Consider the following 81,041-nt stretch of genomic DNA (forward strand, 5'->3'; position numbering starts at 1 on the left):
CGCGGCGACCACCGCGCTGTTCACCCTCACCTCGGGCACCGTCTCGGCGTCGGCGGTCGGGCACCGTGTCTCGCAGGCGGCGCTGGGCGCGGTCATCGGGGTCGCCGTCAACGCGCTGATCCTGCCGCCGATCCATCTGCGGGACGTACGGGAGAACCTCGCGGCCCTCGCCGGGGAGGCGGGGGACGTGCTGCACGGCGTCGCCGACGACCTGCGGGAGGACGAGTGGGACGCGCAGTCCGCCGCCGGCTGGTCGAGTGCCTCGGCGCGGCTGGAGCGGCGTCTGGACGCGCTGCGGTCGGCGCGCGGGTGGAGCCGGGAGAGTCTGCGACTGACCGCCGGCCCGCTGCGTGCCGTCAGCCGGGCCACGTCGGCCGTCCCGTCCGAGGAGGAGGACGAGCGGTGGAGCCGTATCACCGGACACATCAGGGCGCTGACCCGGACCCTGGCGGTGGCGGCCGACGCCGACCGGACTCCGTCCCCGCCCGACGGCCAGGCGCTGCGCTCGTACGGAGAGTTGCTGGAGTGGATCGGGGACGCGTGCCACGCGGAGAGCCGCCGTCTGCTGGACGGCGGCGACGGCACGCGGCCGGACGGGCGGGCCGAGGAGGCGATGCGGGGGTTGCACGAGCGGCTGCAGGAGGGGTTGCGGGACCACGCCGCACAGGAGCCCGACCGGACGGCCGTCCTGGGGACCCTGCTGCTGCAGGCGGAGAACCTCTGGAGTGAGGCCGTTCCGAGGGCTTGGCGGCGGTGACGCACATCACCGCGCCAGGCGGCGGAGTGCGGAACATCCAGGGGTAGTTGCCAGTTGAACAAACCGTGGGTGCGGATGGGACAGTGTCCCCGGGCCTCACCTTTTGCCCACAGGGACGATCGTTCGGCTGAAGCCCTGTGGAGCCCTTCGCCGAGAGGCGACCGCCATCCGCGCCCACGCACAAGCCCGCCCCGACCGTGATTCCCCCGTCCCGGTCGGGGCTTCCTCATGTCCACCGGACATGGCCACCCGGGGTCGACCGGACACGGCCGCCCGGCGGCTTGACTTCGAGAACGCTCCAATACGTAGCGTTCCGGGCATGAGCACCGCACAGCACAAGATCGGCTCGGGCTTCGACGCCCGGAGCACCGCCGACGACGTCCTGGCCGGCCTCGACCTGACCGGACGGCTCGCGATCGTCACCGGCGGCTACTCGGGACTCGGCCTGGAGACCACCCGCGCGCTCACCAAGGCCGGCGCCCGGGTCGTCGTCCCCGCCCGCCGCCCCGCTGCCGCGCGGGAGGCGCTGGAAGGCCTCGGCGGCGTCGAGGTGGACGAGCTGGATCTCGGTGACCTGGACAGCGTGCGCGCGTTCGCCGAGCGGTTCCTCGCCTCGGGCCGCACGCTCGACTTCGTCATCGACAACGCCGGGATCATGGCCTGCCCCGAGACGCGGGTCGGACCCGGCTGGGAGGCGCAGTTCGCGACGAACCACCTCGGCCACTTCGCCCTCGTGAACCGCCTGTGGCCGGCGATCGAGCCCGGCGGCGCCCGCGTGGTCTCCGTGTCCTCGCGCGGCCACCACTTCTCCGGCATCCGCTGGAACGACATCGACTGGCGCCGCGGCTACGACAAGTGGGAGGCGTACGGGCAGGCGAAGACGGCGAACGTCCTGTTCGCCGTGCACCTCGACCGGCTCGCCCGGGATCGCGGCGTACGGGCCTTCTCACTCCACCCCGGCGGCATCCTCACGCCCCTCCAGCGGCATCTGCCGAAGGAGGAGATGGTGGCGAACGGCTGGATCGACGAGGACGGCAACCCGCTGGACGTCGCCGGCATGAAGACACCGGAGCAGGGCGCGGCGACCCAGGTCTGGGCGGCGACGTCGCCCCAGCTGGCCGACCTGGGCGGCGTGTACCTGGAGGACTGCGACATCGCCGAGCCGGCCCCGGCCGACGGCGAACGCAAGGGCGTCAAGGACTACGCCATCGACCTCGAGCAGGCGGCCCGCCTGTGGGAACTGTCGGCGGAGCGGACGGGCGTGAACGCTTTCGCCTAGGAAGCGTCTCGGGCATCTAGGGAGCGCCGATTTCGCTCGGCCCGTACAGCGCGGCGGGCGCGCCGGTGGCCAGGGCCCAGTAGCGGTCGCCGTAGGACCAGTGCCACCACTCGGTGGGGTAGTTCACGAGGCCCGCCGCGCTCAGGGCTTCTCCCAGGACGGCGCGGTGGGCCCGTGCCTCGTCGGTGATGCCGGCGGCTGCCGTGTAGCAGGCGCCGTCGCTCTGTTCCGGGGTGGCATTCATGGGGGTGCCCAGGTCGAGCTCGCGGTCGTCGGTGTCGACCAGCGTCAGGTCCACGGCGGCTCCCGCGGTGTGCGGGGCGATCTCGGGCGGGGAGATATAACGGCCGGCCGCCGAGCGAAGGCGGTCGGCGGACCAGTCCGGGTGCTCGGCGCGCAGTTCGTCCGCGTAACTATCGAAGTAGCGGCGCTGAAGTACCGGCGGGCGGTATCCCTCGACGAAGAGCAGGCGCAGGCCGTCCGGCAACAGTGCCTGCGCCCGAAGAAGCCGGTCGAGCACGCCCCGCCGCACATGGACCTCGGCGCCGTGGGAGTCCTCGTGCTTGCGGTCGTCGACCTGGAGGAAGCCGCGTACGTCGACCAGGGGCTCCCCGCACTCCTCGACCGGAACGGCGGCGACCCTGGGGTCGGACATCAGGATGATCTCGCTCATGAGGTGATCATCTCCCGGCCGGAAGTGACGCTCATAGGCCGCGTGCATCGCCTTTCGCCGGGTACTCGGGGCACTCCCCCGTCGACCGAGCGGCCGTAAGGAGTCGAAGGTGACCACTTCAGCGGGCAGCAGGATTGTCGTCACGGGCGCCACCGGCAACGTCGGCACCAGCCTGGTGCGCCTCCTCTCCGAGGACCCGGAGGTGGGGTCCGTGCTGGGTGTGGCCCGGCGGATTCCCGAGTGGGCGCCTGCGAAGACGGACTGGTCGGGGATCGATCTGGCGTCCGACCAGGCCGATCTCGTCAAGGAGTTCGAGGGTGCCGACGCCGTGGTCCATCTGGCCTGGGCGTTCCAGCCGACGCACGACCCGGCGGCGACCTGGCGCACCAATGTGCTCGGCGCGATGCGGGTGTTCGACGCGGTGGCCGCGGCCGGCGTGCCGGCGCTGGTGCACGCGTCGTCCGTCGGCGCGTACTCGCCGGGGCCGAAGGAGCAGGCGGTGGACGAGTCGTGGCCGACGCACGGCTGGCCGGACGCCGCGTACTGCCGGGAGAAGGCCTATCTGGAGCGCGCCCTGGACACGTTCGAACGCGAGCACAAAGGCGTCCGTGTGGTGCGGATGCGGCCGGCGTTCCTCTTCAAGCGGGAGTCGGCGAGCGAGCAGCGCCGGATCTTCGGCGGACGCTTCCTGCCGGGCCCGCTGGTGCGGCCGGAGCTGCTGCCCTTCCTGCCCGACATCCCGGGCCTGCGCGTCCAGGCGCTGCACACGGACGACGCGGCGAAGGCGTACCGGCTCGCGCTGCACTCCGACGTCCACGGCGCCTTCAATCTGGCGGGCGAACCGCCGGTCGACGCGGAGCTGCTGGGCGAGATGCTCGACGCCCGTCCGGTACGGCTGCCGCGCACCGCGGCCCGCTCGGCGATCGCCGCCGCGTGGGGACTGCACCTGCTGCCGGCCTCGCCGCATCTCTTCGACGCGGTGCTCAGGCTGCCCCTGATGGACTGCACGCGCGCGCGTACGGAGCTCGGCTGGCGCCCGGAGCACACGGCGACCGAGGTGCTGGAGGAGTTCCTGCAGGGCATGCAGCAGGGCGCGGGGATGAGGACGGAACCGATGAAGGGCCGCAAGGTCGGCTGACGGAAGTCACACAGAGGTCATCCAGAGGTCATCGCACAGAGGTCAGGCACAGAGGGTCAGGCACAGAGGTCAGGCGGAGGACTCGTCCGGCACCGGGTTCTCGGGGTGCACGGAGCCCGAGTGCGGCGCTCCCTGCCTGCCGGTGCCCGCCTCGTCGGTGTCGGGGACGTCGGTGGTGGACTCGGTGGTCTCTTCGGGTTCCTCGGCGTCGCCGCTGTCAGCCTCCCCGCGGTCGGGAGTGACGTCCCAGGGGTCCTCGCCCGCGTCTGCCTGCTGGTCCGGCAGATCCCGAGGGACGGGGTCACCGTGCTCACCGGGTGTTTCGTGACGGTGGTCGACCACGACGAACTCCCTTCGCGTCGGTCGGGCGACACGCGAGTACCTCCGCGATGACCAGCGAAACGTAGTGCGGGGCCCGCTCTCGCACGGCCGTGCGCCCGTGCGAGAGCGGTCAGGAGACGGAGTCCTCGATCTCGTCGAGGGCCGCGACGAGTTCCGGGGCGACCCTCTCCTGGACCCACCGCTCCTGGCCGACGTCGACCGCCCGGGGAACCGTCTCCGTGAGCATGATCAGGTAGAGGTAGGCGCGGTAGAGGGCGAGGCGGAGCCTGGCCGGGGCGTCGAACTCGGCCCGGCCGCCGGCCTCCCGGTAGCCCGCGAGGAATGCCTCGTCCTTCTCGATGTCCCCCAGCAGTGCCAGGGAGACGAAGTCGGCGAGCGGATCGCCCCAGAACATGCGCTCCCCGTCGATGAGCCCGCCGATACGGGGCTGCTCGCCCGCCGCCGGCCGGTCCACCAGGATGTTCCCCCGCCACAGGTCGAAGTGGACCAGACACGGAGCGGTGACCTCGTCGAGGGCGGGGAAGGCGGCCCGGAGCGTACGGGCCACCTCGTCGGCGGGGCGGGGCAGTCGCGCCCGGTAGTGGCGCGCGTCGGCGAGAATCGCTTCGATCATGACGGTGAAAGCGGTGCGCCAGTCGGGGGCGAGCGGGCCGAGGGCACCGGACGGGTAACCGTAGCCGGGTCCGGTCACCCGGTGGAGGCGGGCGACCTGGCGCCCCAACTCCGCCCGCAGATCCGCCTGTTCGGCCTCCGTGAGCGCATCGTCCCAGGTCTCGCCCGGGCACGCCGTCATCAGCATGTGTGCTACCCCGGTCTCCTCGCCCACATCGACCACGCGCGGCGCCTGGACACCCGCCTCGGCGGCCCCGCGGTAGAACTCGGCCTCGGAGACCAGGAGCCGGCTCTCGTACCGCAGGGCGGGGGCGGTCGGTGCGGGCGCGACCTTCAGCACGTAGCGGCTGCCGTCGGTGAGGAGAAGCTCCTCGACGGCGTTGTACGTGCCGCCGGACAGCGGGCGGAGGCGGGTGAGGCGTTCGGGGTCCACGCGCGCCCCTTCCAGAACGCGCCGCGCCCGCCACCAGGAGTCCGACGAGCCCGCCGGCTCTGTCGAGGCCACTGGGTCTGTCGAGTCCTCTGGGTCTGTCGAGTCCTCTGGGCCCACGGAGTCCACCACCTGCACCCACCCCCTTCTCGTTCCTCCGGTCAGCGGGCCGCGCACACGTCCTCGACGTAACGCCCGGCCCCCACCACCCTGTTGAGCCACCGCCCGGCTTCCGGCGCGCGCTCCCGGTACAGCGTACGGAACGGAAATCCGCTGGCTCCCCCTCACTCTGCCTGCCTAACCTAGTCCTTTGTTTGCCTAGGCACCCTAGGTTTCCGCACGATTCACGGGAGGCTCCCCATGAGATCACTCACCGAGCAGGACATCCGCAACTCATTCATCAACTGCTCGAAGGGCGAGGCCAAACGCCTGGCCGTGCCCCGGGACCTCGACGAACGCCCGTGGGGCGATCTGGACTTCCTCGGCTGGCGGGATCCGGGAGCACCCGACCGCAGCTGTCTGGTGACCGAACGGGACGGTCGGCTCGCCGGCGTGACCCTGCGGTTCCCGTCCTCGCAGCGAGGGTTTCTGCACCGCAGCATGTGTTCGCTGTGTCTGACCACCCACCCGGGTGGCGGCGTCTCGCTGATGACGGCCCGCAAGGCGGGCGCGGCGGGCCGCGAGGGCAACTCGGTGGGCCTGTACATGTGCACCGACCTCGCCTGTTCCCTGTACGTCCGCGGCAAGAAGGTCCCCGAGTCAGGGGCCAGCTTCGAGGAGAGCCTCACCCTGGAGGAGCAGATAGCCCGGACGGCGGGCAACCTGTCCGCCTTCCTGGACAAGCTCTACGTCTGACCTGGTCGGCTACTGGTCCCGTAGTCGCGCCGCCTCCACGTGGTGAAGGTGGATCAGGACGTCGTAGCTGCGGGCGAGCGCGATGTCGTGCGGGCCGTCCGGACAGGCGGTGCCTATGCCGCGCGTCGGCCGGGCGCGGTGCAGCCACTCGCGGGCCGGTGATCCGGCGGAGCGCAGGTCGAGTACGTAGTCGCGGTGGCGTACCCGGTCGAGGGTCCGCTCGTTGCTGCCCGCGCCGGGCGGTCCCAGTGTCCAGCGGCGGATGGCCGCGCCGTCCTGGCCGGTGGCGTGGAACGAGCCGTGGTGGAACGTCAGACCGACGCTCACATACCCCGCGCCGAGGCTGTCGCGCAGGAAGGCACCCTGCACCTTGGGGTTCTCGGCGGGTTCCTCCGGCACGTAGCCGACATGGTTGTTGTGCGCCGACAGCAGCACCTTGGTGCCGGTGTGCCGCTGCCACCGGACGACGTTGGCGGCCATCGTCCTGTCCCGGTAGCGCATGGCCTCGGCGGCCTGCGTGGGATCCTCCACGTCGAACGCGTACTGTCGGGCGGTCTGGTCGATCGCCGTCGCGTTCCGGACTGCCCGGTCGTGCGCCTGCCGGTCAGCGCCCGGGGCCAGGCTCCTGAGCAACTCGAGCGCCCGGCCGGTGCGGTCGGCCATCTCCCGGCGCTCGGCGTACGGCTTGTTCAGGTACTGCTCTATGTACGACCCCGTCGCCACGGTGGGCCGCAGGCCGCGGTAGAGCTCGGCGAGCCGGGCGCTCGACTCGGGATGCGCGGCGGCCACGTGGTCCGCGACCGCGGCGTACACCTCGGGCCCGGTCCAGGCGCTGTCGTCGCCCATGAAGCGGACGGGGTCGTCGGGATGGCGGATGTTGTACGCCCGCATCCACTCCACGAGCCGCAGGTAGTCGGTGTTGTTCCACCACAGGTAGTCGCGCTGGAACTCGTCGCTCATGATGCGCCGGGGGTGGCCCTCGCCGTGCACCACGTAGTCGTCGAGGCGCAGGCCGGTGCTCCAGGGGGCCTCCAGGGCGAAGGTGCGGAAGCCCTTCTCCTCGACGAGGTGGCGGAAGACGCGGTCCTTGAGGGCGAAGAAGTCGTGAGAGCCGTGGGTGGCCTCGCCCAGGCCGACCACCTCAGCGTCGCCGATCATCCGGTCGAGGGCGCGCAGATCACGGGGGTCGCCCTCCGGTTCGACGGTCCTGAGGGGGTGGGCCGCGCGGTCGAGCGCCTCGACGACGGTCGGGGCGGGTGCAGGGGCCGCCGTGGCCGGGACGGTGGCCACGGCGGTGGTACCGAGGGTGAGGAGCAGGGTCAGGAGTGCTCCGGTCCGTTGCCATGTCATGATCCAAGGCTTTCGTCCCGGAGCGGCGGGGGCCATCCGGCTGTCCGCAGAAAAGGGGTGCGGACAACCACGGGGCGAGGACTGAGGTTTTCCTCAGGGAACAGGCCACCCCACTCCCCAGGCGTACCGGAATGACAATCTACGCTTCCCTCCGGACAGTCGCGGACAGTCACGGTCCTCAATGAGTACCTTCGGTCCATCTGTGGAAGGGGACAGCCCGAGGATGCGAGATGTACGTGAGGGGACGACGTTCCTCATGCGGCTGGGGAAGCTGCGCCGGGATCCCCTGGCGGTCCAAACGCTGCGGTCGGCGGCCGCGGCGACGATCGCGTACGTCATCGCGCTGCGCCTGAGTCCCGAGGCGGCGCCGCTGACCGCCCCCCTGACCGCGCTGCTGGTCGTCCAGGTCACCTTGTACGCCACGCTCACCAACGGCATCCGCCGGGTGACCTCCGTGGTGGCCGGCGTCATGGTCGCCATCGCCTTCAGTCTCCTGGTCGGCCTGACCTGGTGGAGCCTCGCGCTGCTGATCGTGGCGTCGCTGGTGGTCGGGCATCTGGTGCGGGTCAACGAGTACGTGCCCGAGGTGGCGATCAGCGCGATGCTGGTCCTCGGAGTGACGACCCACGGGGACACGGCGTGGGCGCGGGTGCTGGAGACGCTGATCGGCGCGGTCGTCGGGCTCGGCTTCAATCTGCTCCTCGCGCCGCCGGTGTGGGTGGAGGAGGCGGGTGAGTCGCTGGAGGGACTGGCCCGCCGGCTGCGGCAGTTGATGCTCCGCATCGGCGAGGAGGCCGCCGGCCGCACACCGGTCGAGCGGGCTGCGGCGCGGCTGCACGAGGCGCGTCGGCTCGACCACGACATCGTCGAGGTCGACGCGGCGCTGAGGCAGGCCGAGGACAGCCTGCGGCTCAATCCGCGCGTGAGCGAGGGTCTGCTGCACCGAGTCGTGCTGCGTACCGGGCTGGACACGCTGGAGATCTGCACGGTCGTCCTGCGGGTGCTCGCGCGTACCCTCACCGACCTGGCGAAGGAGCGTGAGCCCGAGCCGCTGTTCGCGAAGGAGACGGGCGCCGTCGTGGAGCAGTTGCTGTCCGAGATCGCCGACGCGGTGGTCAGCTTCTCGGTGCTGGTCACCACGCACGTCAGCCTCAACGCCGACGCGGCGGAGTCGCGGCTCGCCGCGGAGTTGCGCTCGGCGGTGGGCACCCGCGACAGGCTGGCCCTGCTATTGCGTGAGGAGGCCGAGCGCGAGATCCGGCACTGGCAGTTGCTCGGCGCCGTGCTGACCGAGGTGAACCGCATTCTCGACGAGCTCGACACCGAGCACCGTTCGCGTCGCCTGCTGGAGGAACTGGACCGCGTGTCGCGGGAGCAGCGCGCGCGGATGCCGCGGCTTACCCGGCTGCGTGAGCGCATGGGCGTTCAGGAGCGGCTGTGGCGGAACCGTACCGGGATCGGCGGGCGTTCTTGGTGAGGGGACGCCGGGACAGGGCCGGCACCGGACGCGAGGGAGCGGGCCGATGACCGACACCACCGTGCGGATCGACGGGAACACACTGCGGTTGCCGGGCGGTGTGGCCGTACGGTTCGTCCGCACGCTGCGTCTACCGGAGACGGGCACCCATCCGCTGCCACCGGGCCTCGGCGAGTTCCCCCTGCGCCGGGTCTCCGACTACCCGGACACGGTCCCCGAGCGGTAGCGGGCACGGGGCGGGGTGATGCTGCCGGTGTACCTGCGCGAGGCGATGTGGCTGAGCTTCGCGGGTACGACGGAGCCGGCCGCCCTGCAGGTCGGGGCGGGCAAGGTGTGTGCCGTCTCGGGCCTGCCGTGGAGCGGCCGGCTCTCCCGCGAGCCGCAGAACTACGTCGTCCTGCCGCGCCAGCCATGGCTGGACGGGATCAACTCCGGCAAGGGGACGGTCCGCCAGTTCGTGGCGGTGCCGCTGGGGCTGGGCGCGACCGTCGAGGGCCAGGTCACGGGCGAGGAGGTGTGGGGCGGCGTACAGCTGCAGTCGTTCCGGCTGAACGACGGGGAGCTGGCCCGGTGGCGCGAGGAGGAGCGGCTGCGGGTGGAGCGGGAGAGGTCGATCACCCTGCCGCCCCCGGGGTACGGAGCGGCGATGCCCATGGCGGCCCCGTCCGGGGGCGCGGCCCCCGCGCGCCGGCCTCGTCAGGCGGCGGCCGCGATGGGTCTGGGCGTCGGCGGTTCGATGCGGCAGGAGGTCTACCGGGACGACCGGCCGCTGAAGGACTGGTCCGAGCAGCCCGCCGGGCTCGTGTTCGTGCACCTGGTGACGCCTCCGGAGTGGCGCCGCATCACCGGCGAGGCTCCCCCGCCCTCGCCCGTGGACCGCGCCGCGTACACCCGCGCCGGGCTGCCCTGGTTCGACTACTACGACCAGGACGCGGAGGATCTCGCTCCCACGGACACCCTCGGGGGCGTCAAGCCGGTCGGTGACTGGATCGGGGACGACCACGACCACTGGCAGGAGCCCTCGGCGCAGCAGGTGCGGCCGCTCAAGGACGCGCCGGGTAAGCCGGTCGAGGACGGTGACTGGTAGACGCCGCGACGAACCCGGGCCTGTTGCGCTTACGCAACGCAGGGTGCCGTTGTTGCACGTGGCGGGTGATCCACGCCAAGGTGGCTGTCGCGACCGGGACGATGTGACGACCTGAGGTGTGGACATGGGCAGTGGTGGCTGGAGCAGGCGCCGGTTCGTCGGCGCCCTCGCGGGAACGGCCGCCACGGCCGCCCTGCCCGCGTGCGGTGACGCGCCGTCGGAGACGGAACCGCCGGCGTCCGAGCCCGGCCCGAGTGCCCCGCGAGCCACGACGAGCGCCCCGCGCGGCACCGGCAAGACCTCCGGCCCCCGCCCGCTCTACCTCGGCACCTACACCTCGGTCGAGGGCGGCGGCACGGGCATCGGTTTCGCCACGTACGACGCCGAAAGCGGCCGTATCACGGGCGGCGGAACCCTCACCGGCGTCGCCAACCCGTCGTACCTCGCGCTGCGACCGGACGGCCGCACGCTGTACGCGGTGAACGAGCAGGATGACGGTGCGGTGACCGCCGTCCGGCTGTCCGACCGCGAGGTCCTCGGGAGCCGGAGCACCGGAGGCGGGGGGCCCTGCCATCTGTCCGTGCATCCCGGCGGGCGCTGGCTGCTCAGCGCCAACTACACCTCCGGCAGCGTGGCCGTGCACCCGATCGAGGCCTCGGGCGCGCTCGGCGAGCGCACCGACCTGGTCAAGCACTCCAGCCCGCCGCCCGGTCCCGGCCAGGACGGCCCGCACGCCCACCAGTTCATCACCAGCCCCGACGGCGGCCATGTCCTCGCCGTCGATCTGGGCACGGACACCGTGTACACCTACCGCCTGGACGAGAAGACCGGCAGGCTCACCGAGGTCGCGCAGGCCCACACCCGGCCGGGCGCCGGGCCGCGTCATCTCACTTTTCATCCCGGGGGCCGGCACGCGTATCTGGCCAACGAGGTCGACAACACGGTCGCGGTCTGCGGCTACGACCCCGGCACCGGCCGCCTCAGCGTCGGTGAGGCCCAGTCCACGGGAACGGGGTCGGGCACCAGCTACCCGGCGCAGATCCTGGTGACCTCGAACGGCGCGTACGCGTATCTCGCCAACCGGGGCCACAACAGCCTCACGCGCTACGCGGTGGAGGCGGACGGCGCCCGGCTCAGGCTGCTGGACACGGTGCCGGTGGCCGGTGACTTCCCGCGCCAGATCGCCTTCTCGCCGGACGGATCGCTGCTGTTCGCCGCGAACCAGAAGTCCTCCACCGCGAGCGTGTTCCACGTGAACACGCGCAGCGGTGAGCTGCGGCTCGCAGGCGAGCCGTTCGCCTCACCCGTCGCCGTCTGTGCGCTGCCGCTGTAGGGCCCGCGGACAGGACGCGGCGCCGGCCTGGGTGAGCAGGACGTGCATGCGCTCCGTGAGCTGGGCCATGTCGTCGGCGGGCGTGTGGAACGCCAGGCGTACGTCTCCGTGGGCGCGGGCGCGTTCGATGCGCAGCGTCAGTCCGTGCCGGTCGACGGCGAGTGGCTGGACGCGGACCGCGCCGTGTCGGGCGCGGCGGCGGAAAACTCGTCGAGGTCGACGACGACCGCACCGGACGGCGGGCGCAGCACCACGCGTGTGGCGCGGAACGCCAGGTGGCCGTCCTCGTGGACGAACCATCCGGCCATCCAGAGCCGGGCCCGGATCCGGCTGCGCACGGGGACGGGCGCCACGTCGGCGAACTCCAGGACGGCGGACGGCTCGCCGCGGGGTGCGCAGATCGCGGCCGCGAGCAGAGTGCTGTCCTCCGGCACGTGCAGGAGCACCCGGCCGTCCTCGGCCACGGTGTGCGCGCCGACGAACTCCTCGCGGCCGCCCTCCGCGGTCACCGCGCAGGACCACGCGGCGGCGAGCACCGACCGGGCCCGCTCCGCCGCGGAAGGCACGGCCGTCCAGCTTTGGCTGTCACCCATCCCAAACCTCCTTAGGTAAGCCTTGCCTAACCTATCGGAGATCGGAGATGAAACCAACCATGAGGTGACCATGAACCGGTGAATGTCAGGAGGAGATGACACCCAGCAGCGCCCGTGCGCACAGGTCGCGCACCTGCTCCCGCGAGAGGTCCGAACCCCGCAGCCACTCCAGGGAGACCGCGGTCATGAAGCCCAGCCACCCGCGGACGGCCAACTTGAGGTCGGCCCGCGCCTGGGACACCGCCCCGAACTCGGGGTCGGCGGCCAGCGCCTCGAGGATCTGCCTCTCCTGTGCGGCGAGCGCCCGCTGATAGACCTTGCGCACGGCCTGGTCACCCGCCGCGTCGGCCCGATGGAAGGCCCGGTAGCCGTGCGCGTGGGCCTGGATGTACTCCAGATACGCGTCGAGGCCGGCGGCGAGCTGCTTGCGCACCGGAACTCCGGGCACGACCTGACTCATGCTCAGCATCCGCTCGCTCTCGCGCTCGACGACCGCGGCGAAGAAGTCCCGCTTGGTCGGGAAGTAGTGGTAGAGCAGCCCGCGCGAGACCCCGGCGATCTCGGCGACCTGCTCGATCCACACGTCGTCGTACGGACCCTCCGAGAACAGCCGCGCCCCCACTGTCAGCAGCTGCTCACGGCGCTCCTCGGTGCTGAGCCGGCGGCGTGTGCGCCCGCCCTGGTTCGCGGCCATGCCCGCACTTTACTTGACGTCGGTTCAACAGCGGGATCAGACTGAAGCCGCTCTATTGAATCCACGTACAACACGCTTCAGCACCCTCAACATGCCGCTGCTGCAAGGGAGATCGCGTCATGGCGGAGACGTCGACAGGGACCGGGCTGCCCAGGGGGTTCCGTGGCGCCGAGCAGGGCTGGCCGGAGTTGCGCCGCATTCCGCGTCCGCCGGGCCGGCTCCCCCTGCTCGGCGACGTGCTCGGCGCCAGTCGGCGTACGCCGTTGCAGGACACCCTCCGGTACGCCCGGCGGCTGGGGCCGATATTCCGACGCAAGGCCTTCGGCAGGGAGTTCGTGTTCGTGTGGGGCGCCGATCTGGTGTCCGACCTGGCGGACGAGTCGCGCTTCGCCAAGCATGTGGGCCTCGGGGTCGCCAATCTTCGGCCGGTCGCCGGGGACGGGCTGTTCACGGCGTACAACCACGAGCCCAACTGGCAGCTGGCGCACGACGTGCTGGCCCCGGGTTTCAGCCGGGAGGCGATGGAGTGCTACCACGCGATGATGCTGGCGGTGGCCGGGCGGCTCACCGACCACTGGGACGGCGAGCTGGCGGCGGGCCGGGCGGTGGACGTGCCCGGTGACATGACCAAGCTGACGCTGGAGACGATCGCGCGGACCGGATTCGGCCACGACTTCGGTTCCTTCGAGCGCACCCGGCCGCATCCCTTCGTGAGCGCGATGGTGGGCACGCTCACCTATGCGCAGCGGCTGAACACGTTGCCGTTCCCGCGGCTGCTGCGTGGTGCCGCCCGCCGCAACGCGGCCGACATCGCGTACCTCAACCGCACCGTCGACGACCTGGTCCGCGCCCGGCGTACGGCGAGCGGGGACGGGGACCTGCTGGACCGGATGCTGGACACGGCCCATCCGGAAACCGGGGAGCGGCTGTCGGCGCGGAACGTCCGCCGGCAGGTCATCACCTTCCTGGTGGCGGGCCACGAGACCACCTCGGGCGCCCTGTCCTTCGCACTGCACTACCTCGCCCGCCATCCCGACGTCGCCGCCCGCGCCCGCGCCGAGGTGGAGCGCGTCTGGGGCGGAGCGGCCGTGCCCGGCTACGACCAGGTGGCCAAGCTGCGGTACGTCCGCCGGGTGCTGGACGAGTCGCTGCGGCTGTGGCCGACCGCGCCCGCCTTCGCCCGGGAGGCCCGGCAGGACACGGTGCTGGCCGGGACGCACCCGATGCGACGGGGCGCGTGGACGCTGGTGCTCACGCCGATGCTGCACCGCGACCCCTCGGTCTGGGGTGCCGACGCCGAACGGTTCGACCCGGACCGCTTCGAGGCGCGGGCCGTACGGTCCCGTCCCCCGCACACCTTCAAGCCGTTCGGGACCGGGGCGCGGGCGTGCATCGGGCGCCAGTTCGCGCTGCACGAGGCCACGCTGGTGCTCGGCCTGCTGCTGCGCCGCTACGAGCTGCGGCCCGAACCCGCCTACCGGCTGCGGGTGACCGAGCGGCTCACGCTGATGCCGGAGGGGCTGCGGCTGCGCCTGGAGCGACGGGCGGCCACCGGCACGGTCCCGCCCGCTCAGGACCCCGACGAGTCCGCGTCAGAGCCGCGCTGTCCAGTGCGCGGGGCGGGTGACTGACTGCGGCAGGCGGGTGCCCGCGCTGCCCCTGGCCGCGTTCAGCTGGGGCTGGGTGAGGAAGAGCGCGCCGGTCAGGTCCGCGTCCGTGAGGTCGGCGTCGCGCAGATCGGCGCCGATCAGGTCCGCGCCGCGCAGATCGGCGCCGGTGAGGTCGGCGGCGATCAGGTAGGCGCCGCGGAGGCTGGCGCCCCGCAGGTCGGCGCCCTTGAGGCGGGCACCGATCAGGTCCGCGCCCCGGCGGTTCTTCTTCTTGCCGCGTATGCCGGCTCGGGCCAGCTCGCTGGTCTTCAGCAGGAGCACGTTGACCTCCTGCCGGTGGGCGGGCACGTCCAACGCGCCGAGTTCCTCGGGGGTTCCGCGGGTGAGCGTCTCGGTCCGCTCCAGAGCCCGGCGCAGGTCGGCGTGGAGGGGACGGGCCGCCGGCAGGGTGAGCGCCTCGGTGAGGTAGCAGAGCAGTTCGTGGAGCTGCCGCACGACCGGGAAGACGTCGACCATGCGCCGCGCGTCCTCGCGCGAGCCCGAGCGCCAGTCCCGGCCGCCGAAGGTGACCTGCGAGACCTTCTGCCCGGCGCCGAAGCAGTCGTAGACCGTGCAGCCGGTGAAGCCCTTCTGCCGCAGTTTCGCGTGGATGCCGCACCGGTGGTCGCCCTGGAGGTTCGGGCAGGGCTTTCCGGCCTGCTTGTCGATGGCGAAATCCGCGGAGGCGGCGAAGGGCAGGGCGACACAGCACAGCCCGAAGCACTGCTCGCAGTCGCCGCGCAGGTCGGGCCGGTTCGCTGTCTGATCTCGCATGGCGTTCAGCATACGGAACGAAAACTCACCGCTGAATTTCCGGCCTTGTGGGGGTCCCCTCATCCAACGGAAAACAAGCTCGGCTACTACAGAGATACGAGCCGACGAAGGCAGGAGCCCCACCCGGACCGAGGAGAGACGTCATGTGCAGCCACCAGCCCGCGTGCCCGACCGCCGACAGCCCCGACCACCACGCCGCCGTGATCGTGTCGGCCCACCCCGAACAGGGCTGGAGCCTGCTGTGCAACGGCACCATCGTCTTCGACGACACCGGTGAGCTCCTGCCGGACGGGCGGGTCGTGAGCCCGCACCGCACGCCGGGCACGCTGGCCGTGGCCGCCTGACTCATCCGAGGGCGTCCGGCAGTTCCAGGCCGGCCAGGCGCTCGGGGTCGGCCAGGATGTGCATCGCGACGATCCGGCCGTCGGCGACGGTGACGCCCATGACCGACTGCAGCCGCCCGTCGGGGGCGTTGACGAATCCGAGCGCGCCGTTGACGAGCGCCACCCGCGCCGTCGGGGCGAACTGCCGGAACAGCATGGCCTGTTCGGCGACGCCCTTGGCACCGCGCACCACCTTCGACGCGGCCGCACCGCCGACCAGGGCCCCGGAGTCGACGCGCAGCACGACGTCGGGGTGGAGGACGGCGACCAGCGCCTCGAAGTCCCCCGCGTGACTGGCGGCCAGGAACGCGTCGACGACCTCGCGCTGCCGGCCGAGGTCCGGGTCGGCCGAGGGAGTGGCCCCCTGCACCCGGCGCCGGGCACGGCTGGCCAGTTGGCGGGTCGCCGCCGAACTGCGGTCCACGATCGGCGCGATGTCGTCGAACGGCACCGTGAACATGTCGTGCAGGACGAACGCGAGCCGCTCGGCGGGCTCCAGCGTCTCCAGGACGATCATGAGGGCGAGCCCCACCGAGTCGGCCTGGAGGACCTCCTGTTCCGGGTCGGTCCGCGTCAGGGGCCGGATCAGGGGGTCGGGGACGAAGGTGTCGTCCAGGGGGTCCTCACGGCGTGCGGTGCGCGAGCGCAGCATGTCGAGGCAGACCCGGCCGACCACGGTGGTCAGCCAGCCGCCGAGATTCCTGATGTCCCCCGCGTCGGTACGGCTCAGCTTCAGCCAGGTCTCCTGGACGGCGTCCTCGGCCTCGGCCAGAGAGCCCAGCATGCGGTAGGCCACCGCCCGCAGATGCCCGCGGTGCTCTTCGAAGCGCTCCGCCAGCAGCTCGCTGTCACTCATCGTCGGCTCCCCCTCCGTCGTCATCTGCCGAACAGCTCGAACGCCACCGCGGGCCTGCCTCCGAACCGCTCCCCCGTCGCTTCGGCGTGGCCCGTCAGGAATTCCCGCACGTACGTCTCCGGATCCTCGCTCGTCAACGCCTCGATGTACGTGCGGTGTTGGAGCAGCGAGCGCACCGCCCGCTCCAGTCCCGGTGTGGCGTCCACGGCGTGCGTGGGCGTGCTGGAGCCGGCGACGGCGACCCAGCGGACGCCGTTCCAGGGCTGAAGGCCCTGCTCGACGAGTTCCGGGAAGATCCAGCGGTTGCCCGCGTCGCCGGCCGCGTCCAGGGTGGCGCGGCCGACGGCGACGTGGTCGGGGGTGTTCCAGGCGACGCCGCCCCAGGTGTCCCGGTGGTTGAGGGTGATCACCAGTTCGGGCCGGTGCCGGCGGATCGCGGCGGCGATGTCCCGGCGCAGGGCGGTGCCGTACTCGATGACGCCGTCCTTGTGGTCGAGGAACTCCACCGCCGACACGCCCACCACGGCCGCGCTCGCCCGCTGCTCCCGCTCCCGCAGCGGGCCGCACTCGGCGGGCTCCAGAGTGTCGATGCCCGCCTCGCCACGGCTCGCGAGGACGTAGGCGACCTCGCGGCCGGCGTCGGTCCAGGCGGCGATCGCGGCGGAGCAGCCGTACTCGAGGTCGTCCGGGTGCGCCACGACCGCGAGGGCGCGCTGCCAGTCGTCGGGCATGGGCTGGAGCTGAGTGATCGTCGGCTCGGTCATGTTCCGCAGACTAGCCCGCGCCTACGACATCCACGGTGGGATCACACCTCGTCCCGTGTCAGTGCCAGCAGTCGGTCCAGGACGGGGGGCCCGCCCGCGCGTACGCCGTCGTGCTCGAACTCGTCGGTGGCCCAGGTGCGCAGGCCGCGGATCGCGCGGGCCGTCTCCAGGGAGTGGGCGGTGTCGACGTACATGTCGTCGTGGTAGACGGCGGCCGCGACCGGCACCTCGTTCTCGGCGAGCCGGGCGGGGTCGTACAGGAGCGTCCAGCCCCTGTTCTCGGCCAGTTCCTTCGCGGTCTCGGGCAGCGGGCGCAGGGCCGGGTCGTTGTCGAACATCCACGGGTGCACGGACTCACCCGTGAACAGCAGCGGTCCGTCGCCCGTGAGCGTCTTGGCCGCGTCGAACTGCGGGAACTCGGCACGCACCCGCTCCGCGGCCCAGTCGGTGGGCCCAGGGTCCTGCCCGTAGCAGGCCTCGTGGACGAGCGCGTACAGCGGGTGGCCCGCGAACGACAGGAGCCCCTGGACCTCCTCCTGGAAGGCGTCGGAGAGGGCGGGGCCCTGCGGGGTGCGGACGAAGGCGTCCTCCAGGAGGTAGTGGAGGCGGTGGCTGCCGTCACTCTTGCCGAGGACGATGCCGAGCGACTGGAAGGCCTCGACGGTGAGCCGGTAGCCGTTCGGCAGGACGACCTTGTGCGCCAGCAGGTGCTCGGCGATCCGCCGGGCCCGTCCGACGTCCACGGTGAAGTGGCGGTCGGTGAGGACGACGCCGGGCTGGCGGTAGCTGACGGTCAACGGGGCTCGGTGCGGACGGACTGCTGGCGGCGTCCCAGTTCCGCACATGTCCGGCCGGCTGCCACCTCCAGGGATCATGAACGACTGCTGAATGCCGGCTCAGTAGGCCGCCGTCGTACGGCGGCTCAGCGGGCCGACAGGCTGGAGCGCCGTACCACCAGTTCGGGCTGGAGCACGACCCGGCGGTGCTCGTGCCTGCGCGGCGAGGTCTCCGCCTCCGTCTCCTCCAGCAGGAGTTCCGCGGCCAGGGCGCCCATGGTGACTGCGGGCTGCCGGACCGAGGTGAGCGGGACGGCCGCGGCGGCCGCGAACTCGATGTCGTCGTAACCGACGATCGCGAGGTCGTCGGGGACGCCGACGCCGGCCGCGTACATGGCCTGCAGGACGCCCAGGGCGAGCAGGTCGTTGGCGCAGAACACGGCGGTCGGCCGGACGGCGAGGCCGAGCAGGCGGGCGCCCGCGTCCCGGCCGGCGGCCACGTCGAGCCGTTCGGTGGGCAGCTCGCGCAGGCACTCCGGGCCGAGCCCCGCCTCCGCCAGGGCGTTCAGGGCGCCCGTACGGCGGTCCCTGACCTGGTTGAGGCCGGGCGGGCCGCTGACGTACGCGATGGAGCGGTGCCCCGCATCGACAAGGTGGCGTACGGCCAGCGCGCCGCCGGCCACGTCGTCGACGGAGACCGAGCACTCGGTGGTGCCCTCGGCGACCCGGTCGACGAGGACGAAGGGGATGCCGTGCCGCCGGAACGACTCGATGTTGCGGCCGGTCGCGTCGGCGGGGGTGAGCAGCACGCCCCGCACCCGCTGCTCGGCGAAGAGCGACAGGTACTCGGCCTCCTCGCTCGGGTTCTGGGCACTGTTGCAGACCATGACGCCGAGCTGGGCCTCGCGCGCGGCCCGTTCGGCACCGCGCGCGACGTCGACGAAGAAGGGGTTGCCCATGTCGAGGACGAGCAGGCCCATGATCCGGCTGCGGCCCGCGCGCAGCTGGCGCGCGGACTCGCTGCGGACGTAGCCCAGACGGTCTATCGCGGACAGCACCCGCGCCCGGGTCTCGGTCGCGACCGTGTCCGGACGGTTGATGACGTTCGACACCGTGCCGACGGAGACTCCGGCGGCACGGGCGACGTCCTTGATACCCACCGACTGGGCCATCAGGCAGGTACCTCCAGGGGAGCAAGGGTTGGCCGGAAGGCCTTCACATTACCGTCCTTCTTCACGCATCAGGCCCGGTCACGCGGGCAACGCGAAGTCGACGACGTGCAGCGCCGAAGGGGTCGTGCCGCTCGACTTCTCCTGGTACATGACCGACAGGACGTTGTCCTGGGCGATCCGGGTCTCGTCGATGACGACCTCGCCGAAGGCGTTGAGCCCGGAGCCGTCGAACAGGATCCTCCAGTCGGTGTGTCCGGAGGCCGCCGACGCACCGGCGATCCGGCCGAACGGGAAGATCGCGTAAGCGTTGTTGTACTTGTCCATGACCAGCTTGGTGCGCTGGCTGGAGTTCAGCGGCACCGGTATCTCGGTCTTCTGCCAGGGGCCGGAGGAACTCTTGCGGACGAGGAAGGCTCGGCCGTTGGCTGTGCGGTCGGCGACGTAGTTCGTCGTGCACTGGCCGAAGCGGCCGGGGACGTAGCTGATGATGGCGTGCGGCCGGCCGGCCGAGTCGGTGAACTGGCTCTCCTGGTTCATCAGCGAGTGGTCGGGGTTGAGGGGGTCCACGACGAGACCCGCGTCGTTGACGGAGACCCGGTCGGAGCCGCCGGTGGTGCCGACGACGGTGCCCGCGTTGTTGCGCCAGGTCCGGCCGCGGTCGTCGGAGTAGACGTAGCCGGTGTCGTGGTTGGTGATGCCACCGCTGTTGCACATGACGGAGTTGCTCTGCTCGCGCCACGTGAACATGGCGTGCAGACGCCCGTTGCGGTCGTAGTCGATGCCGTGCAGGTACATGTTGCGGGCCGTCGAGGAGCCGTGCTCGCTGGTGTACGTGCCGGTGGAGCTGGTCCACTCGCCGAGGTTGGTCCAGGAGGTGCCGTCGTACTCGGCGAGCGCGTTGCGGCCGTTGCCGGAGATCGCGACGCGGTAGCTGAGCTGGAGCCGGCCCTCGGGGGTCGAGATGAACTGTGGGTAGGTGAACTGCGAGGTGAGCGCGAGTCCGTCGAGAGTGGACTGCGGTGCGCCGAAGCGGCTGGTGGTCCAGCTCAGCCCGGCGGGGTTGTCCATGAGGCCGGCCACGGACTTGACGTAGGTGAAGCCGTCGCTGTGCGAGTCCATGTTGAGGTGGAGGCGGCCGTCCACCTTGGAGACGCCCATGGAGATGACGTTGTGGGAGTCGTTGTAGCGGAGCGTGTGGCCGACCTTGACGGTGGACCAGGTGCTCGCGCCGAGCACGCGTCGGCCGACGACGGCGTTGCGGTCGGCGGTGTACCAGGCGGCGTACTGGTAGCCCTTGTAGGTCAGCAGGCCGTTCTTCTGGAACGAGTTGTTGTTGACCAGGCCGTCGTACGACACGAAGAAGATGGCCTGGCTGTCGAGCGTGGTGGTGCCCGTCCGGGTGACCGAGGGGCCGGGGTCGGCGGCCCGGGCGGTGCCGGACGCGAGGGTGGGGGTCATCACGGCTCCAGCGAGGGCGGCGCCCAGCAGCGTACGTCTCTTCATCTCGGGGGACTCCATTGTCTGCGAGGGGGAAGCACGGGAGGTACGGGAGGGGGTCAGGCGAGGTGGAACACCTCGGTGAGCGGTTTCATCGCCTCGTCGGGGCGCTCCCCGTCGAGGGATTCGAAGAAGGGGCCCATCTCGGCCTGCCAGCGGGCGTTGACCTCGGTGGCCTCCATCCCGGCCTTGGCGGCCTCGAAGTCCTCGGTCTCCAGGTAGCCGACGAGCAGGCCGTCGTCGCGCAGGAAGAGCGAGTAGTTGTGCCAGCCGGTGGCCGCGAGTGCCTCAAGCATCTCCGGCCACACGGCGGCGTGGCGTTCGCGGTACTCGGCGATCCTGTCCTGACGGACCTTGAGCAGGAAACAGACGCGCTGCATGAAGTACCGCTCCCCTGGGGTGAGTTGGTGCTGAGTCGGTGATCAGAAGTTGAACTGGTCGATGTTCTTCTTGTCGAAGACGGTCGGCTTGCCGAGGCTGATCACGCCGTCCTTGCCGATGGTGTACTCGCCCATGTCGCCGGCCTTGAAGGTCTCGCCCTCCTTGCCGGTGATCTGCCCGGAGACCAGGGCGACGGCCGTGCGCGCGGCCAGCTCGCCCAGCTTGGACGGGTCCCACAGCTCGAAGGCGTCGACGGTGCCGTTCTTGACGTACTTGCGCATGTCGTTCGGGGTGCCGAGGCCGGTCAGCTTGACCTTGCCCTTGTACTTGGAGCCCGACAGGTACTGTGCGGCCGCCTTGATGCCGACCGTGGTCGGGGAGATGATCCCCTTCAGGTTCGGGTACTCCTGGAGCAGGCCCTGGGTCTGCTGGAAGGACTGCTGGGCGTCGTCGTTGCCGTACGCGACCTTGACCAGCTTGATGTCCTTGTACTTCGGATCCTTGAGCTCGTCCTTCATGAACTCGATCCAGGTGTTCTGGTTGGTCGCGGTCTGCGCGGCGGACAGGATCGCGATCTCGCCCTTGTAGCCGATCTGCTCGGCGAGCAGCTGCACCTCGGTACGGCCGAGGTCCTCGGCGCTGGCCTGCGAGACGAAGGCGTTGCGGCAGTCGGGGTTGGTGTCGGAGTCGTAGGTGACGACCTTGATGTCGTTGCTCATGGCCTGCTTGAGCGCGGTGCACAGGGCGCCGGGGTCCTGTGCGGAGACGGCCATGGCGTTGACCTGCTGCTGGGTGAGGGTGTTGACGTAGGACACCTGGCCCGCGGTGTCGGTGGCGCTGGACGGGCCGACCTCCTTGTAGCTGGAGCCGAGCTCCTTCACGGCCGCCTCGCCGCCCTTGTCGGCGGTGGTGAAGTACGGGTTGTTGACCTGCTTGGGCAGGAACCCTATGGTCAGGCCCTTCTTGATGGCCGCGTTCGGGTCGGCCTTGCCGGCCGAGGCGGCGCCGCCGGAGCTCTCGCTCTTGACGTCTTCCTTGGTGGTGCCGCCGCAGGCGGTGGCCGCCAGGGCGAAGGAGGTGACGGCGGCCAGGGCCGCACAGGTGCGGCGGAGGGTCGACTTGCGCATGGCTGTGATTCCTTTACGAGGGTGAGCTGAGTGACGAGGTCGGAGTCGAGGCGGCCCTGCGGCCCGCCCTCGCTACGGAGATCTGCCGTGCGACCCGGGGGCCGAGCACGGAGAGGACGAGCAGAACGCCGGTGACGACGATCTGCGACTGGGCGGAGACGTCCTGGAGGCTCATCACGTTCTGCAGCGCGCCGAGCAGGAAGACTCCCGCGATCGCGCCGCCGAGCGTGCCCTTGCCTCCGTCGAAGTCGATGCCGCCCAGCAACACCGCTGCCACGACGGACAGTTCGAGGCCGGTGGCGTTGTCATAGCGGGCGCTGGCGTAGTGCAGCGCCCAGAAGATCCCGGTGAGGGAGGCCATCAGTCCGGTCACCGTGAACAGGATCAGCTTCTGCCGCTTGACCCGGATGCCGGCGAACCGTGCGGCCTCTTCGCTCGCGCCGGTCGCGAACAGCGACCGCCCGAACGGGGTGGCGTGCAGGGCGACGACGGCGATGGCGAGCAGGACCAGGAAGGGCAGGAAGGCCTGCGGGATGAACGTGTCGCCGACGCGCCCGGCGGCGAAGTCCAGGTACTGCGTGGGGAAGTCGGTCACGGCGTCCGAGCCGAGCACGATCTGCGCGATGCCCCGGTAGGCGGCGAGCGTGCCGATGGTGACGGCGAGGGACGGCAGCCCGAGCCGGGTCACCAGCAGGCCGTTGATCAGTCCGCAGATCACACCGAGCAGCAGGCAGATCGGGATGATCGCCTCGATCGTCATGCCCTCGTTCCACAGGGCGCCCATCACCGCGCCGGACAGGCCGGCCGTGGAGGCGACCGACAGGTCGATCTCGCCGGAGACCACCAGCAGGGTCATCGGCAGGGCGATCAGCGCGATGGGCAGGGTGTTGCCGATCAGGAACGACAGGTTGAGGGCGTTGCCGAAGCCGTCGACGGTGGAGAAGGACAGCAGCAACAGGACGATGAGAAGGGCGCCGACGACCGTGTCCCAGCGGATCGCGCGCGAGAGGGCCTCAGGCATGGCGGGCGTTCCTCTTCTTCAGGGCGGAGGCCACGCGCAGCGCGACGACCCGGTCGACCGCGATGGCGAGGATGAGCAGGATGCCGTTGATGGCGAGCACCCAGACCGAGCTGACACCGAGGGCGGGCAGCACACTGTTGATGGAGGTCAGCAGCAGCGCACCGAGAGCAGCCCCGTAGACGCTGCCGGAGCCGCCGGTGAAGACCACGCCGCCGACCACGACCGCGCTGACAACGGTGAGTTCGTAGCCGTTGCCGGTGCCGGAGTCGACGTTGCCGAACCGGGCCAGGTACATCGCGCCCGCGAGGCCCGCGAGGGCGCCGCAGAAGGTGTACGCGGCGAGGATCCGCTTGCGGACCGGGATGCCGGCGAGGCGGGCGGCCTCGGGGTTGGAGCCGAGGGCGTACAGCTCGCGGCCGCTGCCGAAGTGCTTGAGGTAGTAGGCGGTCGCCACCAGTACGACGAGGGCGATCATCGCCAGCCACGGCACCGCGGAGATGCCGCCGGAGCCGAAGTCGACGAATCCGCCGGGCAGGTCGGCCGCCGTGATCTGGCGGGAGCCGACCCAGATGGAGTCGATGCCGCGGATGATGTAGAGCGTGCCGAGGGTGACGACGAGGGCCGGCACCTGGCCGAGGCTGACGAGGAGTCCGTTCAGCAGGCCGAAGCCGATGCCGAGCAGGACCGCCAGGACCACGGCGACCACCGGATTGCCGCCGCCCTGGAGGTACGTGCCGGCGGCGAAAGCGGTGATGCCGAGAGTGGAGCCGACCGAGAGGTCCACGTTGCGCGTGATGACGACCAGCGACTGGCCGACGGCGACCAGCACCAGGATGGTCGCGTTCAGCAGCAGGTCCTTGATGCCCTGCTCGGACAGGAACTCGCTGTTGCCGGCCTGGGTGACGGCGATCATCGCCAGGAAGACGATCAGGATGGCGAGTTCGCGCATCTTGAAGACGCGGTCGACCAGCCGGGTGCCGCTGGACTTGGGCACGTCGGCGACGGGGGTCTCGTTCGGGGTGAGGACCGTCATGCGGCGGCCCTCCCGGTGGCTGCGGCCATCACGGATTCCTCGGTGGCTTCGGCGCGCGGGATCTCGGCGGTGAGGCGGCCCTCGTGCATCACGAGCACGCGGTCGGCCATGCCGAGGATCTCGGGCAGGTCGGAGGAGATCATCAGCACGGCCACGCCGTCGGCGGCCAGCTGGCTGAGCAGCCGGTGCACCTCGGCCTTGGTGCCGACGTCGATGCCACGGGTCGGCTCGTCGACGATCAGCACCTTGGGGCCGGTGGCGAGCCACTTGGCCAGGACGACCTTCTGCTGGTTGCCGCCGGACAGCGTGTTGACGGTGTCGGCGATCCGGGCGTACTTGACCTGGAGCTTGACGGCCCAGTCGAGGGAGCGGCTGCGTTCGGCGCCGCGGTCCACGAGGCCGGCCTTGACCGTCGTACGCAGACCGGTGAGCCCGATGTTGCGTTCGATGGACATGTCCATCACCAGGCCCTGGGCGCGCCGGTCCTCGGGGACGAGGGCGAGCCCGGCGGCCATCGCGGTGGACGGGGCGCCGTTGGTCAGCTTGCGCCCCTGGACCTCGACCTCGCCCGCGTCCCAGCGGTCGATGCCGAAGACGGCCCGGGCGACCTCTGTACGGCCGGCTCCGACGAGCCCGGCGAGACCTACGATCTCTCCGTGCCGCACGTCGAAGGACACGTCGGTGAAGACGCCCTCCCGGGTCAGCCGGCGCACGCTCAGCGCGACCTCTCCGGGCCGGACCTCCTGCTTCGGATACAGCTCGTCGAGGTCGCGCCCGACCATGCGGCGTACGAGATCGTCCTCGGTCATGCCGTCGAGCGGTTCGCTGGCGATCCAGGCGCCGTCGCGCAGGGTGGTCACCCGCTGGCAGATCTGGAAGATCTCCTCGAGGCGGTGGGAGATGAAGAGGACGGCGGCGCCCTGTTCGCGCAGGGTGCGTACGACGCCGAAGAGCCGGGCGACCTCGCTGCCGGTGAGGGCGGCCGTCGGTTCGTCCATGATGAGGACGCGGGCGTCGAAGGAGAGGGCCTTGGCGATCTCGACGATCTGCTGGTCGGCGATCGACAGGCCGCGGGCGGGACGGTCGGGGTCGAGTTCGACACCGAGGCGCCGCATCAGGGCCAGGGTCGCGGTGTGCGTGGCCTTGTGGTCGATGCGGCCGAGGACGCGCCGGGGCTGGCGGCCCATGAAGATGTTCTCGGCGATCGACAGGTCGGGAAAGAGCGTGGGCTCCTGGTAGATCACGGCGATACCGGCGTCGCGGGCGTCGCCCGGGCCGTGGAAGAGGACGGGCTCACCTTCGAGCAGCACCTGGCCGGCGTCCGGTCGGTGCACCCCGGCGAGCGTCTTGATGAGGGTCGACTTGCCCGCGCCGTTCTCACCGGCGAGGGCGTGGACCTCGCCGGGGAACAGCTCCAGGGACACGTCCCGCAGGGCGCGCACCGCTCCGAAGGACTTCGATACGTCCTTGAGCGACAACACCGGGGCCGGACCCGCTTCGGACGGGTGGGTCATGAGGGGCTCCTGGACGACGCCGGCGGAAGGCCGTCTCAGCGTCGTGAAAGGTTTCAACTTGGTTGCCGGGACGTTAGGCGTGCCAGCCATGTCACGTCAATGGGTCCGGGTCGAAAAACTTTCGACAGCCGTTCGATAGACAAAGGTCACGGTCAGGGCACGGGAGACGGGTGGGAGGCTGGGTTTGCCGGAACTCTTGACACCCCTGCGGACGCGCCATAGCTTCGCGCTTTGAATCGATTCATACGAAGGAGCACCCAAGTGACCGAGCTCGCTGCGGTGAAGGCCGCTCTCAAGACCCAGGCAGTCGAGACGCCGTCGTGGGCGTACGGGAACTCGGGCACCCGCTTCAAGGTGTTCGCGCAGGCGGGTGTCCCCCGAGACCCGTGGGAGAAGCTGGCGGACGCGGCCAAGGTGCACGAGTTCACCGGCGTGGCTCCGACGGTCGCGCTGCACATCCCGTGGGACAAGGTCGACGACTATGCGGCGTTGGCGAAGTACGCCGAGGAGCGCGGCGTGAAGCTGGGCGCGATCAATTCGAACACGTTCCAGGACGACGACTACAAGCTGGGCAGCATCTGTCACGCGGACGCGGCGGTGCGGCGCAAGGCACTGGATCACCTGCTGGAGTGCGTCGACATCATGGACGCCACCGGGTCGCGGGATCTGAAGCTGTGGTTCGCCGACGGCACGAACTATCCCGGGCAGGACGACATCCGGGAGCGGCAGGACCGGCTCGCGGAGGGTCTGGCCGAGGTGTACGAGCGGCTGGGCGACGGGCAGCGGATGCTGCTGGAGTACAAGTTCTTCGAGCCCGCCTTCTACACCACCGATGTGCCGGACTGGGGGACCGCGTACGCGCACTGCCTCAAGCTGGGCGAGAAGGCGCAGGTCGTGGTCGACACCGGGCACCATGCGCCCGGCACCAACATCGAGTTCATCGTCGCGACGCTGCTGCGGGAGGGGAAGCTGGGCGGGTTCGACTTCAACTCGCGGTTCTATGCCGATGACGACCTGATGGTCGGGGCCGCGGATCCGTTCCAGCTGTTCCGGATCATGTACGAGGTCATCCGCGGTGGTGGCTTCGCCCCTGAGGTCGCGTTCATGCTCGATCAGTGTCACAACATCGAGGCGAAGATTCCGGCGATCATCCGGTCGGTGATGAATGTGCAGGAGGCCACGGCCAAGGCGCTGCTCGTGGATCGGGAGGCGTTGGTTGTGGCTCAGCGGTCGGGGGATGTGCTGGGTGCGAACGCCGTGATCATGGACGCGTACAACACGGATGTGCGGCCGCTGCTTGCTTCGCTCCGCGAGGACATGGGGCTCGACCCCGACCCCATGGCCGCGTATCGCCGGTCCGGGTGGGCCGAGAAGATCGTTGAGGAGCGCGTTGGTGGTCAGCAGGCCGGTTGGGGGGCGTAAGCGTCTGCCCCGATCTGTCGTCTGCGGACTGCGGGCCGTCTGTGGCTGGTCGCGCCACGCGGCGGAGCCTCATATCGATGCAGCCCCGCGCCCCTGAAGCTCCACTCACCCTCTCTCACGTAAGGACTGAAGGTTCATGGCACCCCATCCCGAAGCCGCCGCCCTCCTCGCCCGTTCCCATCGGCTCGGCGCCGACCCCCGTAACACGAACTACGCCGGCGGCAACGCCTCCGCCAAGGGCACCGACACCGACCCCGTCACCGGCGGTGACGTCGAGCTGATGTGGGTCAAGGGGTCCGGTGGTGACCTCGGCACGCTCACCGAGGCCGGGCTGGCCGTGTTGCGGCTCGACCGGCTGCGGGCGATGAAGGGGGTGTACCCCGGGGTCGAGCGCGAGGACGAGATGGTCGCCGCCTTTGACTACTGCCTGCACGGCAAGGGCGGTGCGGCCCCGTCCATCGACACGGCGATGCACGGGCTGGTCGAGGCCGCGCACGTCGATCACCTCCACCCCGACTCCGGCATCGCGCTGGCCTGCGCTGCCGACGGGGAGAAGCTGACCGCCGAGTGTTTCGGCGACACCGTGGTGTGGGTGCCCTGGCGGCGGCCCGGTTTCCAGCTCGGGCTGGACATCGCGGCCGTGAAGGAGGCCAACCCGCAGGCGATCGGGTGCGTCCTCGGCGGGCACGGGATCACGGCCTGGGGTGACACGTCCGAGGAGTGCGAGCGCAACTCGCTGCACATCATCCGCACCGCGGAGGCGTTCCTCGCCGAGCGCGGGAAGCCGGAGCCCTTCGGCCCGGTCATCGAGGGATATGCGGCCCTCGGCGCCGCCGAGCGCCGGGAGCGGGCCGCCGCTCTCGCCCCCGTGATCCGGTCGCTGGCCTCCCAGGACCGCCCGCAGGTCGGCCACTTCACCGACTCCGAGGTCGTCCTCGACTTCCTCGCCAGCGCCGAGCACCCGCGCCTCGCGGCCCTCGGCACCTCCTGCCCCGACCACTTCCTGCGCACCAAGGTGCGGCCGCTGGTCCTCGACCTGCCCCCGACGGCTCCCCTGGACGAGGCGATCGCGCGGCTGAAGGAGCTGCACGCCGAGTACCGCGAGGAGTACGCCGCCTACTACCAGCGGCACGCCGAACCCGACTCCCCCGCGATGCGCGGCGCCGACCCGGCGATCGTGCTCGTGCCGGGCGTGGGCATGTTCTCCTTCGGCAAGGACAAGCAGACCGCCCGGGTGGCCGGCGAGTTCTACGTCAACGCGATCAACGTGATGCGCGGGGCCGAGGCGGTCTCGACGTACGCGCCGATCGAGGAGTCGGAAAAGTTCCGCATCGAGTACTGGGCGCTGGAGGAGGCCAAGCTCCAGCGGATGCCGAAGCCCAAGCCGCTGGCGACGCGCATCGCCCTGGTCACGGGCGCGGGCAGCGGGATCGGCAAGGCCATCGCGCAGCGGCTGGTCGCCGAGGGCGCGTGTGTCGTGATCGCCGACCTCAACGCGGAGAACGCCCAGGCTGTCGCCGAGGAGCTCGGCGGGCCCGACAAGGCCGTCGCCGTGACCGTCGACGTGACGTCCGAGGAGCAGATCGCCGAGGCCTTCAAGGCGGCGGCGCTGGCCTTCGGCGGCGTGGACCTGGTGGTCAACAACGCCGGCATCTCCATCTCCAAGCCGCTGCTGGAGACCTCGGCGAAGGACTGGGACCTCCAGCACGACATCATGGCGCGCGGCTCCTTCCTCGTCTCGCGCGAGGCGGCCCGCGTGATGATCGCGCAGGGGCTGGGCGGCGACATCGTCTACATCGCCTCGAAGAACGCCGTGTTCGCCGGGCCCAACAACATCGCCTACTCGGCGACCAAGGCCGACCAGGCCCATCAGGTGCGGCTGCTGGCCGCCGAGCTGGGTGAGCACGGTATTCGCGTCAACGGAGTCAACCCGGACGGCGTCGTGCGCGGCTCCGGGATCTTCGCGGGCGGCTGGGGCGCCAAGCGGGCGGCCGTGTACGGCGTGCCGGAGGAGAAACTGGGCGAGTTCTACGCCCAGCGGACCATCCTCAAGCGCGAGGTGCTGCCCGACCACGTGGCGAACGCGGTCTTCGCGCTGACCGGCGGGGAGCTGTCGCACACCACCGGGCTGCACGTCCCGGTCGACGCCGGCGTCGCGGCCGCCTTCCTGCGGTGACGGCCGTGAAGTCGTACGCCGCGGTCGACCTGGGCGCCTCCAGTGGGCGTGTCATGGTCGGCCGCGTCGGCCCCGACAGCCTGGAGCTGACCGAGGCGCACCGCTTCCCCAACCGGCCAGTCAGGGTGCCGCCCGAAGGGCTGCGCTGGGACGTGCTCTCGCTGTACGGGGGCGTCCTGGACGGGCTCCGGGCGGCGGGGCAGGTCGACTCCGTCGGCATCGACAGCTGGGCCGTGGACTACGGCCTGCTGGACGCCGACGGGGCACTGCTCGGCAACCCCGTGCACTACCGGGACTCCCGGACCGAGGGGATCGCGGAGAAGGTGTGGGCGACGGTGCCCGCCGACGAGCTGTACGCGGCGACCGGGCTGCAGTACGCGCCCTTCAACACGCTGTACCAGCTGCTCGCGGCCCGGTCGTCGGCTCAACTGTCGTATGCCGAGCGGTTGTTGCTCATCCCCGACCTGCTGACGTACTGGCTCACGGGCGAGCAGGGCACCGAGCTGACCAACGCCTCCACCACCCAGTTGATCGACCCGCGCACGCGCACGTGGTCGTCCGACGTCGCCTCCCGGCTCGGCATCGACCTCGGCCTGTTCGCGCCGCTGCGGCAGCCCGGCGACCCGGCGGGTGTGCTGCGGCCGGCGGTGCTGGAGGAGACCGGGCTGGCCGGACCGGTCCCGGTGACGACGGTGGGTTCGCACGACACCGCGTCCGCGGTGGCGGCCGTCCCGGCGGGGGGCGAGCGGTTCGCGTACATCTGCACCGGCACCTGGTCCCTGGCGGGCCTGGAACTGGACGCGCCGGTGCTGACGGAGGAGAGCCGCCGGGCCAACTTCACCAACGAGCTGGGGCTGGACGGCACGGTCCGGTATCTGCGCAACATCATGGGCCTGTGGCTGCTCCAGGAGTGCGTACGGGCCTGGGGTGACCCCGAGTTGGGCGGGCTGCTGCTCGACGCGGCCAAGGTGCCGGCGCTGCGGTCGGTCGTGGACGCGGGTGACGCGGCGTTCATGGCGCCGGGCCGGATGCCTGAGCGGATCGCCGAGGCCTGCCGTGCCTCGGGGCAGCCGGTGCCCGAGTCCCCCGCCGAAGTCACGCGCTGCATCCTCGACTCCCTCGCCCTGGCCCACCGCAGGGCCGTCGAGGACGCGCAGCGGCTGGCCGGCCATCCGGTCGACGTCGTGTACGTCGTCGGCGGCGGGACGCGCAACGCCCTGCTGTGCCAGCTGACGGCCGACGCCTGCGGGCTGCCGGTCGTCGCGGGCCCGACGGAGGCGGCCGCACTCGGCAACGTCCTGGTCCAGGCCCGGGCCCACGGACTCGTCGGCGACCTGGCGGGGATGCGCGGACTGCTCACCCGTACGCAGCCGCTGACGCGGTACGAGCCGCGGGGCGACACGGCCCGGTGGCGCGAGGCGCAGGCGAGGCTCGCCGTGGGGTGACGGGGACTCCCCCGGGCCACCGGCCCGGACTACGCTGCACTCATCCGATGATCGACCACTAGGAGCCGCGATGCGTGTCGCCCTGTTCCTGACCTGTGTCAACGACACGCTCTATCCGGACACCGGGCGCGCCGTGGTGAAACTGCTGACCAGGCTGGGCGTCGAGATCGACTTCCCGATGGCCCAGACCTGCTGCGGGCAGGCGCACTACAACACCGGGTACCGGCATGAGGCGGAACCGCTGGCCCGGCATTTCTCCGATGTCTTCCGGGACTACGAGGCGATCGTGACGCCGTCCGGGTCCTGCGGGGCGATGGTGCGGGAGCTGTATCCGCGGATGGGTGAGCGGGCCCGGGCCGAGGGGCGCGGGGACACCCTCTCCGCCACCTTGGCGCCGGTCGTGCCGAAGACGTACGAGCTCACGGAGTTCCTGGTGGACGTGCTGGGGGTGACGGACGTCGGGGCGTACTACCCGCACACGGTGACGTACCACCCGACCTGCCACGGGCTGCGCGGGCTGGGCCTGGGCGAGCGGCCCCGGCGGCTGCTCCAGGCCGTGAAGGGGCTGGAGCTGGTCGAGTTGCCGGGGGCCGACGAGTGCTGTGGCTTCGGCGGCACCTTCGCGCTGAAGAACTCCGATGTCTCGGCGGCGATGGGTGCCGACAAGGTGCGCAACGCCGAGTCGACCGGTGCGGATGTGCTGTGCGCGGCGGACAACTCCTGTCTGATGCACATCGGCGGGACGATGACCCGGCTCAAGACGGGCATGCGGCCCGTGCACATCGCGGAGATCCTGGCGAGCACGGAGGAGGAACCGGCGGCATGAGCGGCACGTTCGTAGGGATGCCGGCCTTCCCGAAGGCCGCGCACGAGGCGGTCAACAACCCGACCCTGCGTGGCAATCTGCGCCACGCCACGCACACGATCCGCGCCAAGCGGGCCAAGGCCGTCGCGGAGGTCTCCGACTGGGCGGAGTTGCGGGACGCGGGCAAGCGGATCAAGGACCATACGCTCCGTCATCTCGACCGCTATCTGGAGCAGTTGGAGGAGTCGGTCACGGCGGCCGGCGGCACCGTCCACTGGGCCGCCGACGCCGACGAGGCCAACCGGATCGTGACCGAACTCGTCCAGCAGACGGGCGAGTCGGAGGTCGTCAAGGTCAAGTCGATGGCCACGCAGGAGATCGGGCTCAATGAGGCCCTTCTCGAAGAGGGAATCCACGCCTACGAGACCGATCTCGCCGAACTGATCGTGCAGTTGGGCAAGGACCGGCCCTCCCACATCCTCGTCCCGGCGATCCACCGCAACCGGGGCGAGATCCGGGACATCTTCGCGCGCGAGATGAGCGAGTGGGGGCGCCCGGCGCCCGAAGGCCTCACCGACACGCCCGCCGAACTCGCCGAGGCCGCCCGCCTCCACCTCCGTGAGAAGTTCCTGCGCGCCAAGGTCGGCATCTCCGGCGCCAACTTCATGGTCGCCGAGACCGGCACGCTGGTCGTCGTGGAGTCCGAGGGCAACGGGCGGATGTGCCTGACCCTCCCCGAGACCCTCATCTCGGTCGTCGGCATCGAGAAGATCGTGCCGACCTGGCGGGACCTGGAGGTGTTCCTGCAGACACTCCCCCGCTCCTCGACGGCCGAGCGCATGAACCCGTACACCTCGACCTGGACGGGTACGACGGACGGGGACGGGCCGCAGACCTTCCACCTGGTCCTGCTCGACAACGGCCGCACCGACACCCTCGCCGACGAGGTCGGCCGCCAGGCCCTGCGCTGCATCCGCTGCTCGGCGTGTCTCAACGTCTGCCCGGTGTACGAGCGGGCCGGCGGCCACGCCTACGGCTCGGTCTACCCGGGCCCCATCGGCGCGATCCTCAGCCCCCAACTGCGGGGCACGGCAAGCGAGATCGACGCCTCGCTGCCCTACGCGTCCTCACTGTGCGGGGCCTGCTACGAGGTGTGCCCGGTCGCCATCGACATCCCAGAGGTGCTGGTGCATCTGCGGGAGCGGGTCGTGGAGGGCGGGCCGGTGACGCGGGAGGGCAACAAGGTGGTACTCAAGCCCGCGAAGGGGCATGCCGCCGAGCGGGCGGCCATGCGCGCGGCACGCTGGGCGTTCACGCGCCCGGCCGCCCTGCGCACGGGCCAGCGGCTCGCGTCGCGCACCCGACGCCTGCATCCCCGCACCCTCCCGGGCCCCGGCAGCGCGTGGAGCGGCACACGAGACCTGCCACCGGTACCGGCCGAGCCGTTCCGCGACTGGTGGCAACGCACACACGGCGGAAGGGACGGCGCGAAGTGAGCAGCAGCAGGGAGCGGATCCTGGGCCGGGTGCGGCGCGCGCTGGCGGACGTAGAGGACGTACGACAGGACGACACTCCCCCAGTGCCTGAACGGCCTGGGAGGGACCCCGAGTACGAGCGGGCAGTTCCGCGCGACTATCTGCGCGAGCACGGTGACCGGAGTGTCGAGCAGACGGTGGATCTGCTGGCCGAGAACCTGGCGGACTACCGGGCGATCGTGCACCGCTGCATCGCCGCCGACCTGCCGGCGACGATCGCCGGCATGCTGGCCGCGCGGGGCGCGAAGGCAGTGCTCGTCCCGCCGGGCCTGGATCCGGAGTGGCTCGCGGAGGCGGAGGCCGAGCGGGTCCCCGACCGTGCGGAGAGCACCCCGCACGAGCTGGACCGGGTCGACAGCGTGGTCACGGCGTGCGCGGTGGCCGTCGCCGAGACCGGCACGATCGTGCTGGACGGTTCGCCCGACCAGGGGCGCCGCCGTATCACCCTCGTCCCCGACCACCACATCTGTGTCGTACGGGTCCCCGAGCAGGTCGTCTCCTCGGTCCCTCAGGCCCTCGAACGCCTCGACCCGGCCCGCCCGTTGACCTGGATCTCCGGGCCGTCGGCGACCAGCGACATCGAGCTGGACCGGGTCGAGGGGGTGCACGGTCCGCGCACCCTGGAGGTGGTGCTGGTGAGCGGTCAGCACCTGTAGGCCTCGTCCTTGCGCCTTCAGTGCCCGTAGGCAGGCTCGACGCAGCCGCCCTCCATGTAGGGGCCGTGCGCCTCGACGGTGTTCCGGTGGCTCGGCACCAGCGTCCCCGTGACGCACACGCCGTCCAGGCCGATGACGAACTGGACGGTGTTCTCCACGGTCCGGAGCTGCTCGACCTCGTAGCCGTAGCCGAGGCGGGAGAGTTCGGTGTCGACTGGGACCTTGTCGACGGGGAAGTCCTTGAGCTTCTCGGTCAGCCGCTTCACGTGGGCCTCGCCACGGCAGACGGAGAGACCCTTCAGGGGCGTGGCGCGCCGGTAGGCGTTGTTGTCCGCGTAGTTGGGGGGCTGGTCCCCCACCGCTTCCGTCGCGGGTGGTGAGGAGGTCCCTTCGTCCGACGGCCGCGGTGCCGTCGTACCGCAGGCGGTGTCTTCCAGCTTCCGCAGCTCGGCGCTGATGTGACGCGGCTGCGGCGATGACGACGTCGGGGCGGAGCTGCTCGGGCCGGAGGTCGTGGGCCGCGACCCGCCGTCGGCGCGGGTGCTTCCGCACCCGGTCAGGGCGAGGGCGACGGTGGCGGCCAGGGTCGCCACGGCGGTGCTTCTGTGCATCCGCCGAGTCGATCAGGACGGCGCCGATCGGGCTATGGCGGAGGCCATACCTCCGGTCACGGCCCTGTCACGAATCCTGCAGGAGGAGCGTGGGCAGGGACTCCCGGCGTGTCACTGAGTACACCCCCCGATACGGGTCCTGCGTGACCGCTCTGGACGGGGTCACCCTCTGCCTCGGTCGCGGCACCTTCAACACCCGCGCGCCGGCGCGGGCGCCGGCGCCGTCGAAGACCGTTTCGGGTGACAGAGGCGGTGAACAAGCGCTTAGATAGATGACCGACCAGGTATCGCCGCCGAGCGGGAGGCCCCGTTGTTCACATCCGTCGACGACGTCTCCGCGCGTCTCGCCGAGACCGGTTACCTCGCGTCGCCCGCGGTCGCCACGACCGTCTTCCTCGCCGACCGTCTGGGCAAGCCACTGCTCGTCGAGGGGCCGGCCGGGGTCGGCAAGACCGAGCTCGCCAAGGCCGTGGCGCAGGTCGCTCAGGCACGGCTGGTGCGCCTGCAGTGCTACGAGGGCGTCGACGAGTCCCGGGCGCTGTACGAGTGGAACCACGCCAAACAGTTGCTGCGCATCAGCGCGGGCCGCGACGAGTCGTGGGACGAGACGCGCACGGACATCTTCAGTGAGGAGTTCCTGCTCCCCCGCCCGCTGCTGACCGCCATCCGCGGCGACGAGCCCAAGGTCCTGCTGATCGACGAGACCGACAAGGCGGACGTCGAGGTGGAGGGCCTGCTCCTGGAGGTGCTCAGCGACTTCCAGGTCACCGTCCCCGAGCTGGGCACGATCACCGCGACCCGCCGTCCCTTCGTCGTCCTCACCTCGAACGCGAGCCGCGAGCTGTCCGAGGCCTTGCGCCGCCGCTGCCTGTTCCTGCACATCGGTTTCCCGGACGAGGAGTTGGAACGCCGGATCGTCCGGCTGAAGGTGCCCGGACTGGACGAGGCGCTGGCCCGCTCGGTGGTCCGCGTCGTGGGGGCGTTGCGGGCCCTGGACCTGCGCAAGGTGCCGTCGGTCGCGGAGACCATCGACTGGGCGCGCACGCTTCTCGCGCTGGGCGCCGACACGCTGGACGAGACAGTCGTCCGCGACAGCCTGGGGGTGCTGCTCAAGCATCAGGACGATGTCCTGAAGGCGACCGCCAAACTGGACCTGGACGCCCTGTGAGCACACCGGCAGGCGTCGCCGAGCGGCTGACGTCCCTGGTCGGGGCGCTGCGCGCGCACGGCATCCGGATCGGCACCGGCGAAACCGTGGACGCGGCCGAGGCGGTGGCGGCGCTGGGCCTGGCGGACCGTGAGCGGCTGCGGGAGGGGTTGGCCGCGACGCTGCTGCACGGCACCGCCCAGCGGCCGGTGTTCGACCCGGTCTTCGACCTGTACTTCCCGCGGGGCGTGGGCGGGCCCGAGCAGGAGCCCACGGACCGGGACGACGTGCGTGACCGGCTCGCGGCCGCGCTGGCCGCCGACGACCGGGCCTTGATGGGCCGGCTGGCGGCCGAGGCGGTCGACGGCTTCGGCGGATACGGTTCCTCTCCGGCGTCGGACGGCTGGTCGTCGCACCAGACGCTCGACCGGCTCCGCCCGCAGACACTGCTCGCGCGCGTCCGCGACAACCTCCGTGCGCAGCACGGCGGTTCGGGATTCACCGACCGGCTGCTCGAGGACGAGATCCGGCGGCGCATCGAGGCGTTCCGGGGGATGGTGGCCGATCAGGCGCGGCGCCGGGTCGCCGAGCGGCGCGGCCGGGACGAGATCGCCCGGCGGGCGGTGGCACCGACCGCCGACCGGGTCGACTTCCTGTTCGCGGGCAAGGCGCAACTGGCCGAACTGCGCAGGACGGTACAGCCGCTCGCCCGCAAGCTGGCCACCCGGCTGGCGGCCCGCCGGCGCCGGGCGGCACGCGGCACGATCGATCTGCGCCGCACCCTGCGCGGGTCGCTGTCGACGGGCGGCGTGCCGATGAAACCCGTGCTGCGCCGACGCCGTCCCGTCCGCCCCGAACTGGTGCTGCTGTGCGATGTGTCGGGCTCGGTGTCCGGGTTCTCGGACTTCACGATGCTGCTGGTGCAGGCGCTGCACGATCAGTTCAGCAAGGTGCGGGTGTTCGCCTTCGTCAACCGGATCGACGAGGTGACCCGGCTGCTCGTACACGGCGCGGCCGACGCGGAGGGACTCGGAGCCCGGATCCGCGCGGAGGCCACCCTCACGGGCTGGCACGGCAGCAGCGACTACGGCGTCGCGCTGGGCGAGTTCGCGGAGCGGTACGGCGACGCGGTCGGCCCGCGCACGACCGTGTTCGTCCTCGGGGACGCCCGTACGAACATGAGCGACCCGAACCTCCCGGCCGTACGCCACCTCACCGAACGGGCCCGCCGCGTCTACTGGTTGAACCCGGAAGCACGCTCCCAATGGGGCACGGGCGACTCCGCGGCCCCTGCCTACGCCGAACTGGTCGAAATGCACGAGTGCCGCAGCGCGCGGCAGCTCGGGGACATCGTCGGACGCCTTCTGCCTGTCTGACTACGCCGCCGACTGCGGGTACAGCACCGCGACCGGGGTGGGTTTCCGGGTTTTCTCCGGGAGAACTGGGGCTTGTCCCTGATGTCCGTGCCGCCTCTTTGTCCCTACGCTCCGCAGTAACAAAGGGGGGACCCATGAAGGCAGTGATCCAGCACCGGTACGGCACGGTGGACGAGTTGGAGTTCAGAGAGGTCGATCAGCCGGTGCCCGCGGCCCGCGAGGTGCTGGTACGGGTGCACGCGGCCTCGGTCAACGCGTACGACTGGCACCTCATGCACGGCGATCCGAAGATCGCACGCCTGGTGCTCGGGATCCGCGCGCCGAAGGCGAAGATCCGGGGCAGGGACTTCGCGGGCCGGGTGGAGGCGGTCGGCAGCGAGGTCAAGGGGCTCCACCCCGGTGACGAGGTGTTCGGCGAGGCCGACGGGGCGTTCGCGGAGTTCGTGTGTGTCCAGGACGGCGCGGTGGACCTGAAGCCGGCGGGCTTCACGTTCGAACAGGCCGCCGCGATGCCTCTGGCCGCGAACACGGCCCTCATCGGTCTGCGGGACGTGGCCGGGGTGCGGGCGGGTCAGACGGTCCTGGTGAACGGGGCCTCGGGTGGGGTCGGCACGTTCGCCGTGCAGATCGCCAAGGCGTACGGCGCGGAGGTCACCGGCGTGTGCCGGACGAGGAACGTGGAGCTCGTCCGGTCGCTCGGCGCGGACCACGTCGTCGACTACACCCAGGAGGATTTCACGCGCGGCGGGCGTCGGTACGACGTCGTCCTGGACCTGGTGGGCAATCGCTCGCTGAGCGAGTTCCGGCGTGCGCTGACCCCGACCGGCACGCTCGTGCTGTCCGGCGGGGGCGTGTACGAGGGCGGCAGCCTCCTCGGCCCCATGTCGCTCTTCTTCAAGCGGCGCCTGGTGTCCCCCTTGGTCCGTCAGCGGTTGCTCGAGCTCCCGGCGAAGGCCCGCAAGGAGAACCTCGCGGCGCTCCGGGAGCTCGCCGAGTCGGGGAAGATCACCCCGGTCATCGAACGGACGTATCCCCTCAGTGAGGCGGCCGCGGCCATCCGGCACGTGGAAGAGGAGCACGCACGCGCGAAGATCGTCGTCACCGTGTGAGGCGCGCGCCCGCGAGCAGGATCAGTCCGACTTCGCGTACTCCTTCGCCATGGCTCCCGCGAAGTCGTACGCGACGACCTGCTCGTCGCCGACGACCCAGGCGTCGTGCCCCGGCGGGCACACGAAGACGTCACCGGGACCCAGCTCGCCCTCGGCACCGTCGTCCATGCGGACGCGCAGACGTCCCTGGACGATGTAGCCGTTGTGGTGGATCTGGCAGCTGTCCGTGCCCGCTATCGGCGCCACGGACTCCGTCCAGCGCCAGCCCGGTTCGAAGGTCGCCACGGCGAAGTCCAGTCCGGTGAGGTGGACGGCTTCCAGGTGGCCCCGGGGGAAATCGCGGCGCTCGTCCGGCTTGTCGAGCGTCTTTATCTCAAGCATCACGGGTCTCCCTTCCGGCCGTTGTAGGTACGGCCGGGGCCGGTCTCCGTCGCCCGCTCACCACGAACGGCACCGGCGGGGGCCGCGCCCCACCACTCCATCGTCCGCCTGTCCACCCGGCGCCGCCATTCGGGTGACGGCCAGGGCCTGTCCGGCGGATCAGGCCGCAGGAAAGCAACGGCGCCTCGTCACCGCAGGTGAGGGGGCGATGGGGTCCCCCGCGCGAGCGCATTCGAGCGTGGGGGAGCGTCCAGCTGCAAGGCGGAGGAGGCTGTGACATCAGCCGCTGCCGCGGCGGGCGACGCGATGGGGGTCGCCCCGCGCGAGGTTGTTCGAGCGTAGGGGAGTCGGCAACCGACGACAACGCGGCAGATCGGCGCCCGCCGCGAAGCGGCTGGTGTCACGGCGACCCCGAGTCTGCGGCATGATCCGCCGGACAGGCCCTGGGCCGGTGTCAGGCCACGGTCCGGCAGAGCCGGGCGAAGCGCTCGGCGTCGACGTTCCCTCCCGAGATGATCACGCCGACCCGGCGCGGGAGGGGGCCCGCGCGGCCGGCGAGCAGGGCGGCCAGCGGAGTGGCACCGCTGGGCTCGACGACGATCTTCAGGCGTTCGAACGCGAAGCGCATGGCGTCCCGGATCTCGTCGTCGGACACCAGGGCGATGGCGTCGACGAGCAGCCGGTTCATGGAGAAGGTCAGTTCGCCGGGGGTGTGCAGCGCCTGGCCGTCGGCGATGGTGTGCGGCACCGGGATCGCGACGCGCCGACCCGCCTCCAGGGACCGCTTCGTGTCGTCCCCGGCCTCCGGCTCGACGCCGATCACGCGGATGCCCGCGTACAGACCCTTGGCCGCCGTGGCGCTCCCGGCGATCAGTCCGCCGCCGCCGACCGGTGTCATCAGGGCATCCAACTCCCCCACTTCTTCGAGGAGTTCGAGAGCGGCGGTGCCCTGCCCGGCGATCACGTGCGGGTGCTCGTAGGGCGGGATCAGCGCCAGGCCCCGTTCGGCGGCCAGAGCCTCGGCGATGGCCACACGGTCGCCGGTGTAGCGGTCGTACGACACGATCTCGGCGCCGTAGCCCGCGGTGGCGTCCCGCTTGGAGGGCGGAGCGTCCTCGGGCATGACGATCACCGCGGTGGTGCCGAGCTCCCGGGCGGCCAGGGCGACGGCCTGGGCGTGGTTCCCGGAGGAGTAGGCGGCGATGCCCCGGGCCAGTTGCTCCGGGGCGAGCCGGGAGGCCGCGTTGTAGGCGCCGCGGAACTTGAAGGCCCCTACGCGCTGGAAGTTCTCGCACTTGAGGAAGACCTCGGCGCCGACGAGCGCGTCCAGCGTGCGCGAGCGCAGCACCGGCGTGCGGTGCGCGACGCCCTTGAGCCGGGTGGCCGCGTCACGGATGTCGTCGAGGGTGACCGGCGGGGTGGTAGTCGTCACGCGTGCCCTCCAGCGGAGTCGGAAGCGGTGTCCGAACGGGTGTCGGACGTGGTGTCGGAACGGGTGTCGGAGGTGGTGTCGGACGCCGCCCGGGCCTGGGCGAGGTAGCTGTACGCGGAGGCGCGGGAGATGCCGAGCCGGCCGGCCACCTGCTCGACCGAGCGGCGCACCGCGAACACCCCCCGCTCGTCCAGGCTGCGGAACAGCTCCAGGCGTGCCGCACGGTCGAGGCCCGCCCAGCTCTGGTGCCGCCCCAGGTGGTGGTCGTCGAGGATGACGTCGACGACGGAGTCGATGTCGTTGCCGAAGGTGGTGACGGGCAGCTCGGCGGAGGTCCCGCCGATGCCGGCGAGCGCTCCGAGCAGGGTGCGGGCTTCGGTGACCGCGGAGACGTCCAGGTTCACGCACACCGCGCCGAACACCGCGCCGGTGGAATCCCGCAGCACCATCGTGGACGACTTGACGGTCTTCCCGGTCCGGGTCCGGGTGACGTAGTTCAGTTCGTCGCCCGCGTCCTCGCCACGGGCGACGATCCGCATGCCGATCTCACTCATCGCCCCGCCCACCGCACGACCCGTCACCGAGCCGGCGAGGGCGACCACCGACTTCTCCGGCCGTCGGTAGTCATGGAGAACCACCTCGCACATCGGGCCGAAAGTCGCCGCGAGCCCGTCGATGACGGGCGTCAGCGTGGCGATGATCGCGTCCCGCTCGGGCTCGACGCTCGCTTCGTCCACCGACACCCTCCTCGCTGCCACATCCAGGATCACTAGACTACACGTCCAGCTCCTGGACGAACAGTCCAATCCGGGACAGTCCGATTACCCTCTCCGTCCACCTCCGTCTACCTCCGTCCAGAATCTTGACGCGCCGAATGTTACCGGTAACATCACTGGCTGTCGGACCCAACGAAAGGTGTGCCGTGCCGGGGGAAAAGCGCGTCGTCGACACCAGGCCCATGGCATCCGCACAGCCGGACGCCCCGATCTTCAGCCCCGCCGCCGTGGTCGCCTCCTGCGTGGGCTTCGTCCTCATCGGCGCCCTCCAGGCCCTGTACGGGCCGGCCATCCCCGCCTTCCGCGAGGAGTTCGGGCTGACGCCCTCGGCCGCCGGGCTGGGGCTGAGCGCCCACTTCGTCGGCGGCGTGGCCGGTGTGCTGCTGTTCGACCGGCTCTACGGCCGGCTCGGCAACCGGCAGATCCTCGGCGCCTCGTATCTGCTGATGGCCGTCGGTGCGGCGGGCTTCGCGCTGGCGCCGAACTGGCCTTCCGCGCTGGCCATGGCCCTTCTCGCCGGGCTCGGCTTCGGCGGCATTGACTACGGCCTCAACCAGCTGTTCGCGGTCGGCTTCGGCCACCGGTCGACCGCGATGCTGAACATCCTCAACGCGCATTTCGGCATCGGCGCGATCCTCGGCCCGGCGCTGATCGGCGCGGTCGGCTCCACGCACTATCCGGCCGTCTTCCTCGGGTTCGCGCTGGCCAACCTGCCATTGCTGCTGTGTCTGAAGGGCGTACGCAACCAGGCGCCGCAACCGACTGACGCTCCGGCTTCCGCCGGTGCGCGAGTCCTCGGCCGCAGCCTGGGCTCCGTCCTCGCGGTGTTCGTGGCGCTGTACGTCCTGCATGTGGGCATCGAGGCGGGCGTAGGCGGCTGGGAGCCCACGCACCTGGAGACCGTCGGCTACGGCGCCGGGGCCGCCGCGACCGCCACCTCCGTCTACTGGCTGATGATGACCGTCGGCCGGTTCCTGGTCGCCCCGATCGCCCTGCGCTTCTCGGCACAGACGATCATCGCGGTCTCCTGCGCGGGTATGACGGTCTGTCTGCTGCTCGCCTCGATACCGGCCCTGGCCCCGTACGCGTACGCCGGTGTCGGTCTGTTCATCGCCCCGATCTTCCCCACCGGCCTGCCCTGGCTGCACCGCGCGGCCCCGCGTGCCCGGCGCGCCGGAGCCCTGGTCATCGCCGCCTCCATGGTGGGCGGAGTGGCCGCGGGCCCGGCACTCGGCAAGGCCATCGAAGAGGCCGGCATCCGCGCGGTCCCGCTGCTGCTGTGCGGCGTCTCGGCGTTGTGCCTGGCCGCGACGCTCTGGCTGATCCGCAGCACTCGAACCCGCTGAACCTCACCGCACTATGCCCGCTGAACCCCCAACGCGCTGAAACCGCTGAACCCCCACCGGCCGAACCCCGTTCGACCCCCTGGAGCAAGGCCCCGCATTCCGAACCCGAAGGGAAGCCCCGAATGCCCGCTCTGACCACGTCGTCCGACGGTTTCCTCCTGCACGGCGAGCCGTTCCGGATCATCTCCGGGGCCCTGCACTACTTCCGCGTCCACCCGGACCAGTGGACCGACCGGCTGCGCAAGGCCCGGCTGATGGGCCTCAACACCGTCGAGACGTATCTGCCCTGGAACCTCCACGAGCCCGAACCCGGCACGCTCGTCCTCGACGGACTGCTCGACCTGCCCCGCTTCCTCAGCCTGGCGCGGGCGGAGGGCCTGCACGTCCTGCTGCGCCCCGGGCCGTACATCTGCGCCGAGTGGGACGACGGCGGGCTGCCCGCGTGGCTCGTCTCGGACCCCGGCATCCGGCTGCGCACCAGCGACCCGCGCTTCACCGAGGCCTTCGACCGTTACCTCGACCAACTGCTGCCTCCGCTGCTGCCGCACCTCGCCGCGAACGGCGGTCCGGTGATCGCCGTGCAGGTGGAGAACGAGTACGGGGCCTACGGCGACGACACCGCGTACCTCAAGCACGTCGAACAGGCCCTGCGCTCCCGTGGTGTCGACGAACTGCTGTTCACCTGCGACCAGGCCAATGCCGAACACCTGGCCGCCGGCAGCCTGCCCGGCACGGTCGCCACCGCCACCTTCGGCAGCCGGATCGACGAGCATCTGGCCGCATTGCGCGCCCACCGGCCCGAAGGCCCGCTGATGTGCTCCGAGTTCTGGATCGGCTGGTTCGACCACTGGGGCGGGCCGCACCACGTCCGGTCGGCGGAAGACGCCGCGGCCGACCTCGACCGGCTGCTGTCCGCGGGCGCCTCCGTCAACCTCTACATGTTCCACGGCGGCACCAACTTCGGCTTCACCAACGGCGCCAACCACCACCACACCTACGCGCCCACCGTCACGTCGTACGACTACGACGCCCCGCTCACCGAATGCGGCGACCCGAGCCCCAAGTACCACGCGTTCCGCGAGGTCATCGCCCGGCACGCGCCGGTCCCCGACGAGCCGGCGCCGGCGCAGGGAGCCAAACTTCCGCCCGTCGCCGTCGACTTGGACCGCCGGGCGCCGCTGCTGCCGTATCTCCGCACACTGGACGGAGCGGTGCGCACCCAGGACCCGGTGACGATGAACGAACTCGGGGTGCACTCCGGGTACGTCCTGTACCGCACCACCGTTCCCGCCTCCGGCGACGGTCTGCTGCACTTCGCGGGCGGCGTCGGCGACCGCGCCCAGGTCTTCGTGGACGGCGCCTCCGTCGGCGTACTGGAACGCGAGCGCCACGACGAGACGCTGCCCGTGCGGGTTCCAGAGCCCGGTGCCGTCCTCGAGGTCCTGGTGGAGAACCAGGGCGGGGTCAACTACGGGCCGCGCATCGGCGCGCCCAAGGGGCTGCTCGGCCCGGTGTCCTTCCAGGGCGCCGCCCTGCAGGGCTGGGAGTGCCGGCCCGTCCCGCTGGGCGACCTGGATGCGGTGCCGTTCGTGCGGTCCGACGCGGACACGGACGCCGTTCCCGCCTTCCACCACGGCACGTTCGAGGTGGACACGCCGACCGACACGTTCCTCGCCCTGCCCGGCTGGACCAAGGGCCAGGCGTGGGTCAACGGCTTCCACCTCGGCCGCTACTGGAACCGCGGCCCACAGCGCACCCTGTACGTCCCCGGCCCGGTACTGCGCCCCGGCCGCAACGAGCTCGTCCTGCTGGAGCTGCACGCCACGACCGGCACCCGCGCCCGGCTCACCGACACCCCCGACCTCGGACCGGAGAACAACTGATGGCCCACCCGCACCACCTGCGCGTCCCCTTCCCCGCCGGTCCCCCGCTGACCGGGCATCTGCCCTTCGCCGACGCCCCCGGGGTCCCCGATCCCATCGAGGTCAACAGCCGTTGGCTCACGCGCGGCGGCCGCCCCTGGTTCCCGGTCTCCGGCGAGTTCCACTACTCCCGCTTTCCGGCCGCCGAATGGGAGGAGGAGCTGCTGAAGATGAAGGCGGGCGGGGTGACCGCCGTCGCCAGTTACATCATCTGGATCCACCACGAGGAGATCGAGGGCCGCGTCCGCTTCGACGGTGACCGCGACCTGCGCCGCTTCGCCGAACTGTGCGCCCGGCACGGCCTCGACTTCATCCCGCGCGTCGGCCCCTGGTCCCACGCGGAAGTCCGGGGCGGAGGCCTGCCCGACTGGCTGCTGGCCCGCGACTGCACCCCGCGCACCGACGACCCGGCCTATCTGGAGCCCGTACGCACCTGGTTCGCGGCCATCGCCGAGCAACTGCGAGGCCTCGACCGGGCCCACGGCGGCCCGATCGTGGCGATCCAGATCGAGAACGAGCTCTACGACCAGCCCGGCCACCTCCTCACCCTCAAGCGGATGGCCCAAGAGGCCGGCATGAGCGCCCCGTTGTGGACGTCGACGGCCTGGGGCGGGGTCCAGCTCCCGCCCGATGAGCTGCTGCCGCTGTACGGCGGCTACACCGAGACGTTCTGGACCGAAGCGGACGGCGGCTGGCCCGACACCTGCCGCAAGCACTTCTTCTTCACCCACCAGCGCGACGACGAGGGCATCGGCGCCGATCTGAGGCCCACGACCGTGCGCGGCGGCGACCCGGACGCCTTCGCGGACCGCTTTCCCTGGACCACCTGCGAGTTGGGCGGCGGCATGGCGGTGTCGTACCACCGGCGGCCGCGCGTCGACGCGGAGGACATCGGCGCGCTGGGCCTCACCAAGATCGGCTGCGGTTCGGTCTGGCAGGGCTTCTACATGTTCCACGGCGGCACGAACCCCGCCGGTGAGCTCACCACCCTGCAGGAGTCCCACGCCACCGGCTATCCCAACGACCTGCCGGTCCTGACGTACGACTTCCAGGCGCCGCTCGGCGAGTACGGCCAGTACCGGCCGACGTACCACGAACTGCGGCTCCAGCACCTGCTGCTGGCCGACTTCGGCGACCGCATCGCGCCGATGGAGTCCGTGCTGCCGGAGCGCCGGCCGAGCGGGCAGGACGACCGGGACACCCTGCGGTGGGCGGTGCGCACCGACGGCACCTCGGGGTTCCTGTTCGTCAACAACCATCAGCCGCACGAGCCCCTGCCGGACCACCCGGAGACGTCGTTCACGGTCGAATTCCCCGGTGACGGGGGCCCCTTGACCCTGCCGGCCGCTCCCGTCACCGTGCCGCGCGGTGCCTACTTCTGCTGGCCGCTGCGGCTCGACGTGGCGGGGCTGCGGCTGGAGTGGGCCACCGCCCAGCCGGTGTGCACGGTCGACGTGGACGGTCGTACGGTCCTGGTGCTGGCCGCGACCGAGGGCATCGCCCCCGAACTCGCCCTGGACGCGGCCACGGTGACGTCGGTCAGCACGCCGTCCGGGGACGTCACCCCCGTCGGCGGCCGGGTCATGGTGACCGGGCTGCGGCCCGGTACCGGCGCTCTGGTCAAGGTGGAGACGGCGGACGGCGGCCGGGTCGGTCTGCTGGTCCTGGACGCGGCGACGGCACGCACCGCCTACCGGGGCATGGCCTGGGGCGCCGAGCGGCTGGTGCTGTGCGAGGCGGGGGTCGTCTTCGACTCGTTCGGCCGGGAGGAGGTACGGCTGCACGGCTCGGCCGCGCCGGTGTCGTTCGCGGTGCTGCCCGCGCCGGAGCGGGCGCCGGTGGTGGACGGGGCGTCGATGAGCGTGTCGGCGGACGGGGTGTTCACCCGTTACGCGGCCGATGGCGGCTTCGCTGCCGATGGCGCCTGCGTCCCGGTCACCCTGGTCCGGCCCGCCGGTCCCGCCCCCGACACCGCCACCGGCGTGCTGGACCGGGCGAGCGCGCCCGCGGACAAGTACTTCGACACCGTGGCCGCCGAGTACCGCGTCGACGTACCGGACGATCTGCCGCCGGGGACGATCCTGCGCCTGCACTGGAGCGGGGACGTGGGGCGGGCGTATGTGGGCGACACCCTCGTGGCCGATCAGTTCTTCTCCGGGCGTGTCTGGGACATCGGCGTCGACCGGCTGCCCGCCGACGCCCTGCGCGCCGAGGGGCTACGGCTGCGTGTGCTGCCGTTGCACCCGGACGCACCCGTGTATGTGCCGCGGGAGGCGGTCGGTGCCGGGGAGAGCGCCGCCGTCACGCACGCCGAGTGGATCACCCGCCGCCGCTGGACGGTCCGGGCCGGCTGAGACGCCGACCCGGGGTGCTCCCGAGGGCTCGGCGCGCCTGAGTCCTCGGGACGGTCCCGCCTATGCTGTGGTCCTGCCGGGCGGGACGAGGCCGCCGTAACGATGTCGAGGAAACTGTCACCATGACCCGAAGTGCCGCCGACGGGGCGGTTCCGAAGGGGCGCAGCAGACGGAACTTCGCGGGCGCGCGTCCCGTGATGGACGACGTGGCCCGGCTGGCCGGTGTCTCCAAGCAGACCGTCTCCCGCGTGCTGAACGACCATCCGTCCGTCCGCCCCGCGACGCGCGAGGCGGTCGTGGAGGCCATGCGCACGCTGGGCTACCGGCCCAGCCGCAGCGCCAGGTCGCTGGCCAGCGGCCGGACCCGGATGCTCGGGGTCATCTCCTTCGACGCCGCCCGCTACGGTCCGGCCTCCGTCCTCACCGCGATCAACACGGCGGCGCAGGAGGCCGGTTACCTGGTGAGCTCCATCGCCCTCGACACGGCCGACCACGACACGGTGATCGAGGCCGTGGACCGGCTGTCGGCCGAGGGCGCGGACGGCGTGATCGCCATCGCCCCGCAGCTGTGGGTGGGCCGGGCCCTGGCCGACACCCACCTGGACACCCCGCTGGTGGTGCTGGAGAACGGCCTCGACAGCGAGACCCACCTGGTCACCGGCGACTCCCGGGCCGGGGCCCGCAAGGCCACCGAGCACCTCCTCGGGCTCGGCCACGCCACCGTCCGGCACCTCGCGGGTCCGACCGGCTGGACCTCGGCCGACCACCGGATGGCCAGTTGGCGCTCGACCCTGGAGGCGGCCGGTGTCGAGATCCCCGAGCCGCTCGTCGGTGACTGGAGCGCCGACTCCGGCTACGACCTGGGGCGCCGGCTCGCCGCGCGGCCGGACGTCACGGCGGTGTTCGTCTCCAACGACCAGATGGCCGTCGGCGTCCTGCACGCGCTGCACGAGGCCGGGCGGCCGGTGCCGGACGAGGTCAGCGTGGTCGGCTACGACGACATCCCGGAGGCCGCCCATCTGCTGCCCCCGCTGACCACCGTCCGCACCGACTTCGCGGAGATCGGCACCCGGTCCCTGCGGCTCCTGCTGAACCGCATCGACGGCTCCACCGAGCCGCCGAAGCCCGAGTCGGTCGTTCCCGTCGACCTCGTCGTCCGCCGCAGCAGCGGACCAGCGCCGCGCTGAAGGGTCAGCAAGCCGACCTGATCCGCTGAGGAGGCGGACGCCAGGTGCGTCGAGTCGATCCGATACGAGTGGTGGACCAGAGCCGAGGAGACGCTGGGAACCATCAGCCCCGCCGGTTGCGGCACCCCCTATGCTCGCGGGCCGGTGTAGCGGGCCGCGAGGGTGGACTGGTTGCCGCCCGTGACCAGGGCGGTCTCCGCGGCGAGCAAGGCGTCTAGGGCGGCGTCCTGGTCCTCCAGGCCAGGGGCGCAGATGGTCTCGCCGAGGCGCAGCCCGGTCAGACTGGCCGAGGCCACATCCTCGGGCGACATCGCCCAGGGGATGCTGCGGCCGGCGCCACTGTTCCAGTCCGTGGCCACAACGCCGGGGCACACCACCTGGACACGGACCGGGGTGTCGGCGAGTTCGCCGGCGAGTGTCCGAGTGAACCCCAGGGTCGCGGCCTTGGCGGCGGCGTACAGCGTGCGCCGGGGCACTCGCGGGTCCATGCTGCCCGCGCTGAAGGCGAGAAGTGAGGCGACGGTGACGATCGTGCCTTCACCTGCCGCGAGCATTCCGGGAAGTGCGGCGCGGACGGTGAATGGGGGCGACGGCGTTGAGGGTGAGCAGGGGGTCGATGTCGGCCACGTCGACATCGGTGAGCGGGGAGTAGCCGCCGGCGCCGGCGTTGCTGATCAGCAGGCCCACGTCCCCGGCTGCCAGGCGGCCGGTAACAGCGGCAATGCCGTCGTGGGTGGCGAGATCGGCGGGCAGCACCTCGACGGCTGCGCCACGGGAGCCGAGCTCCTCGGCGAGACCGCTGAGCCGGTCGGCGCGCCGGGCCACCAGGACGAGGTCGTGGTCGTCCACGAGGAGACGGGCGTAGGCGGCGCCGATGCCGGAGGAGGCGCCAGTGATCAAGGCAATGGTGCGAGTCATGGGACCAGCATCTTTCAACGATGATTGGCTGTCAAACGTTTGATGACTATGAAGTGCCGTATCCTTCTCGCGTGATACGGAATGATGAGGAGCCGGTTGGGCTCGACGCGCTGGACCGGGTGACCTGGGCGTTGCGCCGCGCGGAGCTGGCGGTGCAGACACTCAAGGAACAGCGGCTGCGCCCGCTCGGCATGGCAGTCGCGCACTACGCGCTCCTGATGTCGGTGCACGCGGAACCCGGGCTGGCCGGCGCGGAGCTGGCCCGTCGGCTCAACGTGACTCCCCAAGCTGTCGCTTCGCTGGTGGCGCGACTGGAGGGCCGTGGACAACTGGAGAGACGCGAGCACCCGCGCCACCGGCACGTGCAGGAGCTGCACCTCACCGATGCGGGACGGGAGGCGTTGCGCGCGGCCGACGGAGTGATCGCCGACGTCGAGCGCCACATCACCGATGACCTTGGACCGGACAAGACCGCGCAGCTGCGGGCACTGCTCGACCATGTGACCAAGACGGTCCGCGACCTCTGAGCCCGGCGTCGGGCCACTTTCGCACGTCAGTTTCGCAGCACGGCGGCCCCACAGCATCGGGTGCCGGATGTCCGGTTTCGCGGGCGGCATGGCCAGGGTGCGCGGGGTCACGGGCGGGTCGGCGCGCCAGGAGCCCCGCCCGCACAGCGGTTCTGAGGCCGGTCGAGGAAGCCATGGAGGAGCTGCACCGACGGTGCTTCAGCCCAGGAACGCGCACCCCACCAGGCCGCCCAGGCGATGCCCCTGGTAGCCGAGGCCGGCCGCAAGGTACTCAGCGAGATGCGGGGTCTGCCCGACCGGTTCGCAGGCTCCTGTTCCGCCGAGTGCAGCGTGCACCGATTGCCCAACCCGGACACCGGCGAAAGACAAACCCATCCGCGGCTGGACCGGCTGACCGGGCGGGAGTGCGAGATCCTGCTGCATCTGGCCGAAGGGCTCAGCAACTCGGAACTCGCCGACCGGCTCAAGCTGGCGCCGGGCCGGGCGGCTCGCGCCACGCGCGGCAGTCGACAACCGGAATCGGCGGCCGCGCAGCAGGGCTCTCCCGGGCAGATTACCCACGGCCCAGACGCGCAGGCCGCCGTCCGGGTGCTTACCGCCGTGGCTCACCATCCCCGGGCTGAGTCCGCACTTAGCGTGCTGAGCACTCCTGTCTCCGGAAAGGGAGAAGAAACGTGCTCAAGGGCTTCAAGAACTTCCTCATGCGCGGCGACGTCATCGTGATCGCCGTCGGTCTGGTCACCGCGCTGGCCTTCTCCACTCTGATCAAGGCGTTCACCGACTACGTCATCAACCCGATCGTCGCGCGGTTCCAGGGCGGTGACTCCGCCGGACTGGGCTGGCAACTCGGGGAGGCGGGGAACGACGCGACGTACCTCGACATCGGGCAGTTCATCTCGGCGCTGATCTACTTCCTCATCTTCATGGCAGTCGTGTACTTCCTGATCGTTGTGCCGTACAAGCATTCCCAGGCTCGCCGCGGTGCCACCGTCTTCGGTGAGCCAGGGCCGGTGAAGACCTGCCCAGCCTGTATGGCAGAGGACATCCCCGAGGCGGCGACCAAGTGCCGGTACTGCGGCAGCCAGCAGCCGCCCGCGGGTGTGCCTGCCTGACAGGGCCCTCGTTCGAACGGCCCCGGGGCCCATGAAGCGAAACAGGTCCCGTACGACCGAAGTCGCGCAACACCTGTGGCGTGAAATCAGCTGTCCCGACTCCACACAACTCAGGACAGGCCCGAGACTCCGAGACCGCCGCCCCGGCTCCATTTCGGAGCCGGGGCGGTTTCTCGTCGTGTGCGGTCAGGACTGGGGAGGGTTGCGGCACAGGCAGAACGGATGCCCGGCCGGGTCGATGTAGACCTGCCAGCCGTAGCCGGACTCGCCGACGAAGTTCTTTTGGAGGGTGGCGCCCAGCTTGATCACCCGGCGCTGCTCGGGCTCGAACTCGTCCACTTCGAAGTCGAGGTGGAACTGCTGCGGATGCTCCTGGCCCGGCCAGCTGGGCCGCTGGTAGTTCTCCACCCGCTGAAACGACAGCTCGACGCCGTCGTTGCGCAGGTTGACCCAGTCCTTCTGGCTGATGTCGGTGTTGATCTCCCAGCCCAACAGCTCAGCATAGAACTCGGCCAGCTTCCAGGGGTCGGGGCAGTCGAGAATGACATCGGTGAACCTCAGCATCCGATCATCATAAATCGCGGCGCCGGATGCCCGCGATGCATTTGGCGGTGCACCCCAAGACTTAGTTCGTGGCGCCGTTCACGGCGTATCTGCTCGCCGAGCTGATCCACGCCTCGGGTGTCCTCGCGGTCCTCGTGAGTGGACTGATCATGGCCCAGGTGGCTCCGAGTCTCATCCGCGCCGAGCATCGTCGCCAGACACTGGCCTTCTGGCACCGGGCACGCACCGTCAGCGGGTTCGCGGGCTTCCGGGGCGCGGTGTCGCTCGCCGTGGCGCACTCGGTACCGGAGACCCTCGACTCGGGCGAGCCCTTCCCCGACCGTGCCTTCATCGTCTTCGTCACCTCGGGCGACTGCGGTGAACGACAGCCGCCCCTGGCGCACTGCGTCAGACGGCGCCGCCCAGCCCTCCTGGCGCCATCTCGATCTGCGGCAACGGCCATGGCGTTCCACGCCAGAAGGCCTGTGTTGCGCCCGATGACGAACCCCGCCGTCAGGGTGAAGTCGTCCAGCAGGTACTGCATCTGCGGCTGGACCTCTTGCCGAGTGCTCCGGTTGACCGCAGGCAAGGTCCCCGCGAGGGTCAGGACGTACTCGCGCTGATCGCCGTCGAGGCGGAGAACCTGCGGGAGGGCGTCGAGGACGGCCATGGACGCCTGAACGCGGCCCTGTTCGAGCCGGGTGTGATAATCAGTGCTGATCGCGGCCGGCTGAGCGACTTCCCCACGGCGCAGACCGGGGAGGGGAGGCCCTGGCCCCGGTGCGTGACCAAGTGGTGATCGCCTCCAAGTTCGGATTCCGCATCGAGAACGGTGCCTCAGTCGGACTCAACAGCCGGCCCGAGCAGATCCGGGCCGTCGCCACGGCCTCCCTCGAACGGCTCGGGGTCGAGACGATCGACCTGTTCTACCAGCACCGCGTTGATCCGGAGGTGCCGATCGAAGACGTCGCCGGCACGGTGGGCGAGCTCGTGCAGGAGGGCAAGGTCCGGTGCTTCGGGCTCTCGGAGGCCGGCGCGGAGACCATCCGCCGTGCTCACTCGGTCCACCCGGTGACGGCAGTGCAGAGCGAGTACTCGCTGTGGACCCGGGATCCCGAGCCAGAGGTCCTGCCGACGTGCGCGGCGCTCGGGATCGGATTCGTGCCCTTCAGCCCGCTCGGCAAGGGGTTCCTGACCGGGGCGGTGGACGCGTCGACGTCGTTCACGGCCGGCGACGTCCGCACAACCATTCCACGGTTCACGGCCGACAATCGGGCGGCGAACCAGGTTCTCGTCGAGCACATCGCAACGCTCGCGCAGGCCAAGGACGCCACACCGGGGCAGGTCGCGCTGGCCTGGCTGCTCGCGCAGCATCCGTCGATCGTTCCGATTCCCGGAACGCGACGCATCACGCGCATCGAGGAGAACATCGGCGCCACCCAACTGCCGCTCTCCGCCGACGAACTGGCGGACCTCAACGAACTCGCTGGTCGGGTCGGGGTCCGGGGAGACCGCTACAACGAGCACCACATGTCGCTGGTCGACAAATAGCGGACGAACGGCAGACCAGCCGCGAAGTCTCGCGAGTTCGTCTGCCAGGTCCTGCAGCCGGTCGGCGCGGCGGGCCACCAGGACCAAGTCCGAATCGGCTGCGAGGAGGCGGGCGTAGGCGGCGCCGATTCCGGAGGAGGCGCCGGTTAGGTGCCGTATTCTTGCAGCCTGGGCATGGCGGCAGCGCATGCCAGTCACCTCCTCCACGCCGCCCCTCGGTCACCTCCGCCTGTCCGACCACCCGTCGTTCATGGACAAGGTGGACACATTCACAGGCCCTTTTCGATGCGGTCGATGAGCGCTTGCACCGCCGTTCCCTGGGAGGCTGTCAGCGTTCCCTGGTCCACCTGCCGGGCGGTCCAGTCACCGATGTCGAGCAGACGTGTCCGGGCCCGGTCCACGTGTTCGTCAGTGCTCTGCGCACCACCCGCCCCGTAGGTGGTCCAGGCGGCCTCGACGGAGGTCTGTACCTGACCGGCTTGCTCGCGTGCCGTCGATGCGCCCGGAGCGTCCAGGCTCGCCACCAGGTCACGCAGTTCTCCGGCGGCTTCGTTGGCCTCACCCAGGCCGCCGAGGACGGTGTCGACGCCGAAGCTGTAGGACCCCGACCCGACCTCGAACACGGCTGCCCCGTCCTCCATCCGCAGGAACCGGACTCCCTTGGCGGCGTCGGCCGGTCGGCCGCCCTCAGTGACCGCCCAGCGGCTCTCAGACGGCACGTGCACCTCCGCGACGGTGTTGACCGGCACCGTCACCTTCAGGCCGAACGTGCCGTTGTCGGTGCTCCACTTCGACGACAGAAGGCCGTAGACGGTCTTGAGGCTTCCTGAGCCCTCCGTCAGGTTTCCGCCGGGCACCGGCGCGATCCGGGAGCGCTTGTAGCCGGGGTCGATCGCCGAGAGGCCGCCGAGGTTCTGGAACATCCAGTCGCCCACGGCGCCGTAGGCGTAGTGGTTGAAGGAGTTCATGTCGACCGGGCCGAAGCTGCCGTCGGGCATGATCGAGTTCCAGCGCTCCCACATGGTGGTGGCGCCGCCTGCGACCTCGTAGCCCCAGGACGGGTAGTCCTTGTGCAGCAGCATCTTGTAGGCCAGGTCGTCCCGGCCGATCTTGCTCAACGCGGGCAGCAGCAGCGGGGTGCCGATGAAGCCGGTCCGCAGGTGGTAGTCGGTGACCGCCAGTTTGGCCACGAACTTCTCGCCGACCTTCTCGACCAGTGCCGGATCCCTGACCAGGTCCATGCCGAGGGCCAGCGCGTATCCGGTCTGCGAGTTGCGCTTGACGGTGCCGTCGGCTGCGACGTAGGCCTTGGTGAAGGCGTCGCGGATGTCGGCGGAGAGTTTGCTGTAGTCGGACGCCGCCGCGTCATCGCCCAGGGCCTTGGCCGTCTCGGCCATCATGCGGGCGTTCTCGGCGTAGTAGGCGGTGCCCAGGATGCCCTGCTCGGTCGGGTCGTCCAGGTGCAGCCAGTCGTTGGTGAAGAACGTGGTGCGGCCGGGCTCGAGAAGGTCCGGTCCGGCGCTGTCGCGTACGAACTGGAAGAACTTCTGCATGGCGGGGTAGTTCTCCCGCAGGATGCGGGTGTCGCCGTAGGAACGCCACACCGAGTACGGCACGGTGATCATCACGTCCGACCAGCCGACACCGCTGTCGCCGAACTGACCCTGAGGCGTCGGTACGACCGCCGGCAGGTCACCGTTGGCGTACTGGGAGTTGCGCACGTCCGCCATCCAGTGGGACAGGAACGCGCGGGTGTCGACCAGGTAGTTGGCCGTCGGCGCGAACAGGCTGATGTCTCCCGTCCAGCCCAGGCGTTCGTCGCGGGCGGGGGTGTCGGTGGGAATGGAGAGGAAGTTGCCGCGCTGGCTCCAGGAGATGTTGCTCACCAGCTGGTTGAGCATGGTGTCCGAGGTCTTCAGCGTGCCGGTGGACGGGAGGTCGGATCCCCACACGACGCCCTTGACGTCGAAGAGCGCGGGAGGCTCGTTCAGCCCGGTGATCTCTATGTAGCGGAACCCGTGCTGGGTGAAGGTGGGTTCGTAGGTCACCGTTCCGGTCTCGGCGAAGACGTAGCGGTCGGTGACGCGGGCGCTGCGGAAGTTGTCGGTGTATAGGGTGCCGTTCTTGTTGAGCACCTCCGCGTAGCGGATCTTGACCGTCTGGCCGGAGGAGCCGGTGAGGGTCAGCCGCGACACGCCGACCATGTTCTGACCGAGGTCGTAAACGTAGGTCCCGGGGGTCGGCTCGGTCATCTTCTGCGCCTGGAGCACTTGGGTCTGGCGTACAGGCTCGTCGCTCTGCGGGACCAGGAGGGCGGTCCGGGACGTAAGGCTCGCGGCGGGCTCCCACTTCGCGTCGTCGAATCCCGGTCGGCTCCAGCCCGACGGCTCCAGACGGGCGTCATAGGTCTCGCCGTCCTGCAGATCGGCCTTGACGTAGGGCCCGTCCGACGCCTTCCACGAACCGTCCGTGGCGATCCACTGGATGGAGCCGTCGGTGTAGGTGATGCGCATCTTCGCCACGAGTGCGGGGGTGTCCCCGTACTGGCGGCTCCAGCCGAGCCCGACCTTGCCGGCCCACCAGCCGTCCGCCAGGGAAGCGCCGATCACGTTGTCGCCGCCTTCGAGCAGCTTCGTGACGTCGTAGCTCTGGGACTGGATGCGCTTGTGGTAGTTCGTCCAGCCCGGCGCGAGCACCTGGTCGCCGACCGGCTTGCCGTTGAGCTCCAGTTCGTAGAGGCCGAGTGCCGATGCGTAGATCCGCGCGGAGGCGACCTCCTTGCCGGCCTTGGTGGCGAAGTCCCTGCGCAGCAGCGGCAGCGGCCGGGCCGCGGGTCCGTAGAGGGCGTCCGTGGTGCCGGACACCACGAGGGCGGAGTCGACGATCTCACCGCCGGTGAACGGGTTCCGGCCGGAGGCGAAGTCGGTGTCGAGCAGCGTGCCGCCGTCGGTGCCGGTCACGACGGCGTCGTAGACGGTTCCGCGTTCGCCGCAGCAAGCGTGGGTGCGGAAACCGATGTAGCCCTTGGTGAAAGTGGAGTCCGTGAAGGTGCTGACCAGCTTGCCGTCGAGGGTCGTCTTGATGGTGGTGCCCACCACGTCGTAGCGGACCGTGTGCCGGCCGGCGAGGAGAGCGGCGTCGGTGAAGCCGAAGGGCGCGAGATCCACCTGCTGAGCCACTGTGTAGGTGCCCTTGACCTGCTTGTGCAGTCTCAGCATCGGGGTCGGGCCCGTGACGTTGAACTGCCACATGTACCCGTTGCTCGCATCGGAGGCACGCAGGAACATGCCGAAGGCAGCGCTGTCCAACTTGAACTCGACCGTGGCGGTGTAGTCGGTCCACTTGTCCAGCTCGCTGGGAGCCGCAGGGCGAGTGATCCACTGGGCCCCGTCCCAGTCGCCGGCGTCCAGCAGACCCGTCTCGAAGTACGCGTGCGCGCTCCACGGGCTGGCGACTCCCTTGTCGTCCCAGGCCCGAACGCGCCAGTAGTAACGGGTGGCCGCATCCAGGTCAGGACCGCCGTACCGCACGCCGACCTGACGGTCGGTCGCCACCTTTCCGGACGACCACACATCGGCAGACCCCGGCGTGCGTCCGACCTGGATCTCGTAGGCCTGCTGCGAAGTCGCCCGCCTGTTCGACGCCAACTGCCAGCCGAAGACCGGGTCCTCACCGTCGATGCCCAGCGGGTTCGCCCGGCCGTTCGTGGTCAGAGCCTTCACGGAGAACGGCACGTCCGGCACCGACGCCGCGGAGGGCACGGACGTCGGCAGGGCGGCCATGCTTCCGAGTACGGCGAGCACTACGAACCCCCTCAGGAGTACGAGCACGACTGAGCGCTTTTCGCTCATGGCAACTCCGCATTGAATCGTTTCAATCACTCAGGTTGCCCGGACGTTACTGATGTGACGCGTAACACGTCAATAGGCTGTCAGCAGGTGAATCTCGCGATTGTTGGGGAGTTCGGCGCCGACCCAGCTTTTCCGGCAGACCCGCGAGCGGGACCGGCCTGTGCGGATTGCTCTGTCCGGCACTGAAGGCGAGCAACGAGGCGACGGTTTGACGGTGCCGTCGCCGGCGGCCAGGCGCTCGGTCACCGTGGCGAGGCCTTCGGGTGTCCCGAGATCTTCAGATGCTTGTCGAGCACCAAGAAAATTGATGCTTGCTCACGTGCCGTATTGTCGCGGCGTGAGAGTGGATGACGAGGAGCCGATCGCTGCCAACGCACTGGACCGGGTGACCTGGGCGCTGCGGCGTGCGGAGTGGGCCGTCCAGGCCCGCAAAGACCAGCGGCTACGGCCGCTGGGCATGGCGGCCGCGCAGTACTCCCTGTGATCTGCGTCCATACCGATCCCGGGCTGACCGGCGCGGAGCTGGCCCGTCGCCTGAACGTCACGCCCCAAGCGGTGGCCTCCCAGGTGGCTCGTCTGGAGGAGCGGGGCCAACTGGAACGCCGACCACACCCGCGCCACCGCCACGTGCAGGAGCTCCACCTCACCGACGCGGGCCGCGACTCCCTGCGCCGTGCCGATGCCGTGATCGTGGAGATCGAACAGCAGATCAGCCAGAAGCTGGGGCCCGAGAAATCCGCACAGCTGAGGACACTGCTCGATCAGGTGGCCGACGTGGTCCGGGAGGCGTGAGGTCACGCCCCCAGGAGCACATACGTCTCCTCATGGCAGGCTCGGCCGCGGCAGGCATCAACGGCTTCCGTCGGGTGGGTGCGGCGTCGTCCCGGCCGCCTCCAGCGCCCTGATCACCGCCCGTGCCGATCCACGCGTACGGTGGCGCATTCCACCCCGCCCCAAGGAGAACCGGTGGATTTTCCCACGCTCGGCCCCCTCGATCCCCTCGACCTGAAACTGCTGCAAGCCCTGCAGCTCGACGGGCGCGCACCGTTCAGCCGTATCGCCGCCGTCCTCGGGGTCTCCGACCAGACCGTCGCCCGGCGGTACCGACGGCTGCGCAACACCGTCAACGTGCGGGTGCTCGGCATGACGGACGAGAACCGCCTCGGCCGGCAGAGCTGGATCGTACGACTGCACTGCACCCCGGACGTGGCGGAACAGCTCGCGGACGCACTCGCCAAACGCCCGGACACTCTCTACGTGAATCTCATCTCCGGTGGCACGGAGGTCGTCTGCGGCATGAAACCACGCAGCCGAAAGGAGCGGGACGAGCTGCTCTTCGACCGGCTCCAACGCACCCGGCAGATCGTCACGGTGACCGCCCACTGCCTGCTGCACCCCTTCTACGGCGGCTCGCTCGGCTGGCTGAACAAGTCCAACGCGCTCACCCCCGACCAGGAAGCCGCTCTGCGTCTGCCGCCTCCAGTGTCGCTCGATGCCGCCGTCACCCTGGACGCGGCCGACGAGGCGCTGCTCGCGATGCTCCGCCACGACGGCCGGGCCACCCTCACCGACCTGCAGAAGGCCACCGACCAATCGGAGTCCGCGGTCAAACGGCGGCTCGAGAAACTGCGTTCCACCGGCGTGCTGTACTTCGACCTGCAGTACGACCACGGGCCCCTGGGGCAGGACGTCAGCGCCATGCTCTGGCTCACCGTGGCGCCCCGCGTGCTCGCCGACGTCGGCCGCAGCCTCGCCGCACACCCGGAGGTGCATTTCGCGTCCGCCACCACCGGCCAGGCCAACATCGTCGTCTCCGTCCACTTCCGGAGCCCCGACGAGCTGTACACCTACCTGAGCGAGAAGATCGGTGCCCTCGACGGCATCCAAGCGGTCGAGTCGGCCCTCGTCCTGCGCCAGGTCAAGCAACTCACCTACGAACCGAACCGCTGACGGCATGCGCTCGCGTCGAGGTCGGCACGTCGTGGTCCGGGACCGGAAAGGGGCTGCGGATCGGGTGGCCGGCTCAGCACTTCGGGTGAGCCAGCTCCACGTCGAACTCAAGTCCCTTCCCGTCCACGACCACCGGCGCGGCAACCGGCGGATAGCCGCCGGCGATCACCGAGTAGTCGCCCGTGTCCAGGTCGGTGAAGGCATAGCCGCCGTCCGGCCCGGTGGTCGCCGTGCCGATCACGTTGCCCGCCTTGTCCACGAGCGTGACCCGCGCGTCGGTCAGCGGCCGGCGATCGGCGCCCGCCCGCACGGTGCCCCGAAGCACTGCCCCCGGCCACAACGCCACGTCCAGACGGGCGAGTCGAGGACCGAACACCCGCACCGGGAGAGCGGCAGGCCGGAATCCCGCCGCGTTCACCACCACCGTGACATCACCTTCCGGCAGCTCGCCGAACGCGAACGCACCTGACGCGTCGGTCGTTTCAGCGGCCAGTGCCTCTCCCCGCACGTCCGTCACCGCCACCGTCGCGCCCTGCAAGGGCGCCCCGTCCCCGGCGGTGACGACCGTGCCGACCAACCCGCTGTCCGCGGACAGCAGGATGTCGTGGGACAGCGGCTCCTCCCCCACCATCACGGTGGACGCCTGCGGTTGGTGGCCCTCCGCCGCGGCGATCAGCACGTACGATCCCGCACTCGGCGCGTCGAGACGGTAACGGCCTCCGGAATGCGCCACGGCCCGGCCCAGTTGTCGCCCGCCCAGTGAGATCAGCGTCAGCGTGGCTCCCTCGACGGGCTCCTCTGCCGTCCCGAGTATCCGGCCGTACATCGCGGGGCCCGATCCCCCGTCAGGGTCGAACGTGTCACCACCGGTTGCGGAACCGACCGCGCCCGGCCGCTGCCCAGGCTCCCCCGACCGCCCCCGGGCATGGGCACCGACCAGCACCCGCTCCGGCTCGAACTCGACGGAGGGCTCGGCGTCCTCGGGTGCCGCCTGATCCGCAGGGCCGGCGACAGGCGTCATGGTGGGCTGCGGAGTCCGCAGCAGTACAGCGCCGACGAGTGCAGCGAACAAGGCCAGGCATGCGGCCACGATCAGGCACAGGTAGAGGCCGTCGAGGAAGGCCTCACCCACCGCGCCCATGACCCGGCCGGTGTCCTGGCCGAAGTTCAGCCGGGCCGCCGCCCCCAGGCCGCCGGCATCCACGGCGTCGGTGATCCGGTGGGCCACGGGTCCGGTGAGGCCGACGTCGCGCAGGTGGCCGGGCAGGGCGTCGGCGCTCTTCGTCGTCAGCAGGGTGCCCAGCACGGCGGGGCCGAGCGCGCCGCCGACCTGCCGGAAGGCGTTGTTGCCCGCCGACGCCATACCGGCCAAGTGGTGCGGCACCGCCGCGACCGCCGTGGCAGTCATGGGGGTGATCACCATGCCGAGACCGAGGCCGAGCAGGGCCAGCCGCCAGGCCAGCGGACCGAAGCCGGTCCCGGCGTCGATCGCGGTCAAGGACAACAGCGATCCCACAGTGACCAGCAGGCCAGTGGTGATCATGATTCGAGGCGGGATCCGGTGCATGAGGCGGCCTGCCAGCGCGCCCACGACCAGGGACACCACGCTGACGACCAGCAGCCGGTAACCCGCGTGCAGGGTGTCGAGGCGCTGCACCAGGCCGAAGTAGAGGCTGAGGACGAAGAAGAAACCGATCAGCCCCAGGAACGTGATCATGGCGATCAGGGTCGTCGCGCTGAAGGCCGCGCTGCGGAAGAGCGACAGGTCCAGCATCGGGCTGGGGCTGCGCCGCTCGGCCAGGACGAAGGCGATGGCGCTGACCGCCGCGAGCGACAGGGCCGCGATCACCCGCACCTCGGTGAACGATGCGGCGCCGCCCTCGATGACGCCGTAGACGAGCGCGGTGACCGTCACCGCTGCCGTGATCTGGCCGGGCCAGTCCAGCCGACGCTCACCGGGAGCGCGGGAGTCGGTCACCAACGGTGCCGCGACCGCCAGCGTGATGACCGCAACCGGTATGGCCGGCAGGAAGATCCACCGCCAGGTGGTGTGGTCGAGGATCACACCGGCGATCATGGGGCCGACGGCCAGCGCGGCCATCAGGGACGCCGCCCAGAGCCCGACGAACGTGGCCCGCTTGCGCGGATCGGGCACGGCATGACTGATCAGGGCCAGCGTCGACGGCAGCAACGCGGCCGCGCCCAACCCGGCGCACGCCTGACCGACCCACAGGACCTCGACCGACTGTGCCGACAGTGCGATCGCGGCTCCCGCACCGGCCAACACGAGGCCTGCCAGGTACACCTTCTTGCGGCCGTGTACGTCACCGAAGACCCCGGCGGTCAGGATGAAAGCGGCCATGGGGAGCTGGAACGCGGCCGAGACCCAGGTCAGTTGGGAGGTCGACGCGTGCAATGCGCTCGCGATGGCGGGCAGGCTCGCCGAGACGGTGGTCACTGGCAGATAGGCGACGAACATCCCGAGACAGGCCATGACCAGCGTGGCCACTTGCCGTTCTCGGGGCTCGTTCACCGTTGGCGCGACGTTCACGAAACTCTCCCTTGTGGCGCGGCGAGGCCGCACTCGGCTTACAGGCCGATACCTTCCGGCCACCCCCGCCTCCCGAGCCAGTCAGAGCGGCCAGAACCAGGAAAACCGACATCCGGAGCGATCTTGCGCGGGATTTCCGACGGTCAACGCCCGGGCTCCCCAAGGAAGTAGGCGGTCCGCCCTCGACTTCGGTCTGCTGAAGGCGTCCAGCCGCTTCCCGCGCGCGGCGGCCGCGTGCTTGCGATGGCCCGGGTCCACGGGCGGGTCTTCACTCGGCGCGGGTTGCCGGCCCAGGTGTGGGGCGAGGACTTCTTCGGCGACGAGCGCGTCATGGTGCTCCTCCTGGCACTGGCGGCCATGGGGGGGCGACCACCACCCCCATCACCATCCTGCGCGGCCAGATCGAGGGCTTGGCCGACGGCATCTTCGTCCCCGACGACGCGAGTCGGATGACGACGAGCGTCACCCCACGGTCGCTGCCGCCGCAGCGGCGTACCACGGTCGTGGTACACGCAGTGACCGCCGTAGGGCGACGCAAAAACCGACCGCCTTGCAAGAACCTTGAGTCCTCAACAACTCGGAGGTGGATAGTGATCGACGTGAACAACCTCAGTAAGAGGTACGGGGACAAGCTGGCGGTCGACGCGCTGAGCTTCACCGTACGTCCTGGAGTGGTGACGGGATTTCTCGGTCCCAACGGGGCGGGCAAGTCGACGACGATGCGGATGGTCATGGGTCTTGACCGCCCGTCGTCCGGAACGGTCCGCGTCAACGGCCGCCCCTACGAGCAGCACAAGGCCCCATTGCAGGAGATCGGGGCGCTGCTGGAGGCGAAGGCGATCCACCCGGGACGCTCGGCCTATCACCACCTGCTCGCGCTGGCGGCGAGCAACGGCATCGGCAAGCGGCGGGTGCTGGAGGTGATCGACATGGTCGGCCTGACGGAGGTGGCCCGCAAGCGGGCGGGCGGCTTCTCGCTGGGCATGGGGCAGCGGCTGGGCATCGCCTCCGCACTGCTCGGCGACCCGCACATCGTCATGCTGGACGAGCCGGTCAACGGCCTCGACCCCGAAGGCGTGCTGTGGATCCGCAACCTGCTGAAGGACCTCGCGGACCAGGGGCGGACCGTCTTCGTCTCCTCCCACCTGATGACCGAGATGGCGTTGATCGCCGAGGACCTCATCGTGATCGGGAAGGGCCGGCTGCTGTCCGCGGGTCCGCTCGCCGACTTCGTCGCCCAGTCCTCCAGCCGCAGCGTACGGGTACAGTCGCCGCAGGCCGCGGCCCTGCGTGACCTGCTGGTGGGTGACGGCGTCTCGGTCACCAGCAGCCGGCCCGGCGTGCTGGACGTCCAGGGGCTGGAGGCCGCCGAGATCGGCGAACGCGCCGCGGCCGCCGGGCTGGTCCTGCACGAGTTGTTCGTTCAGGAGGCATCGCTGGAGGAGGCCTTCATGGAGTTGACTCGCGACGCCGTCGAATACCACGCCTCCACCACCGAGTTCGCCACCGCCGGAAGGACGAACCGATGAGCGCCACCGCCCTCGACACACAGGACACACAGAAGACGACCGGGACCGCCGGTCGGCATGCGGGCGGTCTGCGGGTGACCTTTCCGCGGGTCGTCCACATGGAATGGATCAAGCTGCGGTCGCTGCGCTCGACGCTCTACACGCTGGCGATCACCGTGGCCCTGGTCGTCGGCCTCGGGCTGCTGTTCAGCAGCCTGGTCGGCTCGGGAGACGGCCCAGGAGAGGATGATTTCGGTGACCCCACCTCGATCAGCCTGGGCGGGGTGATGCTCGCCGCGCTGGCCGTCGCGGTGCTCGGGGTACTGATGAGTGCCGGCGAGTACGCCACCGGGTCCATCCGCGCCACGCTGTCCGCGGTCCCCTCACGCCTGCCGGTGCTGTGGGGCAAGGTGATCGTCTTCGCCGTGGTGAGCTTCGTGCTCATGTTCGTCGCGGTCCTGGGGGCCTTCCTGGCCGGTCAGTCGGTCCTGTCCTCCCGCGGTCTGGACACCACCGCGCTGTCCGATCCGGGGGTGTTCCGGGCGCTTGTCGGCGCGGCGGTCTACCTGACCGGTGCCGGGCTGATCGGCCTGGCGGTCGGCGTCCTGCTGCGCAACACCGCGGGAGCGATCACCCTCGTGGTGGGCGCGCTGTTCGTGGTGCCCGGCCTGGTCCAGCTACTGCCGAGCAGCTGGAACGACGCCATCGGCCCGTACCTGCCGTCGAACGCGGCGAATGCGGTCATGACAGTGCAGACGGCAAGTGACTCGCTGTCACCCGGGTCCGGGCTCGCGGTGTTCGCCGGCTACATCGTCGTGCTCCTGGCCGGCGCGGCCGTGATGCTCAAGCGACGCGACGCGTGAGCCCGGTTGCCGCGGGCCCCCCGCCAACCCGCTCTTACGCGTTCAGGCGTGAGGACGGGCCGCCACATCCGCCCGAACCAAGGATCCGTACGAAGGAACGGTGAAGCCGTGATCGGACCGGCGTCGCTGCGACGGGTGACCGGCGCTCACCCGCGCCTGCTGGATGCCGCCCTCGCCACCCTCGTGGGCGGTGCCGGCATGCTGCCCCTGCTGCTCGGACAATGGCCCGACGGCGAACGACCGACAGACGCCGACGCCGTCGCCGCGGGGGCAGCGTTCCTGCTTCTGCTGGCCCGCCGCCGGGCACCGCTGCCCGTCCTGGCGCTGACCGTGCTCGGGGAGGTGGCCTTCACCGTCCTCGCGTCGTATCCGTCGCGGGTGCTGAAGATCGCCGCGTTGATCGCGGTCTACACCGTGGCCCGAACGGTCCGCCGGCGGATCGCCTTGATCGCCGTCTCGGGCACCGCCCTCGCCCTGTACGCCGTCATCACCTATGCGACGGATTCGGCCGCCGGCCCGGAGGCCGGCGCCGTGTTCGCCTGGACCGGGATGTTCGCCGCCGTCGGGGGCACCGTACGCACCTGGCACGACTACGTCGCCGCGATGGAGGAGCGAGCGCTGCGGGCGGAGGCGAGCAAGGAAGAAGAGGCCCGCCGCCGGGTCGCCGAGGAGCGGCTGCGCATCGCCCGGGAACTCCACGACGTGATCGCCCACCACATCGCCCTGATCACCATTCAGGCGGGCGTCGCCGGGCACTTCCTGCGTGACCGGCCCGACCAGGCCGACGCGGCGCTAGGACACATCCGCGACGGCGGCCGTACCGTCCTGGACGAACTGGGATCGCTGCTGCACGTACTACGACAGTCCGGCGACGAGACGGACGAGACGCAACCGTCCGAACCCGTCCCCGGCCTGTCCCGCCTCGGACGGCTCCTCGAATCGCTGACCGCCGCCGGGCTGAGCGTCCGCCACCGGCAGGCCGGCCACCCGCGCCCCCTGCCGACCGCCATCGGTCTGGCCGCCTACCGCGTCATCCAGGAGGGGCTGACCAACGCCCACAAGCACGGCGCGAACGCCGAGGCGGACCTGCTCGTCGACTACGGGCCCGACGAACTGCGCATCCGGATCACCAACCTGCTGCACATCGGCCCGTCCCCGGCGCCGGCCGCGATGGGCACCGGACACGGGCTGACGGGCATGCGCGAGCGCGCTCACACGGTCGGCGGCAGCCTCCATGCCGGAGCGGGTGTCGACGGTCGTTTTCGCCTCGATGTGCGTCTGCCACTGCCCGAAGCCGGACCACCGACCGACACTCGCACGTCGGATCGGTCCGGTACGGGCCTGCGCGCGACCGCCACTCAGGGGAGGCAGGGATGACCATCCGTGTTCTGCTCGCCGACGACCAGGCCCTCGTCCGTACCAGCTTCCGCATGATCATCGAGTCGGAGCCGGACCTGGAGGTCGTCGGAGAAGCGGCGACCGGCGAAGAGGCAGTCGGACTGGCCCGCACCACCCGTGCCGACGTCGTGCTGATGGACATCCGGATGCCCGACATGGACGGCCTCGCCGCCACACGCGCCATCTCGGCGGACGAAGACCTCGCGGGCGTACGAGTGCTGATCCTGACGACCTTCGAAGCCGACGAGTACGTCTTCCAGGCGCTACGCGCCGGGGCCAGCGGGTTCCTCGGAAAGGGCGTGGAGATCTCCCACCTCCTCGACGCCATCCGGCTGATCGCCCGCGGAGAGGCGCTGCTGTCACCCAGGGCGACCAAGGCACTCGTCGCCCAGTACCTTGCCACACCCGACAGGACGAGCACTCCGGCCCCGGAGCTGACGAGCCTGACCGAACGCGAGCGCCAAGTGCTCGTCCTCGTGGCCGCGGGCCTGTCCAACGACGCCATCGCCGAGCAGCTCCATGTCTCGCCCTGGACCGCCAAGACCCACGTGAACCGCATCATGACCAAGCTGGGCGTCCGCGACCGCGCCCAACTCGTCGTGATCGCCTACCAGACCGGCCACGCCCACCCCGGCGGATAAGCGACCACGTCGGTGTGAGGTCACGGCGCCGTCGCCAGGCCGGGCGGAGGCTGCGCGGGGTGGTGGATGGGGACGGTGCCGTGCGACAGGGGCAGGCCCGTGCCGCGGGTGGCGTGGGCGATGGTCTCCGCGTGGGTGACGCCGGCTTCCTGCTGGTCGCCGACCTGATGAGCGGATGCGGTATGCGCAACGGCGAGGCATTCGTAAGTCGACCCGCCACTTGAGCATCTGACGGCGCCGCGCCGGTCAGGTCGTGGAAGCGGCGGGACCGGGCGGCAGGTGGACCGTCATGATCAGGCTGCAGGTCTCGGTGCCCGAGCCGCGGTACGTGTGCGGGGCATCGCCGTCGAACGTGGCGGTCTGTCCGGCTTCCAGGGTGTGTTCGGTGCCGTCGACGACCAGGGTCATCCGACCTGAGGTGACGCTGACGGTTTCCACGACGCCGGCCTGGTGGGGATGGCTGGGGTATTCCTCGCCCGGTTCCAGTCGCCAGCGCCAGACCTCCACAGGAGCCGGGCCCGAGGTCGTCAGCATGAGCCGGGCCTCACTTCCCCGTTCTCCGGTCCACAGTGGTGCCACAGCGTCGGCGGCCACGACGCGCACGCGGCCTACCGGCGGTCCCTGCATCAGGGCGGACACCGAGATGCCGAGGGTGTCGGCCAGCCGGACCAGGGTCGCCAGATTGGGGTTGCCCTGAGCCTTCTCCAATGCCACCAGGGCTCCCTTGCTGACCTGGGCGCGTCGGCCGAGTTCCTCAAGGGACAGGCCCGCCCGGGTACGGGCCGCCCGGACGTTGTGCGCGACCGTCCGCAGGGCTGCGGCTGTCTCGGCCATCTGATCTCCATCCTCACCACTGACCACTTCAATGCACCGCGCGGTCGTTCGGTTGACACCGACCGGTCGTTGCGTTGTACGGTGCGGTCGTTCCAATGAATAGTAAGGGATGTGCTGTGATCGCTCTGCTGCTGGCCCTGGGCAGCTCACTCGCCTATGGATGCGCCGAACTCCTCGGCGGCCTCGGCCCCCGTAAGGCTCATGTGCTGCGTACTGTGATGATCGCGGCCCCGGCCTCTCTCGTGGTCGAGCTGCGGCTGTGGCCGGTCCTCGGCGCCTCCTGCTCGCCCGCGGCATGCTCGCCGAACGCATCCAACGCGGCCGGCTCGTCGGCCTGGGCACCGGCGCCGTCGCCGTCAGCCTCCTCGCGCTGACCTGAGCAGCCCGGTAGCCCACCCCACAGCTGACGACGCAAGGAGACCAGCATGTTCACCCAGCCCCGGGACGCCGGCCTCGACGAAGCCGAATGGCAGACCTGGATCGCCGAAGGCCACGACTTCGGGCAGCTCAGCGTCAATGGCCTCCGTCGACGACCCCGAGGCCAAGGCAGAACTGCTGCGCCGCCAGCTCACCCGCTTCCAGCCCGACGGTGACCACGCCCCCGTCGCCGTCGACCTGCCGCCGTACGGCCGGATGCTGCCCGGCATCCGCGGCCTGCGCCTGGAAGTCACCGACATACGGGCCAAGTTCAAGTACGACGACCACAAGCACACCAGCAGCGCCGCCGCCTGGACCGCATCGGCCCCTGGAAGCCCTGACACCCGCCCCCACCGCCCACGCCCGGACACAGGAAACGGAAACCCCGCCCATGCCCGCCTTCCGCATCACCCCCGCCGTCGCGGATGCCTTCCCCGACACGCTCATCGCCCTGGTCACCGCCACCGGCCTGCGCGGCCAGGACCCCTGGCCCCACACCACTACAGCCCTGGAAGATCTGGAGCAGCAACTCGCCGACGGCACCTGGCACCCCGCCGACGAGACCGACCCCCGCATCGAGGCCTGGCACACCGCCTATCGCTCCTTCGGCACCAACCCCCGCCGCATCCGCCCCAGCGTCGACGCGCTCGGCCGCCGCCTCGCCAAGAAGGGAACGCTGCCGCGCATCAACCCGGCCGTCGACTCCTACAACGCCGTCTCGGTCCGGCACGGCCTGCCCGCCGGCGCCTTCGACCTGGACCACGTCACCGGCGACGTCGACATCCGATACGCGGACGGCACCGAGCTCTTCACCCCGCTCGGCGAACCCGACACCGCCGAAACCCCTAAGCCCGGCGAAATCATCTACGCCGACACCACCGGCGTCCTGACCCGCCACTGGAACCACCGCGACGCCCACCGCACCCGCGTCACCGAGGACTCCACCCACGTGACCTTCGTCCTCGAAACCCTCCACGCCACCCGCGACGGCGCCCTCCTCAAGATCGCGGCGGAGGAACTACAGGGCCTGCTCGCCCCGCACACCGCACAGACCGCCGTGCACTACCTCAGCCCGGCACAACCCCAGACCACCACCTGAGACCTCCACACCCACGGCGTGGGGCTGCTGATTGCAGCAAACTCACGGACAGCGTCGCTGAGCTGAGCCGACGGGCCCCGACGAGGCCCGTCGACAGTTGTGGCACAGCGCCGCGGTCAACACCTGAGCGCCCCGCAGGGTAGCGGTGGTGCCGGTGGGTTCCTGACGTTGCTGCATGCCGACTGCACGTGATCACGTGTACAGCGCGCGTCCACGACAGCCGGCGTGCTGCTCTACCAGCGGGTCTGCGCCAGGTTGGCGTTCGTCTTCGGGTGGTTCCCGCGGGTGTCCTGCGCGTTCCCGGAGTTCGCGTGACCGGGCTGCTGGGGTATGCCGCTCGGCGGCAGAACCGCCGCGAAGGTGCTTGCGATCACCTGGTGGCCAAGAGGGTTCGCGTGGGGGTCCCGCATGGTGCAGGCCCAGGTCAGTCGGCAGATGGTGGCCACGTTCGCGGGTACCTCGCCGTAGCCGGGCACACTGACGGGGGTGACATCGTCCGAGGAGAAGGCTCCGGCCACGTCCGCGACCTTGAATCCGGCGGCGGCGTACACCTGCGAGATGGCCCCGTTCTCGGACTTGACCAGGCCGACGGAGCCCTGGGCGGTCTGCTGCCCGGCGGAGCCGCGGAGCCATTGCGCCAGGAACGGGTTGTAGTACGTCGCGCCCGCGTACTGCGTGCCTTGCGTACCCGCCTGGCGCAGTGCGCGCGTGATCTCAGCCAGGTTCTTCGGGATGGCCTGAATGGCGGGGTTCACACAGTTCTGGTCGATGGCGCCGGTCGTGTCGTCGGCGCATTCCAGGATGTCGTTGGCGCCGATGTTGATGGTCACGTAGCTGACGTGGCCGCGGTGCTTGGCCAGGGCCTTCACGGCGGCGTCCAGCTGTGACCTGGCGTTCGGGTAGTGGCACGTACCGCCCTTGAGCAGCGAGGCGGTGGTCTCCCCGGTGCAGCCGAGGCGGATGTGCTTCAGGCCTGGCTGACGCTGCTTGAGCTGTGCGTAGAGCTGGTCGGTGTAAGCGATGCGGGTGTCCTGGTTGACGTCCGGCTGGTAGCCGGAGGCAAGCGAGTCACCGAGGGAGATGTAGTACGCGGTGGCGTCTTTGCCGCTCTTCGGTGAGTCGGCGGCGGCCACACCGGGCGCGCTCAGTACGACAGCCAGGGCGGCGGCGACGAGTTGGGACGACTTGTGCGGGGTCCACGCTGTTGTGCTCATCGGTTGCGTGTGCTCTTTCTTCTGTTTTTTTTGCGGGGGTTTTGGGGGCTCAGCGCACACGGTGACCTGCCCGGTACACCGCGCGGATGTCGGCGACGGCCGAGATGTCGTCGATGGGGGAACTCCCGAGCACGAGGAGGTCGGCGTCCGCACAGGGGAGCAGTACGCCCTTGCGTCCCGCCCGGCCCACCGCTTTGGCGGCCTCGGCGGTCGCGCAGCGCAGCACTTCACGGTTCGACATCCCCAGCTCGGCGAGCTGCATCAACCCGTATGGGTAGACGCCGTGCGGTTTGCCGGGACTGATGCCTGAGTCGGTTCCGGGAACGACCCGGGCACCCGAGGCGATGACCTTGGCCACGATGTCCATCAGGGCTGCGAAACGAGCGACCACGGCCGGAGGAGTCGGTGCCTTGCCGGGCCTCATGCCCACCGTGAGGCTGACGAACGTTCCTCGCCGTACGACCTCGTCCAGCACTTCCTGCCGCAGGCCGACGCCTTCTGGAGTGAAGAAGGAGAAGTGCTCGATGGTGTCGAAGCCGGCGTCGACCACGTCCGCGATCGCCTGGACGGCGTGGGCGTGGGCGGCCACGCCGAGCCCGAGCCGGTGCGCCTCGTCGGCGATCAGTCGCAGGTCGGACCGGTCGTACTGCTGGTCGAGGGCGCTGGAGCCGGGAGTCATGGCGCCGCCGCTGGCCATCACCTTCACCACGTCGCAGCCGCGCTCGGCGCGTTCGCGTACCGCGGCCCGCAGCGCGTCGGCCCCCTCGGTCTCGCCGCCGAGGAACCAGCAGTGGCCGCCGTGAGCGGTGATCGGCGGGCCCGCGGCAACGATGTCGGGGCGCTGCGTGGGCGGCACCTGCTCCCGCAGCGCGAGCGTGAGGTAGTCGCGGTCGCCGAGGTCCCGGACGGTGGTGACCCCCGCCGTCAGCGTGGTCGCCGCGGCCGCGCGTGCGGTCTCCAGCACGGTCTCGTGGTCGTCGGTCGTCACATGCGCCACGGCGTCGTCGGTGCCGTCCCAACACAGATGCACGTGCGCGTCGATCAGCCCGGGAAGCAGCCACGCGTCCGGCCCGAAGTCCGTCACCGTCGCGTGCTCCGGAGGTGCCGCTCCCGTGAAGTCCACGTCACGGATCACGCCGTCCTCGACCAGCACCATGCCCGATTGCCTGACGTCCACGCCGTCGAAGACGTGCCCTGCCCGTAGCGCCAGCAGCTCGCTGCGCATAACAGTCATCTCCAAGAAACCGCAAAGTGGGGGGATAAGCTCAGTTGTTGCTGAGCAGGCCGCAGGCAGATGCGCCGTACCGGTCGTTGGGACAACACGGACGACTCGTCGTGCGTCAATGGCGTGCCCGCGTGTCCAACTCTCGCCGCTGACCAGGCGTTTGGGGAACGAGAGATCGCTGATGGCGGGTATAGAGGAGATCGATACCGTCGTGCAAGCCTGATCTCGGGAGCTTTGGGACCGGCTGAAGCCATGGATGCGCTGCCACAGGGGCACAGCGCGATGTTCAAGTCCACCATCCGCCGCAGGCTTCCGCTGCGCTCGTCCCGAGCAGCGGCACGCAGGTTGATGTCCGATCAGCTCTGCGGTGTGTCGTGCGATGCGATCTGTGCCGTATCGGCGGCGACCAGTCGGCCGGCCTCGACCGCGGTCTTCCTCAGCCAGATGTGCGCGGGGTCACGATCGTGCAGGGGGTGCCACCACAGGGATTCCACCAGCCGCCCCCTGCCGAACGGCAGCTCGACAACGGCCGCGCCGCAGCCGGCGGGGAAGAGGCGGGCGGCGCGTTCCGGGACCACTCCCACCCGGTCGGTGCCGACGATCAGGAACGGCATGGTCAGGAAGTTCTCGATGGCGATCTCGACCCGCGGTTCGATGCCCTGGGCGTGCAGCCCGTGCAGGGGCGAGAAGCCCGTCGCCGGGAAGTGGTAGGGCAGCACCCAGGGACGTGCGGCTAGTGCCTCCGGGGTCAGCGGCGCGGAACTGACCGTGTCGGCGGAGACTACGCACACCCAGCGATCCTCGTACAGGTCGATGGCCGGGGCATTCGCCAACAGGCCCTGCGCCAGCAGCATGCCGTCAACGGTGCGCAGATGCTCCGGTGCGTGGCGGACGATGTGCGGGGTGTTGTGCTCGAACCGCAGCCGCACCCCCGGTGCCGCCTCGCGCACCAGGCCGGCCAGCGTCCGGCCGAAGGTGGCCAGATGCATATCGGTCACCACCAGGGTGAATTCGCGCCGTGCGTGGGCGGGTTCGAAGGCGGGGCGGGTCTGGAAGACCCGGTCCGCCGAGCCGAGCGCCTGCGCCGTGTGCGCGGCCAAGCGCTCGGCCAGCGGGGTGAGCTCGTACGCGTTCCCCACTCGGGTGAGCAGTTCGTCGCCGAAGTGGCGGCGCAACCGGGCCAGCGCGGCACTCACGGTGGGCTGACTCAGACCCAGCCGCTGAGCCGCCCGGGTCACACTGCGCTCCTGCAACAGCGCGTCCAACGGCACCAACAGGTTCAGATCCAGACCCACGCCGCCAGGCCTCCGCGCACTATTGCTGTTGTCCATGGCCAGCATAGGCGGTCTCGGATGTCCGAAACTCCTGGCGAGCGGCGGGGATTGGGCCCGCAGGCACGCCGGACTGGATGGGCGGTTGGAGCTGTTGGCCGCAGTAGCGGCCGCTATTGTGGACGCCCACCGCGTCGCACCGAGGCGGAGCCGCATGGCTGCCGGCCGATCGCACGGCTCTTCGAAGCCGTCACCCGGCGCTGGCTCAGCCTCCTGCACGACAACCTCGCGGCGGTCGCGGCCGACACCCGGTCATCAGCGCCCGAACGGTGGCTCCCAGGTGGCTCGGCGATGTCGAGAACACCGCAGCTCTGGGCCTGGTCTTGCAGGTGTCCGGACAGCTGTGCGGAAAGATTGAAGACAAAAGCAAAGTGGCGCGTGCCCGCATTACGGTGGGCACATGCCGCCGATACCGGAGCAGTCAGGCCCCTCCGAGGACGAGTTTCATTCACACCGACACGTGGCGGAGTCGTTCGGTGTGGACGCGAGCGTTATGACCGGACGCGGCCCCGCTATCCCGACGCCCTGGTGGAGCGGATCGTCGCCGCCAGTCCTGGACCCGACATCCTGGACGTCGGCTGCGGTACCGGCATCGCCGCCCGGCAGTTCCACGCCGTCGGCAGCCGGGTGCTCGGCGTCGAGCCGGACGGCCGCATGGCCGAGTTCGCGCGGCGCAGCGGGCTCACGGTCGAAGTAGCGACCTTCGAAGCCTGGGACCCTGTCGGCCGGACCTTCGACGCGGTCGTCTCCGGGCAGGCCTTGGCACTGGGTGGACCCGGTCGTCGGCGCGGCCAAGGCGGCCCGCGTACTGCGGCCCGACGGCCGGCTGGCGGCGTTCTGGCACGGTTTCCAGCTTCCCCCCGACCGGCGGACGCCTTCGCCGCGGTCTACCAACGGGCCGTGCCCGATGTGCCGTTCGACCTCCAGTTGGTCAAGCGCCCTCTGGAGGCGTATCAGGCGACGTTCACCAAGGTGGCCGACGCGTTGCGAGAGGTGGGCGGGTTCGGTGACCCGCAGGAGTGGCGATACGACTGGCAGCGGTCCTCCACGCGCGACGAATGGCTGGACCAGCTGCCGACCCTCGCGGAGCTCACCCAACTCCCGTCGGACAAGCAGGCGCAGGTGTTTGCCCTACACCACGGTGGCCGTCACAGCGGCGCGAACCGGCGCCTCGGACCCGTTCTGACGATCCGTGCGCCGCGCGCGAGGACGTCGGCTTCCCGCTACATCACTGGCCGAAGTAGGTGATCGGCGACTCCGGCGAATCTGCCAGGCCTACGGTTTCCGACCGAGCGGTCGTTTTATTGTACTCTAGGGTCACCTTAGTGAACTGGAGTTCCCTGAAGCTTGTTGCCTGAGCGGCCTCGGGGTCATCCCGGGGCCCGTCCGACGGCAGCAGCCGGATTGCTCCACCAACCACCGGGGCACAGACCGACCACAGTGATCCGAGGAAGTCCCATGCCGAACCCGAGCACTCCGCCCTCCCGGCCCGACAAGCACGATCCGGCCACGCTCGCCTTCCAGTCCCAGGCGGTGCACTGCGGGAATCAGGCCGACGCCGGCACGGGCGCGATCCGTACACCGATCATCATGGCGAACTCCTACAGCCTGCCGGAAGACCCGTTCACGCTCGACCCGGACAATCCCGACCTGCTCGTCTACACCCGCGAGTCCGGCGCGAATCAGCTAGGGCTCCAGGCCAAGCTCGCCACCCTGGAGGGAGGCGAGGACGCGGTCGTGCTGGGCAGCGGCATGGCGGCTTTGTACGCCGCGTTCTTCACGCACCTGCGCGCCGGGGACCATGTCATCGTCTCCGATGTCACGTACAGCGCCGTGTGGCGGCTGTTCGCCGAACTGCTGCCGGTCAAGTCGGGCATCGAGGCGACGTTCGTCGACGTCACCGACCTCGATGCGGTGCGCGCTGCGATGCGTCCCACCACGCGGATCATCCACACCGAGGTCATCGCCAACCCGACCGTCAAGACAGCCGACATCCAGGCCCTGGCGGACATCGCCCATGCGGCAGGCGCGCTGCTGACCGTGGACTCCACCTGTACGCCCCCACCGCTGTTCCGCCCCCTGGAGCACGGCGCCGACCTGGTGATGCATTCCCTGACCAAGTACATCAACGGGCACGGCGACGCGATGGGCGGTGCTGTCATCGGGCCGCGGGAGCTGGTCCTCCCGATCAAGGCCGAGGCCATGATCAACGTCGGTGCCGCCATCTCCCCGTTCAACGCATGGCTGATCTCCCGCGGTTCCATCACGCTGCCGCTTCGCCTGCGTCAGCACTTCGCCGGCGCCCAGCGCGTGGCGGAGTTCCTCGACAGTGACCCCCGCGTGCCGCACGTCGCCTACCCGGGACTTCCCTCGCACCCTCAGCATGAGCTCGCCAAGCGGCAGTTCGCCGGGCAGGGCTTCGGCGCGCTGATCGCGTTCGCTCTCGATGCCGAGCACGACACCCGCAATGCCTTCGTCAACAGCCTGCGGCTGATCACCTCCGCGGTGTCTCTGGGCCACGACGAGACCCTCATCGTCTACGAGGACACCGCCGCCGACCGCGCCGCCATGTTCCCCGAGGAGTTCCGAACCCACGGCCTGCTGCGTCTGGCGGTGGGGCTCGAAGACCCCGACGACCTGATCGCGGACCTGGCCGCAGCCCTGGACACGGCGGTGCCCACGCCCTGACACAGGTCCCGGGCGGCGACGCGGAGAAGTACCGCCGGTTCGTTGCCCCAGACATGGCCGGGGCAGTGCGGCCCGTCGGCGTGCGCCTGGTGTCCGCCGGCGGGCCGCACTACGCAGCCACCTCACAAGAAGGCCCTCTCCATGACCGGCAGCCACGACATCGCAGAGGGCAACACTCGGCCTCTACCGGAGCTCAAGATCCCTGGGGTACTTCATCGGCGGCACCTTGCCGGTCGCCGTACTTCTCGGCGAGTCCGCGGTAGCGCCAGATAACGGCGGCGGAGAGCCAGGAGGCCGCGAAGACGGCGACGACGATGTAGCCGAGCAGTTCGAAGTGGTCGGCCAGGGAGGCGTAGGCGGTGAGGAATCCCCTGGTTCCGGTGGCGTCGGCCACGAGTCCCGCGACGTAGACACTGGCGATGACCGCGGCCACGGCCACGGTCATGCCGGTGGTGGCGATGTTGTAGTAGAGCCTGCGGGCGGGGCTTCGGTACGCCCACGAGTACAGGCGTGTCATCAGCATGCTGTCGGCGGTGTCGAAGGCACTCATTCCCGCGGCGAAGAGCAGCGGGAGGGAGAGCACGGCGAGGATGGGCAGGCCGGTCCCGTGCGTCGCTGCGCTGGCGGACAGGGCGAGCAGGGTTATCTCGCTGGCGGTCTCCAGGCCTAGGCCGAACAGGATCCCGACCGGGTACATGTGCCATGACGAACGGATCAGCCCGTGGATGCGGCGGCCGAGGAGGCGGTTCATCAGGCCCCGGTTGAGCAGGTGCAGTTCGAGTTCGCCCTGGTCGAGCCGACCCTCCGTCATACGCCGCCACAGACCGACGATGCCGGTCAGCACCATGAGGTTGAGCACGGCGACGAGCAGCAGGAACAGCACGGCCACGATCTGTGAGACCAGGCCGCCCACGTGACGGAAGGTGCCGATGCCCGAGCCGGCGGCGCCCGCGGCGAGCGCGACGACGAAGGCGAGGGCGAGCACCACGGTGGAGTGACCCATGGCGAAGAAGAAGCCCACGCCGACGGGTCTGCGTCCACGTTGCATCATCAGTCTGGTGGTGTCGTCGATGGCTGCGATGTGGTCGGCGTCGAAGGCGTGCCGCACCCCGAGTGTGTAGGCGAGGGTTCCGGCTCCGGCGAAGGCCCCGGCGCCGGCCGGGCCGCTCGCGTAGAAGAGGTACAGGCTCCATCCGATGACGTGCAGGGCGGCGATGACGCCGACGATGCCCGTGATGCGCAGCCGTTCGGCGCGGGTCCATCGGCCGGCGGTGATGGTCGTTGTGGTCACACACACATCCTTGGCAGGGGCACCGCGCGGTGCCGTGGGTCAGCAGCGAGAGGGGGCGGGCCGCACCCGCTGGACGTGAGTCACTTGCGGGTGCGGCCTGGCGGACGGGAGGAAACGGACGTCCTGGTGGTCCGGGCCGTGGAACGGGTTACGCCTCGAGCTGGGCGCGTATGTCGTCCTGGGCGACCAGATCGTGATCGACCAGTACGCGTTCGAGCGCGGCGAGCCAGTGCTCGTAGTACTGCCAGCTGCCCTGCTCGGCCGCGTGGGCGGACTCCCATGAGCCGATGGCGGCGATGAGCCGCTGCTGGAACGCGTCCCAGGGGTAGTGGCCGAACTCCGAAAGGGCGACGGCGACGCCGAACGCGCGGCGCTGCCAGTCGGCGTCGAAGGTGGGTGCGTTCGTGTCGGTGACGCAGCTTTCGTGCAGGGGTGCGGTGGTGGCGGTGGCCTCCATGGGATCCCCTTTCTGTGTTTGTGGTTTCTCTGTGTGCGGGTGCGACTCAGGCGGCGGGTGAAGGGACCTCGGCGATGCCGATCATCGATTCGGTGGTGACCAGGGCGGCGAGTTCCTCCTCGGTCATGCCGTCGGTTCCGGCGGGCCGCTGCGGAACGACGAACCAGCGGGAATGACCGCTGCTGTCCCACACGCGCATTTCGACGGACGGGTCGAGGTCCAGCCCCATCTCCTTGAGCACCACACGGGGTTCCCGGGCAGCTCGGGCGCGGAAGGTCGGGTCCTTGTACCAGTACGGCGGGAGGCCCAGCACGGGCCAGGGGAAGCAGGAACACAGGGTGCAGATGACCAGGTTGTGCACGCCGGGGGTGTTGGCCACGGCCTGCAGGTGCTCGCCTTCGGCACCGTCCATGCCGATGGGGAGGTCGAGTTCCGCGACCGCGGCCGGCGTGTCCTTGACTAGCCGTTCGGCGAACTCCGGATCGGTCCAGGCACGGGCGACGATCTTGGCTCCGTTGAGCGGCGTCATGTCGGTCTCGAAGTAGCCGAGCACCTTGTCGACGGTGGCGCCGGTGATCACACCCTTCTCGATGAGCAGGGCTTCCAGCGCCCGCACGCGGGCGGCGTTGCGGGCTTCGCGGTCCTCGGGGTAGCCGAACTGCACGGTCACTGCTGTTCCTCCATCACAGGGGTTAGGTAGGCCTGGTAGAGCTCGCCGTAGAGCACGGCGCCGGGTTCGGCGAGTTCTCCCCAGATGCCGGCCGGTTCGAAGCGGACGGCGTAGACGGGCATGGGCTCTCCGATGCCGTCGGGGCCGGTGGAGCAGAAGTAGCCGTAGTTTCCTTCGAAGACGCGCTCCACGGTGCCGGTGCGGCCGCGCAGGTTGCCCGGCAGCCGGGTGTGCTCGGTGGGCGGCACGTCCTTGACGGTCACCCGGTCACCGACGGCGAAAGCCGGGGACTCGGCCGGCCCCTGGCAGGGGGAGTCGCCCGCGCGCAGGTAGCGGATGACCTGGTCGTCGATGCCTTCGTCCCCGCCCCCGGGCAGTTCGAGTTCCGGCTCCTGGAGATACTCCGCGGCCTTCGCCTCCAGTTCCTCCTCGGTGATGTAGCCCTGGGAGACGAAGAACCCGCTGATGCCGCCGAGCCACTTCTCGTAGTAGCGGTACTGGAAGTAGGCGAAGGGGTGCATCGCCTCGGCGCCCTTGCGCAGGTCCGCCCAGGTCCAGATGGACGAGAGGGCGGTGGGCACTTCCTCGATCGGGTACCGGGGCACGGCGTCGCCGAGGTGGGCGCTCAGGCCCATCATCGCGACGTGGACGCCGAAGATGCGCTGCTCCCAGTCCTCGACGAAGACGCGGGGTTCGTAGCTGACACGGCCGAGGTTTTCCAGGCCGCCCAGGTGGTGCTGCAGCTTCATGACCGTCCTTCCGGGGTCGGCTCAGCGGCCGGGCGTGCGGTCATCGCGGCTCCCCAGTACTCCGAGGCGATGCCGAACACCGCGCCCAGGACCATGGACAGCGCCGCGACGAGTGCCGGGTTGCTGATGGCCGCGGTGGTGATGCCGTGGCCGGTGGCGGCCACCGTGCCCACCGTGGAGGCGAAGCCCCACACGACGGCCGGGATCTTCGACAGCAAGGGAATCTTCGACGCCTGCACCATGGCGGCGCTGCCTACACCCACGGCGACGGCGGCGACGGCGGTGCCACCGCCCAATGCGTGGATGACCAGCAGTGTCAGCGAGGCGATCACAATGCCGGTCAGGTTCGAGGCGATCGACCTCACCAGGCCATCGGTGCCGGCTCCGAGGATGAAGAAGGAGGCCCAGGCGATGAAGATGACCCAGACCGGAATGGTCAGGACGGTCGCGGTCATCAGCGTGGCGACTCCTCCGAGTACGCCGATACTGATTGACAAAGCATCTAGCTGGCGCATGGCCATAACACTCCTCTGACACCGAGTTCTTACGACTCGGCGAAAATTCGTGACCGAACATGGGCAGGCAAAAATGGCCCGCTGAGGTGCGGAAGAGGATGGGGTGCCCTGACGTGAAAGGTTCATATAAGGCCCGGCCGGCGGTACCGAATCCGGTACTTCGAATGCCTCGATTCTTGCCGCATAGCTACTGGCGGGGGCACGCTCGACCGCAGATGCCTTCGGCGCCGATTGTGTCGGCTATGGCACGGCAAGACACCAATAGGTTCCGGCCACTTTGTTTCAGTTAAATTAACTGCGACTCAACAAATGATTTCTGCTGTTGACGTTCACAGCCTTCTGATATAGACGCAGAAAAGCCACCCAAGCCTGTCGGTGAGGCATTGGGAGGCCATAGGTCGATATGAGGCTGGAACCATCAGGTCTTGGTGCGGTTAATATTCCTTCCCATCCAGGATTCAGACCCCGGACACCCGGGATTCGCTCGGCTTCCACGCTCCCGCCTTGCGGGACTGGAGCCAAGGGCTGCAGCGGACATACGAGCCACGATTACGGACACGCGGGGAAGCCCCACACTCCCCCAGAGGAGGGCGGACCATGAACCGGAACATCGCGGCAGCGGACAGCGGCACCGAACGGACGATGGTCTTCGTGCTGTACGACAAGGTGACACTGCAGGACGTGGCGGCACCGCTGGAGATCTTCGCCCGGGCCAACGACTTCGGGGCCCGCTACCGCGTGCTGCTGGTCTCGCCCACGGGGCAGCCGGTCGGGACAACCGCGTTCACCCGGCTGAGCGCGGACATGCCCGTCGCCGACGCCCCCGACTCCATCGACACCCTCCTGGTCCCGGGAGGTGTTCCGGCCGACTTCACCTTCGCCCCGGGCACGCATGACATACCGGAGGAGCTGACCCCAGACACGGTCCCCGAGGCACTGACGGCGGTCCGCGAGCTGGCGCCCCGGGCGTCGCGGATCGCCTCCGTCTGCACCGGGGCCTTCGTACTGGCCGCCCTCGGGATGCTGGACGGACGCCGAGCGACGACCCACTGGGCCCACTGCGCGCGGCTCGCCCGGGAGTACCCCCGCGTCAAGGTGGATCCGGACGCCCTCTTCGTCCAGGACGGCCCCTTCGTCACCGGCGCCGGCATCAGCGCCGGCATCGACCTGGCCCTGGCCATCGTCGAGAACGACTACGGCACCGCCCTCGCCCGCAGGGTCGCCCGCTGGATGGTCGTCTTCCTACAACGTCCCGGTGGGCAGGCCCAGTTCAGCGTCTGGTCCGAGGCCGGCGCACCCGCCACGCGCGGCCTGCGCCAAGTCCTGGACACGGTGGTCCTCGAACCCGCCGCGGACCACTCGACTGCCGCGATGGCCGCCCGCGCCGCGGTGAGCGAACGCCACCTGGCGCGGATGTTCCGCGAGGAAGTGGGCATGACGCCCGCCCGCTACGTGGAGCAGACCCGGCTGGAGGCGGCCAAGCTTCTCCTGGTGACCGGCGACGAAAGCCAGGAGTCCGTCGCACGGCGTGCCGGCTTTGGCTCGCCGGAGACGATGAGACGGATCTTCCGCCGCAATCTCGGAGTCTCGCCGGGCAGCTACCGCAGCCGGTTCCGTACCACCGGCATCGACCCCCGGGAGCCGGAGTCCAGTCAGCATGACGGATCCGGTGATCTCCTTTGATCGACCGATAACGGACCACGCAGCGGCCACGGTCAGTACCGCCGCGCTCCCTGCAGCGCGCCGCCGGGGACGCCCAGTGACCTATCGCAGTTCGGCCGAGGGATGCCAGCCCAACTTGCGGGACACGGCCAGACCGGAGGCGATCACTGCCGGCCGAACGGCCCGCGGGTCCCTGTCGGCCATGGCACCAGCCTGCTTTCAACACCTGGCTGCTGCCATCACCTTCCAGCGGTCGACCGCGCAGGTGGTGGCCGCGCCTCGGATGGTGGGTGGCAGGGTGCGGAGGGTGCGGCACTGCCCTGGCGTTCGCCTCGGCCTCGCACTCGCCTTGTTCCTCTTGCTCCTCCCCGGCGAAGTGGCCAACGACGGCGGCCCTAAACCCGACGTGAGGGCAGGGCCGGCGACGAATGAACACGGTGGGGGCGGACCTGGCCGGCCCGCCCCCACCTTGCGGGGTAGGGGGGTATTACCCCGCGTCTGTGGCGGACGCGCCCGCAGGGGCGAGGTTCGGCCCGGGCGTGTCGGCGCCGTCCTTGCTCTCCCGTTCGTCGGCCTTGCGCTCGCGCTCGGCATGCTTGCGGTCGCGCTTGTCCTTGGCCTCCTGCTTCCTGATCTCGTCGGCCGCCTTCTCCATCGCCTTCAGTTCGGCCCGCACGTCGTCGGCGGGGCGGCGTTCGAGGGCCGCGCCGTAGCGCGTGGCCAGCAGGTCCATAGCCTCCATGTCGGCCTCCTCGACCCCGGCCAGGATGACGGTGCCGCCCGGCGGGACATGCGGCGTGAAGGCACCGACGGCCTCGGCCGCTTCGGTGGCCCGCTTGTAGTCGTGGCCTCCGCCGATCAGCGCACCGATGCCCCAGCCCATCAACAGGCCGAGGGGACCGCCGAGGATGCCAACAAGCGAACCGACCAGCGAGCCGACCGCGGTGCCGCGTCCGGACTCGGTGTCCATGCCCTCGGGGAAGTGGACGGTGCCGTCCTCCATGCGCTCGATCAGGACGGCGCCGCGGACCTCGATGGTGGCGGAGGTGAGGTGCTTCAGCTCGCTGAGCGCCTGGTAGGCGGTGGCGCGGTCGGCGAAACGGAGGGCGATGGCGTTCTCGTTCATGGTCACAGGCATGAGCTGTCTCCTTGGAGCCTCAAGGGGCGGGTGAATTGCGGGGCCCGCTGCCGCGGGTTCCCGCGCCACCTGTGAGACAGTATGTATCAGAGCCAGTTTGTGAGTCAAGTCGTCTCACAAGCTGCTCGAAGGAGAGGTGCCCCGATGCCCCGCACGAACGACGACCCCCGCGCCCGCCGCAGCCGCGCCACCGCCCTGGCCGCCGCCACCGAACTCCTCGCCGAAGGAGGACCGGGACACCTCACCCACGCCGCCGTCGCCGCACGAGCCAAAATGGGCCGCGCCACCGTCTACCGGCACTGGCCCGACCTGCGGGCCCTCCTCCTGGACACCCTGACCACCGCCGCCCACCCCATGCTCACCCTGGGCCACGGCCCGGTCCGCGACGAGCTGGTGACACACCTGCAGCAACAGGCCGACTGGCTCAACCAGCCGGTCTCCGCTTCCGTCATCGCCACCGTCATGGAACGCGCGGAGCGGGACCCGGACGTACGAAGCCTGCGCGACGAGATGTTCACCCGCGCCGACGAGCACCTCACCGACGCACTCGCCGCCGCCGTCGCACGCGGTGAACTACGCGCCGGCATCGAAGAACACACCCGGGACCTGGCCTCCCGGATCCTCGGCCCCCTGCTCTTCCTGCGGCTCATGCTCGGCGCGCAGCCGGACAGGGAGACCGTGGCCGACACGGTCGACGCCGCCCTCGCGGCCTGGCAGCCGCACCCATGACAGCCGCACACAGTCCGATACCGAACGGTTCGAACAGCAGCCGACCGGCACACCCACTCCTCACGGCCGCATCCGGCCGCATCCCCCAGGAGCGCGCCATCGACGGCTGAAGCCGACGCTCAGAGCAGGGATATCCCTGCCGCCGCGCTCAGTGCCCAGTGATCACTTTCACCATCACCACGCCCGAGCCGATCGCCGCGTCCATCAGCCCCGCCACGCCGGAAAGCAGTACCCCACCGCCCATCCGCCGCCCGCCCGCGAAGCCCCAGACCGCCATCGAGGCGACGTCCACGCCGACCGCGATCCACAGCGCGGTGGACAGACCGAGGGCGCCGCCCGCCGACAGGGCGATCATCAGGAGC

Annotated in this window: 70 protein-coding genes and 8 pseudogenes (1 of these 78 only partly in view); 40 read left to right on the forward strand and 38 right to left on the reverse strand. The window is 70.4% G+C overall.

The window, feature by feature from the left end; all coding sequences use genetic code 11:
* Positions 1-757, forward strand: the 3' portion of a protein-coding gene (locus CLM62_RS42975; protein WP_095755319.1) for an aromatic acid exporter family protein. Its footprint begins 392 nt before the window's first position; only the last 757 of its 1,149 coding nucleotides appear in the window; its start codon lies off the left edge, out of view; its stop codon occupies positions 755-757.
* 319 nt (positions 758-1,076) lie between these two features.
* Positions 1,077-2,036 (forward strand): SDR family NAD(P)-dependent oxidoreductase, encoded by a 960-nt coding sequence (locus tag CLM62_RS42980; RefSeq protein ID WP_095755320.1) that lies wholly within the window; start codon positions 1,077-1,079, stop codon positions 2,034-2,036.
* Between the two features lie 16 nt (positions 2,037-2,052).
* On the opposite strand, the gene CLM62_RS42985 is transcribed toward CLM62_RS42980, so the two are convergent.
* Complete coding sequence (locus tag CLM62_RS42985) at positions 2,053-2,709, reverse strand: M15 family metallopeptidase (RefSeq protein ID WP_095755321.1); 657 nt, start codon at positions 2,707-2,709, stop codon at positions 2,053-2,055.
* Between the two features lie 109 nt (positions 2,710-2,818).
* Here CLM62_RS42985 and CLM62_RS42990 point away from each other — a divergent pair, with 109 nt between their 5' ends.
* Complete coding sequence (locus tag CLM62_RS42990; RefSeq protein WP_095755322.1) at positions 2,819-3,847, forward strand: SDR family oxidoreductase; 1,029 nt, start codon at positions 2,819-2,821, stop codon at positions 3,845-3,847.
* Positions 3,848-3,916: 69 nt separating this feature from the next.
* On the opposite strand, the gene CLM62_RS42995 is transcribed toward CLM62_RS42990, so the two are convergent.
* Positions 3,917-4,189, reverse strand: a complete 273-nt coding sequence (locus CLM62_RS42995; protein ID WP_095755323.1) for a hypothetical protein — start codon at positions 4,187-4,189, stop codon at positions 3,917-3,919.
* Between the two features lie 109 nt (positions 4,190-4,298).
* Complete coding sequence (locus CLM62_RS43000) at positions 4,299-5,306, reverse strand: phosphotransferase family protein (RefSeq protein WP_095755324.1); 1,008 nt, start codon at positions 5,304-5,306, stop codon at positions 4,299-4,301.
* 285 nt (positions 5,307-5,591) lie between these two features.
* On the opposite strand from CLM62_RS43000, the gene CLM62_RS43005 reads away from it, so the two are divergent.
* Entirely contained in the window at positions 5,592-6,086 is a 495-nt protein-coding gene (locus CLM62_RS43005; RefSeq protein WP_095755325.1) for an FBP domain-containing protein, read from the forward strand.
* A gap of 9 nt (positions 6,087-6,095) precedes the next feature.
* Here CLM62_RS43005 and CLM62_RS43010 read toward each other — a convergent pair whose 3' ends face one another.
* Positions 6,096-7,436, reverse strand: a complete 1,341-nt coding sequence (locus CLM62_RS43010) for an erythromycin esterase family protein (protein WP_095755326.1) — start codon at positions 7,434-7,436, stop codon at positions 6,096-6,098.
* Positions 7,437-7,659: 223 nt separating this feature from the next.
* Between CLM62_RS43010 and CLM62_RS43015 the strand changes: the two genes are divergently transcribed.
* The 3 genes and pseudogenes from CLM62_RS43015 (at position 7,660) to CLM62_RS43025 (ending at position 11,333) form a co-directional block, all read left to right on the forward strand.
* A complete protein-coding gene (locus CLM62_RS43015; RefSeq protein WP_095755327.1) occupies positions 7,660-8,913 on the forward strand; it encodes an aromatic acid exporter family protein in 1,254 nt (417 codons plus the stop codon).
* Positions 8,914-8,959: 46 nt separating this feature from the next.
* A pseudogene (locus CLM62_RS43020) lies at positions 8,960-10,000 on the forward strand (hypothetical protein).
* Positions 10,001-10,124: 124 nt separating this feature from the next.
* Positions 10,125-11,333, forward strand: coding sequence for a lactonase family protein (locus CLM62_RS43025; RefSeq protein ID WP_095755328.1), 1,209 nt, complete (start codon positions 10,125-10,127; stop codon positions 11,331-11,333).
* Here the strand turns inward: CLM62_RS43025 and CLM62_RS43030 are convergent.
* Positions 11,301-11,926 (reverse strand): annotated as a pseudogene (locus tag CLM62_RS43030) (DUF2470 domain-containing protein). The gene CLM62_RS43025 and the pseudogene CLM62_RS43030 overlap by 33 nt on opposite strands.
* An 85-nt stretch (positions 11,927-12,011) precedes the next feature.
* On the reverse strand, positions 12,012-12,620 hold the full coding sequence (locus CLM62_RS43035; RefSeq protein WP_095755329.1) for a TetR/AcrR family transcriptional regulator: 609 nt from the start codon (positions 12,618-12,620) through the stop codon (positions 12,012-12,014).
* A gap of 119 nt (positions 12,621-12,739) precedes the next feature.
* Here CLM62_RS43035 and CLM62_RS43040 point away from each other — a divergent pair, with 119 nt between their 5' ends.
* Positions 12,740-14,251, forward strand: coding sequence for a cytochrome P450 (locus CLM62_RS43040; RefSeq protein ID WP_095755330.1), 1,512 nt, complete (start codon positions 12,740-12,742; stop codon positions 14,249-14,251).
* On the opposite strand, the gene CLM62_RS43045 is transcribed toward CLM62_RS43040, so the two are convergent.
* The gene (locus CLM62_RS43045) at positions 14,213-15,055 is read right to left on the reverse strand and encodes a pentapeptide repeat-containing protein (RefSeq protein WP_179382464.1); all 843 of its coding nucleotides are present in this window, start codon (positions 15,053-15,055) and stop codon (positions 14,213-14,215) included. The genes CLM62_RS43040 and CLM62_RS43045 overlap by 39 nt on opposite strands.
* Positions 15,056-15,186: 131 nt before the next feature.
* Here CLM62_RS43045 and CLM62_RS43050 point away from each other — a divergent pair, with 131 nt between their 5' ends.
* Positions 15,187-15,387 carry a DUF5999 family protein gene (locus tag CLM62_RS43050; RefSeq protein ID WP_095755331.1) on the forward strand — a complete coding sequence of 67 codons (201 nt, stop codon included), beginning with the start codon at positions 15,187-15,189 and terminating at the stop codon, positions 15,385-15,387.
* Between the two features lies 1 nt (position 15,388).
* Here CLM62_RS43050 and sigJ read toward each other — a convergent pair whose 3' ends face one another.
* From sigJ to CLM62_RS43100, 10 genes and pseudogenes are all read right to left on the reverse strand, one after another.
* The gene (gene sigJ / locus CLM62_RS43055; RefSeq protein ID WP_095755332.1) at positions 15,389-16,282 is read right to left on the reverse strand and encodes an RNA polymerase sigma factor SigJ; all 894 of its coding nucleotides are present in this window, start codon (positions 16,280-16,282) and stop codon (positions 15,389-15,391) included.
* Between the two features lie 20 nt (positions 16,283-16,302).
* Complete coding sequence (locus tag CLM62_RS43060; RefSeq protein WP_095755333.1) at positions 16,303-17,046, reverse strand: PIG-L deacetylase family protein; 744 nt, start codon at positions 17,044-17,046, stop codon at positions 16,303-16,305.
* Positions 17,047-17,087: 41 nt separating this feature from the next.
* Positions 17,088-17,786 (reverse strand): annotated as a pseudogene (locus CLM62_RS43065) (alpha/beta hydrolase); the annotation flags it as partial.
* 182 nt (positions 17,787-17,968) lie between these two features.
* A complete protein-coding gene (locus tag CLM62_RS43070) occupies positions 17,969-18,994 on the reverse strand; it encodes a LacI family DNA-binding transcriptional regulator (protein ID WP_095755334.1) in 1,026 nt (341 codons plus the stop codon).
* A 78-nt stretch (positions 18,995-19,072) separates the two neighbouring features.
* Positions 19,073-20,497, reverse strand: coding sequence for a BNR repeat-containing protein (locus CLM62_RS43075; RefSeq protein WP_095755335.1), 1,425 nt, complete (start codon positions 20,495-20,497; stop codon positions 19,073-19,075).
* Positions 20,498-20,550: 53 nt separating this feature from the next.
* Positions 20,551-20,871, reverse strand: coding sequence for an L-rhamnose mutarotase (locus tag CLM62_RS43080; protein ID WP_095755336.1), 321 nt, complete (start codon positions 20,869-20,871; stop codon positions 20,551-20,553).
* A 42-nt stretch (positions 20,872-20,913) separates the two neighbouring features.
* Positions 20,914-21,999 carry a rhamnose ABC transporter substrate-binding protein gene (gene rhaS / locus CLM62_RS43085; RefSeq protein WP_095755337.1) on the reverse strand — a complete coding sequence of 362 codons (1,086 nt, stop codon included), beginning with the start codon at positions 21,997-21,999 and terminating at the stop codon, positions 20,914-20,916.
* Positions 22,000-22,012: 13 nt separating this feature from the next.
* Complete coding sequence (locus CLM62_RS43090; protein WP_095755338.1) at positions 22,013-23,020, reverse strand: ABC transporter permease; 1,008 nt, start codon at positions 23,018-23,020, stop codon at positions 22,013-22,015.
* The gene (locus CLM62_RS43095) at positions 23,013-24,053 is read right to left on the reverse strand and encodes an ABC transporter permease (protein WP_095755339.1); all 1,041 of its coding nucleotides are present in this window, start codon (positions 24,051-24,053) and stop codon (positions 23,013-23,015) included. Before CLM62_RS43095 ends, CLM62_RS43090 begins: the two co-directional genes overlap by 8 nt.
* Positions 24,050-25,567 (reverse strand): sugar ABC transporter ATP-binding protein, encoded by a 1,518-nt coding sequence (locus tag CLM62_RS43100; protein ID WP_095755340.1) that lies wholly within the window; start codon positions 25,565-25,567, stop codon positions 24,050-24,052. Before CLM62_RS43100 ends, CLM62_RS43095 begins: the two co-directional genes overlap by 4 nt.
* A gap of 261 nt (positions 25,568-25,828) precedes the next feature.
* On the opposite strand from CLM62_RS43100, the gene rhaI reads away from it, so the two are divergent.
* From rhaI to CLM62_RS43130, 6 genes are all read left to right on the forward strand, one after another.
* Positions 25,829-26,989: an L-rhamnose isomerase gene (rhaI, locus tag CLM62_RS43105; RefSeq protein ID WP_095755341.1), complete on the forward strand. Its 1,161-nt coding sequence runs from the start codon at positions 25,829-25,831 to the stop codon at positions 26,987-26,989.
* Between the two features lie 136 nt (positions 26,990-27,125).
* Positions 27,126-29,165: a bifunctional aldolase/short-chain dehydrogenase gene (locus CLM62_RS43110; protein WP_095755342.1), complete on the forward strand. Its 2,040-nt coding sequence runs from the start codon at positions 27,126-27,128 to the stop codon at positions 29,163-29,165.
* A 5-nt stretch (positions 29,166-29,170) separates the two neighbouring features.
* Positions 29,171-30,610, forward strand: coding sequence for a rhamnulokinase family protein (locus CLM62_RS43115; RefSeq protein ID WP_179382465.1), 1,440 nt, complete (start codon positions 29,171-29,173; stop codon positions 30,608-30,610).
* Positions 30,611-30,680: 70 nt separating this feature from the next.
* The gene (locus CLM62_RS43120; protein WP_095755343.1) at positions 30,681-31,436 is read left to right on the forward strand and encodes a (Fe-S)-binding protein; all 756 of its coding nucleotides are present in this window, start codon (positions 30,681-30,683) and stop codon (positions 31,434-31,436) included.
* Complete coding sequence (locus CLM62_RS43125) at positions 31,433-32,911, forward strand: LutB/LldF family L-lactate oxidation iron-sulfur protein (protein WP_095755344.1); 1,479 nt, start codon at positions 31,433-31,435, stop codon at positions 32,909-32,911. Before CLM62_RS43120 ends, CLM62_RS43125 begins: the two co-directional genes overlap by 4 nt.
* Positions 32,908-33,606 (forward strand): LUD domain-containing protein, encoded by a 699-nt coding sequence (locus CLM62_RS43130; protein WP_095755345.1) that lies wholly within the window; start codon positions 32,908-32,910, stop codon positions 33,604-33,606. The genes CLM62_RS43125 and CLM62_RS43130 overlap by 4 nt, the downstream gene beginning before the upstream one ends.
* Before the next feature lie 17 nt (positions 33,607-33,623).
* Here the strand turns inward: CLM62_RS43130 and CLM62_RS43135 are convergent, their stop codons facing one another.
* Entirely contained in the window at positions 33,624-34,217 is a 594-nt protein-coding gene (locus tag CLM62_RS43135; RefSeq protein ID WP_095755346.1) for a hypothetical protein, read from the reverse strand.
* Between the two features lie 310 nt (positions 34,218-34,527).
* On the opposite strand from CLM62_RS43135, the gene CLM62_RS43140 reads away from it, so the two are divergent.
* The 3 genes from CLM62_RS43140 to CLM62_RS43150 all read left to right on the forward strand — a co-directional run bounded on the left by CLM62_RS43140 (position 34,528) and on the right by CLM62_RS43150 (position 37,849).
* Complete coding sequence (locus tag CLM62_RS43140) at positions 34,528-35,385, forward strand: MoxR family ATPase (protein WP_095755347.1); 858 nt, start codon at positions 34,528-34,530, stop codon at positions 35,383-35,385.
* Entirely contained in the window at positions 35,382-36,740 is a 1,359-nt protein-coding gene (locus CLM62_RS43145) for a VWA domain-containing protein (protein ID WP_095755348.1), read from the forward strand. Before CLM62_RS43140 ends, CLM62_RS43145 begins: the two co-directional genes overlap by 4 nt.
* A gap of 134 nt (positions 36,741-36,874) precedes the next feature.
* Positions 36,875-37,849 carry an NAD(P)-dependent alcohol dehydrogenase gene (locus tag CLM62_RS43150; protein WP_095755349.1) on the forward strand — a complete coding sequence of 325 codons (975 nt, stop codon included), beginning with the start codon at positions 36,875-36,877 and terminating at the stop codon, positions 37,847-37,849.
* Between the two features lie 21 nt (positions 37,850-37,870).
* Here CLM62_RS43150 and CLM62_RS43155 read toward each other — a convergent pair whose 3' ends face one another.
* The 3 genes from CLM62_RS43155 to CLM62_RS43165 form a co-directional block, all read right to left on the reverse strand.
* Positions 37,871-38,230 carry a cupin domain-containing protein gene (locus tag CLM62_RS43155; protein ID WP_095755350.1) on the reverse strand — a complete coding sequence of 120 codons (360 nt, stop codon included), beginning with the start codon at positions 38,228-38,230 and terminating at the stop codon, positions 37,871-37,873.
* 454 nt (positions 38,231-38,684) lie between these two features.
* A complete protein-coding gene (locus tag CLM62_RS43160; protein WP_095755351.1) occupies positions 38,685-39,662 on the reverse strand; it encodes a threo-3-hydroxy-L-aspartate ammonia-lyase in 978 nt (325 codons plus the stop codon).
* Positions 39,659-40,399 (reverse strand): transcriptional regulator, encoded by a 741-nt coding sequence (locus CLM62_RS43165; RefSeq protein ID WP_373559243.1) that lies wholly within the window; start codon positions 40,397-40,399, stop codon positions 39,659-39,661. The genes CLM62_RS43160 and CLM62_RS43165 overlap by 4 nt, the downstream gene beginning before the upstream one ends.
* A gap of 221 nt (positions 40,400-40,620) precedes the next feature.
* Between CLM62_RS43165 and CLM62_RS43170 the strand changes: the two genes are divergently transcribed.
* The 4 genes from CLM62_RS43170 (at position 40,621) to CLM62_RS43185 (ending at position 47,247) form a co-directional block, all read left to right on the forward strand.
* Positions 40,621-41,784 (forward strand): sugar MFS transporter, encoded by a 1,164-nt coding sequence (locus tag CLM62_RS43170; RefSeq protein WP_179382467.1) that lies wholly within the window; start codon positions 40,621-40,623, stop codon positions 41,782-41,784.
* 122 nt (positions 41,785-41,906) lie between these two features.
* Positions 41,907-43,667, forward strand: coding sequence for a glycoside hydrolase family 35 protein (locus tag CLM62_RS43175; RefSeq protein ID WP_095755353.1), 1,761 nt, complete (start codon positions 41,907-41,909; stop codon positions 43,665-43,667).
* Positions 43,667-46,060, forward strand: a complete 2,394-nt coding sequence (locus CLM62_RS43180; RefSeq protein WP_095755354.1) for a beta-galactosidase — start codon at positions 43,667-43,669, stop codon at positions 46,058-46,060. Before CLM62_RS43175 ends, CLM62_RS43180 begins: the two co-directional genes overlap by 1 nt.
* A 122-nt stretch (positions 46,061-46,182) precedes the next feature.
* Positions 46,183-47,247: a LacI family DNA-binding transcriptional regulator gene (locus CLM62_RS43185; RefSeq protein WP_095755355.1), complete on the forward strand. Its 1,065-nt coding sequence runs from the start codon at positions 46,183-46,185 to the stop codon at positions 47,245-47,247.
* A gap of 128 nt (positions 47,248-47,375) precedes the next feature.
* Here the strand turns inward: CLM62_RS43185 and CLM62_RS53340 are convergent.
* Positions 47,376-48,165: pseudogene (locus CLM62_RS53340) on the reverse strand (SDR family NAD(P)-dependent oxidoreductase).
* Positions 48,166-48,236: 71 nt separating this feature from the next.
* Here CLM62_RS53340 and CLM62_RS43195 point away from each other — a divergent pair.
* The 3 genes from CLM62_RS43195 to CLM62_RS43205 all read left to right on the forward strand — a co-directional run bounded on the left by CLM62_RS43195 (position 48,237) and on the right by CLM62_RS43205 (position 49,804).
* Complete coding sequence (locus CLM62_RS43195) at positions 48,237-48,692, forward strand: MarR family winged helix-turn-helix transcriptional regulator (RefSeq protein WP_095755356.1); 456 nt, start codon at positions 48,237-48,239, stop codon at positions 48,690-48,692.
* Positions 48,693-48,971: 279 nt separating this feature from the next.
* The gene (locus CLM62_RS49120) at positions 48,972-49,415 is read left to right on the forward strand and encodes a LuxR C-terminal-related transcriptional regulator (RefSeq protein WP_257004428.1); all 444 of its coding nucleotides are present in this window, start codon (positions 48,972-48,974) and stop codon (positions 49,413-49,415) included.
* On the forward strand, positions 49,367-49,804 hold the full coding sequence (locus CLM62_RS43205; protein ID WP_095755358.1) for an MscL family protein: 438 nt from the start codon (positions 49,367-49,369) through the stop codon (positions 49,802-49,804). The genes CLM62_RS49120 and CLM62_RS43205 overlap by 49 nt, the downstream gene beginning before the upstream one ends.
* Before the next feature lie 186 nt (positions 49,805-49,990).
* Here CLM62_RS43205 and CLM62_RS43210 read toward each other — a convergent pair whose 3' ends face one another.
* A complete protein-coding gene (locus CLM62_RS43210) occupies positions 49,991-50,368 on the reverse strand; it encodes a VOC family protein (RefSeq protein WP_095755359.1) in 378 nt (125 codons plus the stop codon).
* A 68-nt stretch (positions 50,369-50,436) separates the two neighbouring features.
* On the opposite strand from CLM62_RS43210, the gene CLM62_RS50505 reads away from it, so the two are divergent.
* Complete coding sequence (locus tag CLM62_RS50505) at positions 50,437-50,970, forward strand: hypothetical protein (RefSeq protein WP_179382468.1); 534 nt, start codon at positions 50,437-50,439, stop codon at positions 50,968-50,970.
* A gap of 50 nt (positions 50,971-51,020) precedes the next feature.
* On the opposite strand, the pseudogene CLM62_RS53345 reads toward CLM62_RS50505, so the two are convergent.
* A pseudogene (locus tag CLM62_RS53345) lies at positions 51,021-51,188 on the reverse strand (hypothetical protein); the annotation flags it as partial.
* Here CLM62_RS53345 and CLM62_RS43225 point away from each other — a divergent pair.
* Positions 51,119-51,898: an aldo/keto reductase gene (locus CLM62_RS43225; protein ID WP_095755360.1), complete on the forward strand. Its 780-nt coding sequence runs from the start codon at positions 51,119-51,121 to the stop codon at positions 51,896-51,898. The pseudogene CLM62_RS53345 and the gene CLM62_RS43225 overlap by 70 nt on opposite strands.
* A gap of 269 nt (positions 51,899-52,167) precedes the next feature.
* Here the strand turns inward: CLM62_RS43225 and CLM62_RS43235 are convergent, their stop codons facing one another.
* A complete protein-coding gene (locus CLM62_RS43235; RefSeq protein ID WP_218835669.1) occupies positions 52,168-55,749 on the reverse strand; it encodes a family 78 glycoside hydrolase catalytic domain in 3,582 nt (1,193 codons plus the stop codon).
* A gap of 337 nt (positions 55,750-56,086) precedes the next feature.
* On the opposite strand from CLM62_RS43235, the gene CLM62_RS52460 reads away from it, so the two are divergent.
* The 3 genes from CLM62_RS52460 to CLM62_RS43245 all read left to right on the forward strand — a co-directional run bounded on the left by CLM62_RS52460 (position 56,087) and on the right by CLM62_RS43245 (position 57,699).
* A complete protein-coding gene (locus CLM62_RS52460; protein WP_257004421.1) occupies positions 56,087-56,233 on the forward strand; it encodes a hypothetical protein in 147 nt (48 codons plus the stop codon).
* Positions 56,230-56,541, forward strand: a complete 312-nt coding sequence (locus CLM62_RS43240) for a MarR family transcriptional regulator (protein ID WP_257004422.1) — start codon at positions 56,230-56,232, stop codon at positions 56,539-56,541. The genes CLM62_RS52460 and CLM62_RS43240 overlap by 4 nt, the downstream gene beginning before the upstream one ends.
* Positions 56,542-56,715: 174 nt before the next feature.
* Complete coding sequence (locus CLM62_RS43245) at positions 56,716-57,699, forward strand: Lrp/AsnC family transcriptional regulator (RefSeq protein WP_095755361.1); 984 nt, start codon at positions 56,716-56,718, stop codon at positions 57,697-57,699.
* 73 nt (positions 57,700-57,772) lie between these two features.
* On the opposite strand, the gene CLM62_RS43250 is transcribed toward CLM62_RS43245, so the two are convergent.
* Positions 57,773-60,250, reverse strand: a complete 2,478-nt coding sequence (locus tag CLM62_RS43250; protein WP_143659246.1) for an MFS transporter — start codon at positions 60,248-60,250, stop codon at positions 57,773-57,775.
* 590 nt (positions 60,251-60,840) lie between these two features.
* Between CLM62_RS43250 and CLM62_RS43260 the strand changes: the two genes are divergently transcribed.
* The 4 genes from CLM62_RS43260 (at position 60,841) to CLM62_RS43275 (ending at position 64,660) form a co-directional block, all read left to right on the forward strand.
* A complete protein-coding gene (locus CLM62_RS43260; protein ID WP_095755364.1) occupies positions 60,841-61,779 on the forward strand; it encodes an ATP-binding cassette domain-containing protein in 939 nt (312 codons plus the stop codon).
* Positions 61,776-62,621 carry an ABC transporter permease subunit gene (locus CLM62_RS43265; RefSeq protein WP_095755365.1) on the forward strand — a complete coding sequence of 282 codons (846 nt, stop codon included), beginning with the start codon at positions 61,776-61,778 and terminating at the stop codon, positions 62,619-62,621. Before CLM62_RS43260 ends, CLM62_RS43265 begins: the two co-directional genes overlap by 4 nt.
* 108 nt (positions 62,622-62,729) lie before the next feature.
* Positions 62,730-63,998: a sensor histidine kinase gene (locus CLM62_RS43270; RefSeq protein ID WP_095755366.1), complete on the forward strand. Its 1,269-nt coding sequence runs from the start codon at positions 62,730-62,732 to the stop codon at positions 63,996-63,998.
* Complete coding sequence (locus CLM62_RS43275) at positions 63,995-64,660, forward strand: response regulator transcription factor (protein ID WP_095755367.1); 666 nt, start codon at positions 63,995-63,997, stop codon at positions 64,658-64,660. Before CLM62_RS43270 ends, CLM62_RS43275 begins: the two co-directional genes overlap by 4 nt.
* Positions 64,661-64,906: 246 nt before the next feature.
* On the opposite strand, the gene CLM62_RS43280 is transcribed toward CLM62_RS43275, so the two are convergent.
* Positions 64,907-65,494 carry a helix-turn-helix domain-containing protein gene (locus CLM62_RS43280; protein WP_095755368.1) on the reverse strand — a complete coding sequence of 196 codons (588 nt, stop codon included), beginning with the start codon at positions 65,492-65,494 and terminating at the stop codon, positions 64,907-64,909.
* Positions 65,495-65,610: 116 nt separating this feature from the next.
* Between CLM62_RS43280 and CLM62_RS52840 the strand changes: the two are divergent.
* A pseudogene (locus tag CLM62_RS52840) lies at positions 65,611-65,829 on the forward strand (EamA family transporter); the annotation flags it as partial.
* 178 nt (positions 65,830-66,007) lie between these two features.
* On the opposite strand, the gene CLM62_RS53350 reads toward CLM62_RS52840, so the two are convergent.
* Positions 66,008-66,199 carry a hypothetical protein gene (locus CLM62_RS53350; RefSeq protein WP_179382469.1) on the reverse strand — a complete coding sequence of 64 codons (192 nt, stop codon included), beginning with the start codon at positions 66,197-66,199 and terminating at the stop codon, positions 66,008-66,010.
* Between the two features lie 103 nt (positions 66,200-66,302).
* Here CLM62_RS53350 and CLM62_RS43295 point away from each other — a divergent pair, with 103 nt between their 5' ends.
* Positions 66,303-67,010, forward strand: coding sequence for a B3/4 domain-containing protein (locus tag CLM62_RS43295; RefSeq protein ID WP_095755369.1), 708 nt, complete (start codon positions 66,303-66,305; stop codon positions 67,008-67,010).
* A 233-nt stretch (positions 67,011-67,243) separates the two neighbouring features.
* Here CLM62_RS43295 and CLM62_RS43300 read toward each other — a convergent pair whose 3' ends face one another.
* The 3 genes from CLM62_RS43300 to CLM62_RS43310 all read right to left on the reverse strand — a co-directional run bounded on the left by CLM62_RS43300 (position 67,244) and on the right by CLM62_RS43310 (position 70,744).
* Positions 67,244-68,224 carry an SGNH/GDSL hydrolase family protein gene (locus tag CLM62_RS43300; protein WP_257004424.1) on the reverse strand — a complete coding sequence of 327 codons (981 nt, stop codon included), beginning with the start codon at positions 68,222-68,224 and terminating at the stop codon, positions 67,244-67,246.
* A gap of 49 nt (positions 68,225-68,273) precedes the next feature.
* Positions 68,274-69,449 carry an amidohydrolase family protein gene (locus CLM62_RS43305; RefSeq protein ID WP_095755370.1) on the reverse strand — a complete coding sequence of 392 codons (1,176 nt, stop codon included), beginning with the start codon at positions 69,447-69,449 and terminating at the stop codon, positions 68,274-68,276.
* A 356-nt stretch (positions 69,450-69,805) separates the two neighbouring features.
* Positions 69,806-70,744 (reverse strand): LysR family transcriptional regulator, encoded by a 939-nt coding sequence (locus tag CLM62_RS43310; protein WP_095755371.1) that lies wholly within the window; start codon positions 70,742-70,744, stop codon positions 69,806-69,808.
* Between the two features lie 436 nt (positions 70,745-71,180).
* Here CLM62_RS43310 and CLM62_RS43315 point away from each other — a divergent pair.
* Positions 71,181-72,028, forward strand: a pseudogene (locus CLM62_RS43315) (class I SAM-dependent methyltransferase).
* Positions 72,029-72,238: 210 nt separating this feature from the next.
* A complete protein-coding gene (locus CLM62_RS43320; protein ID WP_095755372.1) occupies positions 72,239-73,468 on the forward strand; it encodes a PLP-dependent aspartate aminotransferase family protein in 1,230 nt (409 codons plus the stop codon).
* 193 nt (positions 73,469-73,661) lie between these two features.
* Here CLM62_RS43320 and CLM62_RS43325 read toward each other — a convergent pair whose 3' ends face one another.
* From CLM62_RS43325 to CLM62_RS43345, 5 genes are all read right to left on the reverse strand, one after another.
* Complete coding sequence (locus tag CLM62_RS43325; protein WP_095755373.1) at positions 73,662-74,759, reverse strand: HoxN/HupN/NixA family nickel/cobalt transporter; 1,098 nt, start codon at positions 74,757-74,759, stop codon at positions 73,662-73,664.
* Positions 74,760-74,907: 148 nt separating this feature from the next.
* Positions 74,908-75,216 carry a nitrile hydratase accessory protein gene (locus CLM62_RS43330; protein ID WP_095755374.1) on the reverse strand — a complete coding sequence of 103 codons (309 nt, stop codon included), beginning with the start codon at positions 75,214-75,216 and terminating at the stop codon, positions 74,908-74,910.
* A gap of 46 nt (positions 75,217-75,262) precedes the next feature.
* Positions 75,263-75,886 carry a nitrile hydratase subunit alpha gene (gene nthA / locus CLM62_RS43335; protein WP_095755375.1) on the reverse strand — a complete coding sequence of 208 codons (624 nt, stop codon included), beginning with the start codon at positions 75,884-75,886 and terminating at the stop codon, positions 75,263-75,265.
* Positions 75,883-76,635 carry a nitrile hydratase subunit beta gene (gene nthB, locus CLM62_RS43340; protein WP_095755376.1) on the reverse strand — a complete coding sequence of 251 codons (753 nt, stop codon included), beginning with the start codon at positions 76,633-76,635 and terminating at the stop codon, positions 75,883-75,885. Before nthB ends, nthA begins: the two co-directional genes overlap by 4 nt.
* Positions 76,632-77,156 carry a DUF1097 domain-containing protein gene (locus CLM62_RS43345; RefSeq protein ID WP_218835670.1) on the reverse strand — a complete coding sequence of 175 codons (525 nt, stop codon included), beginning with the start codon at positions 77,154-77,156 and terminating at the stop codon, positions 76,632-76,634. Before CLM62_RS43345 ends, nthB begins: the two co-directional genes overlap by 4 nt.
* A gap of 591 nt (positions 77,157-77,747) precedes the next feature.
* Between CLM62_RS43345 and CLM62_RS43350 the strand changes: the two genes are divergently transcribed.
* Positions 77,748-78,833 (forward strand): GlxA family transcriptional regulator, encoded by a 1,086-nt coding sequence (locus CLM62_RS43350; RefSeq protein WP_257004425.1) that lies wholly within the window; start codon positions 77,748-77,750, stop codon positions 78,831-78,833.
* Between the two features lie 466 nt (positions 78,834-79,299).
* Here CLM62_RS43350 and CLM62_RS43355 read toward each other — a convergent pair whose 3' ends face one another.
* Positions 79,300-79,950, reverse strand: coding sequence for a hypothetical protein (locus CLM62_RS43355; protein WP_095755377.1), 651 nt, complete (start codon positions 79,948-79,950; stop codon positions 79,300-79,302).
* 144 nt (positions 79,951-80,094) lie between these two features.
* Here CLM62_RS43355 and CLM62_RS43360 point away from each other — a divergent pair, with 144 nt between their 5' ends.
* Entirely contained in the window at positions 80,095-80,679 is a 585-nt protein-coding gene (locus tag CLM62_RS43360) for a TetR-like C-terminal domain-containing protein (RefSeq protein WP_179382470.1), read from the forward strand.
* Positions 80,680-80,827: 148 nt separating this feature from the next.
* On the opposite strand, the pseudogene CLM62_RS43365 reads toward CLM62_RS43360, so the two are convergent.
* A pseudogene (locus CLM62_RS43365) lies at positions 80,828-81,041 on the reverse strand (hypothetical protein); the annotation flags it as partial.

The organism is Streptomyces sp. SA15 (genome assembly GCF_002291145.1).
Lineage (GTDB): Bacteria > Actinomycetota > Actinomycetes > Streptomycetales > Streptomycetaceae > Streptomyces.

Excerpts from the sequence above, each read along its gene's own strand:
- CLM62_RS43040 (WP_095755330.1), top strand. The coding sequence starts at position 12,740 with ATGGCGGAGACGTCGACAGGGACCGGGCTGCCCAGGGGGTTCCGTGGC.
- CLM62_RS43035 (WP_095755329.1), bottom strand. The coding sequence starts at position 12,620 with ATGGCCGCGAACCAGGGCGGGCGCACACGCCGCCGGCTCAGCACCGAG.
- CLM62_RS43010 (WP_095755326.1), bottom strand. The coding sequence starts at position 7,436 with ATGACATGGCAACGGACCGGAGCACTCCTGACCCTGCTCCTCACCCTC.
- CLM62_RS43025 (WP_095755328.1), top strand. The coding sequence starts at position 10,125 with ATGGGCAGTGGTGGCTGGAGCAGGCGCCGGTTCGTCGGCGCCCTCGCG.
- CLM62_RS43005 (WP_095755325.1), top strand. The coding sequence starts at position 5,592 with ATGAGATCACTCACCGAGCAGGACATCCGCAACTCATTCATCAACTGC.
- CLM62_RS43050 (WP_095755331.1), top strand. The coding sequence starts at position 15,187 with ATGTGCAGCCACCAGCCCGCGTGCCCGACCGCCGACAGCCCCGACCAC.
- CLM62_RS43360 (WP_179382470.1), top strand. The coding sequence starts at position 80,095 with ATGCCCCGCACGAACGACGACCCCCGCGCCCGCCGCAGCCGCGCCACC.
- CLM62_RS43355 (WP_095755377.1), bottom strand. The coding sequence starts at position 79,950 with ATGCCTGTGACCATGAACGAGAACGCCATCGCCCTCCGTTTCGCCGAC.
- CLM62_RS49120 (WP_257004428.1), top strand. The coding sequence starts at position 48,972 with ATGCGGGGTCTGCCCGACCGGTTCGCAGGCTCCTGTTCCGCCGAGTGC.
- CLM62_RS43080 (WP_095755336.1), bottom strand. The coding sequence starts at position 20,871 with ATGCAGCGCGTCTGTTTCCTGCTCAAGGTCCGTCAGGACAGGATCGCC.
- CLM62_RS43210 (WP_095755359.1), bottom strand. The coding sequence starts at position 50,368 with ATGCTGAGGTTCACCGATGTCATTCTCGACTGCCCCGACCCCTGGAAG.
- CLM62_RS43110 (WP_095755342.1), top strand. The coding sequence starts at position 27,126 with ATGGCACCCCATCCCGAAGCCGCCGCCCTCCTCGCCCGTTCCCATCGG.
- CLM62_RS43075 (WP_095755335.1), bottom strand. The coding sequence starts at position 20,497 with ATGAAGAGACGTACGCTGCTGGGCGCCGCCCTCGCTGGAGCCGTGATG.
- CLM62_RS43095 (WP_095755339.1), bottom strand. The coding sequence starts at position 24,053 with ATGACGGTCCTCACCCCGAACGAGACCCCCGTCGCCGACGTGCCCAAG.
- CLM62_RS43350 (WP_257004425.1), top strand. The coding sequence starts at position 77,748 with ATGAACCGGAACATCGCGGCAGCGGACAGCGGCACCGAACGGACGATG.
- CLM62_RS43100 (WP_095755340.1), bottom strand. The coding sequence starts at position 25,567 with ATGACCCACCCGTCCGAAGCGGGTCCGGCCCCGGTGTTGTCGCTCAAG.
- rhaS (WP_095755337.1), bottom strand. The coding sequence starts at position 21,999 with ATGCGCAAGTCGACCCTCCGCCGCACCTGTGCGGCCCTGGCCGCCGTC.
- CLM62_RS43295 (WP_095755369.1), top strand. The coding sequence starts at position 66,303 with ATGCCCGCCTTCCGCATCACCCCCGCCGTCGCGGATGCCTTCCCCGAC.
- CLM62_RS43265 (WP_095755365.1), top strand. The coding sequence starts at position 61,776 with ATGAGCGCCACCGCCCTCGACACACAGGACACACAGAAGACGACCGGG.
- CLM62_RS43345 (WP_218835670.1), bottom strand. The coding sequence starts at position 77,156 with ATGGCCATGCGCCAGCTAGATGCTTTGTCAATCAGTATCGGCGTACTC.
- sigJ (WP_095755332.1), bottom strand. The coding sequence starts at position 16,282 with ATGAGTGACAGCGAGCTGCTGGCGGAGCGCTTCGAAGAGCACCGCGGG.
- CLM62_RS43305 (WP_095755370.1), bottom strand. The coding sequence starts at position 69,449 with ATGCGCAGCGAGCTGCTGGCGCTACGGGCAGGGCACGTCTTCGACGGC.
- CLM62_RS43135 (WP_095755346.1), bottom strand. The coding sequence starts at position 34,217 with ATGCACAGAAGCACCGCCGTGGCGACCCTGGCCGCCACCGTCGCCCTC.
- CLM62_RS43175 (WP_095755353.1), top strand. The coding sequence starts at position 41,907 with ATGCCCGCTCTGACCACGTCGTCCGACGGTTTCCTCCTGCACGGCGAG.
- CLM62_RS43235 (WP_218835669.1), bottom strand. The coding sequence starts at position 55,749 with ATGAGCGAAAAGCGCTCAGTCGTGCTCGTACTCCTGAGGGGGTTCGTA.
- CLM62_RS43330 (WP_095755374.1), bottom strand. The coding sequence starts at position 75,216 with ATGGAGGCCACCGCCACCACCGCACCCCTGCACGAAAGCTGCGTCACC.
- CLM62_RS43275 (WP_095755367.1), top strand. The coding sequence starts at position 63,995 with ATGACCATCCGTGTTCTGCTCGCCGACGACCAGGCCCTCGTCCGTACC.
- CLM62_RS43070 (WP_095755334.1), bottom strand. The coding sequence starts at position 18,994 with ATGGCCCAGTCGGTGGGTATCAAGGACGTCGCCCGTGCCGCCGGAGTC.
- CLM62_RS43120 (WP_095755343.1), top strand. The coding sequence starts at position 30,681 with ATGCGTGTCGCCCTGTTCCTGACCTGTGTCAACGACACGCTCTATCCG.
- CLM62_RS43180 (WP_095755354.1), top strand. The coding sequence starts at position 43,667 with ATGGCCCACCCGCACCACCTGCGCGTCCCCTTCCCCGCCGGTCCCCCG.
- CLM62_RS43060 (WP_095755333.1), bottom strand. The coding sequence starts at position 17,046 with ATGACCGAGCCGACGATCACTCAGCTCCAGCCCATGCCCGACGACTGG.
- CLM62_RS43170 (WP_179382467.1), top strand. The coding sequence starts at position 40,621 with ATGGCATCCGCACAGCCGGACGCCCCGATCTTCAGCCCCGCCGCCGTG.
- CLM62_RS43045 (WP_179382464.1), bottom strand. The coding sequence starts at position 15,055 with ATGCTGAACGCCATGCGAGATCAGACAGCGAACCGGCCCGACCTGCGC.
- CLM62_RS43300 (WP_257004424.1), bottom strand. The coding sequence starts at position 68,224 with ATGAGCACAACAGCGTGGACCCCGCACAAGTCGTCCCAACTCGTCGCC.
- CLM62_RS43185 (WP_095755355.1), top strand. The coding sequence starts at position 46,183 with ATGACCCGAAGTGCCGCCGACGGGGCGGTTCCGAAGGGGCGCAGCAGA.
- CLM62_RS43015 (WP_095755327.1), top strand. The coding sequence starts at position 7,660 with ATGCGAGATGTACGTGAGGGGACGACGTTCCTCATGCGGCTGGGGAAG.
- CLM62_RS43125 (WP_095755344.1), top strand. The coding sequence starts at position 31,433 with ATGAGCGGCACGTTCGTAGGGATGCCGGCCTTCCCGAAGGCCGCGCAC.
- CLM62_RS43320 (WP_095755372.1), top strand. The coding sequence starts at position 72,239 with ATGCCGAACCCGAGCACTCCGCCCTCCCGGCCCGACAAGCACGATCCG.
- nthB (WP_095755376.1), bottom strand. The coding sequence starts at position 76,635 with ATGAAGCTGCAGCACCACCTGGGCGGCCTGGAAAACCTCGGCCGTGTC.
- CLM62_RS42980 (WP_095755320.1), top strand. The coding sequence starts at position 1,077 with ATGAGCACCGCACAGCACAAGATCGGCTCGGGCTTCGACGCCCGGAGC.
- CLM62_RS43280 (WP_095755368.1), bottom strand. The coding sequence starts at position 65,494 with ATGGCCGAGACAGCCGCAGCCCTGCGGACGGTCGCGCACAACGTCCGG.
- CLM62_RS42985 (WP_095755321.1), bottom strand. The coding sequence starts at position 2,709 with ATGAGCGAGATCATCCTGATGTCCGACCCCAGGGTCGCCGCCGTTCCG.
- CLM62_RS43090 (WP_095755338.1), bottom strand. The coding sequence starts at position 23,020 with ATGCCTGAGGCCCTCTCGCGCGCGATCCGCTGGGACACGGTCGTCGGC.
- CLM62_RS43155 (WP_095755350.1), bottom strand. The coding sequence starts at position 38,230 with ATGCTTGAGATAAAGACGCTCGACAAGCCGGACGAGCGCCGCGATTTC.
- CLM62_RS43150 (WP_095755349.1), top strand. The coding sequence starts at position 36,875 with ATGAAGGCAGTGATCCAGCACCGGTACGGCACGGTGGACGAGTTGGAG.